This is a genomic window from Haloarcula ordinaria, assembly GCF_029338275.1.
Taxonomy (GTDB): Archaea; Halobacteriota; Halobacteria; order Halobacteriales; family Haloarculaceae; genus Haloarcula; species Haloarcula ordinaria.
Genome location: NZ_CP119789.1, coordinates 1,503,706 through 1,614,012, shown reverse-complemented (window position 1 = coordinate 1,614,012; position 110,307 = coordinate 1,503,706). Strand labels below are relative to the sequence as shown.

Here is a 110,307-nt window from a genome sequence, read left to right as displayed (position 1 = left end):
TGGCACCGCGGGCGTACGTCGTCCCCTCGGAAATGCGCTGTGGCCGGGCGGCTACGGGACCGCCTCACACACCCGGGCCGCCCGAACAGCGCGCTCTGAGGGCGTGTCTCGAAGGGCTTATGTGGCCGCTGGGCTGACTGGTGAACACTATGGCCAGCAAGAAGGGACGCACCGGTAGCGCCGGCCGCTTCGGTGCCCGCTACGGTCGCGTGGCCCGACGCCGCGTCGCCGAGATAGAAGGAGAGATGAACAAGGACCACGCCTGCCCGGAGTGTGGCGACGACGACGTCTCCCGTCAGGGGACCGGTATCTGGCAGTGCAGCTCCTGTGACTACACGTTCACGGGCGGCAGCTACCGGCCCGAGACCCCCGGCGGCAAGACGGTCCGGCGCTCCATCCGCGCCGCGCTCGCCGAGGACGAGGAGTAAAGCGGCTCCGGCACCTGGACCCACACATGAGTTACAAATGTTCACGCTGTAAGCGTGACGTGACGCTCGACGAGTACGGCGGCGTCCGCTGTCCGTACTGCGGCCACAGAGTGCTACTGAAAGAGCGGGCGCCGGACGTCAAGGAAGTCGACGTCAACTGACGTGTCGACACCCGGCGCGCCCCACCGGACTGTTCTCACCGCGGAGTTCGACGACGTCGAGCGAGCCAGACGGGTCGAGCGGAGCGTCCGCCCGGAGGTCGGCGCGATAGACGGTGACCGGACCACCGCCACGCTCGACCGGGCCGACGACGTCCTCACCGTGACCGTCCGCGCGAGCGACCTGGTCGCGCTCAGAGCGGGCATCAACACCTGGCTGACGCTGCTCTCGGTCGCCGAAGCGGCCGGCGGCGCAGAGACCCAAGAGTATTAGGGTCCGATATCGTGGTGTGGGTACACACACCGATGCGCGAGACGATGCCAGAGCGCCGTCCGGGGGACAGCCAGCTCGTCGAGTTCGACGACGGTGCCACGCCGGTAGACTCGCTCGACGTGCTCTATCTCGATGCAGACGCGGACATCCGAGAGGCGACGAGGCGGGCGGTCGAGGCCCGGCGCGACGTGATAGCCGTCGCCAGCGTCGCCAGCGTCGAGGCCGCACTCGAGGTAGCCACCGACGAGACGGATTGTCTGGTGATAGACCCCGTCGGTCTCGAGGGGTCGGCCGACCGGTTGCTCGACCGTTTCGACTGCCCGGTCATCTACTACACGACGCTGGACGCGGCGGCGTTCGACGACGACCTGCTGGCGGGGACGTCGACCATCGTCGAGAAGACCCCCGAGACGATTCGCGGCGAGTTCCTCGCCGAGAAAATCGTCGGCATCACCAGTGCAAACTCTGACAGAGAAGAACAAGCGCTGACGGTCGCGCTGGCCGACGTCGAGCGCCGTGCCCGGGAAGACGAGCGGACGCTCCTGGCCGAGGACGACGGGACCGTCGTCTGGTCGAGCGCCCCGCTCGCGGACTGTCTCCCGGGTGACCCGCCGGACGAGGCCAACATCGACGAGTGGGTCGAGACGAGCCTCTCGGAGACCGCGCCAGGACGAGCGGCACTCGAACGGATTCGAGACAACTCGGAAGAGCCGGTGACCGTCCGCGTCGATGGCCACTCGAGATACTGCCTCTGGACGGAGGAGCGACTTCCTCCGGCCGCCGGCTCGCTCCGGCTGATACAGATACGCGACGTCACCGACCAGGTCAGACGAGAGGCCCGCGAACGGCTGCTCGACCTGCTCGTCGAGTTCGCAGAGGACGGGCTGTACACGCTCGACGCGAAGGGGTACGTCGACTTCTGTAACGAGGCGTTCGCGTCGATGCTGGGATACGAGCAGTCGGAACTGTTGGGGACACACGTCTCGGAACTGCTCGCCGAGGACCAGCTCGCCAGCGGGCAGGCGTCGATTCAGCAGCTCATCGCCGAATCGGACCGGCAGGAGACCACCGTCGACATGGCGGTCGTCCGCAGCGACGGGACCGAGCGGGAGCTGTCGGTACACTACTCCCTGCTCGAAGGACCGGACGGGGGCTACCTCGGGCTGTTGGGGGTCACCCGGGACGTCACCGAACGCAACGAGCGCAAGCGGGAGCTCGAACGGTACAAGCAGCTGTTCGACAACCTCGTCGGCAGCTTCCCCGGCGGCGGCGTGTTCCTGTTCGACGAGGACATGCAGTTCGTCGAGGCCGGAGGCCAGGACCTGGCGCGAGTCGGACTGGAGGCGGCCGACGTCGTCGGCAACTCACCGAGCGAGGTGTTCCCGCCGGAGAACGCCGAACGGTTGGAAGACGCCTACAGCGACGCGCTCGAAGGACGCCAGCGGACCTTCGAGGACAGCTTCGGCGGATACGACTACGTCGTCCAGGTCCTGCCCATAGAGAACGTCGAGGGCGACGCCGTGGCGGGGATGGCCGTCGCCCAGAACGTCACCGAGCGGCGTGACCGCGAGCGCGAGCTCGAAGAGACGACCGAGCGGCTGAAGCTCGCGCTGGAAGGGGCGAACCTCGGGGTCTGGGACTGGAACATCGAGACCGGTGACGTCAGATTCGACGAACGCTGGACTGGAATGTTGGGGTACGACCACGGGGAGCTCGAGCATCGACTGGAGACGTGGGAGGACCTCGTCCACCCGGACGACATCGACGAGGCGTGGGAGACGATACAGCGACACTTCGACGGCGAGACGGACATGTACGAGTGTGACCACCGGCTGCGGACGAAATCGGGCGACTACCGGTGGATTCGCGACCTGGGACGCGTGTTCGAGCGCGACGAGGACGGCGAGGCGCTGCGGATGGTCGGCATCCACCAGGACATCACCGAGCGCAAGGAGCGCCAACAGGAGCTCGAGGCCCAGCACGAGGAACTCGAGACGCTCACCCAGATTCACGTCCTGATTCAGGAGGTCATCCGGGCACTCGGGTCCGCGGTCACGAGAGAGGAGATCGAGGAGCTGGTCTGTCGCCGACTGGTCGAGTCCGAGTACTACGAGCTCGCCTGGATCGGCGAACGGGCCGTGGGCAAGCACCACCTCGACTGGAAGGCCGGGGCCGGCGACGGCGGGTACCACGTCGTCGTCTCCGAGCGCTCGGAGGAGGTCGAGCGAGAGGACGACCCCGGAATGACGGCGGTCGAGACCGGCGACGTGCAGGTCATCCACGACATCAGAAACGACGACCGGATGATTCACTGGCGCGAGGAGGCGCTGTCGCGTGGCTTCCGGTCGGCCGCTGTTGTCCCGCTCGTCCACGAGGGCGTCGTTCACTCGGCCCTCCTCGTCTACGCCAACCGGGCCGAAGCGTTCAGCGAGCGGGCCATCGAGTCCTTCAGGGTCCTGGGAGAGATGGTCGGGTTCGCCTTCACCGCCGTCCAGAACAGACATCTGTTGCTCGAAGACCGGGTCGTCGAACTCGAATTCAAGTCGACCGACAAGGACAACTGGCTCGTCGCCGTCGCCCTCGGCCACGACTGCCGCCTGTCGGCGACGGGGTGTATCGACATCGGCGAGCGATTCCTCCAGTACGTGACCGTCGACGGCGGTGACCCCGAAGCCGTCCTCGAGACGTTTCTGTCGGTCGACCCCGTGACCGGCGGACGAGTCGTCCGTACAGACGGCGACCACGGCCGCCTGGAGCTGACCGTGACGCAGGCCTACGAGCCAGCGCTGCTCGACGCGGGGGCCCGCCTGACCGAGATCGTGGCCGAGGGCGACGAACTCACGATAACCGCCGAGGCCCCGCTGGACGCGGACCCACGGACGGTCCACCGCACGCTGTCGGCCGACATCGACGGCCTCCAGCTCACGTCGAAGCGCGAGCGGACCCACGTCGACGATGGTGGGGGCGACAGCCGCGACGCCCTCGAGCAGTTGACCGACCGCCAGGCCGAAATCCTGCGGGCGGCCTACCTCGCGGGCTACTACGCCTGGCCGCGCGATACGACAGCCGAGGAACTAGCCGAGTCGCTGGATATCTCCTCACCGACGCTCCACCAGCACCTGCGACGGGCCAAGCTGAACCTCCTCGAGTCGCTACTCGACGTCTGAGTCGTCGGCGGCCCGTCCGGCGACCGACCTCGCGAGCACCTCCAGAAACTCGACACGACAGGCAGCCACACCTCCGAATCCAACCCTGTTGGGGTATGAACATATATGTCTGGTTGCACATATTGTGTCTGTATGTCGACACTCGCCACCGAAACCGTCCTGCAAGCGTCGCAGTCAGACGCACTCCAGGAGATACAGTCCGACTTCCTGCTCCAGTCGTCGCTCTGGGTGAACATCGCGCTCGCCGGTCTCGCGATATTACTGTTCGTTTACATGGGTAGAGACGTCCAGTCATCCCGGGCGAAACTCATCTGGGTCGCGACACTGCTGGTACCGCTCGTCTCGATATCCAGTTACGCCGGGCTCGCCTCGGGGCTCACGGTCGGGTTCCTGGAGATGCCCGCCGGCCACGCGCTCGCCGGGCAAGAGGTCCTCTCGCCGTGGGGTCGGTATCTCACGTGGACGCTGTCGACGCCGATGATTCTGCTGGCGCTCGGCCTGCTGGCCGACGCCGACCGGACCTCGATATTCACCGCCATCACGATGGACATCGGGATGTGCGTGACCGGCCTCGCGGCCGCGCTCATCACGTCGTCGTACCTGTTCCGCTGGGTGTTCTACCTCATCAGCTGTGCCTTCTTCGTGGCCGTCCTCTACATCCTGCTCGTGGAGTGGAGCGGCGCGGCGACGGCCGCCGACACGAGCGAGATATTCCAGACGCTGCGGTCGCTGACCGTGGTGCTCTGGCTGGGCTACCCCATCCTCTGGGCGCTGGGCTCCGAAGGATTCGCCCTCCTTGGCGTCGGCGTCACCTCGTGGGGGTACTCCGGGCTCGACATCCTCGCGAAGTACGTCTTCGCGTTCCTGCTGCTGCGCTGGGTCGCCGCGAACGAGGGAATCGTCTCCAAGGCCGGGTCGGGTAGCGGAACCGGTACTGCGACGCCGAGCGACGACTGAGCGCGGGTCACTGTCAAATCAGTACTTCGCTCCGTCGAGATCCACAGCGTCAGCCGAACAGAGCGTGCAGAATAGGGCTGCTAGTCGGTCATCGGGCTTACAACGAAAAGTGAGATACTGACCTGGTCAGTCTATCTCGGCTATCGTGGTCAACCAATGTGTCACTGTTCCGCTTGTCCACAATGAACAGTTGCTGAAGACGACTTAGATACACTGTCGTGGTGGGCTTGAAAGATAGCAGCCGTGTGTTCTGCACGCTCATTCGCAGTGCCCATCGAGTGGGTGAACCAGAACACTCCCTTCGCCAGTGAGAGAGACAACCGCGTCATTATATTCGAACTGGACGAGGAGGTTTTGATTACCATCGGCCCTGGTTAGTAAGGACTCCAAAGCATCAACGTTCACACTCTCCTGTAACGGTGGCAGCTCTGTGAAGTCACATCCTTCAAGCTCCGTAAATTGACCAATAATTTTGAACACAATCTCTTCGTCAACCATCTGTCTCATCATAGAATAATATTCGCTCTCTGAGACGATGGTATCCACGGTCTATTCTCACCGATAGAGAAACGCTTGAGAGAGGTGGTTCCTGAGTTAGACTGTCTCTGCCAAAACAGCGGGAAAAGTCATCCCTCTGACACCGTCTTTGAACGGTACTGACTACATCCTCTGTATTCAGCACCCCTCGAAAAAGTGTCAGTGACGGAGTGTATCGACAGCGCCGAATACGTTATCGGTCGCTCTGTGCAGCGCCGTCTCAGAGAGACAGTCGCTGCCGGTCCTGCGAGACTCGCGCTGCTCGTCTCGCTGGCTCTCTGGTCTTCGCCAGGCACTGCTCGCTTCGCTCACCGTTCGTAAAGACGAGACCCCTTCGCTCCGCTCGGGCTCTCGCTATGGGCTCAGCCGCTGACGGTCCCGCGGGAACAGCACCGCTTCCCGGATGTTCCCCAGCCCGAGCATCGTCATGACGAGGCGCTCGCCGCCCAGCCCCCAGCCGGCGTGGGGCGGCATGCCGTACCGGAACATCTTGGTGTAGTACTCGAAGGCCTCGGGGTCGAGGCCCTGCTGTTCGAACCCTTCGACGAGGTGGTCGTAGCGGTGTTCACGCTGGCCGCCGGAGACCAGTTCCATCGACGGATGCATCATGTCGAAGCCGGTCGAGACCTCCGCGTCGTCGTCGTGGTCCTTGATGTAGAACGGCTTGATCTCGCTTGGCCAGTCGACGATGAAGTAGTGCTCGCCCATCTCCTCGCCCAGGACGTGTTCGGCCTCCGTCGAGAGGTCGTCACCCCAGACGAGCGGCTCGTCGAGTTCGCCAGTGGCGTTGATCTTGTCCAGTGCTTCCTGGTAGGTCAGGCGCGGGAACTCGCCCTCGGGCGCCTCGAACTCGTCGGCGAGGTCCAGCGCTTCGAGCTGGGCCTGGCAGTTTTCGGCGACACCCTCGTAGGCGGCCTTGACGACGTGCTCGCAGGCGTCCATCGCCTCGGTGTGGTCGTAGAAGGCCGACTCGAAGTCGATGGAGGTCGCCTCGTTGAGGTGCCGGGGCGTGTTGTGCTCCTCGGCGCGGAAGATGGGGCCGATCTCGAAGACCCGCTCCAGCCCCGAGCCGACCATCAGCTGCTTGAACAGCTGGGGGCTCTGGTTCATGAACGCCTCGCGGCCGAAGTACGTGATGGGGAACAGCTCGGTGCCGCCCTCCGTTCCCGTGGCGACGATTTTGGGCGTGTTGATCTCCGTGCAGTTCAGGTCGCGGAAGGCTTCGCGGGCGGCGCGCAGGACCTCGGCACGAATCTGGAAGATGGCCTTGACCTCGTCCTTGCGGAGGTCGAGCGTGCGGTTGTCCAGTCTGGTCGGGAGTTCGGCGTCGACCTTGCCGGAGGGGTCCAGCGGCAGTTCGGGGTCCGCTTCGGAGATGACCTCGACGGACTCCGGCGTGACCTCGACACCGGTCGGGGCGCGCGGTTCCTCCTCGACGGCCCCCGTGACCGAGATGACAGACTCGCGGTGGGCGTCCAGCCCGGTCTCGACGAGGTCGTCGTCCATCTCGTCTTTCTCGAACTTCACCTGGATCTTGCCGGTCGTGTCCCGGAGGATGAGGAAGGCGATGCCACCGAGGTCCCGAATCTCGTGGACCCAGCCGGCGACGGTGACTTCGTCGCCGGGTTCGGCGTCCGCTGTGTAGGTGCGGTCGTCCATACTGTGGCGTTCGACGGGACGAACTTAAACTCCGTTTATTCGGTCGCGTCGGTCTCCAGCCACTCGGCCAACCAGGTTCGGTGAATCGCGACGGCGTCGTCCCCCGAGCGTTCGGGGTAGTGCGGGCGAGTCACCGCTCCGGTCGAGTCGACGGCCGCACAGGCGACGGCCGCGATTCGGTAGGCCACCGGAACCTCGGGGAGCGGTCGGACCGAGCGGTAGCCGGCCCGGAACGCAGCTTCGAGCGGTCCCGGGTCGGTACCGTACCATCGGGTGACGAGGTGTTCGGTCTTCGCGACCGACAGGGCGGGGTCGGCACTCCGGGGCGCACCCCAGTCAAGCACTGCGGCGAGGTCGTCGTCGTCGAGCAGTGCGTTCCCCGGGCGGAGGTCCCAGGGGAACAGTCGCGGCGGGCGCGTCGACGGAACGCCGTCGACGGCTGTCGCCAGCGGGCCACGAAGGTCGTCGAAAGCCGGCGGGAGCGCATCCAGACACGCGGTCGCGTACTGCGCGAAGTCCGCACCGACCGAGCGGTCGGTCGCGACGAGCGCCCCGCTCGAATCGAGGGACACCGGACCGGCCGATGCGAACGGAAACGTCTCGTGAAGCGTGCCGAGGATGACGCCGAACCGCCGCGCGACCGCTTGTCGACGGACTGGCGCGAGGTCGACGAAGCGCTCGTGGAGGTCCGCCCCCGCCACGAACTCGGTCACCAGATACGCCCGCTCGCCCACGCGCCCCTGTGCGAGGAGCGTCGGCACCGGAACGGCCGTCCGGTTGACGATTTCGCCAAGCAGCACGGCCTCGGTCGTGGCGTCGCCCACGTCGTCGGAGAGCTGGACCACGAGCGGCGGTCTGTCGTCGTACCGGGCGACGACAGTCTCCTTGTGGTTGCCCTGGCGAGGCCGCACGAGTTCGACTGGTCGCCGGTCCGGGACGACCCGGCGGAGGACCTCGTCGACCGCGGTCACGGCCCCGGTCCCTCGCGCTCGCCCTCGAGGACGGCGACCAGGTCGTCGATGCGGTCGAAGACGTACTCCGGCTGATACCCGTTCGTCTCACCGGGCGTCCGCGGGCACCAGGCCGCCTGCAGCCCCGCAGCGTGGGCCCCGGCCACGTCGTAGGCGAGCGAATCGCCGACGTACAACGTCCGGTCGTGTTCGACGCCGAGGGTCGCACAGACCGACTCGAAGGGCTCGGGGTGGGGCTTGCGCCGCTCGAGGTCGCCCGCGTAACAGACGGTCCCGACCCGGTCGGCCAGCGCCAGGGTCGCTATCTTTGGCTCTTGGCGGTGGGACGGGCCGTTCGTCAGGACACCGACCGGTCCGTGGGCGAGTGCGGCCTCGAGCGCCGTCTCGGCACCCTCGCGGAAGGCGACAGCGCTCCTGTCGACGGCGGCGAGCAGGCCCGAAGCCAGGTCGTCGGCTGGGACTCGCCGGTGGCCGTGTTGGGCAGCCAACCGACGGAACCCAGCGGCGAGGTACGACTGCTCGTTCGACGTGTCGGGCGGCCCTTCGAGCGAGGCCCAGAGGTCGCCGACAGCGCCGAACGGGTCCAGTCCGGCCGACTCGAAGGCGGCGGCGTACAGGTCGGCCCCGTCCTGTGTCGACTCACACAGGGTGCCATCGAGGTCGAAGACGACGGCCAGGAGGGAAGTCATAACCCGGTTACGGGCCGCGTAGGCAAAAAGAGCCTGTCGGCGTCAGTCGGTGGGAGTCGCCGCGGTAGCGTCGTTGGCGGCCTCGACGGTCTCGCGGACGGCGTCGACGCCCTCGTCGTGCACCAGGTCGCCGACGACGATGGTGTCCGCGTGCTCGGCCATCGTCCGGGCCGACTCGTAGTCGTGGATGCCACCGCCGTAGAAGAGGGTCGCTTCGTCGAGGATGTCATGGGCAGCGGCGACTTTCTCGGTGTCGCCGAGCATCCCGGAGTACTCGACGTAGATGATCTCCTGGCCCAGCAGGTGTTCGGCGGCCTCGGCGTAGGCGGCTACCTCGTCGGCCTCCAGGTCACAGTCGGCCTGCGTGTACGTCGCGACGGAGGCGTCGGGGTTCATGACGATGTAGGCCTCGGTGAACGTCCGCGACCAGTCGATCTCGTCGTCGATGCGGATCCACTCCTTGTGGGCGCCCGTGATCCAGGTGACGTCGCCGGCGTTCATCACGACAGGGATGAGATAGCCGTCGTGGCGGTCGCTGTGGACCACCGAGGCGGGGTTCGACGGCTCGATGTACACCGGGATGTCGTACTTCCCGCAGGCCTCGACCACCCGAGTCATCTTCTCCTCGGTCATCCCCGTCGTCCCACCCACCTCGATGGCGTCGGTTCCGGTGGCGGCCACGTCCTCGTAGGTCTCCCCGTCGACGAGCGTCTTGTCGGGGTCTATCTTCACGATGTGGTTCCAGTCCGCCCAGTCGCTCATACCAGCGTGACTCGCGCGTGAGCGTATAACGCCTTCGAATGCTGGAACGGCGGCCGCTCGCTGGACCCGACCCGGTCGCGCTACACTGGCGACGCCACCAGCGAGACGTAGCCGACATCGCCGCTCTCTATCGCCCCTTCGAGTGCCCGTATCGCGTCCAGCAGGGCCTCGCCGTCGGACCCCATCGCCCCCAAGAGCCCCTCGTAGTCGACCCGGCGCCGTGCTCGGTCGCGCATCTCGAGCAGGGCCTCGCGGTGGTCCCGGACCTCGCCGACGTCGAAACCGGCCGCGTCGACCCGTTCGCGGAGGTGCGCCCGTTTGCGTTGGCCGGTCAGGCAGAGGGCTTCTTCGACGCGGGCCGGGACGCCAGGGAGGTCGCCCTCGACGACGACGTCCGAGAGGGCCAGGCGGCCGTCGTCGGGGAGTACGCGGTGGGCTTCGGCCAGCGCACCGTCGAGGTCGTCGGCCAAGCAGAGCACGCACTCCGCCAGCACGACGTCGACCCCGCCGGTCCTGACCGGGAGGTGTTCCAGGTCTCCCCGGAGCGTCCGCTCGCCGACTGGATTGAGGTCGATGCCGATGGCATCAGCGCCCCGCTCGCGAGCGAGCGAGAGTGCGTTGCCGGCCCCACAGCCGACGTCCAGCAGGCGCGTGCCCGCGGTCACGTCGGCCCGGTCCAGCAGGGCCGCCGTAGCCTCGTCGCCCCCGGGATGCAACGGCTCGCCGACGACGAGTCGCATCGTCCCCCAGGGGTTCGCCAGCGCCGAATCGACGGAGGGGAACATCAGTCGTTGCTCTCTCCGAGGGTCTCGTCGGGTGCCTCCTCGCCGGCGACCTCGGGGTCGGCGTACTGCTCGCTGCCCGCGACCGTCTCCCGGCCGCCCCAACCGTTGCGGTTCCGCAGGGCGTACTCGCCGTCCTCGGTCGTCATGTTGTAGCCACAGAACGGCACCAGGTCGCCGTCCGGGGTCGGGACCGACAGACAGCAGTTCTCCAGTCGGTTCACGTCGGCCGCGTCGGCGTCCATGAAGCCAGTGATGGAGATGGGAACGACCGAGTCGAACAGGTCGTCGGCCGCGTCTGGAACGTCGACGCCACAGCACCCCGCCGCGCTGCAGGCCAGATCCTGGCCGGCCGCGGTACCCGCGAGCAGCTCCATATAGTCCCCCTCGTCGACCATCCCCGAGACGGAGTCCCACAGTCCCTCGGTGATGAACCGCGTCAGCGGAAGCGGCGGCCCGTCCGCCCGGGGCAGCAGCGCGGTACCAATCTGACAGTACGCCGAGCAACACGGCGCGGGGAGGATATCTTCGACCGCCAGCGCGTCGAACTGCTCGGTCAGCAGGCGGGCGGCCTCGTCCAGCGAGAAGCGCCCGTCGTTGCGCTCGTAGCGGCCGAAGTGGGCCACCGGCTGGAAGTTGACCGAGCGGATGACGTCGGCGTTCTCAAGCGCGAACTCGACGATGTCGCCCATCTCGTGTTCGTTGGTTCCGGGAACCAGCGTGGGCACGAGGATGATGGGGAGGTCGGCCGCCCGGCAGGCCTCGATGGCGGCGTGCTTGAACTCGAGGATGTCGGCCGAGCGGATGTCGACGTACGTCTCGCGTTCGAGGCCGTCGAACTGGAGGTAGACGGCCGTGACGCCGGCGTCGGCCAGCCGCTGGGCGTAGCCGTCCTCCCGGGCCAGACGGAGGCCGTTCGTGTTCACTTCGACGTGTTCGAAGCCGCGGTCGGCGGCCGCCGCGACGAGTTCGGGCAAGTCGTCGCGAACGGTCGGTTCGCCGCCGGAGAACTGGACCGGCCGGGGACCGCCCTGGTCTTCGATGACGTCCAACAGGTGAAGCACGTCCTCGAAGGGGTTCTGCGTCCCGCCGGGGCCGGAACTGGCGAAGCAGAAATCACAGGAGAGGTTGCAGTCCTCGGTCACTTCGACGATAGCCAGGCAGGCGTGGTCGTGGTCGACGGTCAGGTCGACGGGCCCCTCGCTCGCGTCGAACTCGGGCGCGAACTGCCCGGCCCACTCCCAGTGGTCGAGGCTCCCCCAGACCTGCCTGCTCGTGGTCCCGTGGATCTCACACTCCCGCGTGAGGTAGACCCCGCCATCGCGGGATTCGTACGCCCCAGGGACCTGTTCGAGGCAATGCGGGCAGAGGCTCGTGGTCGTCGTGAGTGGGTCGTCGGCGTGACTCATACCGGCCTTCAGGACTGCTGTTCGGTAAGCGTGGTGGGTGCGTGCATAGTTCACACCACATCCTCCACGGACGTGCTCGCGGGCCGTTGGGCGGACTGCGTGCCAGACCGACCAACACTTTTTCAGCCGCGAGGACCTTCCTCTCCTATGTCAGATACCACCGTCGGAACCGGCGAGGGGGGCACTACCGGTGGCCAGCCGGCCGAGGCGGTGGACACGGACGGGCTCTCTCCGACCGCCGTGGCGACGGAGCTGCTGGCCGCGATCCGAACGGGGGCCGACCCGACGCCCTTCCTCGACGCGCTGGCCGCCTTCGACGACGAGGCCCTGGCACCCGTCCGCGAGGACCGAACGACTGGACTCGCATTCTGGACGAACCTCTACAACGCCGGGACGCAGCTCCTGCTGGACCGCCGGCCAGCCCTCTACGAGAGCTCGCTTCGGTTCGTCCGCTTCTTCAGGGCGAGGGCGGTGACCGTCGGCGGGACCGACCTCTCGCTCAACGATATCGAGGACGGCATCCTCCGGGCGTTGCGGTCGAAGTACACGATGGGCTACACCCCCTCGCTGTTCCAGCGCTCCTTCGAGAAACGCTACACTATCACCCCGCTGGACCCGCGCATCCACTTCGCGCTCAACTGCGGGGCAATGAGCTGCCCGGCAATCCGCGCGTACGACCCCGACGCCGTCGACGAGCAACTCGACCTCGCGACCCGGACGTACCTCGACCGGACCGTGGAGTACGACGCCGAGCGCGATACCGTCAGCGTGCCCCGCCTCTTTCTCTGGTACCGCGGCGACTTCGACGGCGGGAGCGGCACGCGTGACTTCCTTCGTAGGTACGACGTGATTCCCGAGGGTACGAGTCCATCCCTCCGGTATCTCTCGTGGGACTGGGACCGGGCCGCAGGGAACTTCACCGATTGAATCCGTTCGTTAGGTATCTAACAGCCAACACTATCCGAGTACGTACCAATCGGTTCCGTTCCCGGTCCTACCTCGCGGTACCTGCATTCTTATTGACTGGTACCTAACCGGTGGGGAACCCCAACTATATATTCTCAGATACATCTATTCGTTGCAACATGGCAGACATGAACCGACGAAACGTACTGAAGGCGGTCGGAGGCGCAGGTATACTGTTCACAACTGGTGTCGGAACGGCAGCAGCGCGAGGGAAGGGACGACGAGACGGAGCGAGTGCCGAAGGGACGATTCTCGACATCGTCAAGGGTGACTCGGACTTCAGCAGCCTTCAGGAGGCTCTCGAAGTGGCTGGCCTCGACAGCGTGCTTGACGGCAACCGACAGTACACCGTGTTCGCACCTGACAACGACGCGTTTGTCGAATTGATCGGAGTACTAGATAGCGTGCTCGATGACGATATCGAAGACCTGAACGACGTCGTCGGTGCGCTCGGTGTCGGCGGTCTCACAGAAGTCCTTCTGTACCACGTCACCAACGGCCGACGCTACTCGGAGTCGGTAGTCAACGCCTCGAAAATCAAGATGGAAAACGGTGGCACAGTCGACGTCGACGGTCTCGACCTCAACGGCGGTGGCGACGAACTCGGCGGGGCGACCATCGACGCGCCGGACTTCGACATCGAAGCGTCGAACGGCGTCGTCCACCGGATCGACAGTGTCCTGGTACCGCCGGAAATTCTGGCGACGCTGTAGAACACAAAATTCGGGCAGATAAGTCCGACTTTTTCACTCGAGTTCGATGAGATAGGGTCGCCGAGACCAGGCGACTGACTCGACAGACCCGACTAGCGTTACTCCTCGTCTTGCTCTTCGTCGTCGACGTCCTCGAAGTCGGCGTCGACGTACTCGCCTTCCTGACCGGCGCCCGCCGCACCGCCCGGGCCGGCACCGGCTGCGCCGCCGGGACCAGCACCCGCCGCGCCGGCACCTGCTGCGCCACCGGCGGCCTGCTGGGCCTGCTCCTCGTACATCGCCTTGCCGATCTCCTGGAGTTCCTCGGAGAGGGCCTCGGTGACCTCCTCGTAGTCCTCTCGGCCGGCGTCCTCGTCCTCAAGGACCGCTTCGACGTCCTCGATTTTCTCCTCGATGGTCGCCTTCAGATCGTCGTCGATCTGCTCGTCGTTCTCCTCGAGGAGCGTCTCGGCGCGGCGGACGGAGGCCTCGGCCTCGTTGCGGGCCTCGATCTCCTTGCGGCGTTCCTCGTCTTCCTCGGCGTGCTCCTCGGCCTCCTGTTGCATCTCCTCGATCTGCTCGTCGGAGAGGCCAGCGCCGCCCTCGATGGTGATGTCCTCCTTGTTCCCGGAGCCCTTGTCCTCGGCTTCGACGTTGACGATGCCGTTTTCGTCGATGTTGAACGAGACCTCGATCTGCGGGGTGCCGGCGGGGGCCGGCGGGATGCCCGAGAGCGCGAAGGCACCGAGCAGTTCGTTCTCCTCGGCGATCTCACGCTCGCCCTGGAAGACGCGGATCTGGACCTGCGTCTGGTTCGCCTGGGCGGTCGTGAAGATCTTCGATTCCTCCGTGGGAATCGTGGTGTTCTTGTCGATGAGTCGCTCGAAGAGACCGCCCTTGACCTCGACACCGAGCGACAGCGGCGTCACGTCCAGCAGGACGATGTCGTCGACGTCGCCCGAGAGGACGCCACCCTGGATGGCCGCGCCCAGCGCGACGGCCTCGTCGGGGTTGACGTTCTTCTGGGGCGCCTGGCCGGTCATCTCCTCGACTCTCTCCTGGACCTGGGGCATCCGCGTGGAGCCACCGACGAGGATGACCTCGTCGATGTCGCTCTTCTCGTAGCCCGCGTCGGAGAGGGCCTGCTCCGTCGGGCCGACGGTGCGGTCGATGAGGTCCTCGGTCAGCGACTCGAACTTCGCGCGGGTGAGCTTCTCTTCGAGGTCCAGCGGCCCCTCGTCGGTCGTCGCGATGAACGGCAGGTTGATGCGGGTCTCCTTGCGCGAGGAGAGCTCGATCTTCGCTTCCTCGGCGGCCTCGGTCAGGCGCTGGAGGGCCTGGCGGTCGTCACGTAGGTCCACGCCGTGTTCGGCCTCGAACTCGTCGGCCAGATAGTCGATGATGGCGTGGTCCCAGTCGTCGCCGCCGAGGCTGTTGTCCCCGTTGGTCGCGACGACCTCGTAGACGCCGCCGCCCAGGTCGAGGATGGAGACGTCGAAGGTACCGCCGCCGAGGTCGTAGACGAGCACCGTCTGGTCGGACTCGTCGTCGAGCCCGTAGGCCATCGCGGCCGCGGTGGGCTCGTTGACGATGCGCTCGACCTCGAAGCCGGCGATCTCGCCGGCGTCCTTGGTCGCCTGGCGCTGGCGGTCGTTGAAGTACGCCGGGACGGTGATGACCGCCTTCTCCACTTCGTCGCCCAGGTACTCCTCGGCGTCGCGCTTGATCTTCTGGAGGATCATCGCCGAGACCTGCTCAGGCGTGTACTCCTCGCCGTCGAGTTCGACCGTGTAGTCGTCCTCGCCCATGTGGCGCTTGATGGACTGGACGGTCTGGTCGGGGTTCTTGACCGCCTGGTTCTTGGCGGGCTTGCCGACCAGCCGCTCGCCGTCGTCGAAGGCGACGACGGACGCCGTCGTCCGGTCACCCTCGCCGTTGACGATGATCTCCGGGTCGCCACCCTCCATGACCGCAAAGGCGCTGTTCGTCGTCCCGAGGTCGATACCCAGGATTTTGTTGCTCGTCATCTTACCGACTCTTACCGGATTGCGCCGGTTAAAAGTTGCTAGATGGGGCGAGACGCGAACCGTACAGAGGGCGTCCCTCCCGGCTGTTTGTGACTTTTAGCCGGGCACTAATCAGCACCTATAACACGTACCGCAACACGAGCAGTCGCCGCTCACAACGGCGAAGGCCTCCCTCCGGTCGGACCCTCGCTGCTCCTGCCAGTCCCATCTCGCTGCTCGCGGTTCCCTTCGGTCACCGCTCATCTCTTCGAGGCCCTTCGCTTCGCTCAGGCCCTCGCTATCCCTCGCTACTCTTCACTGACGGTGACCTGCGCCTCGCGCAGGACCTTCTCGCCCATCTCGTAGCCAGGTCGGTGAACGTCGGCGATAGCGCCCGGGTCCTCGTCGCTCTCGACGTTCGCGAGTACCTGATGTTGCGTCGGGTCGAGGTCGGTCCCCGGGTCCGGGTCGATGATTTCGACGCCCTCCGCGTCGAGCACGTCGTCGAGCTGGCGCAGCGTCGCTTCGACGCCGTCGCGGATGTCCGTGCCCTCGTCCTGTTCGAGCGCGCGCTTGAGGTTGTCCCGGACGTCGAACAGCTTGGTCACCAGGTCCTCGGTGGCCCGCTGTTTCTCCTCGTCCCGGCGCTTTTGCATCCGTTTCTTGTAGTTCTGGAAGTCCGCCTGCTTGCGCTTGAGCTTCGATTCGAGCTCCTCGACGTCGGCCTCGCGGTCGGCGAGAGCGTCTTCGAGTGACTCGGTCCGGGCGCGGAGCGCGGCGAGCTCGCCGGCGATGTCCTCGGGGTCGGACTCCGCGACGCGCTCGACGAGCACTTCGTCGGGCGACTGAGCGTCGCCCGCGTTCCCGAGGTCGACATCGTCTACGTCCACTTCCTCGGGCGCCTCCTCGATATCGACGTCGTCGGCTGTCTGCTCGGTGTCGGCCGCGGCCGAGCTGTCGGCGGCGTCCTGTTCGGTCATACACGTACGAAGCTCGTTCGCGAATAAAAGGATTCAGAATCGACGGCGTGGTCCGAGCCCGCGTCTGTTTCGGTATGGGTTCGACTGGCAGTGTTTACAGTAGCATGTTTTGACTCAGAGAGCCAGAAAGCCCCCGTGTTCTCAGCTTTGGTTCGCGGGCCGATAGCCCGCTCACCAAGACGTGGGACCTCCGGTCCCACGCGACCCGCGGCTCGCTGTGCTCCTCGTCGTTCGCGTTGCTCACTCCTGCGGTGCTTGCGTCGTCCTCAGAAATCGAAGATTTCTGATGGGCTGCGCAAGAGCTCTGCTCTTGCGAACGCCGGGGCTTTCTGGCTGTTCACTCCCAAAATCTCGTAACTAAACACGACTGTCCGAGAGGCGGAAAGCGTTAACAGCGCCAGCGTCGAATCCGGAGGCGTGCTGACGCTTTCCTTCGAGGACGGGACGGTGCGCCTCAGTGGCGAGGCGCCGGCGGACCTCCCCGGGGTCGAGTACGACGAGCGCTCGAAGAGCGCCCGCGCGCCGGCCTACCAGTACCAGCGTGTCCGCGCCGCGCTCGACGAGCGGGGCGTCGAGTACGACGACCGCGTCCTCGAACAGGAGTCTCTCGGCCTCACGACGACCTACGACCTGCGACCCTACCAGGAGCGCGCGCTGTCGGCCTGGCAGTCGGCCGGTGACCGCGGCTGTCTCGAACTCCCGACCGGGAGCGGGAAGACGGTCATCGGTATCGCCGCGATGGTCGCGCTGGGGACGCCCGCGCTGGTCGTCGTCCCGACCATCGACCTGCTCGAGCAGTGGCAACGAGAGCTCGAGCGGGAGTTCGACGTCCCCGTCGGCCGCCTCGGCGGGGGTGAACAGCGCGTCGAAGCAATCACCGTCTCGACGTACGACTCGGCGTACCTCCGCGCGGACGAGCTGGGCGACCGCTTCGGGCTCGTCGTGTTCGACGAGGTGCACCACCTCGGCGGCGAGGGGTACCGCGACATCGCCCGCCTGCTTGCCGCACCGGCCCGCATGGGACTCACGGCGACGTTCGAGCGGCCCGACGGGGCACACGAAATCGTCGAGGACCTGGTCGGACCGCTGGTCCACCGGGTCGAGATAGACGACCTGGCCGGCGAGCACCTCGCGGACTACGACATCAAGCGCCTCGAGGTGACGCTCACCGACGCCGAGCGAGAGCGCTACGAGGAGCACCAGGGCACGTTCACCGACTATCTCGCCCAGTCGGGTATCCAGCTCCGGTCGGGCAGCGACTACCAGGAGCTGGTCAAGCGCTCGGGTCGGGACCCCGCCGCTCGCGAGGCGCTCCTGGCGAAGCAGCGCGCCCGCGAGGTGATGATGAACGCCCAGCGGAAGGTCGACCGTCTCGCCGAGATACTGGATACCCACCGCGAGGACCGCATCATCGTCTTCACGGCCTACACCGACCTGGTCTACCGACTCTCAGAGCGGTTCCTGATACCGGCCATCACCCACGAGACCGGCGCGAGCGAGCGGCGCGAGATTCTCGAGCGGTTCCGCGACGGCACCTACTCCCGGGTGGTGACGGCGAACGTCCTGGACGAGGGCGTGGACGTCCCGGACGCCAACGTCGCGGTCGTTCTCTCCGGGAGTGGCTCGGAACGGGAGTTCACTCAGCGTCTCGGTCGAGTCCTCCGGCCGAAAGCCGACGGCGGCCGTGCCTTGCTGTACGAGCTGGTGACCGAGGAGACGGCCGAGGAACGGGTCGCCCGGCGGCGTCGGTAGCCCTGACACCCGCGCAGCAAATTGTATGTTAACAGACACCATAGATAAAGGCATGGCACGCGCCTCAGACGACCCATCCGACCTCTCCGAGTACGAGCTGGACGCACTGCACTCGGTCGAGCTCGGCCTTGAGTGGCTCCGCCGGGCCCACGGGAACCTCATCGAGTTCCACCACGCCACGGGGCACGCGATGGACCACTTGAACGACGCCGAGCCAGTGTTGCGGGCCTGTGGCTACGACGGCCTGGCCGACCGACTCCGGACCGACCTGCTCCCCCGCGGCGCGGTCGACGGGCGCTGGACCTACGACCTGCTGGAGACGTTCGAAGCGGACCTGCTCGCCGACATGCAAGCGTTCGAGCGCCGGGCCCGCGAGGAGATCGCCGACGGCGACAGCCACGTCGCCGAGCGACGCCAGGAGCGCGCGTGGCGGCGACGCGCAGAGCGCGACGAGTGAGCGCGGGGCACTTTTGTAGCGCGCCCTCCCACCACCGACCGTGCTGACGAAGGACCTCCTGCGCGTCTCGCGGGCCGGCGGGGGCTACAAGCCGCAGTTCGTCGACGAGTCGGCGGACCGACTGGCCGCCCGCGTCCTCGGCGTCTACCAGGGCCATGTCGACGAGACGCGAGCGGACCTGCAGGCGGCGCTCACGGACCTTGAGGGCGACACCGAGGACTTCAAGCTCGTCCGCGGGTTCGCGAAACTCGTCGAGCGGGAGGCCACCTTCGAGACGCGGGCGCCGGTCCCGCCCGAGCGAGCCCGCCGGCGGGTCTTCGAGGTAGCCGAGACCGTCGGCGTCGTCACGGAGGCCGAGCGCGCCGACGCGCTGGCCCGGGCGGCCGGTAGCCTGGGCGTGGCCGTCGAGGCCGTCGAGGACTCGCTCTACGCCGACCTGGAGGCCAACGAAGTGCTCGCAGCCGTCGACGCGCGCTGGACGCCGGCGGACCTGCGCCGGCAGTACAACCTCTCGCTGGCCCAGACCGCGCTGTTCGACGCGACCGAGGTCCGCGTCCGCTCGTCGGACCCCACAACGCTGATTTCGGCTGTCAAGCGATTGCGCCTCATGTACGAGATCCGCCGGACAGAGGCGGGCCGGGAAGTCGTCGTCACCGGTCCGGACGCGCTGTTCTCGACCACGCGCCGCTACGGCACCCGTTTCGCGCGACTCCTGCGGACCGTCTCGCGGGCCGGCGAGTGGCACCTCGAGGCGACTGTCGACGACCGGGGGACCGAGCGGACCATGACGCTCTCCGACGCCGACCTCTCGCCGCCCGGCACCGACCCCGTCGCCGAGGTGACCTACGACAGCGGCGTCGAGGCCGACTTCGCCGCCCGGTTCGAGGCCCTGGGCCTCGACTGGACGCTGGTCCGGGAGCCGGAGCCACTGGCGGCCGGTGAGCACGTCGTCGTCCCCGACTTCGCCTTCGAGTGGCGGCCCGGCGGGGCGGACGGCGTCCGGAACACCGCCGACGCGGCCGCCGAGTTCCGCGTCTTCTTCGAGGTGATGGGGTTCTGGACGCCCGAGTACGTCGAGAAGAAGCTCTCCCGGCTGGCCGACCTGGAGGACGTGGAACTGCTCGTCGCCGTCGACGACTCGCTGGGCGTCGGCGAGACCATCGAGTCGCTCGACCACCGGGCGATACCGTACACGAAGCGCGTCCGAGTCAAGGACGTCCGGGACGCACTGCGCCCGTACGAGGCCGAACTCGTCGCGGCGAGCGCGGCGACCCTCCCCGACGAACTCCGGCCCGACGCCGACGTCGTGTCGCTCGCCGCGCTCGCCGACGAGTGCGGCGTCAGCGAGGACGCCATCGAGGACAAGTCGTTTCCCGAGCACGAGCGCGTCGGTCGAACGCTCGTCCGTCCCGCGGTGCTCGATGAACTCGCCGACGCGGTCGAGGCGGGGATGGCGTACGCGACAGTCGAGGACGTCTTCGACGAGTACGGCGTCGACGACGACAGCGCCGTCCTCGCCAGACTCGGCTACCGCGTCGAGTGGGAGGGGCTCTCCGGCGGGACCATCGCACCCCGCGAGTGACCACGGGAGGGCAGACCGGCGGCGAGACCGGCGGACTGTAACCCTACCCGGCAGTAAGCGACATAGCACCCACGGAGCAGACCAGTCCTACCCGTGCGTGACGGTAGATAAGCACTGCATGGCTTTCTCGCCCGTGAGCGAATCGAGGAGTGCCATGACGGCAGTAAAGATTATCAAGGTGCTCGGCACGTCGACAGAATCCTGGGAAGACGCGGCGCACGAGGCCGTTTCACAGGCCCGCGAGTCGGTCACGGACATCCACGGTATCGAAGTCGAGGACTGGACGGCCAACGTCGAGGACGGCCAGATCACGGAGTACAAGACAACGGTGGAGATTGCCTTCCCCGTCCACCACGACCAGTAAGCGACCGGACTCGCGGCGGTCAGCCGTCCAGGTCACGCCGTCGCCCCTTCGGTACCTGCGAGCGCAGTTCGCCGTACACGTACAGCCCGACACCGACGGGTTCGGGAGCGCCGGCCAGGTCGTGGGTGACGACGAGGTAGCCCCAGTCGCCGTCCCAGTCGAGGTCCTGACCGTGGCCGGCGACGAACGCCTCGGCTTCCCCCTCGCTCAGGTGGATGACGTTCTCCGTCGCGTGCTCGCCGAAGCGCTGAACGGCTTCGAGCGTCGGCTTCCAGTGTTCCTGGCGGGTTCTGAGGAACGTCATCCCCAGACCCTCGACGTCGACGGGCGAGGGTGGGTCGGCCCGCGAGAGCCATATCTTGCCCGCGCCGCGCTCCCAGAACGCGTGGTCCGCGAAGGTCTCGGGCGGGACGCCGAACCGGTCGTCCCAGAAGTCGAGCACTTCCGCGCGAGTCGCTCTGCCCTCGTCATCGCGCTCGGCGTCGGTCGCGGGCAGTCGCGTGAACTTCGTGCTGTCGTTGCTCATCCCGTCACCTCCAGTTTCGCACAGAAGAACCCGCCCGTGTCGTTGTGGTGCGGGTAGATGCGTTTCGCCTTCGCGACGCTCGGGTCGAACTCGTCGTCCTGCCACTCGGTGATACCATCCCGATGGGTCAGTGGCAGGTCGTAGTCGACGAGTTCGCAGTCCTCTTCGCCCAGCACGTGGTCCAGCACGGCCTCGTTCTCCTCTGGCGCGAACGTACACGTCGAGTAGACCACCGTGCCGCCGGGGTCGGTCGCCTGCACGGCCCGCGCGAGGATGCCCTTCTGGACGCCGGAGATGCCCTTGACGTGCGACAACGACCAGTCGTCGAAGGCGTCGGGGTTCTTCCGGATGGTCCCCTCACACGAGCAGGGCACGTCGACCAGCGCGCAGTCGTAGGTCGCGCCGTCGAAGGGCTTCAGCGAGTGATTGCGGGCGTCTTCGTGCGTGACGGCGACGTTCGTCGCCCCGAGGCGTTCGGTGTTCGACCGCAGCGCCGAGATGCGGCCGAGGTTGTTGTCGCTGGCGACGACCTCGCCGCGGTCGTCCATCATGGCGGCCACCTGGGTCGTCTTGCTGCCCGGCGCGGCACAGGCGTCCCAGACGCGCTCGCCGGGTCGGGGGTCGAGCACCGTCGCCGGGACGGCCGACACCTCTTCCTGGCCGTGAATCCAGCCGTGGAAGTACGGCCAGTTGTTCCCCGGCGGGGCGTCGGGCAGGACGAGCACCCGGTCGTGCCAGTCGACGGGCTCGGCGGCGATGTCGGCCTCGTCGAGTGCCGCCCGAGCGTCCGCGACGCTGGCCTTGATGGTGTTGACCCGGACCACCGACGGAAGCGGGCGCTGGCAGGCCGCGCGGAACGCCTCGAAATCGTCGACGATGGGGCGATACCGGTCGGGTAGTTCCATGGGTCCGGGGTTGGCCGGGGGGTCGCTTGTGGGTTTCGGACCGCCGTGTGGTCGCCAACCCACCCCGCCTTTCATTGCCACGGCAGTCGAACGCGGTGGCATGGCACACGTTGAGGTCCACCGTGAGGACATCACGCTGGACGAACCGACACTCGTCGAGGGACTCCCCGGCGTCGGCCTCGTCGGGAAGATCGCGGCCGACCACCTGGTCGAGGTGTACGACATGGACCACTACGCCTCGGCCCACTGCGACGGACTCCCGGAGATCGGCGTCTACGCCGAGGGCGACCCACAGATTCGGTCGCCGGTCCGGTTCTACGCCGACGAAGCGACCGACCTGCTCGTCCTCCAGAGTGAAGCCCCCATCTCACCGTCGGGCGCGACGCAGTTCTCCAGCTGTGTCGTCGGCTGGTTCGAGAGCGTGAACGCGACGCCGGTGTTCCTGAGCGGGATGGCGACCGAGCTCGAGGGGGGCGAGGAACCGTCCGTGTACGGCGTCTCGACGGGCGACGGGGCGCCGCTCCTCGAATCGGCGGGCATCGACGTGCCCACGGAGGCCGGCGCCATCACCGGTCCGACCGGCGCGCTCATCCACGAGGCGAACACCGCCGGCATGACCAGCGTCGGCCTGGTCGTCGAGGCGGACCGGCAGTTCCCGGACCCGATGGCCGCCCGCAGGCTGCTCTCGGAGGGTATCGGCCCCCTCATCGACGTCGACATCGAGACCGACGTGCTGGTCGAACAGGCCGAGCAGATCCGCCATGCGAAGGCGCGCCTGGCCGAGCAGCTCCAGGACAGCGAGGAGAGTACGAGCGCGCGGCCGCTGGGGATGTACCAGTGACATACGGCGAGACAGCGGTGCGGCTGCTCGTCGTCGGGTTCGTGGCCGTCGTCGCCGCCGTCCTGGGCTGGGTGCTGTTCGTCGCCGTCCCGGGCGACCTCGCTGAGTTGCTCGGCGTCCTGCTGGTCATCGGCGTCGTCGTCGCCGCACTGCGCCTGGGTGGCAACGTCGCCGATTACATCGCGCCGTCGCACAACGTCGCCGAGGTCGCCGTCGAGGGACCGATAACCCGCGACGGCGGGGGCGGCCTCACAAGTCCGCCGGTCGGTGCCGCGGCCGACGATATCGTCGAGCAAATCGAACGCGCCGACGCGGACAAGGGCGCCCAGGCGCTCCTGTTGAAACTCAACACGCCGGGTGGCGAAATCGTCCCGAGCGAGGACATCCGCCTCGCCGCGGAGCGCTTCGAGGGGCCGACCGTCGCCTACGCCACCGACGTCTGTGCCAGCGGGGGCTACGACATCGCCGCCGGCTGTGACGAGCTGTGGGCCCGCGAGGGCTCTATCGTCGGCTCCATCGGCGTCATCGGCTCGCGGGTCAACGCCAAAGACCTGGCCGACCGCGCCGGCCTCTCCTACGAGCAGTTCACCGCCGGCGACTACAAGGACGCCGGCGTCCCGCTGAAGGAGATGCGCGAGGAGGAACGCGAGTACCTCCAGGGCATCGTCGACGACTACTACGACCAGTTCGTCGAGACGGTGGCCGAAGGCCGCGAGATGGACGCCGAGGAGATCAGAGCGACGGAGGCCCGGGTGTTCCTCGGCACCGATGCCCACAAACGGGGGCTCGTGGACCGAATCGGGACTCGCGAAGACGTCGAGGACCGCGTCGAGGACCTGCTCGACGAACCGGTCGCCATCGCCGAGTTCCAGCCCCAGCGCGGCGTCCTGGGACGGCTCCGCGGCGGCGCCCAGCGGACCGCGTTCGCGCTGGGTGCCGGCCTCGCCAGTGCCGTCGACGGGGACGTCGACGGGCTCTCCTTCCGCCAGTGAACGGCTAGTAGCGTTGTATGCTGTGAAATCGGAGAAACAACCAGAAAACCCCGACCCGCTGGACTCGGGGGTGGTTCGAAAGACGGCGTCGCCGGCTTTCGTCATCACGGAAGACCTCCGGTCTTCCGAACGACCTCGTTGCGCTCCTCGTCGTTCGCTCCGCTCACTCCGGCGGTGCTTGCGTTGTCCTCAGAAATCGGAGAGTTCTGATGGGCTGCCCAAGAGCGACGCTCGTGCGAACGTCGCCCAGCGGGCGGGGCTTTCTGGCGCTCCAAATCCAGTACTCCGGACCCAGATACTGCAGGTGAACGGCGCGAGGGATTTTTATCTCGGGGGTGTCTCTCCAACACTGTGACCACGCTGGTCGTCTGTATCGACCGGGACAGCCCGGTCGCAGACGAGTGCCCCGTCGTCGGAACGGCGGCCGTCGAGCAGTTGATAGCCGAAACAGGGGTCGTCGACCCCGAAGACAGCCGTGTCAACTGCCTGCTCGAAGGCCTCCGGGTCACCGACGACCTCCAGCAAGACGGGACCGACGCCGTCGTCGCCGTCGTGGGGGGCGGCACGGACAGCGTCGGTGCCGACCGGCAGATAGCCAGACAGACCGACGACCTGATCGAGGAGTACGACCCGGACTCGGCGGTCGTCGTGGTCGACAGCGCCGAGGACGAACGGCTGGTCCCCATCATCGAGAGCCGGGTGCGCGTCGACGCCGTGGACCGCGTCGTCGTCCGGCAGGCCCGGGACATCGAGTCGACGTACTACCTCCTCAAGCAGTTCCTCGGCGACGAGGAGCTCCGGAAGACGGTGCTGGTCCCCATCGGCATCGTCATGCTCGCGTTCCCGATGCTGCTGGTGGTCGTCGAGAGCACGACCATGGCCGTCGGAGCCATCGCGGCCGCCCTCGGCGTCTTCCTCATCTACAAGGGCCTCGGTATCGACGACTACCTCTCGCGGCTCCCGACGCAGATTCGCGAGGGGCTGTACTCCGGCCAGGTGTCGCTCGTCACCTATGTCGTCGCCGGCGGCCTCTCGCTCGTCGGCCTGTTCGCCGGGGCGCTCGGCGTCGGGGCCGTCGGCGAGACGAGCCCGTTCCTCCTCGCGAACATGTTCCTGTTCGACAGCGTCCCCTGGCTCACCGCGGCGGCGCTGGCAGCGTCTGTGGGGCGGCTGCTCGACGAACTCCTCGAGCAAGAGGGCATCCGCAGCGCGTACGTGAACCTGCCGTTCGGTGCCGTCGCGGTCGGGCTGGTTGTCCGTGGCTTCTCGGCGTACTTCCTCGAACGCGGCGGCGTCTTCGACCCCTTCGTCGTCACGCAGACCGACCTCGGCATCGTCGAGATACAGCAGTTCACCATGGAGTCGGGCCAGCGACTGGCGGTGTTCATCCTCGCAGGCATCCTCATCAGCCTCATCGGCGTCCGCGTCGCGGCGTACGTCAGCCAGACCGACATCGAGCGCGACGTCGCCGACTGAGGGGGCGTCGATAGACAGCGATTTAGCCGCCCACCGGCTAGGCCCGCCCATGTCAGACGGCGCGTGGGTCTCGCTGTTCTCCGGCGGCAAGGACTCCTCCTGGGCGCTCTACCGGGCGCTCGAGCGGGGCTATCCGGTCGAGCGGCTGGTGACGGTCCACCCCGACGGCGACTCCTACATGTATCACGTCCCGGCGACGCGGCTCGCGGCGCTGGCCGCTGAGAGCATCGGTATCCCCTTGATGGAGGTGGAACCGGAGGACTTCGAGGCCGACGACGTCCCGGACTCGGGCGTCCAGGGTGACGAAGAGCTGGAGCCCCTGGAGGCCGCCCTCCGGCAACTCGACGGCGAACTGGACCGCGGTATCGGCGGTCTCACGGCCGGTGCCGTCGAGAGCGAGTACCAGACGACGCGCATCGAAGCGATGGCCGAACGACTGGAGGCGGAACTGTTCGCCCCGCTCTGGCAACAGGACCCCCGTGACCTCGCCGACGCGATGCTCGACGCCGGGTTCGAGATTCGCATCATCCAGGTGGCCGCCTACGGCCTCGACGAGTCGTGGCTCGGGCGCACGCTCGACGCCGACGCGCTCGACGAGCTCGAGGCGCTCAACGAGGAGTACGGCGTCCACATCCTCGGGGAGGGCGGCGAGTTCGAGACGCTGGTGACCGACGGCCCGCATATGAGCCGGCGCATCGAACTCGAGTACGAGACCACGTGGGACGGCACTCGCGGCTCGCTCGAGATTCACGACGCGTTCCTCGCGTAGGTCGGCCGGCCCCGCCGCCGAACCACCGCTACCCGCGTGCTTTCACCTATACCCTCCTTGAATGGCCTTAAACAATATCGCCAATATTATAACAACGTTAATATCCGTTGACTGACTGAAGTAACTCAATGGCAACGCAACACCAAGCCGCGACCCAAGCGTACCGCTGTCCCGACTGTTCAGGCGTCATCTCCTTCGATGGCGCGACCTGGGGCTGTACCGACTGTCAGTACGTCCCGCGACACAGCGCGGACTGACGCGGAGTCGACGCCACTTCGCTGACGGCGAAGTCGAGCGTTCGAACCGTGAACCGAGTTACGGCTGGAAGACTGGTCGGCCAGGGAACTGAGAAACGGAGAGCGACCGGTGTGGCAGCGAATCAGCCCTCGTGGGAGACTTCGCTGTGGGCGCCGATGAGCGCACCCGAGAGGTCCAGGTTCTCGATGTGGGCCTCGCGGTCGACGATAGAGCTGTGGACGTCAGAGTCGACGATGGTCGCACCGTCGAAGACGACCGTCTCCTCCAGGTGGGAGTTCTCGACGTGGGCCCCCGAGAGGACGTGGACGTTCTCGCCGAGCGTGGTGTTCGTGAGGGTGGCGTCGTCGGCGATCATGTTCTCGCCGCCAAGTTTCCAGGCGACGGCCTCGAGGTAGTTCTCGGCCTCGCCGATGTCGAACCACACGTCGTCGAAGCTGAACGCGCGGATCGGGCCACGCTCGACCAGCCACTGGAGGAACCAGCCCGGTTCGTCCGGGTTGTTGTCGCCGGCGAGGTACTCGTCGAACAGGATGGAGTCGGACGGGAGCGCGTAACAGGCGATGGAGACGAGCGTGCTCTTGGGGTCGTCGGGCTTCTCCTGGAAGTCGACGACCTGGTCGTCTTCGAGCTGGACCAGGCCGTAGGACTTCGCTTTCTCCAGCGAACCGACGTCGTAGGCCGCCAGCGTCGGGTCACCGTACTCCTCGAAGTAGTCGACGAACTCGCTGATGTCGAAGCCCATCAGGTTGTCGCCGGCCACGACAAGGAGGTCGTCGTCGCCGAGGCCTTCACGCTCGACGAGCTGGGCGAGCGCGCCGACGACGCCGAACTTCTCGTCTTCGTCTTCGGTACTCTCGACGGACAGCTGGGGTTTCTCCAGGCCGGTCTCCTCGATGTGAGCCTCGAACTCCTCGGCGAACCGCTCGTTCGTGCTGACGAAGACGTCCGTGATCCGGTCGTCGTCTTCGAGCTGGTAGAGGATGCGGTCGATGACCGTCGACTCCCCGACCGGGAGGAGCATCTTCGGACGGTTCCTCGTGACGGGCCAGAGCCGCGTGGCGTACCCGCCTGCGAGAACAATTGCCTGCATGCGCGACTCCTCACACGGGGCGGTAATAGGCCTTTATGTCCTCGATACTGGTCGACCCGGCGACACGTCAGACCGCCTCACTTATCCGCGTCGGCGGGAACGACACGGTATGACTGGCGACGGCGAGCGAGACAGCGAGGAGGCGGCCCCTGACGCCGACGACGAGCAGTCGGCCGGCGGCTTCACCATCGACGAGAGCGAGCTCGACGACGCGGCCCGGCAGGAACTCGAGGAGCTGGAGGTGCCCGAACCCCGCGAGACGGACGTCGATTTGGCGGACAAGATAAACCAGGTCAACGTCGACCAGCGCCTGGACCGACTGGAAGCGGCGTACGACGAGGTCCCTGTCACAGAGCAGACGTTCGAACTCTCGCCCGAGGAGTACGCCGACGTCTACGCCGCGACCCAGGGGACGGGCTACGACGGCAACAGCGTCGTATTCGTCACCCGCGACGGCGAGTCGCTGCCGGCGCTGAACGAGAACATCCCAGAGACGGCGAACCGGGACACCCGCGACCGGGTGCTGCTGGTGCTCGGTCGGGGCGCGGACCTGTGGGCGCTGCCCGGCGGCGGGAAGGCAGACCAGTACGAGTCGATGCAGGAGACGGCGGTCCGCCGGGTCCACGAACAGACCGGAATCCGGTGTACCATCACCGGCGTCGAGGACGTCGTCCACAGCAAGTACTACCCCGACACCGACGCCGAGGGGTCGGTCCACACGCTCGACGTCTACTTCCGGGCCGGATACGAGAGCGGCGCTCTCGACGTCGACGAGTCCGAACTCGTCGGCGCGGCGTGGTTCGCAGAGCCGCCCGAGAACCTGACGGACGGCGCGGCGGACCTGTTCGACCAGTTCCGCGGTGGGCGCGACCGAACGGAGTAGCCCGAACCCGGCGTCAGTGTTCGACGAGTTCGAGTAGCACGCCGCCGGTCGACTTCGGGTGGAGGAAGGCGACCTCGTGCCCCCACGCACCGGCCCGCGGTTCGTCGTCGATGGGGTCGATACCGGCCTCGACGGCGACTTCGAGGGTCGCCTCGATGTCGTCCGTAGCGAGCGCGAGGTGGTGGATGCCCGGCCCGCGTCGTTCGAGGTAGGTGGCTATCGCCCCGTCGCTGTCCGGGAGCGGTTCCAGGAGCTCGAAGTAGCCGTTGCCGAGGTCCAGGAACGTCACGCGCATCCCGTCGAAGGTCTCCTCGTGGACGACCGGCGCGTCGAAGGCGGCGGCGTACAGGTCCGCGAGCGCGTCGGCGTCGTCGGTGGCGATGCCGGCGTGGTCGAAGTGCATGGGGAGGCGTTGTGCGCCCTGGGTTATAGTTCCGGAGTGCCGGCGGCGCAGTCGCTAGGCCGGCCGTGTCACTGCCGGAGAGAGACGAGGAGCACGAGAAAGCCGATGCCGATGGCGACGGACTCGACGATGTGGACGACCTCGAGGTTCAGGCCTGCAATCTCGAACAGCACACCTTCGACCAGGACGCCAAGCGTCATGATAGCGAACCCGATAGACGCGTTCCGGAGGTACTCCGCCCCGGTCCGGCGGTACGCGACGGCGCTGTAGTAGGTGATGGTCGCGCCAAGGAGCAACACCGCCAGGCGAACGCCGGCGAGGACGACAGTCGTCGTCGTGTCGGTCACTTCTCGGCCCTCGGGCGGTCGAGTTCCCTATTCCCACCGTACAGCGCATAGAGGATGAAGAGCATCCCCACGGCGACGACGCCGGTCTGTATCGTCCCGGCGTCGAAGATAGAGAGGCCGAGGACGTCGAAGAGGATGCCCTCGAGGACGGCCCCGACGCTGATGAACACGAACCCGACGGCGACGTACCGAAGCGGGTCGCTGCCGGTTCTCTGGTACCCCCGGTAGGCCTGGTACGCGATGGCGACGCCGAGCGCGGCGGTGATTATCTTTGCGATGACGAGTTCGATGTGCATGGTCAATCGTTTCGCATTTCCTTCCAGATGCGGGCGAAGCGGTCCGCAGCGTCCTCCTCGACTTCGACGCGGACGTCGAACCCGGTGTTTGCGTCGAGTGTGACGTCCACCCGGTCCAGGACGGCCTCGTACTCGCTGTAGTGGTGCCCCTCCGGGTCGACGTGGGTCCGCTCTACGATAAAGCCACGGTCGAGGAGGTCGTTGACTCGCCGAGAGACGGTCGCTCGCGACATCTCGCACTCCTCGCTGAGTTCCTTCCCCGACTTCGGGCCCCGACGGGTCGCCTCGAGTATGGCCCGCGAATACTCGTCGTCGAGGACGGAGAACACCTCCGTCGCGGCGTGGTCGGAACTCACGTGTAGAGGTACTCCGAGAGCTGTATAAAAAAGACGGCGAGTTTGCTGGGTCAGCAAACCTCCTGGTCGGACTTTATCCGTACACCTGGTAGGTTTACCTGTAATGACGACCACCAACCCCACTCGAAGACGGATGCTCCAGGTAGTCGCAGGCACTGCCGTCGCTGGACTCGCTGGCTGTTCCAGCACGGGCGGGCAGACCGGTGGCAGCACCGCGACGGAGCACGACGACGCGAGCAGCGAACAGCACGACGAAGGAACGGAACATCACAGCGAAGCGACCGAACATCACGAAGAGGAGACCGGACACCACGAAGAAGAAACGGAACACCACGAGGAGGAGACCGAGAGCGGACACGGCCACGAAGACGGCGGCCACGGCGAAATCGGTGACCCGACCGACCACGCCGAGGTGGCGATGAAGACGGAGGACGGCGAGTACCACTTCGCGCCGCACGTCGTCCGCGTGAACGTCGGCGGGACGGTCACCTTCCACAACGAGAGCGGGAGCCACGCGACTGCGGCGTACCACCCCGACAACGACAAGCCACAGCTGGTTCCCGACGGGGCGGCCGCCTGGGACAGTGGCCTGCTGACCGAGCAGGGCGCGACCTTCGAACACACCTTCGAGACCGAGGGCATCTACCACTACTACTGCAAGCCTCACGAGACGCTGGGGATGATCGGCACCGTCATCGTCGGCGAACCTGACGCCCACGACCAGCCCGCTCTCGAGGAACCGCCCGCGGAGCTCGGTGATGAACCGCGACACAAGATAGAACAGCTCAACGAGCGCGTCAACGAGGCGCTGGGCCACACCCACTGACGCGCATTCACGTCGCCACGGTCGCCTCGGACTGTCACGGACGGTAATTCGAACCCGTAGCGTCTTTTGTCGGGCGAGTGTCGACTGTCGGTGATAGCGGTCACCGACTCCAGTTCCCGCACCCGTAGACCCGGTCGCGGTTCACCGACCGCCCGTCCCGCCCTCGAAATGATGGATGAGGGCGGGAAGGAGCGCTCACTCCTCGCGCAATCGAGCGCGACGCTCCTCGAACTCCTCGTCGGTCAGGTCCCCGCGGGCGTACGCCGTCCGCAGTTCCTCGAGAGCGCCGTCCTCCGCGTCCTCGTCGGTGAGCAACCGATAGACGAGGTAGACGAGGCCCACGAGCACGAGCAGGAAGAGGAGCGGCAGCACGAGACCGACGACCAGCATCCAGCCCGGGACCGTGCTACTGCCCCACATGCCGCCACCCCACATCCCGCCCATCATCGAGCCGTAGCCCATCATCCCGAAGCCCATGCCGAGCAGCGCGAAGAGGACGAGCGCCCCCAGCACGACGAGGAGGAGCGTCAGCAAACGTCGGTCAGTCGTGTCAGTACTCATACTCCCACCACCTGGTAGCGCCGGTCGTGTTCCATGAGAGAAGCTACACGGTCACGGTTCAATGCTCTTCTTGTTCGGGAAATAGCGTCACCCTGCCCGGCTTCTTTGGAATCGAAAGTCAGACGTTACAACGACGACCCGGGCTGATACTCGCCGAAGACGTCACGGAGCACGTCGCATATCTCGCCGGTCGTCGCGTAAGTCTTCACTGCGTCGACGAGGTACGGCATGAGGTTCTCGTCGCCCTGAGCGGCCTCCCGGAGGGCGTCGAGCGCGGCGTCGACGGCTTGGTCGTCACGCTCCTCGCGAACAGCGGCGACGGTCTCCTGCTGGGCCTGTTCGACGGCCTCGTCGACCTCCTCTATGTCCTGCTCGCCCTCCTCCTCGACCTGGTACTCGTTGACGCCGACGATGACCCGCTCGCCCTCCTCCTGTTCGCGCTGGCGCTCGAAGGCGACGTCCTGAATCTGGCGCTGGACCCACTGGCTCTCGATGGCGTCGGCCATCCCGCCGCGGTCGTCGATGTCCGCAAGCAGGTCACGGGCCTCGGCCTCGAGGTCGTCGGTCAGCGATTCGACGTAGTAACTGCCACCCAGCGGGTCGATGGTGTCGGCCGCGCCGGACTCGTGGGCGAGAATCTGCTGGGTCCGCAGGGCGGTCCGCACGGATTTCTCGGTCGGGAGGCCGATGGCCTCGTCTTTGCCGTTGGTGTGGAGACTCTGGGTGCCGCCAAGGACGGCCGCGAGCGCCTGGTAGGCCACCCGAACGACGTTGTTCTCTATCTGCTGGGCGGTCAGCGTCGACCCCGCAGTCTGGGTGTGGAACTTCAGTTGTTTGGACTTCGGGTCCTCGGCGCCGAAGCGCTCGTCCATGATGGAGGCCCAGAGACGGCGGGCGGCGCGGAACTTCGCCACCTCCTCGAGGATGTTGTTGTACGAGGCGAAGAAGAAGGACAGCTGCGGGGCGAAGTCGTCGACGTCAAGGCCGGCGTCGATGGCCGCCTCGACGTACTCGATGCCGTCGGCGAGCGTGAACGCGATCTCCTGGGCGGCGGTCGACCCGGCCTCGCGGATGTGGTAGCCCGAGATGGAGATGGTGTTGAAGTTGGGTACCTCCGTCGCGCAGAACTCGAAGATATCGGTGATGAGCCGCATCGACGGCTCGGGCGGGTAGATGAACGTGTTCCGGGCGATGTACTCCTTGAGCACGTCGTTCTGGATGGTGCCCCGGAGTTCCTCGCGGTCGACGCCCTGCTGGTCGCCGACGGCGATGTACATCGCCAGCAGCACCGAGGCCGGCGCGTTGATGGTCATCGACGTCGAGACGTCGTCCAGCGGGATGCCCTCGAACACCGTCTCCAAGTCCGACAGCGAGTCGATGGCGACGCCGGTCTTGCCCACCTCGCCGGCGGCCATCGCGTTGTCGGAGTCGTAGCCCATCTGTGTCGGCAGGTCGAACGCCATCGAGAGGCCAGTCTGGCCCTGGTCTAAGAGATAGTTGAACCGCTCGTTGGTCTCCTCGGCGGTGCCCATGCCGGCGTACTGGCGCATCGTCCAGAGGCGGCCGCGGTAGCCCGTAGGGTAGACGCCACGGGTGTACGGCTCCTCGCCGGGGAAGCCGAGGTCATCCTGGTAGTCCACGTCGGCGACGTCCGCCGGCGTGTACAGCCGGTCGACCTCGTGCCCCTCGGTGTCCGTCGTGAACGTCTCCCGGCGCTCGCCGAACCGGTCGACGGTCGGCTGGACCTGTTCGTCCTCCCACTCGGCTTTCGCCTCGCGGATCTCGTCCAGCTCGTCGGGGTCGAACATACGGCAGTTGTCGACCGGCGCGGACAAAAGCGTTCGCGAATGGCACTCGCAGTCTTCGAGAACACCGTCGATCCGGCGCGGTCCGGAAACCACCGGATCGCTGAAATTCCGTGGTGACGTCACGTTGACTCCCCTCGCACCGAGACGAATATAACGATAAAAGACCCACAACCTTTTGGCGGGCCCGACCCAAGCAGTAGTACGGAACACAACACACTGTGCGTTTCGCCCAACGAGGGCAGCTTGAAACGGTCACCCGTTCGCAGTTATCCATTTCTCTTCGCGCAATGGTTGCGCGCAACGCATCACAGAGTATCGCGTTTCGCAACCAGAGCCAGCCATAGACGTCAGAACATATAGAGGAGAGGGAGAGCTCACTGAGTGAGCTGTTCGAGATCCTCAGCCACGAGTACCGCCGTCGCATTCTCATAGCCGTTGGACAACACAATCCGCAGGACATAGACAGCATTACGTCGGAATCGGTCGCAGACGGAGCCGAAGACGAACCGCTCGAAGTACTACAGCAGCGACTCTTCCACGTCCATCTCCCGAAACTGGACAAGGCAGGGTTCGTCAACTGGGACCAGGACACCGGTGTCGTCACACGGGGCCCACGGTTCGAAGAGATAGAACCGCTCCTTACACTGATGCGCGAACATCGGGACGAGTTGCCGGACGGCTGGCCATAACCGTCAGTCTCCGGCTGTTCAGCGAGCGGAGGACGAACACCAACCTCACTATCGGCCCCGAGGGTTTTTACATCGAGTCGCCCGATATCCGGCAATGGCTATCGAGCAGGGCGACGGCGTCACCATCGAGTACGTGGGCCGGTTCGAGGACGGTAGCGTGTTCGACACGTCGCGAGCGGCCGTCGCCAGGGACCACGGCCTCCAGGAGGCACAGGGGACCGAGGACGGCGACTACGCGCCCCTCTCGTTCACCGTCGGTGCGGGGGAGATTATCGAGGGCATCGACGCGGCGCTCGTCGGCATGGCCGAGGGTGACGAAGCAACCATCCGGGTACCGCCGGAGCAGGCCTACGGTGAGACCGACCCCGAGCGGGTCCGGGAGTACGACCCCGAGACGTTCGAGGCGATGGTCGGCAAGCCGGCGGAACCGGGGCTCCACGTCCACGCCGAGAACGGGCTCCACGGCGACGTGACCGCCGTCAACGAGGACACCGTCGAGGTCGATTTCAACCACGAACTCGCCGGGCAGACCCTCGTCTTCGACATCGAGGTCGTCGACGTCCGGTAGCGCCGCCGGGACCGGTCGGACAAGGTGTGTCAGCGGCCGGTGTCGTACTTGTAGGTCGCCTCTTCGGGGTCGATACCGAAGTCCTCGGGACCCTCCTCGGGCTCACTCGTCGCCTGGTCGTCGATGGACGCCTGCTTGAACCGGTCGCGGAGTTCCCCGGACATCCGGAAGCGGTCGACCTGGAGACGCAGGGGGACCGCGTCGGGTTGGAGCTCCTCCTGTTTCTCGGTCAACCGCTCGCGGAGCCGGTCGGGGAGCTGGGCCGGTTCGATGGGTTCGAAGCCGAACTGGACCAGGTAGTCCGCCGCGTTCGTCAGCGAGTAGACGACGTCGAACGACTCGTCGGCGGCGTACTCGACGAGCCGTTCGATGACGTGGGCGCCCACGCCCTGTCCCTCCCACTCCTCCAGGACGCCGATGCTCGTCAGTTCGCAGACCTCGCCGTCGTTGGTCTTGTGGATGCGGATACGGCCGAACCCGGCCTTCTCGTGGGACTCCTCGTCGATCGCCAGGACGTAGTCCCGCGAGCGGAACGCCGTGTCGTCAAGCCCCATCGCCTCGATGTGGTCCAGCAACCAGACCTCCTCACGGTTTTTCGCATCCCTGACGTACATACCACAGGGTAGGTTCGCCCCGATGAAAAGCGTTTGCAGCAACCGGATAGAGTGGTTCGTCACGCGACCGGGAGGGCTACCGGCCGGACCGTGCGTCCGGGTAACGAATCGCAAGGGGCCGGGCTGAAGCGGGTGCGTAGCGAGGACGTCGGGCGTGTTGTCACGTCAGAGTTCACGCAACTACTTTGGTGTCTGTCATCGAACCACAAGGTATGGCTCCGGACTCGCTCGAAGAGATGGACACCATCGTCCACGAACCGACACAGGCGTTCGTCGAGTCGACGAACGTCTGGTCGTTCATGCAGGCGTACGACATCGACGACTACGAAGCGCTCGTCGAGCGGACGACGACCGACGTACCCGGTGAACCAGACTCGGGCGTCGAGTGGTTCTGGGACGTGCTGCCCGACTACCTGGGCATCGACTTCTTCGACGAGCCCGTCCGCGTCCGCGACGACTCGGACGGGCCACAGTACACCGAGTGGTACCCCGGCGGGAGCATCAACGCCGCCCACAACGCGCTGGACCGCCACGCCGCCCGCGACAGCGGCGCGCGGAACCACGTCGCGCTCATCTGGGAGGGCGAACCCGGCGACGTCCGCGAAATCACCTTCTACGACCTGAACCGCCAGGCGAGTAAGGTGGCGAACTACCTGGAGTCGGTCGGTGTCGAGACCGGCGACACCGTGGGGCTGTACATGCCGATGGTGCCCGAAGTCGCGTCGATTCTCTACGGCTGTCTGAAGGTCGGTGCCATCGCCGTCCCCATCTTCTCTGGCTTCGGCGTCGACGCGACGGCGACCCGCCTGGCCGACGCCGACTGTTCGGTGCTGTTCACGGCCGACGGATTCCACCGCCGGGGCAGCGAGGTCCACCTCAAGGGAACGGCCGACGAGGCCATCAAGCAGGCCGGGACCCCGGTCGAACACACCGTCGTCTACGACCGCATCGGGATGGCCGACGACCCCGACGAGACGCTGACCTGGACCACCCGCGACGAGCGGTGGGCGAAGGCCATCGAGTCACAGGCCGACGCGTACGCGAGCAAGCACCTCCCCGCTGACCAGGAGTCGATGCTGCTGTACTCCTCGGGGACGACGGGGGAACCGAAGGGTATCGTCCAGACGCACGCGGGCGCGCTCCTCCAGGCGGCTAAAGAGGTCTACTTCGGCTTCGACCACAAACCATCGGACCGCTTCTTCTGGGTGAGCGACATCGGCTGGATGATGGGGCCCTGGACGCTGCTGGGGAACCACGCCCTCGGCGGGACGGTGTTCATGTACGAGGGGGCGCCCGACTACCCCGAGCCCGACCGGTTCTGGGCGATGATAGACCGACACGACATCACGACGTTCGGTGTCTCGCCGACGGCGGTTCGCGCCCTCCGAAAACAGGGCGACGACTGGCTCGAGGGCCACGACCTCTCGAGCCTCCGCCTGCTCGGGTCGACGGGCGAGCCCTGGGACCCCGAGTCCTGGCGCTGGTTCTACGAGGAGGTCGGCAACGAGGCGTGCCCGATAATCAACATCTCCGGGGGGACCGAGATAATGGGGTGTTTCCTGATGCCGATGCCCATCCAGTCGCTCAAGCCGGGGACGCTGGGCGGGCCGGGGCTGGGGATGGCCGTCGACATCGTGGACAGCAACGGGAACTCCGTCACGGACGCACACGAGCGGGGGTTCCTGGTGGCCCGTGACTCCTGTCCGTCGATGACGAAGTCGCTGTGGTCCGGCGACGAGCGGTACGTCGAGGAGTACTGGTCGCACTGGGCGGACCTCTGGGACCACGGCGACTGGGCACAGAAGGACGCAGACGGCTTCTGGTTCCTCCACGGGCGGGCCGACGACGCGCTGAACGTCGCCGGCCGGAAGGTCGGTCCAGCGGAGGTCGAGGGCGCGGCGATGGAACACCGAGCAGTCAACCAGGCGGCGGCCGTCGGCGTCCCGGACGACACGACAGGGACAGCGGTGGTCCTCTACGTCGTCGTCGACGCGGACGCGAGGGAGTCCGACGACCTGCGAGAGGAGATCCGCGCGACGGTCGGCCAGGCGCTGGGCAAGCCGTTCCGCCCGCGCGAGGTGCTGTTCGTCGACGAGTTCCCCAAGACACAGAGCGGCAAGATCGTCCGGCGGGCCGTCACCTCGGTCTACCGCGACGAGGACGTGGGGGACACGTCGAGTATCGAAAACCCGGTCGCGCTAGAGGAGGTCGACGAGGCCCGCTAGTCCGGCCCCTCGACCGGGGCTTCCAGCTGGGCGATGTCCACGATTATCTCGTTGTTCGACTCGTCGACGGCCTCGACCACGCCGGCGACCAGGAGCCTCGAGAGCGGCGTCGGGCCGACCACCACCGCGTCACCGATATCGAACTGGGTGAACGACTCCTGGAGGTGGATGTGGGCGCGACACTCCTCGGGATGGTGGACGCTGCTCAACCGGATGCCGTCGACGGTGATGTCGACGCGCTCGTTGTTCCGGGCCAGCGTCATCGTCCGGGGGTCGTCGATCTCCTCGCGGCCCAGCGCATCGTAGGCGAGCGGCGTCGGCTTGTACCCGCCGTTCGGGCCGGTGAGTCCCTCGACCAGCGAGAGGTCCTTCAGGTGTTGCATCTGGTTCCGGACGGTCCCCGGCGTCCGGTCGACGGCCGCGGCGATGACGTCGCCTTTCACCGGTTCGCCGGTCGAGTCGTATTCGTTGACCAGGGCCGTCATCGCCGCCCGCTGGCTGCTGGTCAACTCGATTTTGGCCATATCCGTAGTAACGGAACTCGACACTTAGGTACACGGGTTGGTGCAACGGGCCCGTCGTGTCGAAGGTCAGGCGTTTATCAGGGCGAGGACCGTTCGCCCGAGCATGCAACTGGGGTCACGGCGCTGTATCCTCAATCCGGCCAGCGGCGACGGCGAGCACGCCGACTACGTGCCGCGGCTGATGCGGGCCCGCGGGTTCGAGGTGTCCGAGACGGCGGCGGCCGGTGACGGAGTCGAGCTTGGTCGGGCGGCCGGCGAAGCAGGTGCGTCGAAGGTGGCGGTCTGTGGCGGTGACGGGACCATCAACGAGGTGGTCCGGGGCCTGGCGGCGGCCGGCCACCTCGGCGACGTGACGCTGAGCGTCGTCCCGGCCGGGACGGCGAACCTGCTGGCCCGGAACATCGGGGTCAGCGACGTCGAACACGGCGTCGACGTCGCCGACACGGGAACCACCCGGACCGTCGACGTCGGCCTCGCCGACGGCGAGCCGTTCCTGGTGTCGTGTATCGCCGGCCTCCCGGCGGACGCGAGCGTCGCGACCTCCGGCGCACTCAAGGAACGGTTCGGCACGCTCGCCTTCCTCGTCACGGGCGCCCAGGAGGCCCTGGAGTTCGATGGCCTCCACATCGACGTGGACGCGGTGGGCGTCGACGGACCGTTCACCTGGGAGGGCGAGGCGCTGTGCCTGCTGGTCGGGAACTCACGGCAGTTCGTCGGCGAGGGCGGTCAGGCCGACATGGAGGACGGTCTGCTGGACGTCGCTATCGTCGAGCGGATGCCCCCCACGAACCTGGTCGCCGAGGCCGTCGGCCACCGGCTGTTCGCGGCTGACACCCCCGGCGTGACGCACGTCCGCGCCGAGGAGATATCCGTGACCGGCCACCACGAGCCCATCACGTTCAGCCGCGACGGGGAACTGAGCACCCACGACACGCTGGCCCTGACCGTCGAAACGCAGGTCCTCGACCTTCGGGTCGGCCCGGACTACGACCCGACGCCGGAGTGAGTCGGGGATAACGCCCGGTTCAGGAGAGGTCGAAGAGGTCGGCCGCCTGCTCCATGTCCTTGTCGCCGCGCCCGGAGAGGTTCACGAGGATGGTGTCGTGCTCGCCGGTTTCGGCGAGTTGCTTCGCGAAGGCGATGCCGTGGCTCGTCTCCAGGGCGGGGATGATGCCCTCCGCCTCGGAGAGTTCCCGGAACGCCGCGAGCGCCTCGTCGTCCGTGATGCCGCGGTACTCCGCGCGACCGACCTCACGGAACATGGCATGTTCGGGGCCGACGCCGGGGTAGTCCAGGCCCGCAGAGACCGAGTGGACCTCGACGTCCTCGTCGATGACACGGGTCTTCATCCCGTGGATGACGCCCTCGTGGCCCTTCGCCAGCGGGGCGGCGTGTCGGGGCGAGTCCGACCCCTCGCCGCCGCCCTCCGCACCGTAGAAGGCCACGTCGTCGTCCCGGAACGCGTGGAAAAGCCCCATGGCGTTGCTCCCGCCACCGACGCAGGCGACGGCCGCGTCGGGGAGGCCGCCGGTGCGTTCCTGGAACTGCTCGCGGGCCTCGCGGCCGATGACGCTCTGGAAGTCCCGGACCATCCGCGGGAACGGGTCCGGGCCGACGACGCTCCCGACGAGATAGTGGGTGTCTTCGATGTTCTGCGCGAAGTCCTCCAGCGCGGCGTCGACGGCGTCGGCAAGGCCCTCGTCGCCCCGCGTGACCTCGTTGACCTCCGCGCCCATCAGGCGCATCCTGAAGACGTTCATCTTCTGGCGCTCGACGTCCTTCTTGCCCATGTAGATCTCCGTGTCGAGGTCGAGCAGCGCGCCGGCCATCGCCGTCGCGGTGCCGTGCTGGCCCGCCCCAGTCTCGGCGATGAGTCGAGGTCGGCTGGCCTTCTTCGCCAGCAGGGCCTGGCCCAGCGTGTTGTTGATCTTGTGGGCTCCCCCGTGGAGCAGGTCCTCGCGCTTGAGGAAGATATCGGCCCCCCACCGCTCGCTCAGGTTCTCGGCGTGAAACAGGGGCGTCGGCCGCCCGGCGAAGTCCCGCAAGAGCCCGTCCAGTTCCTCGCGGAACGCGTCGGTGTCCTTGATGTCGTCGTACGCGGTCGCCAGCTGTTCGAGGGGCTCTTTGAGGGGTTCGGGGACGTGTCGTCCACCGTAGCCCTCGAAGTCTCCTTCGGACATACGTTGACAGACATTCTCCCCGGGGCTTAAACTATATCGGCGTTCGGGGGGCGGGAGACGTTCGGGCGGAGGCGGTGGCCCCAGACTACGACGCCGGTTTGAACGTTCCGGGGACATTTCAGTGAGGGGGCAGAAAGCCCGCCAATGGCGAGTCTACGGGCCGTCCTCGTCTGTCTTCTCGTCCTCAGCGCAGGGTGTACGACGCTCACGAGCGGTCCGAACGAATCGAACACGACGACCAGAGCGACCCCGACTACCCCACCGGGCCTCGTGGGGGGTACCGTCGACGCCGACGCCCTCGTCGCCGCTCACGAGCGGTCGCTCGCGGGTTCGAGCGTCCACCTTGAGACCGTCCGGTCGAACCGGACCGCCGAGACGAACGGCACCGTCAGGACGCGGGTGTGGGTGGACGACAACGGAACCGCGCGTACCATCGAAGTCCGTGAGCGTGGTGCCGAACGTCGGCGCGTCGAGACGTGGCGCGGCCCCGCAGCCGGGTACCGGCGCGGCGACGACCAGCGAGTGACCGCGGTCCGGAGCGACGTCGCCCCGGCGACGCGCTACCGGACGGCGCGACTCGAACGGTGGCTCTCCGCCGGGCGGTACACCGTGCGCACCGTCGAGGATGGCACGCCACGCCGGTACGTGCTCGCGGCCGACGATGGCGGCCCGCCGAGCGGTGAGCGACTGGAGGCCGACGAGGTCCGGTACGAGGGGCGGGCCGTCGTCACCGCAAGCGGGCGCATCGAACTGTTCGCCGTGACGTTCGTGACCGTCGAGCGCAACAAGTGGGGCCGACACGTCCGGGCGCGGACGTACACCTACCGGGTGGTGAGCGCCGGCGGGGTGACCGTCGAACGACCGGAATGGGCATCGAGTCAGGCCCGCCCGGTCGGTCGTGACCAGGCCGTCGGAGCGGGAACGGCGGACGTCCCGACGGGAGCGAGCGATGCCTGACCGGGCCCACGTCGCGACGGCGCTGGCGGCCGTCGGGATCGCGCTCCTCACCGTCGGAATCGGGCTGTTCGCGGTGATGACGACGCCGACGTCGGCACCCGACGGGACCGCGGCCGCCGACGCGGACCCGACGGTCGCGACCAGCGACGGTGAGTTCCGGCGGCTCCACCGGGCCGGGATAACCGGTTCGAACGTCTCTGTCGGGGTGGTCGACGTCGCCGGGTTCGACCTCGATTCGCGCGCGCTGTCGGGCCACGTCCGAGAGACCCGTGCGTTCGGTCGGGGCGGGGTACGTGGTGATGCCAACAGCCACGGCACAGCCACCGCGACCGTCCTCGCTCGGACCGCGCCCGACGCTGCCCTCTACCTGGCGCGGGTCGGCGGGGTCGACAGTTATCGGCGGGCAGTCGAGTGGTTGACCCGCCGTGACGTCGACGTGATCGTCGCCCCGGTCTCGTTCTACGGCCAGCCCGGCGACGGGACCGGCCCCGTGGCCCGAACCGTCGAACGAGCCACCGACGACGGGACACTCGTGGTCGCGCCCGCCGGGAACCTCGCGGACTCCCACTGGCAGGGGACCTACGACCGCACCGCCGTCGACGACGGCGTCCTCCAGTTCGACGCCGAGAGCCGGCGCAACAGGCTCCGGGGCGGAACGCGGGTGACGATGTGGCTGTCGTGGGAGCGGGCCCACGCCGGCGAGGACTACACGCTCGAGCTGTACCGCGAGAACGGGAGTTCCCCGCGCCTGGTCGCCCGCTCACAGGCCTATCGCGCGGACGACGTGCCGAACGAGCGGATCGTCGCCGACGTCTCGCCGGGCGAGTACTTCGTCGTCGTCCGCGGCCCGCAGGACCCGACCGGTGCCCGCCTCCGCGTCGTCTCGCCCACCCACGAGTTACAGCATTCGACCCCGAGTGGGAGCCTGGTCGCCCCGGCGACGGCCCACGGGGTACTCGCGGTCGGGGCGTACAACAGTCGGGTCGACCGGGTCGAACCGTTCAGTTCGCGCGGGCCGACGGCCGACGGCCGGACGGGCATCGACGTGGTCGCTCCGGACCGTCGGTTCGCCGCCGTCTCCGACCGGGGGTTCGTCGGGTCGTCGGCGGCCGTCCCCTACGTCGGCGGGACCGCCGCACTCGTGCTGGCCGCGGACGACTCGCTCTCGCCGCGACACGTCGAACTCCTGCTCGAACTCACGAGCGAGGACGTCGCGGCGACCGGCGTCGACTACGCGACCGGCCACGGCGAGGTCGACCCCGTCGCAGCGGTCCGCGCGGCCGACAACCGGACGGCGGCAGACGGGAGCGAGACCGGTTAAATCTGGTTTTTAGTCTGCCGTAGCCCTTTGTAGGTTCGCCTTTCAGTACACGCTAGCGACACGTATGTCGGGACTCATCGACCAGATTCAACAACGCACAGCGGCACCCGACGAGACACCGCGCGTCCTCGACGTCGACGAGCGGGCGACCGACGAGGTGCTCGACGCGCTGGCGTCGGACACCGGCCGGGCGCTGTTCCGGACGCTGTTCGACCAGCCGGGAACGCCCTCGGAGATAGCCGAGCGGTGTGACACCTCCGTCCAGAACGTCCACTACCACGTGACGAACCTCCGAGAGGCCGGCCTCATCGAACCCATAGAGACTGTCTACTCCGAGAAGGGCAACGAGATGACCGTCTACGGGCCGGCGAGCGACCCCATCGTCTTCGTCGGCGACGGCGACCTGCGGCCACGCCTGCAGCGATCGCTGACAGACGTGGTCGCGGGCCTCGGATTGCTCGGCCTCGCGAGCCTGTTCGTCCAGTGGGGGGCAGAACGGCTCGCAAGTCCTGCCAGAGACAGTGTCCTCGGACCCGCCAGCCCCACGGCGGCCTCGCCGGACCCCGGCGGGTCGCTCGTGTGGCTGGTCTTCGAAGTGTTCGAACCCGGACTCCTGTTTTTCTGTGGCTGTCTGACCGTCCTCAGCCTGGCCGTCTACGTCGCTCGGCGGTAGTATCGGCGTCGAGAACCGATATCGGGACGAGCCAGCGGACTGCCCCATCCGTCGGGTCCGAAGTCGAGTATCCGGACCGTCGCCGACACACGACCGAGCCCCCGCAGTCGTCGACAGCGGCAGCGTCGCCGCGTGTTCCTTCGCGCCGGCCATCGGCGCCCCGCTCTGACTATCGAGCCAGAATCACGACATCGAGGAGCCCCATCGAGACACGCAGCACAAAAGTCCGGGAGACCTGGAGTGACAGGTAACAGTGAGTGTCAGGCGACGAACGACCGGAGCAGCAGCACCGCCGCGGCGGCAGCCAGAATGCCCCCGATAGCGAGCGAGCCGAGCCCGGCACCGAGGGCACCACTCGACTGGCGCGACGGGGTATCCGAATCCGACAGCGCGGCCGTCTGCGTCGCCGTCGGGGACGTCTCGTCACCGCTCGGCTGGACGACGAGCGTCCCGATGTCGTCGACGTCAGCGTCGATGGCGGTCCCACGGGCCAGCGAGAGGTCGTAGTCGCCCGCGTCGAGGCGCGTGTCGAGGGCGACCTCCGACCCGGGTTCGACCGTCACGCTGTCGGCATCTCCCGCCGTCGACAGCGTCGAACCGTCGTGACCGGCGGCACCAGTGTCGAACAACAGCGTCACGCGGTCGTCCCCGTCGCCGTCACGGACCGTCGCGTTGATCTCGTACCCGGATTCCGGACCACCGATGGAGACGGTAGCGGCGGGTGCGCTCCTGAGCGAGATTTCGATTCGAGCCGTCTCGCCCTGTCGCGTGCGGACGATGCTCTGTTCGAACCCGAACTCGGGGCCCTCGGAGACGTTGTACTTCGTGTCCGTCGTTCCGTCGTCGGTGACAGAGAGCGTGCCGAGGGCGGCCGGTTGCCCGGCAGTTCCGACGCCCTCGTACAGGCGAATCTCGTAGTCAGCCGGATCGAGCGTCGACGGGAGGGCCGGTTCGTCGTTCGTCACCGTCAGGTCGTCGTCGGGATCTGCGACGGTGAGCGTCGCGCCGTCGGTCCCCGCGTTGCTGGTATTGAACAGCACCTGCGCTTCGCCGTCGGCGTCCCCGTCGGTCACCGTCGCGTTGATGACGTAGTTCACGTCCGGACCGCCGATGGAGACGGTGGCCACCTCGACTCCCTCCATCGAGAGCGGGATGGTCGCAGTGGCGCCCTGTTCGACCGTCGTGACCCGTCGTACGTCGAATCCCGACCCCTCCCACTCCGTCTCCGTCGGTTCGGGGGTAGGCTCGGGCGTCGGGGGTGCCGGGTCCGAACAGTTGCCGTCACACGCGACGACCCTGCTGTCCCGCTCGACGAGCGTCTCGCCATCGGAGTGGACCACGAGGTTGACGCTGACGTTGGCGGGGACCTGGCTCACGTCGAACGTCGCGGCGAACGTCCCGTCCTGGAGGACGCGGGTGGACTCCTGATAGAGGAAGGGGTTGCTGGCGTTACTCGACCGGAGGCGAACGGTCAGTTCCGACCCCGGACTGACGGTCGTCTCGCCCCTGACGACCTGCCGGTCGTCGGCGTGGAGCGGGAGGCTCTCCGCGTCGATCGTCGCCGTCTGGTCGGCGGCGGCTGGGGCGGCACCGAGGACGACCGTGCCGAGCAAGAGCCCGACAAGTGCGAACGCTCGGAGTCTCACGGTACCACCTCCTGGGGGGAGGCGGGAAAAATCGCGAACCGTCGCTGTGCAATCGAACAGAACTGGTCTGGAGGGCGGTAATGCATCGTTCCACTCGACAAATCGTGCAGTAGGAGTAAATTGCCCGTGGTAGGTAAAATCCAGTTTGAATCCGGAGACCGCAACGAAGACCGCGTTCGGGGGATTTTTCGGAAAACCGGAACAATCGGTACTGCGAGACCAGCGTATGAGGTATGTGACTACGAAGTTGTGGGAACGTCGGCACTGCAGTCATTCTCTCTCTGGAGGGTTGCGGGTCGGGACGGTGGCCCGGACTCGCTCCAGAGGTGGCGTAGATGTCGTCGTACGCGGTCGCCAGCCCAGCTGTTCGAGGGAGTCCGTGAGCGACTCGGGGACGTGTCGTCCGCCGTAGCCCTCGAAGTCTCCGTCGGACAGACGTTGACAGACAGTCCCCCGATAAGTGAACTGTATCACCAGCGCCGAGCCCTGGCACCTCGTCGGTTCGTCGTGCACACAAGGTATGCACTTCGACCCAGCATTGAGCTGTTTCTGCTTCGGATACGTGCCAGAATAAATACATTATCTCGGTAATCGGGACGTTACTAACACGTAATCGTATTGACGTATCATCACAGTATGAACGGCATAATTCCACTGTTCGCAGCCATGTTCCTCCAGGCATCGTTCACAGACATGATCACGGAGACCATCGGTGACGTCATCGCGTACATCCCGACGATCGTCGGGGTACTCCTCATACTCGTCGTCGGGTACATCATCGGGCGTGTCCTCGGCGGTATCGTGACGCGAGTGGTCCAGCGAATCGGGCTCGACAAGTTTGCGAAAGGGACCGCACTGAGTTCGTCCGGCGATGACGGACTCGCTCGCGCGCTCGGGAAACTCGTGGCGTACTACGTCTACTTCGTGACCGTCGTCGCCGCCGCGAGCGTCCTGGAGATCGACGCGCTCTCGTCGCTGCTCGCTGACCTCGGGTCGTTCCTCCCGGTCATCCTCGGCGCCATCGTCGTGCTCGTCATCGGGTTCATCGTCGGCCGGTTCGTCGGGAGCGCCGTCGCCGACCTGGTCGGGAGTTTCGGCATCGGGCCGTACCTCCGGGGAACGCCCTTCGAGCGGTTCGGCGACACCGAGGGCGAGTTCGGCCGCCTCGTCGGAACCGTCGTCACCTACTACATCTACCTCCTGACGCTGGTCGCCGTCGCAGACATCATCGAAATCGGGCCGCTGTCGGAACTACTGAACACCTTCGCAGGCTACTTCCCGGCGCTCGTCGCGGGACTGCTGGTGTTACTGGTCGGGATCTGGCTCGCAGAGCGGGTCGCCGCGCTCATCAGCGGCACTGACGAGAGCCGCGCGATGGACCTCGCCGGCCTCGCAGTGAAGATACTCATCTACTACATCACCATCACCATCGCGCTCGGGACGGTCGGGTTCGAGATCGACCCGCTGACGAGTCTGTTCACCACGTTCATGGTCGCCTTCCTCGGCGCTTTGGCGCTCGCACTGGCCATCGGAATCGGCGTCGCCGTCGGTCTCGGTGGGAAAGACTACGTCGCCGAGAACATCGACGGCTGGATGGGGCAGGCCCGGTCGGTTGCCGAGTTGGACGAGAGCGAATCCGGCGACAGCACCGAATAAGCGGGTCCCGAAAGCCACAGACGTCGGTGGGACCAGCACACAGGGTCACAGCGAAGGAACTATTTTGCGTCCGTGCGTCGACACTGCGCGTGAATGCCGTCTCGCTGCCGGTGGTCGAGTCGACGGGCTCGGCGACACTCTGTGACAGCGACCGCCTCGTGGTCGGCGAACAACCGGAGTTTCCGGTTTATTTCTCGCCCGGGTACCGGAACGAACCAATACATTCAGTACTTTACCCCCTGTTATAACAGTATGAATCCGTCAGGCGGGCCGTGGGAGGCTCGAGATGCCTCTCGGTCGGTCGTCCGCTTCGAACCGATGCAGTCCCGCCACCTCATGGAGGCAGTGTAGATGCAATCGGCTACGTCCACGGCCAGCAACGTCGTTCTCGTCACCATCGACTCCCTGCGTGCCGACGCCATCGGCAACGAGAACGGCGTCTCGCCCGTCCTCGACGGGCTCGCCGACGAGGGTGTCGTCTTCGATGGCGCGCTCGCCCAGGGCAACTGGACGCCGTTCTCGTTCCCGAGCATCCTCGGGTCCCGCCCGGTGTTCGCCGAACGGCCCGACATCGGCCTCGCGTCGACGCCCTCGCTCGCGGAACGCCTCTCCGAGGCCGGCTTCGCGACGGCGGGGTTCAACGCGGCCAACGGGTTTCTGACCGACCCGTGGGGGTACGACCGCGGCTTCGACAAGTTCGAACCGTTCGTCGACAGCGCCGGCTACAGCAAGTACCTCGCGGCCCACCCGACGGTCCAGGCGTGGGTCCAGCTGGCGACGTCGCCGTTCCGCCGGGCGGCGACGTTCCTTCGGGGCGGGTCGGACGCCCGTCCCTTCGCCGACATCTCGCGGATGGGCGACCTGGAGGACCACGCGGTCCGATTCCTCCAGGAGACGGAGGACGGCTTCTTCCTGTGGGTCCACTACATGGACACGCACACGCCGTACGTCCCCGCGCCGCGACACCTCCGGGAGGTGGCCGACACCCGGCTGAACCTCTTCCGGATGCTCAGCTCCCACGTCCGGACAGGGTTGGGGTGGGACGTCGACGAGCGGACCTTAGAGACCCTCGAGACGCTGTACGCGGCCACCGTACGACAGGTCGACGCCAGCGTCGGGCGAATCCTCGAGACGCTGGACGACGAGGGGTTCGCCGACGAGACGGCCATCGTCGTCGCCGGCGACCACGGCGAGGAGTTCCTCGAACACGGCCACCTCGCGCACTACCCGAAGCTGTATCGCGAGCTCATCGATGTCCCGCTGTTCGTCTCGCACCCGGACGGTACGGGTGGTACGGTCAGCCAGCCGGTCGGGCTCGACGCGATTCCGCCGACGGTCTGTGCCCTGCTTGGCGTCGAGCCCGCTGCGGAGTGGGAGGGGCCCGTGCTGCCGCTGTCTCCGGACGCTGACTTCGAGGACCAGTCCCCGGTCGTCTCTGCAGCCGTCCGCGGCGAGAGCGTCACGAGTCAGCCGATTCCACGGCGACTCGACGACGGCGAGCTCCTCCTCAGCGCGCGGGACGAGCGCTGGACCTACATCGAGCACACCGACACGGGTCGCTACGAGCTGTACGACCGGGAGGCAGACCCCGACGAACAGCGGGACCTGCGTGCGGAGACGACCGCCGAGCGACCGCCGGCACCGGTTGTCGACCGCCTCTCGAGAGCCGTCGCCGAACACGCCGACCGACTGCTCGAAGGGGACGACGGAACCGCGGAAGACGGCGATGGGGGACAGGCGTCGGACGAGATAACGGCAAGACTAAGGGCGCTCGGTTACCAGTAGCGACGATGGCGTACGCTGTTCGGTCGTCGATACGAACGGACACGCTCGTTCGGTTCTTTCTCGTCGGCCTCACAGCGGCCGGTGTCCAGCAGACCCTCCTGTGGTCGTTCGTCGACCTCGGCGGGCTGAACTACCTCGTGGGCGCGCTCATCGCGATCGAGATCACGATCATCTTCCAGTACGTGCTCAACAACCTCTGGACGTTCCACCGCTCCCGGCACACGACACTCAGGGAGTACTTCATCGGGGTGGGGAAGACGAATCTCGTCCGCGGGTCGGCGATTCCGATTCAACTCGGTATCCTCTTCGCGCTGGTCGACTGGGGCGGACACGGATATCTCCTCTCGAACGCCGTAGCCATCGCACTGACCGGCATCTACCGGTTCGCACTCGACTCCAAGTGGACCTGGGGCTGACTACAGCGAGAGGGTGACGCGGTCACCGGTACGTGCAGACTCGTAGGCAGCCTCGGTTATCGCGGTCACCACGAGCGCGTCGCGTGCGGTCGCCGGCGGCTCGCGACCCTCGACGATAGCGTCGAGGAAGGCGCCGGCCTTGTTCCACCCGCTCTCGGGCATGTAGGGCGTCGTCGTAGTGCTGTCGCCGTCGACCTCGCGGTATCGGCGGGGCTCCCACTCCCGCCCGTCGAGGTACACCGCGCCGTCGTCGTCCCAGATGTGGATGTGTTCGCGGACGGCGGGAGCGTCCCCGAACACCGACACGGTCGCCGTCGCGCTGCCGTCGAAGCCGATGGTGAGCAGCGCCCGTGAGTCGACCCGCTCGGCGTCGTCGTGGAAGGTCATCTCGGCGTCGACCCACGCCGGTTCGAGGCCGGTCGTCCAGCAGATGGCGTCGAGGATGTGGCTCCCCGTGTCGTAGAGGAAGCCGCCGCCGGAGTAGTCGGGGTCGAGCCGCCAGGTACCACTGACGCCCTCGATCCACTGCTGGGTTATCTCGGCGGTGATAAATCGTGGCTCGGCGTCGCCCGACGCCCACCGCGTGTGAGCCTCGCGGAAGCCGGCCTCGAGGTGGCGCTGGTAACCGACCATCAGCACCTCGTCGGCCCGCTCCGCGCGGTCGGCCAGGTCCTCTGCGTGGGACAGGTCCGTCGCGAGCGGCTTCTCACAGAGGACGTGCAGGCCCCGGTCCATCGCCGCGACGACCTGCTCGTAGTGGAGGGTGTGGGGGGTCGCGACGAGGACGGCGTCCAGGTCGGCCGCGACGAGCATCCGCTCGTAGTCCCCGTAGCGATTCCTCGGCGGGATGCGCAGCTCCGTTCCCGCGTCCGTCCGCGTCTCCGCGTCCGGCTCGGTGATGGCGACCACGGTTGCCCGGTCGTCCCGGCGGAACTCCCCACCGACGGCCCGGCCGATGAACCCACACCCGACGACGCCGACGCGGACCGGTGTCGATGAACGTGTCACCCCAGAGTCGTCCGCCGGAGCGGGCATATCTCTTGCGGCGCCGGGGTCCCTGTCCCGCCGGCCGCGGGTCCGCGTGAGGAGCGTTTTTCACGCCGGCCCTTCGACGGGAGGTATGGACGATTCGGTTCGGGTGGGCGTCGACGTCGGGGGGACGTTCACCGACGTGGTCCTGGTGACGCCCGGCGGGATGACGACGGCGAAGGTGCCGACGACGAACCCGCAGCACACGGGGGTCCTCGACGGCATCGAGACGGCCTGCGAGCGGGCCGGCGTCGACCTCGCGGCCGTCGATGCCTTCCGCCACGCGACGACGGCCGCGACGAACGCGCTGCTGGAGGAACGGGTCGCCGAGACGGCGCTGGTCACCACCGCCGGGTTCGGCGACGTGCTGGCCATCGGCCGCCAGGACCGACCGACACTCTACGACCCGAGTTCGGACCGGCCGGCACCACTGGTCCCCGCCGAGCGCCGCCACGAACTCGACGAACGGGCGACGACCGACAGTATCGAACGCGCGGTCGACCCCGAGGCCGTCCGTGACCTGGCAGCCGACATCGAGGCCGAGGCAGTCGCTGTCTCGTTCCTCCACGCCTACGCCCACCCGGAGAACGAGCGCCGCACTGTCGAGATACTCCGAGAAGAACTCGATGTGCCGGTGTCGGCCAGTCACGAAGTGCTCGCGGAGTTCCGGGAGTACGAGCGCACGGCGACGACGGTGGCCGACGCCGGCCTGGCGCCGGTCATCGACGAGTACCTCGAACGGCTGTCAGCGGGCGTCGACGACCGCGGCCTGCCGGCCCCGATGGTGATGCAGTCCAACGGCGGTATCGCCGCGGTCGAGACAGTCCGGGAGAACGCCGTGACAGCGGCGCTCTCGGGCCCGGCCGCCGGTGTGGTCGGGGCCAGCGTCTTCGAACCCGACGACGCTGCGGGACTGGTCACGTTCGACATGGGCGGGACCTCCAGCGACGTCTCGCTGGTGCGCGACGGGACCGTCGAGCGGACGACCGAGGCGGACGTGGGCGGGCGCCCGGTCCGCATTCCGATGGTCGACGTCGAGACGGTCGGCGCGGGCGGCGGCTCTGTCGCCTGGGTCGACGAGGGCGGCGCACTTCGCGTCGGTCCGCAGTCGGCCGGCGCCGACCCAGGCCCGGCCTGCTACGGGAAGGGGGGCACCGACCCGACGGTGACCGACGCGGCGCTCGAACTCGGGTATCTGGGCGCCGATACGACGCTCGGGAACGGTCTCGAGCTCGACGTCGAGGCTGCGGACGAGGCGCTGGAGCGGCTCGCTGCCGACGCCGGCCTCGAGGGAGCGCTCGAAGCCGCCGAAGGAGTCTACACCGTCGCGAACGCGACGATGACCCGTGCCATCCGGAGCGTGACCGCCGAACGGGGCCACGACCCCCGCGAGTTCGCCATCGCGGCCTTCGGCGGGGCGGGGCCGATGCACGCCGCCGCGCTGGCCGACCGCCTGGGCGTCGAGCGCGTCGTGGTTCCGCGAGCCAGCGGCGTCCTCTCGGCGCTCGGCCTGCTGGCCGCCGACGAACAGCACGACGCCGCGCGAACCTACCGGACACGGCTGGACGAGGCAGACCCAGAGACCGTCGAAGACGTTCTCGGTGACCTCGCAGCCGAAGCGTTGGACGACGCGGCCGACCCCGGGGCGGCGACGGTCACCTTCCAGGCCGATTGCCGGTACGCCGGGCAGAGTTACGAGCTCGGGGTCGTCATCGAGGACTTCGACCGCGCGACGGTCGCCGCCCGGTTCCACGCCGCCCACGAGCGGGCCCACGGCTACCGCCTGGCCGAAGAGCCCGTCGAGGTGGTGACACTGCGGGCGACGGCGACCGTCGACCACGAGATGCCGCCGCTGTCGCACGCGGCGACGGCCGAAGCCCGCACCGGTCGGCGCGAGGTCCGCTTCGACGGCGCGTGGCGCGAGACGCCGGTGCTCGACTGGGCTGGGCTGTCGCCCGGCACCGAGCGGTCGGGTCCGGCCATCGTCGAGGGCGGTGAGAGCACGGTCGTCGTCCCGCCGGCGTGGTCGTTGGCCGTCGACGACCGTGGGACGCTCAGTCTGGAGGGGAACGCGTGACCACACCCGACCTCGACGCCGTGGAACTCGAGATTCTCCGTAACCAACTGGAGAGCGTCGCCGAGGAGATGGGCGAGGTGCTCGTCCGCGGCGCGTTCTCGCCGAACATCACCGAGCGCCGGGACTGCTCGACGGCGCTGTTCGACGCCGGCGGTCGGCTGGTCGCCCAGGCCGAGCACATCCCCGTCCACCTGGGCGCGATGCCAGAGACCGTCGACGCGGTTCGGGACGAGGACCCCCGTCCCGGCGACGTGTTCATCCTCAACGACCCGTTCGAGGGCGGGACCCACCTGCCGGACGTGACGCTCGTCTCGCCCGTCGCGCCCGCAGGCGAAATCGTCGGCTACGCCGTCTCGCGCGCGCACCACGCCGACGTGGGCGGGATGGCCCCCGGGAGCATGCCGGCCGGCGCACGGGATATACACCAGGAAGGTGTCCGCATCCCGCCGCTCCGGCTCGTCGCGGACGAGGAGCGCCGCGAGGACGTGTGGGCCCTGCTCGCGGCGAACGTCCGCAGCCCGGCCGAGCGCCGGGCCGACCTGCAGGCACAGGTCGCCGCCAACGACCGCGGGGCCGACCGCGTCGCGGAGCTGCTGGCCGACCACGGCGACCGCCTGCTCGCGGCGTTCGACGCCGTCCGCAAGTACTCCAGGAACCGCGTCGAGGCCGAACTGCGCGAGATTCCCGACGGCACCTACACCGCCACGGACGTCATGGAGGGCGACGGCGTCACCGACGCCGACATCCCAATCGAGGTGACGGTGACCGTCGACGGCGCCCACCTGGACGTGGACTTCGCCGGGACGGCCCCGCAGGTCGACGGGAACGTCAACGCGCCGCTATCGGTCGCCAAGAGCGCCGTCTACTACGTCGTTCGCTGCGTGACCGACCCCGACGTCCCGCCGAATCAGGGCTGTTACGACCCGGTGTCGGTCCACGCCCCGCCGGGGTCGCTGCTGAACCCGAAGCCGCCGGCAGCCGTCGTCGGCGGCAACGTCGAGACGAGCCAGCGCGTCACCGACGTGGTGTTCCGGGCACTCGCCGACGCCGCCCCCGAGCGTGTCCCGGCGGCCGGGCAGGGGACGATGAACAACCTCGTCGTCGGCGGCCCGTCGTTCAGCTACTACGAGACCATCGGCGGTGGGATGGGTGCGACCAGCGAGGCCGACGGCCCCTCGGGCATCCAGGTCGGGATGACCAACACGCTGAACACGCCAGTCGAAGCCCTGGAAGCCGCCTACCCGCTGCGCGTCGCGGAGTACAGCCTCCGAGACGGGAGCGGCGGAGACGGGCGACACCGCGGCGGCGACGGCCTGATACGCGAGCTCACCGTCGAGACCGACGCGACAGTCTCCCTGTTGACCGAGCGCCGCCGCCACGCGCCCTGGGGACTCGCGGGCGGGGCGGACGGCGCCACGGGTCGGAACTACGTCGACGGGACGGAAGTCGGCGCGAAGGTGACCAGGGACGTCGAGGCCGGGACGACCGTCCGCGTCGAGACGCCCGGTGGTGGTGGATACGGGGACGTGAACGAGGACGACGACTCGTGAGCGGGACGTCGAGCCGGGGTGCTAATCCGGTATCTGAGTGGTGAGAGATACGGCCGTATCCGTGCACAACCAGTGATAGCAGTATATCCCCTCAGGAGGTGTTAGTACGCTGAGGTTATTGCAATGGCAACAGAACAAGCAGCGCCAGAAGCCGGTGTCCGAGCAGCGTCCGACCGATTCTACGAGGCACTGGAACAGATGGCCAACGGTGACGCGAGCGCGATGGCAGACGCGTGGTCGCACGCGGACGACGTGACGACGATGCACCCCATCGGCGGCCGAGAGGTCGGCTGGGACGAGGTCAAAGAGCCCTGGGGGTCTATCGCGGACATCTCGACGGACGGGACCATCAGTCGAAGCGACCAGGTCCTTCGCGTCTTCGGCGATATCGCGTACGAACTCGCGACGGAGAACGTGTCCATGACGCTCGCAGACACCCCGGTCGAGGGCGAGTACCGGGCGACCAACGTCTATCGCCTGGAAGACGGTGAGTGGAAGATGGTCCACCACCACAGCGACCTGAGCGAGCCGTTCGTCGAGATCCTCGAGGGATTGAACGCGAGCGCCTGATAGAACGGCTCAGTCCTGTTCGAGCGGTATATTCGGCCGGACTGGGACTGCGGTTTTAATACAGGTAGTACGCCGATAGCGGAGTCGCGCCACCCCCGGACGATGGCGCCGAGACGTCCGACCGCCCGCCAGGAATCGAAACCCCTAAAGACAACAGCGCGGAACGATAGGGTGAGCCGAGGTAGCCTAGCCTGGCCAAGGCGGTTGCTTCGAGAGCAACTGTCCTCACGGACTCAGGAGTTCAAATCTCCTCCTCGGCGCTTCTGTCGACGCGAACCGACGAGCAGTACGACCGCCTCATGTGTCGACGATGTCGTTCTTCTCGCCGTTCTCGAGTTCCGGGAGGAGCGGTGACTCCGACTCCTCGCCCATCCCGGTCGTCACGACGAGGCGCATCCCGCGCCGGACGCTCATGTCGATCTTGTGGACCTCGTCCTCCGGGAGGTAGAGGAGTCGGCCAGCCGTCGGGTTGGGGCTGTGGGGGAGGAACACGGCGTAGAGTTCCTCCTCGGCGACGGCTTCCATCGAAGGCGGCGCGTCCCCGGTGACGAGGCCGATGGCGTAGACGCCCTCGCGCGGGTACTCGACGAGGGCGACCCCGTCGTAGTTCGTCTTCCGCTCGACGAGCGATGTCGCCACCTGTCGGACGCTGGCGTAGATGGTGTTGACCAGCGGGATGATGTTGACCACGCGGCCGATGTTCCCGAACAGGTGCTGGCCGATGCTCCGCTGGGCGAGATAACCGAGCGTCGTGATTGCCAGGAGGATGAGGACGGCGGCCAGCACCTGGGCGGCGACTTCGATGTTCGCCGTGTACTGTGTCAGCCGCGTCCCCTCGACGATCGGGTTGAGGAAGATGAGCGACCAGTTGACCAGCACCCGGAGGACCAACACCGTCACGACCAGCGGTGTAATCAGGATCAATCCGGAGAGGAAACTGTTCTTGAGCGCGTCGGATAGCTTCATACCGGAGGCCAAAGAGCGGACCGAACTTATCTCTTCGACGCGCTCGGGTGCCGGAGGCCCGTCACACGCCGGCGACGAAGAAGATGAGGACGCTGACGGCCATCACCGCGAGGATGAACGCCGCGGCCAGCGCACCGCCCAGCGAGACCATCGCGTTGGCCGTCGAGGCGAGCGTCTCCGTGCGGTCGTTCCCGAAGACGGTCACCTCGGCCGTCTCGCTGGCCATCCCCGCCTCGACCGGTTCGAGGTCGGCGACGGCGCGGTCGACCAGGTTGTCGACGATGGCGAAGAGCTCCTGCGGGGGAAGGGCCTGCCCGACCTGGTTCTCGGCCTCGACGGTGTTGACGATGTGAGTGTCGCTGGTCATCACCTCCACCAGGTCGACGCCATCGACCGCCTCGACGATGCGGTCGCGCAGGCCCGGTTCCATGTTGTTGCCGTCGATGAGGACGTAGGCGGTGGTCTGGCCACCGACCTCGAAGACACAGACCCGGATACCGAGCGGGCCGATGCCGTCCGCGGGACCCCACGGCGTCTCGTCCCAGGCGACACCACAGCGGAGCGTCCCCGTCTCGGCGTCCGAGAGGATATCGCCCAGTCGGCCCGCGCCGTATATCATGTCGAACGAGCGCTGGCTCCCTGGGACGACGTGGCCCAGGTCCTCGCCCTCCAGGCCGTCGTTGCTGTTGTGTGCGTCAACCAGCAGGACGTCGTCCAGGCCGCCCGAGCGGGCCTCCGACATCGCCGAGAGGCCGACCGCGTACGCGACGTCGTCGGCGAAGCCGGGCGCGTACGTGGTGACGACGAAGGCGTCGTCACCGAACGAGTGGCCGGTCAGCGTCGCCTCGCCCTCGGTCAGTCTGTGGCCGGTCGTCGCCTCGTCGGAGTACTCGATAGTCTCGTGGGCCGCCGTGGCCGTCTCGAGGATGGTATCGACTTCCTTCTCGGTGACGAGGTTGAAATCGTGGCCGGCGGTCGCGTGGGGCGGGAAGGCGAGCCCGTCGGCGTCGTCGGCGACCCGTTTGGGGAGGTTGCCCCCGCCGATTTCGCCCATCGGCCCCGGGTGAATCATCGGGAGGACGAAACGAGCCTTCTCGTCGCCGTCCGACCGGCGGACCGAGAGGACCGTCACCGGGACGAGCGCCTCCTCGCCGATGTCCTCGAAGAACGCCTCCAGTTCGTCCGAGCCCTCGGCGATGTGGCCGATGAACCCCCTGAGGAAGTCAAGGGCCGAGACGCCCAGCGACGACCGCCACGGCTGGTCGATGACGACGAGGAACACCCAGACGGCCAGCGCGTAGAACGCACAGATGACCGCGAGCAGGACGAAGTCCGCGGGAATCAGTCCCTGAATCTCCGGTGGGGCCTGTTCGGCGCGGGCCAGCGTCTCCCGGAGCATCGGGTTGTCCAGGATGAACGCCGTCGCACCGCTGTAGATGGCCAGCAGTCCCGCAGCGGCGACCGTCTGGACGCTCGCCGGGACGACCGCCTGCAGCAGCGAGTGGCGCGAGACCGCCATCAGGATGAGCAGCCGGAACGCGAAGATAGAGGCCAGCGCGACCAGTAGCGTGTCGAAGACGAAGTTCTGGCCGAGCTGGGGACTGATGAGAGCGATAACGCCTGCGACAGTGAGGAACGCGATGGTGATGAGCTCACAGATGAGCGCGAGCAGCGACGCGCGGTTAGGCGTCAACTGCCCGCCGAAGCGACGGTCGACCCACGGCGTGATGGCACCGGCGATCGCCGTCGGGATGCCGATGTAGAACACCCCCTGCCAGGCGTCGTCGAGGACGAACCGGGAGTCGAAGGCGGCGATACCGGTAAACGCGGCGATAAGCAGGGCGAACGTGAGGCTCGAGTACCAGTTCGGCGCCCGGAAGATGAACCGGGAGAGACTGGCGAGGTTCCCCTGTGTGGCCGTCATATGTCAACCGTCACTTGTCTCAGTACCGTTAAAATCGTTCGGCTGCGTCTGACGCACCTCACTGCCGGGCGACCGACTGCCGGTCACAGACCGAGATGAAGTTCTCGAAGACCGCCTCGCCCTCTTCGGTGTGGGCGACCTCGGGGTGCCACTGGACGCCGTAGATGTTCTCGTCGGCGTTGCTCATCGCCTCGACGCCACAGATATCGGACGTCGCGGTCCGCTCGAACCCGTCTGGAACCTCTTTGACCTCGTCTGCGTGGCTCGCCCAGACGCGCGTCTCGGGGTAGAGCGAGCCGACGAGCGGGTCCGACTCGTCGAGAATCTCGACGGTGACGTCGGCGTAGCCGCCGTAGTCCCCGTTACCGACGCGCCCGCCCAGCTCCTGTGCGATGATCTGCATCCCGAGGCAGATACCGAAGACCGGGATATCCAGGTCCAGGTACTCGGCACAGTTGCCGATGTCGTCGATGTCCGGTCCGCCGGAGAGGACGACGCCGTCGGCGTCGATGTCCGCGGCCGGCGTCGTGTTGTCAAGCAGTTCTACGTCGACACCCATGTCGCGAAGCGCACGCTGTTCGAGGTGCGTGAACTGCCCGTGGTTGTCGATGACGGCGATTCGGGTCATTGTTCACGGCAACGCTATCGCCGCCTATATATTTCCTGATACGGTCGGCTCAGCGAGCGAAGAGGTCGCCCCATCGCTGTTTCTCGACCCAGGAGGCGGTCTGCAGTTCGATCTCGACGACGTTGCCGCCGGTGTCGGAGGTGCCGAAGGTGACGTCGCCGCCGTAGCTCTCGACCACCCAGGTGACGAGCCAGAGCCCGACCCCTTTCGAGTGGTGCAGCGGCGTCTCGGTGCCCTCCGAGAAGACGTCGAGCTCCGTCTCGGGGATGGTCGGGCCGTCGTCGGTGACCCGGATACAGGCGGTCTGTCCGCACCGTTCGACGGCGACGGTGAGCGACGGCGTCCCCTCGTTGTGGACGATGGCGTTCTCGACGAGGTTGTCGAGCACCGTCCCGAGCAACCAGTCGGCGTGGACCACGAGCTCGTCGGGACAGTCGAGTTCGACGGTCGCTTCGGGGTAGGCCCGCCGGACGGCGTCGACCCGTTCGCGGATGTGGGGGACCACGTCGACGGGGCGCTGTGAGCGGCGGTCGGCCGCCAGCGCGACGTCTATCTGTCGGGCCTTCTCGGTCGTCGTCGTCATGTCGTCTATCGTCTCTCTGAGCCGGTCGACGTGTTCGGTGGCCTCGCCGGAGGTCGTCCGTTCGAGCTGTGTCAGGTGGCCAAGCGCGACGTTGAGGTCGTTTCGCATGTCGTGTCTGAGCACGCGGTTGAGCACGTCGTTGCTCTGTGAGAGGCGACGGGCCGACCGGCGAAGTTCCAGGTGGGCGCCGACGAGGAAGCCGACGAACCCACCGATAGCGACGCTACTGGCGAGCAGTCCAGGGACGTAGCGGACGATTGTGACGTCTGATAAGAGGACCGCGACGTTGACGAGCGTCAGGACGGCGATGCCGAACCCGCCCCACTCGGCGACGGTCCACACCTCCTCGCCGTCCAGTCCGCTCCGGGGGAGCCAGTAGTTGGCCCCGACGAGCGTGAGGGCCGGCACCAGGCCGGAACAGACGACGGCGAGGGCGTACACGCCGACCTGCAGCGCGAGGACGGCGTGCACGAGCAACACGAGAGACAGAACCACCCCCGTGCCCACGACGTAGCCCATCCCGAGGGAGCGCTTCGACACCTCCAGATGCTTCACGAGTGGCTACCTGTTTCCGGAGGGGTGACTTAGTGTTTGCAGTTGAGGCTATCAAATCCGATAATCGGTGCGGTGCCGTCAGGAGTCGTCGTATCGGTCGGCCGCCGACTCGAACCCCAGTTCTGACTGTTCTCTGGTCCGCCGGCCCTCGCGCTCGGCGACGGCTTCCGGGTCCGGGGCCACGTCGTCGTCGATTCGCGCCCAGGACCCGTGGACCTTGGCGTGACACCACCGGCAGAGGAAGACCGTTATCTCGTGGTCGAGGCCGTCCTCGCTCGACCTCTCGCGGTACGAGAGGTGATGCTCTTCGAGCAGCGGCCGCTCGTCGGAGTGTGCCATCCGTCGCTCGGTCAGCCCGCAGCGAACGCACGCCCGGTCGTGCTTACGACAGCGGAAGTGCGGGCAGTCGGCCCAGTCCCACTCCGCACCGTCGGGGTCACCGTCCGGCCCCACGGCGGCCGGGCAGCGGAACCCGTCGGCACTGCGTGCGTTCGCGAACTCGGGGTCGTGCTGGCCGTGTTCCCGCGCCCAGCGGCACTTCCCCTCGTCGGTCACGAAGTCACACCGGTCGACGTACTCGTAGGGGTCGTCGACGCCGACGGAGGTCCCACCGGGCGCTTTCTCCATGGGCGACGCTCCGAGGGCGACGGTAATCAATCTGTTCGCTGGTCCTCGGGGACGAGCAGCGACTCGGGGGCTTCCGGCAGTCGGAGGGTCACGAGGGCGCCACGGGGCTCTCGGTCGGAGATGCTCACCTCGCCACCGAGGCTCCTGACCAGCCAGTAGATGGACCAGAGGCCGATACCGCTCCCGTGCTGGAGGCTCGTCTCCGTCTCGGCCGAGAGCGGCGCGCGCTCCCGTTCGGGGATACCCGGTCCGGTGTCGGCGACGTCGACGACGACGTAGTCGCCTTCGTGTCGCACGTCGAGGCTGACGTACGCCTCCACCTCGTCGGGTGTCTGTTCGTAGCCGTGAACGACAGCGTTCTCGACGGTCTCTCTGATCGCGATGCCGAGTCGCTGGTCGCCGGCGGCGATGGCCGACCTCGGTGCATCGAGTCGGATGTCGCAGTCCGGATACTCGCGGCCGATACGCCGCTGCTGTTCCCGGAGCAGGTCGACGACGTCGACGACGCCGGCGTCTTCACCGCCACGGAGCACGTTCGTCACGTCGCGGGCCTTCTCGCTCAGCCGTTCGAGCCGGCGGGCCCGCTCGACGATCCGGCTGGCCGCCGTCAGGTTCTCCGGGTCGTCGAGTTCCCGCATGAGGAGGTCACCCCGGCCCTCGATGACGTTGACCGTGTTTCGGATGTCGTGTCTGAGGACGCGCTCCAGGACCGCGAGCTGTTGCTCACGTTGCTTCCGGTCGGTCACGTCCGCGATGGCGATCATGTGGCCGGAGACTGATTCGTCGGTGTCGTTGATGGGGGCAGCCCAGAGACTGACGTCGACGAGCGCGCCGTCACTGCGCTGGCGCTGGGTCTCCACGCCGTCGATGACCTGCCCCTCGTCGACCCGCTGTTTGTGTCGGCGGAACTCCGCTCGCCGGTCGTCGGGCACCAGCGGGTACGGCTCGCCGAGAATCTCCTCGGCCGACCACCCGAACAGCCGCTCGGCCCCGTTCGACCACGTCTGGACGTCACCGTCGCTGTCGATGGCGATGACTGCCACCGGAGAGGCCTCGACGACAGCGCTGAGACGGTTCTCGGCGCGGGCGCTCCGAGCGCGTTCGCGTTCCCGGCTGACGTCGTAGACGCCGGTGAGCAGACCACCCACCGCGCCCGTCCCCGCAACCCACCCGGTGACGAGCCAGGGGTCGGCCAGCGTGACGCCGTGGGCCCGCTGGTAGCCGACGACCACCAGGGCCAGGGCCGTGATGGGCGCCGAACCCGCCAGCGACCAGGCGACGACGCGTTTGACGCCGGCCGGGTCGTAGTCGCTCGTCGCGAGCCAGCCGGCGCCCACGACCAGCGGGAGACTGAGACAGAAGAGCGCAGCACCGGTAACGAGCCGCCACTGTGCAGCGGCTTCGGAGTTGAGTAGCTGGACGACGGTCACGAGGCCGACGGCGATACCGGGGACGAGCAACACCAATCCGCCGAGCCATCTCCACTGTACGCCCGTCACCCATTTCGAGCGACTCAAGGCCCTACGTCTCACACCGGACAGCCATGTCATCAGTGGAAGAACCAGACCCACCCGCATTAAACAGGGGACGGATTCCCAGCGGATAGGAATCCGTAACCGTTGGCCCGTCGGGCAGAACACCTAACACCGCCTCGCCCCAGGCGAAGAGCATGCGCATCGTCCACGAGCCCGAGGGCGCGGCCCGGCCGCTGGCGACCGACGTCGAGCGCGCCGAGTCGATGCTCCAGCAGAGCCGCGGGCTGATGTTCCGCCGGTCGATCCCCGACGACTACGGGCTCGTCTTCCCGTTCGACCGCGTCGGCCGGCGGTCTATCCACATGCTGTTCGTCCGCTTTCCCATCGACGTGGTGTGGATTGCCGACGAGGAAGTAACGAGGGTCGAGACGATGTCTCCCTGGCGCTCGTTCGGGTGGGCGAAGGCCGACACCGTGCTGGAACTGCCCGCGGGAGCGGCCGAAGGGGTGGCGGTCGGGGACACCGTCGTCGTCGAGTCGTGACTGCGGCGCGTATCCGTCACTTTTTATAGTGTGAGCGTGTCACGTCAGAGTACAATGTCGGAACACCCGACGGAGGATAGAGGAAGTCGCCGCCAGGCGACTGGGTGCGAAATTCGCCCGCAAGAGTGACGGAAGTGAATCTTCTGTGAGCCAGCACACATTGTTCGGGGACCACCCAGCGACGCGTCCCCTCGAAGACGTCGGCGAGGTACAGTTTCTGGATACGACGCTGCGCGACGGCGAGCAGGCCCCCGGCGTCTCGCTGACGCCGGACGACAAGGCCCGTATCGCCCGCAAGCTCGACGCCGCCGGCATCGACTTCATCGAGGCCGGCAGCGCCTGCACCGGGCCCGGCGAGCGCGAGACCATCTCGCGGGTCGCCGAACTCGACCTGGACGCGTCCGTGACCAGCTTCTGTCGTGGCATCCGGAACGACATCGACCTCGCACTGGAGTGTGGCGTCGACGGCATCGACCTCGTCGTCCCGGCCAGCGACAAGCACGTCGAGCAGAAGGTCGGTACCTCGAAGGCAGACAACGTCGAGAACACCGTGGAACTCGTCGAGTACGCGACGGACCACGGCCTGTGGGTCGAGGTCATCGGCGAGGACGGGTCGCGCGCAGACCTCGACTACCTCGAAGAGCTGCTCGGCGCGGCGCTCGACGCCGGCGCGGACCGAATCTGCTGGGCCGACACGGTGGGCCACGCCACCCCGGACCGCGCGCTGGAGAGCGTCTCCCGACTCGCCGAGCTCGGCCCCGTGAGCACCCACACACACGACGACCTGGGGCTCGCAGTCATGAACGCGTTGACCTCGGTCGCCGCGGGCGCCGACATGGTCCACGGCACCATCAACGGCATCGGCGAGCGGGCCGGCAACGTCGCACTCGAAGAGGTCGCCATCGCGCTCTCGCACGGGTACGGCGTCGAGACGATGGACCTGACCGAAGTGTACGACCTCGCCGAGCTCATCGCCAACCGGACCGGCATCCCGCTGGCCCCGAACAAGGCAGTCGTCGGCCAGAACGCCTTCACCCACGAGTCGGGCATCCACACCGACGGCACGCTCAAGGACGACTCGATGTACGAACCGTACCCACCCGAGAAGGTGGGCCGCGAGCGCCGCCTCGCGCTCGGCAAGCACGCGGGCCGTGCCGGCGTGAAAGCCGCGCTGGACGAGCACGACGTCGAAGTCACCGACGACCAGCTCGCACAGGTCGTCACGCGCGTCAAGGAGATCGGCGACCGGGGCAAGCGCGTCACGGACGCGGACCTGCTCACCATCGCCGACGACGTCACCGGCCAGGAGAAGGACCGTCGCGTCGAGCTGCTCGGGTTGACGGCCGTCTCCGGCTCCGACACCCCGACCGCGAGCGTCCGGCTCTCGGTCGACGGCGAGGAGCGCAAGGAGGCCTCCGTCGGGTCCGGCCCGGTCGACGCCGCGATGAACGCCACCGAGACGGCGCTGTCCCACGCCGCTGACGCGACGCTGGAGGACTACCACGTCGACGCCATCACCGGCGGCACGGACGCTATCGTCACCGTCGAGATAGAGATGTCTCGGGGCGACGACCACGTCGCCGTCTCGGCCAGCGACTCGGACATCACGCGCGCGTCGGTGCGGGCGATGGTCGACGCGATGGACCGCCTGATGGCCGACGAGGACGAACCGCTGGTCGCCGACGACTGAGCACTGGCCCCTTCCCTGATACGTTCGGTAATCCGTAATTATAAGACAAGTGCCAAGAAGGGGTGCGTCGTGGATCGTTGTATGAGTATCGAACAGCCGGTTCAGAGTGCCGTATCAGTCATGCAGGTTCCACCGCTCCAGTTCGGCGGTGGCTTCATCGAGCTCGCCGTCTTCTTTCTGCTGCTCGCACTCGTCGCGGCGGTCCTCGGAGCGCGTGGTGTCGCCGGACTGAGCATGAAAATCGCGAAGTGGCTCGTCATCATCTTCATCGTGCTCGCCGTCGTCTCGTTCCTACTCTGAGGGCGCACCCGGCAACGGAGCAGGCGTCCCGGCACCGCTGCGTTCGGAGGGAGACAGGGACCCGTGTCTCGGCGACCACGTCACCGGACGGCGACCGATGACGAGGTGCTCAGCGTTCGGTGACGCTGAGGACTTTGCCGGCGGCGATGGTCTGACCCATGTCGCGGATGGCGAAGGAGCCCAGTTCCGGAATCTCCGACGACGGCTCGACACTGAGTGGCTTCTGCGGACGAATCGTGACGACCGCGGCATCCCCGTTCTCGATGAAATCCGGGTTCTCTTCTTCGACCTCGCCGGAGGCTGGGTCGAGCTTCTGGTCCAGCGACTCGAACGTACAGGCGACCTGTGCGGTGTGGGCGTGGAAGACCGGCGTGTAGCCCGGCGTGATGACCGACGGGTGTTGCATCACGACGATCTGGGCCTGGAACGTCTCGGCGACCGACGGCGGGTCGTCGGCGGGGCCACAGACGTCGCCCCGGCGGATGTCGTCCTTGCCGACGCCACGGACGTTGAACCCGACGTTGTCGCCGGGGCCGGCCTGCGGGACCTCCTCGTGGTGCATCTCGATGGTCTTGACCTCACCAGCGACGTCAGACGGCTGGAACGAGACGTTGTCGCCGGTGTTGAGGATACCCGTCTCGACGCGACCGACAGGGACGGTCCCGATGCCGGAGATAGTGTAGACGTCCTGTATCGGCAGCCGCAGGGGGGCGTCCGTCGGCGGCTGTGGCTCGGGCAGGTCGTTCAGCGTCTCCAGGAGCGTCTTCCCGTCGTACCACGGCGTGTTCTCGGACGGTTCGGCGATGTTGTCACCCTCGAACGCCGAGATCGGCAGGAAGGAGGCGTCCTCGGTCGCGAACCGGACCTGGTTCAGCAGTTCCTTGACTTCCTCGACGACCTCCCGGAACCGGTCCTCGTCGTAGTTGACCATGTCCATCTTGTTGACGGCGACGACGAGTTCCTCGATACCCAGCGTCCGCGAGAGGAAGACGTGCTCGCGGGTCTGTGGCTGGACCCCGTCGTCGGCCGCGACGACGAGGACGGCGTGGTCGGCCTGGCTCGCGCCAGTGATCATGTTCTTCACGAAGTCGCGGTGGCCGGGCGTGTCCACGATAGTGAAGTAGTACGTGTCCGTGTCGAACTTCTGGTGGGCGATGTCGATCGTCAGTCCGCGTTCGCGTTCCTCGGCGAGGTTGTCCATGACGTAGGCGAACTCGAAGCCGCCCTTGCCCTTCTCTTCGGCTTCCTCACGGTGCTGCTCGATGATGTGCTCGGGGATGCTTCCCGTCTCGAAGAGGAGTCGTCCGACGAGCGTGCTCTTCCCGTGGTCGACGTGACCGATGATGGCCAGGTTCTGGTGTGGTTTGTTCTCACTCATAGGTAACTGTCGTTCGCTCGACGACGAACGTCACCACTACGATAATTCATTTCAATCTACAATAAAACATACTGCAGCACCCGAACCGACCCGTCTCACCGAACGGCTGGGCCGTCAGAGTCCCGGGTCGACTACTTGAAACCGCGACTCTCGACGTGGTACTCGAACACCGTCTCCATCCCCGAGACGAGGGCGTCGAGGTCCACGCTGTCGGCCTCGGCCTTTCGGTCACGGACCGCGCGGTACCGGTCGGCCCAGCGGTCGCGGAACACCTGTTCGATGCGCTGGTCCTTGATGCGGTCGATGACCGCCTCTTTCTGTTCGGGGGTTCCCGAGAGCTCGTCGGGCGTGACGATGCCCTCCTGCAGGGCGAGGACGACGATGCCGGCGGTGAAGTCGTCCTCCCTGACCTCGCGCTCCCAGGTCGTGAGCCAGTTGCCGATGCGGGCCATCTCCTGGAGGTCCCAGAGGATGTCGCGGAGCGTCCCGTAGTCGGCGAGGTCAAAGGTCGGCGAGTACATCAGGTCGACGTCGGCGTACGGGAACATGACCATGTTGTGCGCGTCGTAGCGCTCGGCGCCGTTCAGGTTCGCGATTCTGGGGTTCTCGTTGACGACGGCGCTGTAGTCCATCGCGTTCAGCGTCTGTTTGCTGTCGTAGGCGAAGACGTCCTCGAACTCCTCGCGGCGGGGAGCGTCTTCGAGCCCCACAGTGAACTCCGCCCAGAGCCGTTCGATGAACGTGAAGTACGCCTCGTCGACGGTGGCCCGTTCGGGGTCGACGGTCGAGGGGGCCTGCACGAGGCGACGGGCCTCCTCGAAGGTCTCACGGTCCCCGTGGTTCTCGACCAGGTCGTCGAGGACAGTGACGTACATCGTCAGTACCATCTTCTGCGTGCGCACGTGCTCGGCGTGGTGGGAGTCGACCGACGAGAGCGTGAACTCGGGGAACAGCGAGTAGATCCACCGCCAGAGGAAGCGGTCGCGCTCGCCACAGACCCGGTCGTACTCGTCGACGAGTTCCCGCACGCGGTCGGGCAGCGTCACTCGCTGAATCCGGTCGAAGAACTCCGGGCTCTCGGCGCGTCGGCTGTCGGTGCTCATCTTCCGAGCCCCCTGTCGACAGGCGACCCGCGACGGCGGATACCCCGCTGGTAATCCACTAGTACCGTCCGTTTGAGTACTGGTAATGCCGTGTTAAAACGCGACACTACGCTGTCGTGAACGACAGGTGGCAGACGTCCCAGCACATCGCTTGCGCATCCCATGTCTGCTCCTGTCGGCTTCCGACGTAAGGGGATTCGTACGATATCCAGACCAGTGACAATCAGATACGTGCCAACTCGTAACAGAGTCACTGTAGATACGTACCAGTTTGAAGTTCGGTAAGATACTCATACTGAGTCGAAGAAAGAGGGTCAGCGGCGAACTCGAGAGGACCCAATTCGGCAGCCCTCGCAGTGCGGGCGTCTCGATTGGTAACACGCGATTACTCCGCTGCGAGAACGACTACAGAACGTGAGACGGGAACTCAGGCACGAACTTCGGCCGACAGTCGGTCTGCCTGAGGCGGCGTCACCCGAACGGCGTGGTCGCTCTGTACCTCGACGCGACAGCCCGCCATCGGGAAGGCGACCATCCCCTCCCGCGCCGACCCGTCTCCGGTGGGCGTGAACAGCCGGTCGAGGGCGTCGGGGTCGACAGCGTCGTAGACCCGGGCGTCCAGGTCGAGGGGGTCGACGTCCTTGACGTCCGCGACGGCACGGACGACGGTGTCAGAGAGCGTTTCGTTCGGTGAGGGTCGGTAGACGAGTGTAGTATCGGTCATTCGTAATTCGACGTTCTCACGTACCGAGGATACCGAAAAACAGATTCCGGCTAATCAGATTCAGCGCGCCGACCGGTGGCCGTATACGTATAGCTCCCGGCCGGAGCGTCTCTCAGACGTCGTCGAAGAGGAGTTCGAGGAGCTTGCGCTCGCTCACCCGCAGGTGCCGATTGACCGTCGGCTGGGAGACGTCGAGCATCGCGGCGACGTCCTGGCCGGTGCTCTTGCGCGGCCAGTCGAAGAAGCCGCTCAGGTACGACGTCCGCAGCACCTCGAGTTGTCGGTCGGTCAGGCGCTCTTCGAGCGACGCGCGGATGCCGTCGTGTGCCCGGTGCGGGACGGTCTTCTCGCGCCGCGCGACGAGTTGCGTGTCGGGATACCGGCGGCGGAGTCGTTCGATGAACTCCCTGACGTCGACGTCCGTCGTCAGGTGGAGCGTCACCTCGATGCCGGCCGACGTCGCCTCGAGCGACGAGAGGTTCGCCGCGAGCTCGTTCAGCGTCCCGGCCACCGTCGGCCCGTCCACGATGAGCTCGTAGCGGCCGGTCTCGCCGTCCACCGAGAGGTCGGTGACGGAGTCGACGCTGACCATCGACGCGATGGTCTCGACCACGTCGACGTCCGGGGCCCCGTCGACCTCGATGAACAACCGCGTCGAGTCGTCGTCGTGTGGCACGGCCCCGTCGCAGGTGACGGTGACGCCCAGCGAATCGGCGAGCTGGGCGAGCAGGGCGTCGGTCTCACCGAGCGAGAGTTCGAGCTCGAGGACGGTGTCGGCCGCGTCCCGCTTCCGGGACTCGACGTCCCGGATGGCGTTCGCGATGGTCTCGCCGAGTTCGGCGAACACCGACTGGAGCATCTCGCGGAAGCCGTCCGAGCGGTCGGCGTAGACGGTCAGCACACCGTAGACGAACTCGTCGTACTGCAGGGGGACGCTGATGGCCGACTGGTAGTCCCGGGAGATGGCCTCCGTCCGCCACGCGCCGTCGCGGAGGCTATCACCGATGGCCGGCACCACCGTCATCTGCGCCGAACGGGCCGTGCGCACGGCGGGCGGACCGTCCTCTGGGCCGATTGTGAGGTCGATGCTGTCCAGATAGCTCGCGGAGTCTCCGGCCCAGGAACGCGCCACGAGGGTCGAGGCGTCCTGGCGGCCGATCCACGCGAGCGAGAACAGTTCGGACGCCGCCAGCTGGTCACAGACGGCCTGTTCGATGGCTTCGACCGTCTCGGCCTCGACCAGCACCCGGTCGATGCGCCTGATGATGGCGTTGACCTCCTTGAGCTGGCGCAGTTCCCGGTTCTGGCTCCGTCGCTCGGACTCGCGTTGCCTGAGCGTCACCTCGCGGTCGACCCGCGCCAGTGCGGCCTCGGCGCTGGCGGCGAGGAGTTCGACCATCTCGCGGAGACGCGGTTCGAGTTCCTCGTCGGTCCGGACGAGGAAGACGCCGTGGTCGTCGAGCGGGAGCGCGATACCCGGCCACTCGGGCGTCGATAGCCCATCGCTGAGGGGTCTCTCTGTACCCGTGCCGAAGGAAATCTGTTCGTTGTCGACGAACGCGTCCCAGATGAGACCGCTGTCGGGCGTGACGAGTCGGGCTCGGGTCCGGTCACCGTCGCTCGCGCCCGACAGCGCCGTCTGTCGGAGGACGTTCTCGCCGGGGTGAAAGAGGTACATCGAGGCCGCCGGCAGGTCGAGGACGTCCGTCGCCGTCCCGACGATGTGCTCCGCCACCTCGGATTTGGTCTTGGCCTGGAGCAGATAGCGGGTCGCGTCGTGGAGCGCCGCGAGCGTCTGTTCGAGCTGACGCCGGTCGGAGATGTCGCGGACGACGCCCACCTGTCTGAACCGGCCGTCGTCGAGGTCGTACGTCGTGAACCGCGTCTCGACGGGAATCGTCCCCCCGTTCGCCGTCGTCAGTTCCGTGGTCATCGTCCCCACCTCACGGTCCCCGAACTGCATCTGCTCGGCCAGCGTCGCCGCCTCCTCGAGCGTGGACTCGTCGGCCAGTATCATCGCGCTCTCGCCGACGAGGTCCGCGGTCGAGTGCCCGGTCATCGACTCGACGGCGCTGTTGACCGTCTGGATGGTGAACGACTCGTCGAGCGTGTAGACGCCGTCTTCGATGGTCTCGACGATGCGTTCGTACTGTTCGAGCATCTGCTCGTGTTCCTGCCGGTCGGTCACGTCGTGGACGACGCCGAAGTAGAACAGCTCGTCGTCCCAGCGCTGCTCGTCGAAGGCCAGCTCCACCCAGCCGCCTCCGCCCGCCCCGTCGCTGCGCGAGACGAGGTACTCGCCGGTGTCAGTGTGACAGTGCTCCTCGATGGCCGTCTGTGACACCCCCGGAAAGAGCCATCCCACCGGTTCGCCGACGAGCACGGACGACGACAGGCCGACCAGGTCTGCGAGGCGGTCGTTCGCGACCGCGATGTGCAGGTCCGAATCGACGACGACGACCGGTTCGGGGACCCGGGCCGCGAGCGTCTCCAGTAGGACCGGCGGCGACTCGCGCGCCGCCGCTGATTGCTCACTGTCGTCCGTATCGCTATCGCCATCCTGTGGTGGCCCCCCGGCCGACTTCTCCATACACGGCATCGGGCGCTCGGGGTGGAAAGCCTGACTTCAGTATAGTTACCAGATGTGTCCCAGGTACGGCAAAATAACGCTCGGAATACCCTCCGATAACCGTCAGATACGTCCTGTCACTCAGCGATACGAACCACATCCTCGAGTCCCCAGACGTCGTACTCGGGGTCGACATCGAGGTCGGCGTCGACGCGGTGGGGCCGCCGGATGAACGCGGCGTCGATACCCGCGCGGTGGGCCGCCTCGACGTCGGACTCGTTGTCACCGACGAACAGCGCGTCGTCGACGCCGAGGTCGTCGAGCGCCGCCTCGACGTAGTGGGGGTGTGGTTTCTTCAGTCGGAGACTCTCGATGGTCGGCTCGCGAGCGCGGACGGTCTCGAACCGGGAGGCGAGGCCGAAGTGGTCGAACGCGAAGTCCACGGTCGCCTGCTGGTTCGACGAGACGACGCCGAGGGGGACCGAGAGGGCATCGAGGCGGTCGATGTCGTCGTAGGGGTGCTTCTCGCCCGCCGTCATCGCGGCGCGCTGGGCGGCCGAGATGGCGGCGTCCCTCGCTCGCCAGAACCGCGCCGGGTCGACGTCGTAGTGGGCACACACCGACTCGAGTCGAGGCACCGACACGCCGATACTCATCGCCTCGACGTGGTCCGGGTCGGGCGCGTCCACGCCGACACGGGCGAAGGCCTCGCGGGCGCCGTCCCGGTGGGCGTCCATCCCGGTCAGCGTCAAGAGGACGCCGTCGTTGTCGAAGATGACCGAGTCGTAACTCATTGGAGATAGGTCGGGGACGGACGGTCGAGAGTCTTTCTCATCGCGCCGGTGCCACCCTATACTCCGAACTCCTCGCTCCCGCCGGTGTCGAACTGGTCGGGCGACCGCCCGGCGGCGTCGATGACCTCGTCGGAGACGACGATGGGGCAGTCCACGCGGAGACCGAGGGCGATGCCATCGGAGGGGCGGGCGTCGAAGACAATCTCCTTGCGTCCCGACTCCAGATACTGCTCGGTGTCGATCTTGGCGTAGAACGTGCCGTCGGCCAGGTCGTCGATGCGAACCTGGTCGATGGCGCCGCCGAACTCCGCGACCATCTCGACGAGCAGGTCGTGGGTCAGCGGCCGCTCGAACGGTTCGCCGTCGATGGCGAGTTGCATCGACTGGGCCTGGTCCGTGCTGACGAAGATGGGGATAATCTCTCCCCGTGCGCGCAGAAGCACAACCGGCGTTCCGGTCCCCTCGTCGCTGACGCCGACGCCGACTCCCTGGACCGTGGCCTCGTGTTCCATGAGCGATACGTTGGGCGCGCGGGTATGAAAATCTACCCCGCGGGATGTTTAGTCGCCGGCCGCCAATGCCCGACTGTGAGCGACGACGGGTATCTGGTCCGGGTGAAGCCCTCGGCGCGGAAGGTCAGCGCACCCGCGGGCCGGTGGGTGAACCGCCACGGTCCGCGACGGGTCTTCGAGACGAAGGCACTGGCCCGGGAGTGGGCGCGAGCGTGTCGCGGACCGACGGCACCGGTCTGGCTGCAGGACGCCCCGCCCTGGGCCGACGACGAGGCCGACGGCTACCTCGTCGGTCGCACCCGAGAGCGCGCGCGAACGCGAGCGACCGGGAGCCAGCAGACGTTGGCCGATACCGAGCGATAGCCGCCCGGTCAACCCCAGTTAACCCGGATTAAATCTGCGTTTAGAGTGGCTAATTCGGCCAAATTCGAGTTGATTCGCGTTTCGTGCTTTCCCCCTTCATATCCCACCAGTCCACAGGGTCGAGTGGAGTCAACGCACGATGCAACTCACGAAACTCACTGGCGCGCTGCTCGCCGTGCTCCTCGTCACGGGCTCGGCGGCGGCGCTGCCTGCGGCCGCAGGCGCACAGGCTTCCGACAACGCAGCCGCGAGCGACGACGCGACGGCCGCGCAGGCGGACGACGTGAACGAGACGGCAGCTGACGCTGCCGAGACCGACGACGCGTCCGAGGCTGAGGACGATGACGACGCCGCGACAGAGGCCGACGCCGACCGGCGCGGTCCGCCCGCCGACGTAGGTGCTGCCGACGCGGCCGGTGAACGCGGCCCGCCAACCTCGATGCCCGAACAGGTGCCCGACTTCGTCGGCGAGATTCACGAGACCATCGGCCAGCACATCGCCGGCACGCTCGAGGGCGACCTGGGCCAGCAGATCAGCGACCTGACGCCGGGCGACGAGTCCGACGAGGACGCTGAAGACACGCAGGACGCTGAAGACACGCAGGACGCTGAAGACACGCAGGACGCTGAAGACACGCAGGACGCTGAAGACACGCAGGACGCTGAAGACACCCAGAACACCGAGAGCGACACCGACGACAGCGAGCAGTAACACTGCCCTCCACGGAAGCGACTGGTCCCGCTGACGCACGCGCAAGCGCGGTGCTTTTTGCCGTCCGTTCCTGAGGGTACGTATGGACGATACCGCCGAGTCAAGCGTCCGCCCCGAGGACTCGGTCGCGGCCGACCGGACGACCGAGGACCTCCTCGCGGGCGACGAGGAGTCGACGTCGCTCCTCGGCGGCGACGGCATGAGCCGGTGGCAGGCCGCGAAGTACGTCACCCCGTTCCTCCTCATCGGGCTCTTCGACCTGGTGCTGTTGCTCGGCTGGGGGCTCGACCCGCTGTGGGGCTTCATGATTCTCCCGCCGATTCTGTTCGTCTCGGTCCTGGGATGGATCGCCTTCCGGACCGGGTTCGCGAGCGACCGGACGGGCGAACCGTAGCCGCCGGCAGGGAGTCCGACGAGCGACACACAGTCACACAGCGAGCACTGCGGCTGGCTGATGTATCACGACTGAGTGAAAACGCACCGTCGCACAGTGCCGCGTGGGTGCGACGGAGTCGCTATTCCTCGGCGAAGAGGTCGTCGACCGCCGACCGGGCCGCCAGCGCCGCGTCGTCCGCGACTTGTTGCTCGTCGAGTCGACTCTCCGGAGCGTTGACGTAGACGGCGACGTCGAGGACGGCGTCCTCGAACGTGACCGTCACGTCGAGGTCGTCGACCTCGCTCTTTCCGTATCGGGAGAAGACGACGGATTCGGCGGCTTCGGCGGCCGCCTCGACGACCTCGTCGTCTGTCGGCATCGCCTTACGCGCCTGCGCCGGGGCCGCCAGCGGGGCCGCCACCGAGCATCTGCTGGAGCTCGCCCTGCAGGTCCTCGAACTGCTCCTGGACGCGCTGCTCCTGCTTCTCGAGGGTCTCGACGCGGACCTCGAGGTTGCTGACCTTCTCTTCTAAGTCGTCGCGGGCCTCGTCGAACTCCGTCTTGACGAGCAGCTCGCCGACCTCGCGGTACATCGTCGTGTCCTCGTCGATGTCGTCGAGCTCGTCGAGCGCCGTCTCGGACTCCTTCAGCTGCGACTCGGCCTGCTGCTTCTGTGTCGCGACCTGCTGTGCGGTCTCCTGAAGGTCCTGCAGTTCTTCGAGCTTCTCCTGTGCTTCCGGCGGAAGGTTACCCTGCATACTCCGAGGGTCGGGGTCCGGACTGTTAAACCCACGCTTTCGGTGCTATCGTTCGGACGAACTCAGCCCATCACCCTGCCACAGTTCGCGGCTGTCCTACCCCGTCACTTCCCCCACCGCACGCTCCCGCAGCTCCCCCGTCAGGTGCATCCCGTGCTGGTCCATCCGGCGGATGATGCGCTTCGCCGCCGTCGGCGAGAGCGAGTCGTCCTCGACGGCCGCACGGACGACGACGCCGAAACTGCTGGTGACCGCCGAGCCGAGTCCCTGGGCCATTCGCCGGACGGTCCGGTCCTCGGAGACCACGGCGACCGCCGACCGGTCGTCGGGGTCGCGGTGGGCCAGCACGCCGGCGAGGACGGTGACCGCTGGCCCCAGTTGCTTCTCGCCCAGCAGGGACCGCGCCTGCTCGACGGCCGCGTCGTCGACGGCCGTGTCGACGGGGTCGCTCTCGAGGAACTCCGCTAAGTTCGTCGCCGTCGGTTCGATAGCCACCTCGTCGATGATGGGTTCCGGGACGACGACGTCGCCCTCGAACGCACCCAGCAGTGAGAGCTCGCCCACCTGCCCGAGCTTGTACAGCGAGGTGGGCCCGACGTAGATGCGGGTCACAGTTCCGCCGCCGTGTCGGCGTCCAGTTCGAGGTCAGACAGCGTCAGCTGCGTGGTGAGGTTGCGCTCGCGGGCGACGTCGAGCCACTCGGCGACCGACAGGTCCGCGATGCGGGCCGCTTCCGCGGCCGAGACGTCGCCGGACTGGTAGCGCTCGACGGCCACGCGGATACGCAGCGTCTCGAGGCCCTCCGCCAGCGCCTTCCGGATGGTCGTCGACCGGTCCTCCGAGAGCAGTGCCGCCACGTCGTCGAGTTCCGCCTTCTCCTCGCTGGGGAGCCGTGCACTGATTGTCGGCATGTATTCGAAGTATTACAATGCATACGCACTTGAAACTACGGGCCGGAGCCGCCCGCTGGCCCGACACGCCAACGATTAACCCGGTGGGCACACGAGGAACCGATCATGAAGACGGAAGCCGAGGCCTTCGTCCCCGGGCACGTGACCGGCTTTTTCACCGTGGACCGGGGCGAGGACCCGACGGAGACGGGGTCGCGTGGGGGCGGACTGGCGCTCTCCGACGGCGTCCGGGTGACCATCCGCCCGGCCGAGGAGACACGTATCGAACTCGATGGAGAGCGGGTGGGGATGGACGCCGTGGAACGAGTGCTCGACGCTCTCGGAGCAACCGCGCGCGTGACCGCAACCACGGATCTGCCGCTGGGGGCGGGCTTCGGCGTCTCCGGCGCCATGGCACTGGGGACGGCGCTCGCGGGCAACGCCGCCTTCGACCGGCGACTCTCTTACAACGAGCTGGTGACCGTCGCCCACGGCGCGGAGGTCCAGGCTGGAACCGGCCTGGGCGACGTCGTCGGGCAGTCCCGAGGGGGTATTCCGCTCCGCCTGGAACCCGGTGCGCCGGGCCACAACTACGTCGACGCGATCCCCGACCGGGCACGCATCGAGTACCACACGCTCGGCGAGCTCTCGACAGCCGACGTGGTCGACGGCGAGACGGCGGAACTGAGTGGGGCCGGCGAACGGGCGCTCTCGCAGGTCGTCAAGGAACCGACCCTCGAATCGTTCATGCGCGCGTCCCGGCAGTTTTCCAGGGAGGCCGACCTGCTCACGCCGGCGGTGTGGGACGTCGTCACCGACGTCAACGAGGCGGGCGGCGACGCCGCGATGGCGATGCTCGGCGAGACGGTCTTCGCGCTCGGGACCGGTCTCACCGACGCTGGGTACGACGCGAACGTCTGTGAAGTGGACCCGGCGGGCGCGACGGTCGAACCCGACCGCTGACCGACGGGCTTTCTACCCTCGACCGGCGAACGGGTCGTATGAGCGACGAGGTCGAGGTTCCCGAGAGCCACCCACGGTACGAGTCGCTGCTGACCCGCCACCGCATCGAGGCCGGGGTCGACCGCGGCATCACCTCCCGGCAGGGGCTCATCGCCCAGGGCCGCGGAGAGGCCTACGACTACCTGCTCGGCGAACGGACGCTCGAGAGCGCCGACCGGGCGGAGCGTGCGGCGGCTGCCTATCTCCTGAGCGCCGAGCACGCCGTCATCTCGGTCAACGGCAACGCCGCAGCGCTGGTCCCCGGTGAACTGGTCGAACTGGCCGAGGTCACCGGCGCGGATCTGGAGGTGAACCTGTTCAACCGGACCGAGGAACGCATCGAGGCCATCGCCGAGTACCTCCGCGAACACGGCGCGACCGCGGTGAAGGGACTGACCGCAGACGGCGCCATCCCCGGCCTCGACCACGAGCGCGCGAAGGTGGACGCCGACGGCATCGAGGCCGCCGACGTGGTCCTCGTTCCGCTGGAGGACGGCGACCGCGCCGAAGCGCTCGGCGCGATGGGCAAGACGGAGCTCGTCGTCGACCTGAACCCGCTCAGTCGGTCGGCACAGGTCGCGACGGTCCCGATAATCGACAACATCGTCCGCGCCATCCCCGGCATCACCGCCCACGCAAGAGCGTTGGCGGACGATCCCGAGGCACAGGACGCGGCCATCGCGGCCTTCGACGCCGACGAGGCACTGGCCGACGCCGAACGGGCCATCCGAACGGGCGGAGACCAGTAGCCTGACGGCCGGTCGTCGACCCTCGTTCTCACTGGGATTCGCATCATCGGGTAGCAGCCCGAATCTGCGGCAGGCTCCTCCACGACCCGGCCGTAGCCACGGAACAGCCGCGTGTCGTTCGACCACAACGCATTTTAACAACCAACTAATATCACTGAGTTGTATGCGCCAGTTCGACCAGTTCAGCGACGTTGGCGAAGCGGAGGTGACGCGTGCAATCGGACAGGAGTGGTCAGACGAGTTCCTCGAGTTCTCCGATACCGAGGTCGTCGTCGTCGGCGGCGGTCCTTCGGGGCTGATGGCCGCGAAGGAGCTGTCCGAGCGCGGCGTCGAGACGATGGTCGTCGAGAAGAACAACTACCTCGGCGGGGGGTTCTGGCTCGGCGGCTTCCTGATGAACAAGGTGACGGTCCGTGACCCTGCCCAGGAGATTCTCGCGGACCTCGACGTGGCCCACAAGCCGGCCGAAGACACCGAGGGACTGTACCTCGCGAACGGTCCGGAGGCCTGTTCCGGCCTCATCAAGGCCGCCTGTGACGCCGGCGCGAAGATGCAGAACATGACCGAGTTCACCGACATCGTCGTCCGTGAGAACCACCGAGTGGGCGGCATCGTGATGAACTGGACACCGGTCCACGCACTCCCCCGCGAGATAACCTGCGTCGACCCCATCGCCGTCGAGGCCGACCTCGTCATCGACGCCACTGGGCACGACGCGATGGTCGTGAAGAAACTCGACGAGCGTGGCGTCCTGGAGGGCCCTGGAATCGACGCGGGCGACACCGGCATGGACGCGACGGACGGCGACACCTACGGCGCGCCGGGACACGACTCGCCCGGCCACGACTCGATGTGGGTCGGCGAGAGCGAGGACGCCGTCGTCGAGGAGACCGGGCTCGTCCACGACGGACTGGTCGCGACCGGGATGGCGACGGCCACGGCGCACGGCCTCCCACGGATGGGACCGACGTTCGGCGCCATGCTCGTCTCGGGCAAGAAGGCAGCCCAGGTGGCGCTCGACGAACTCGCGGTCGACGCCGACCCGGTCGAGCTCACGTCCCGAACGACGGCCGTCGCGGACGACTGACGCCGTCTCCAGGTCGTCGGGGCGACGCCTCGAATAGTCCGGATATTCCTGTATAGTCAGTAATAGCACCATTATACAAACAATTAACTGTTAGTTTCCCAACTAAGTAGACGATTAAGGACAAATGTCGAACAAAATCTCGAATACCACAACGTCGGTCCAGGTCGAGGACGCGTCGGCGACCGACCTCGAAGTGTCCCTCTGGACCCGTCGTCCGGTGTGTGGCCCCCGGACGACCGTCATCGACCGGCTGAGCAGTCTTCGCACGAACGGCGTCCTGAGCGATTTCACCGTAACGACCTGGCCCGACGAGATCACCATCAGCGAGCGCAACCGCCAGAGCGAACTGCTGGAGACCGTCGAGCGGTTCGAAGCGTGGGCGGCCGACCACGGCCTGAGCCTCCGCCCTCCGTTCGAGACGCGGACGGCCTCGCTCCTGGTCGGGAAGAGCGAGGAGGTGCTGACGACGCCGATGATGCTGGTGGCCGCCTACGAGGACGGCGACCTCGTGGGAGTCTACCCCTGTAGCGACGAGGAGCGGACGTGGACGATTCCGGAGTTCCTGGACACCCTGGAGGCGGACTACGACGATTCGACGTCGCTTGCGGGTGCCGCGTCGTCACTGCCAGTGGGCGAACTCGAGACCAGCTGAGGCGGCTACGTGACCCGTCCGGAGACCAGGCCCAGGAACCCGCCGGCGAACGTCTCGTAGCGACGAGCGACGGTTCGCTCGGTGAGTCGCTCGCGGGCGGCCGCGACCCGCTGTTCGAAGGCGCTGGCGTGTGACCGCCGCGAGAGTCGTGTCCCCGGCGCGGAGAGCCTGACGAACCCCTCGAAGGCGACGTTCAGCGGTGCAGCGAGCGTGCGGTCGCTTCGCTGGAAGTTCAGCAGCGCGACGCGGCCGCCGGGTCGGACGCAGTCACACCAGGCGTCCACTGCGGCCGCGGGGTCGGGGAAGATGCCGGCGACGAACGTCGAGAGGACAGCGTCGGCATCGGAAACGGGAGGCCTGACGGCGTCGGCCTGGACCCAGTCCACCGTCTCGCCGACGCGCCGAGGGTGTTCGCGTGCGCGGAGCAGCATCTCGCGGGTGACGTCGAGCCCGACGACGCGCCCGGCCGGACCGACGCGCTCGCTGAGAGCCGGTACGTTCGCGCCAGTCCCACAGCCCATCTCGACGACGGTGTCGCCGGCGTCGACGTCGAGCGCGTCGGCCGCGCGCTCGCGCCACGACCCGACGCCCGGGGCGCTGGCCAGGCGGTCGTAGACGGCCGCCCACCGTCCGTAGAACGCCTGGGTGCTGGTCACAGGACGTCCCGCGTCCACGCGGCGACGGTCGGCGCGTCCGCGCCGAGCAGGTAGACGACCGGTTCGATACCCATCCCACCGGTCTGATAGAGCACGTCAGTGTCGGGATGGTCGGCCAGCGCCGCCGCGACGGCCGCCTCCAGGTCGGCTTCGGCGTCGAACTCGACGGTCTCGTGGCCCGCCGCCTCTAAGGCCGCCACGATGTCCGGGTCGTACCTGACGTTGAGCGCCGCGCGCGCGCCGCTGTCTGCCGCCCGGGCGGCGAGGACGAGCGTCGCGACGTGCTCGCTCACCCCGAACTCCGGGTCGCCCGGAATCGTGGCGCGCCCCTTCACGTCCAGAATCCGGCCCGGGACGGCCGCCACGTCGTCGATAGAGTCGCCGCCGGGGAGCACCTCGACGAGGTTCGACCCGACCGCGGGGATGAGCGAGGCGAACCCGCTGGTGTTCTCGAGGACGGAGAGCCCCCGCCGGACCGACGACAGCGTCCGCTCCGCGGCGCGCAGTTCAGAGTTCGGGTCGTGGACCGCGAACCCGGTGTCGTACTCGGCCAGTTCCGGGACCGCCTCCTCGTGGAGCGTCGCCAGCACGCCGCCCTGTTCGAGTTCACGGATGAACACCTCCGTCTCGACGAGCGCCTGGACGGGCGTCATCTCGCCGCTCACGAGGCCGTCGGCGAGGCGGTCGACCAGGTCGGTCAGGCCGCGGTGGTCGAGCAGCGCCGGGTTGCGCTCGACGTCGCCGTGGACGTACTTCGAGACCGCGCTCTGACTGATACCCAGCAGTTCCGCGACCTCCGACTGGGTCAACCCGCGCTCCCGGAGCGCGTCGGCGAGCAGCGACCGGAACGTCGGGAGGAAGTCGTCGACGACGAGCTCCTCGATGAAGCGCATCCTACTGGTCGCCTCCGAACAATTCGTTTCTCGCCGACGCTGGAGCGACCCGCGCGTCGCTCATTGGTCGCCTCCGAACTCACTCGTTCGCAGCCGAGACACGAACACGGAGCCGCTGGCTCCGGTTTTCATTGGTCGCCTCCGAACTCTCTATCGCCTTGTATCTTGCTCGCCTGCGGCCCCCGCTGGCCCTGGTACTTCGAGCCCCGCTCCTCGCCGTACGGGCGGTCGGCGGGCGTCTTCAGCTCGGTGAAGGTGAGCTGGGAGATGCGCATCCCCGGCGTCAGCGCGACGGGTGCCGTCCCCAGGTTCGACAGTTCGAGGGTTATCTGGCCCTCGTAACCCGGGTCACAGAGGCCCGCGGTGGCGTGGACGACGATGGCCAGGCGGCCCAGCGACGAGCGTCCCTCGACGTGGGCGATGAGGTCGTCGGGAATCTCGACGCGTTCGTACGTCGTCCCCAGCACGAAGTCACCGGGGTGGAGGATGTACTCCCCACCCTCGTCGACTTCTGTCTCGTCGACGTACTCTCCCACCTCGGCCTCGGAGTTGGGGTGGATACACGGGATGTTGGCGTGCTGGAACTCCAGGAACTGGCTGCCGAGTCGGAGGTCGACGCTGGCGGGCTGAATCTGGATGTCGGGGTCGTCGAGGGGTTCGACGACGAGGTCGCCCCCCTCGAGACGGCGGAGGATATCTGCGTCCGAGAGTATCATTACCCGAGGTAGCGCCACGCGGTACCTAAAACATCCGGCCTCGGTTCGACGACGGTATCGCTTCAAACCCGTTTTAACTGTCGGGTAGCCCTATTTGAATCCCCTGTCCAGCTCCACGTGTATGCGGCCAAGCCGCCCATCCCCTCCAACGAACGACCAGTCGTATCGGACAGCTGACCACCGACGGCGGGAGGTGTGTCGATGAACAGCCACCAGGTCGCCGTCGTCGCGGGTCTGGGGCTCGTGGCACTGGTGCTTGCCGGTGCCGCTGTCGGCGTTCCGCTCGTCACCGGTGACGTAGCCGACCAGCCAGCGGCCGGCGAGGCGTCGAACGGGACGACGATCGAGCCTACTGGCGAGTCGCTCGTCCTCGAAGCCACCGCGAACGAGACCATCCGTGGCAGGACCGACGCCGCGGCGGGCGCCGACCTGACGGTCCATGTCAAGAGTACCGACAGCGAATCGCCGTTCCTCTACACTGAGTCGGCGAGCGTCCATGAGAACGGGACGTTCGCGACGACCTTCGACCTCCGCAGTGTCGAGGAGAACGCCACCGCCACCGTCGTCGTTCGGAACGACACGGGCGTCCTGGCGAACCGCACCGCCCGGATAGACGCCTCCGTCAGCGAGGAACCGACCCCCGAACCCACGCGGGAACCGGGGACGCACCTCAGCCACGAGGGCGACCGGCTCACCGTCGATGCGGCCCCTAACCAGACGATTCGTGGGACCACTGACGTCGGGGCCGGCAGCGAACTGACGGTCCGGGTCCGCAGCACCGACTCGGCCAACCCCTTCCTGCGACAGCAGTCCGCAGTCGTCCGGGACGACGGGACGTTCGCGGTGACGATGGACTTCGGGTCGGTCGAGACGGGCACCACCTTCGATATCTCGGTCCGCCACGACGGGACGACACTCACCGAGGTGTCGGGCGAAGTCGTCTGAGCGCCGGTCACCCGATAGGGTGACTGGGAGAGTCCAGCCCCTCCGTCCTCGGGAGGACCATACCGACGGCGGAAGTACCCTATGGTACGTGCAAGCAGGCCGGTGCTCCGACGGGGCCTTAAGTCCGGGCCTCTATCTGCGGGGTATGAAGCAGGCCATCGTCGCACGGGCCGACATCGGCATGGGCGAGGGGAAACTCGCCGCCCAGGTCGCACACGCGTCCCTGTCGGCCTACGAGGACACCGGTCGGAAGGCTCGCAGTGCCTGGAAGGGCGAGGGCCAGAAGAAGGTCGTCCTCAAGGCGACGAGCGAGTCCGAGCTGTTCGAACTCGCCGACCGCGCGGAGCGCGAGGGCCTGCCCAATGCGATCGTCAGGGACGCCGGCCACACGCAACTGGAGCCGGGAACGGTCACGGCGCTCGCCGTCGGCCCCGCCGAAGACGACCTCGTCGACCGGGTCACCGGCGACCTCTCGCTGTACTGACGGCGAGAATTGCCAGTTGAGGTGCGGATATATACGTAAAGCCCTAACCTCGGGTGAACACACAACACAATGCAAGGAAACGAACAACAGGCGTACGACCGCGGGATAACCATCTTCTCCCCGGACGGCCGCCTCTATCAGGTCGAGTACGCCCGTGAAGCCGTCAAGCGCGGCACACCGAGCGTCGGCATCCGAACGGCTGACGGTGTGGTACTGGCGGCGGACCGGCACGCCCGGTCGCCGCTCATCGAACGGGACAGCATCGAGAAGATCCACGAGATCGACGACCACGTCGGCGTCGCGAGCGCCGGCCACGTCGCCGACGCCCGGCAGCTCATCGACGTCGCGCGACGCCAGGCTCAGGTCAACCGCCTGCGATACGACGAGCCGGCGTCCGTCGAGGCGCTGACGAAGGAAGTCACCGACTACATCCAGCAGTACACCCAGACCGGCGGCGCCCGTCCGTTCGGGGTGGCCCTGCTGGTCGCCGGCATCGAGAACGGCGAACCGCGCCTCTTCGAGACGGACCCCTCCGGGACGCCCTACGAGTGGCAGGCCGTCGCCATCGGCGGGTCGCGCGAGGACATCCAGACGTTCCTCGAAGACGAGTACAAAGAGGAGATGGACCTCGAAGCGGGCATCGAGCTCGCGCTGCGTGCGCTGGCCTCGATCAACGAGGACGGGCTCGACGCGACGGGCGTCGACATCGCGACCATCGACGTCGAGAGCGAGCAGTTCAGCACGCTCCCCGAAGACGAGGTCACGGACCGCCTCGCCGAGTTCGAACTCGGAGGTGAGGAGTGATGTACGACCCCGACGACCGACTGACCGACGCCTACGAGCCCGAGGTCGGGTCCATCCCGGCTGACGAGGGGACCGAGGACGACGAGACCGTCGTCAAGACGGGGACGACCACCGTCGGTATCAGCACCGAGGACGGCGTCGTCGTCGCGACGGACCGTCGTGCCTCGCTGGGCGGCCGCTTCGTCTCGAACAAGCACGTCACGAAGGTCGAGCAGATTCACCCCAACGCGGCGATGACGCTCGTGGGCAGCGTCGGCGGCGCCCAGTCGTTCATCCGCTCGATGCGCGCCGAGGCGAACCTCTACGAGGTGCGCCGCGACGAGACCATCTCCATCCACGGCCTGGCGACGCTCGCCGGGAACTTCGCCCGCGGCGGCCCGTACTTCGCCATCAACCCCATCATCGGCGGCGTCGATGACGAGGGCAGTCACGTCTACAGCATCGACCCCGCCGGGGGCGTCCTGCAGGACGACTACACCGTCACCGGCTCCGGGACGATGGTGGCCACTGGGACCATCGAGGGCGAGTACGACCCCGAGATGAGCATCGAGGACGCCCGCGCGCTCGCGATTCGCGCGGTCAACGCGGCCGCCGAGCGCGACACCGGGTCGGGCAACGGTATCGTCATCGCCGAGATCACGACCGACGGCGTGTCGATAGACAAGTTCGACGACTACGCGTCGGCCGCCTGACGCCCCCGGGGCGTGGCCGACCCCCCACTTCCGGTACGTGCAACTTTCGTACCAGTCGATATGTTGATGCTATTGTACAGCGTAGTAGCGGTCGTGTTAGACCTGAAGGGGTACATCGGTGGCGCGCTGGGTAGACAGGAAGCGGCTGCGGAGGAGATAGCGGTACCGCCGTCGGTGCCGCGAGCGCGGCTGTACGAGTGTTCCGAGTGCAACACGGTGTTCATCGAGTCGAAGCGTGTGCGCTGTTCGAAATGCCGGTCCGGGACGCTGACGCTCCTCGAATAGGCGGACTGCACGAGGTGGGATAGACGGGGCACGGACGGTTCGAAGCCGACGCTCACGGGGTGTGTTTCTACGTCGAAAGAAATGAACGGGGAGCGGTGTCGCCGTCCGTCGCTCGGTCGGTGCCGCGTTAGCTCGACGAGATGACGTCGTCGATGCGCACGATCATCGTCGCCGCCTCGGTGGCGGACTCGATGGCCTCGTGCTTGACCGCGGCGGGGTCGAGGATACCGTACTCGACGGGGTCGCCGATGATGCCGGTCTGGCCTTCGCTGATGACGCCGGCGATGCCCTCACTCTCGTGGCGGGCGCGCAGGTCGACGAGCGCGTCGATGGCGTCGAGGCCGGTGTTCTCGGCGAGGGTCCGGGGCAGCACGTCGACCGCGTCGGCGAACGCTTCGACGGCGAGCTGCTTGCGACCCTCGATGGACGCGGACTCCGAGCGGATGTGGTCCGCGATGGCGATCTCGGTCGCGCCGGCACCGGGGACGACGCCGCCGGCGTCGAGCGCGGCGACGGTGACGCCCAGCGCGTCCTCGAGCGCGCGCTCGATCTCGTCGACGACGTGGTCAGTAGAGCCGCGAGCGAAGATAGTGACGGCCTCGGCGGTCGCACCGCCCGAGATGATGGTCGACTCCTCGTCACCGTGCTTCTGGACGGTGACGCTCTCAGCGTGGCCGAGCGCGTCCTCGGTCAGGTCCTCGAGGGAGCCGACGCGCTTGGCGCCGGTCGTGTTGACGACCTGTCGGGTCTGCTTCTTGTGGAGACCCTCTTCGACCAGGACGCCGGCCTTCGCGAGGCTGGAGGCGACGCGGTCGGAGACGTCCTCCGTGGTGAAGACGACGTCCGCGCCGGCGTCGACGATAGCCTGCGCGTAGCCCTGCAGCTCCTGTTCCTCGGCGTCGAGCGCGGCGTTCAGGTCGTCGACGCTGGTGACGTTGTACTCGGCGTCGATGTTGCTCTCGCGGACGTCGAGTTCCATGTCCAGGACCGCGATTGAAGCGTCCTCGACGGACCGGGGCATGTTGTCGTGGACCGGCGTCTCGTCGAGGATGACGCCCTCGACGAGCTCCGTCGCCGAGGAGGCCGCACCCGTCTGGGTGTGGATCTCGATGTTGTCGCGGTCGACGCCGTCGTCGGTCCGGGCGTGGCTGACGGCCTCGACGACGACTTCGGCGAGGCGGTGGGCCTCGACGTCGCCGGTGCCCTTGCCGGTCATGGCGGACTCGGCGACCTCGACCAGCGTGTCGTCGTCGAGGTCGACGTCGAGGAGAACCCCGTCGATGGCCTCGTTTGCGAGCTGGGCCGCCGTGTGGTACCCCTCGACGATGGTCGTCGGGTGGACGTCGTCGTCGAGCAGGTCCTCCGCTTTCGCGAGCAGCTGGCCCGCGAGCACGGACGCCGTCGTCGTCCCGTCGCCGACCTCGTCCTCCTGGGTCTCGGCGACCTCGACGATCATCTGCGCCGCGGGGTGCTCGATGTCCATCTCCGAGAGGATGGTCGCGCCGTCGTTCGTGATGACGACGTCGCCGCTGTCGGAGACGAGCATCTTGTCCATCCCGCGGGGACCGAGCGTGGTCCGTACCGATTCGCTCACGGCTTTGCCGGCCGAGATGTTCGACGACTGTGCGTCCTTCCCGTGTGTACGCTGGGCGTCCTCGTTAAGGATGAAAAGAGGCTGGCCGCCCATGCGTCGCTGGCCAGATGACATGTGTGTGTAACCTCACCTAAATCATCGTAAGCGGTTCTATATAAACCTTTCCGAACGGGGGAGCCAACCCCGCCCCGCCGTCTGCCAGACCGGACCGGGTACACAGTTCGAAGCGGCATGGGAAAGTCGAGGGCGGTTCGGACGGTGGCAGGACGACGGTCGGAGCGTACACGGCTCGTTTCGCAGCGACGCGCCGAGACTGTCCGAGGGATTAATACAGGGAAGGGACCACTGTCGGATAGATGCTGGAGCTGGAGCACGGGTTTCGCGTGGTCGACGTCCACGCGCGGCTCGAACCGGACGCGGAACGGCGCCCGAGAGACGGCGTCGGTGACCCCGAGCAGCTCGAACGCGAGATGCACCAGGCGGGGGTCGTCAGAGCGGTCGTCTACCCGGGGGCTCGCGACGGCTCGTACCTGAAGGCGAACAACGGCGTCGCCCGGATGACCGTCGGCCGGCCGATGGTGGCGTTCGCGCGCATCAACGGGACGCTGGGCCTGGAGACCGGCCCGGGGACGACGCTCCGGAACCTGACGAGCCGTCGGAGCGAGGCCCACACCTCGCCGGGCGACATCGAGCAGTACGCCTACGACGACCGGTTCTACGGGTTCACACTCGACCCGTCTGCCGACGGGTTGCCCGACGAGGACGTGCTCGCGGAACTCGAATCGGTGTCCCTGCCGGTCCTCGTCCACGGTGGCGAGGCGTTCCCCCCGGACCGGGTGGCCGAAGAGCTGCTCGGCTACGACTTCCCCGTCGTCCTCGCGCACTTCGGTGGCCACCCGCTCCGGCGCGACCTGATGGACGAGGCCATCGACCTGCTGGACACGCACAACCAGCTGTACCTGGACACGAGCGCCGTCCGCTACCGCGCGCAACTCGAGCGCGCGGTGCTCGAACACCCCGATCGCGTCCTCTTCGGGAGCGGGTCGCCGGCGGTCCACCCGAACGTCGCGGTGATGGAGATTCTGACCCTCGACGTACCCGAGGACGCGATGAAGAAGGTGTTCTCGAACAACCCCGGGCGCGTCGTCGACGAGCTCGCGCCCTGACTACCGCCAGTCGTACACCGCCACGGCGCGGTCGGCCCGCTTGGACCGGCCGTTGGGGTTCCGGCGACTGGAGCGGTCCCGGACGCGGGCGGCGACCCCGTCCTGTCCGCCGGTTCTGAGGCCCTCGAGGACGTCCCGCCCGTTGCTGAACCACTCCGAAGGGGCCGCATCGCCACGAGCGACGTCTTTCATCGCCGACAGGGCGTCGCTGACCGCGTGGCTCCCGATGCGCCACGCGATCGTCGGCCGGACGCCGTAGTTCTTCACCAGCCGGTAAGAGAGCGAGCGGTACTTCCACCGCCAGTCCGTCTCCATCATCCCGCCGTCCGCCTCGAACTCGCGGCTGACGCTCATGTCGGTATCCCAGGTGACGTCGTAGCCCGTCCCCGCCAGCCGGTGGGCGAAGTCCCGGGCGCCGCCCACGTCGAGGTACTCGTCGAAGCCGTCGAGCGTGGTCAGGACGTCCGTCTCGATGGCGACGTTCCCGGGATTGAAGTACGTCACCGTCCGGCCGACGATGGACCGGGACTCCTTCGTCTCGGTGGTCATTCCGGCGCGCAGCTGGTGGTGGGTCGGCCCGGTCACCACGTTACAGGCCCCGTCGAACGCGTCGCGGATCGCGCCGAACCAGCCGTCCTCGACCGACAGCCCCTGGTTCACCAGCGCGACGACGTCGCCCGTCGCCCGGTCGATGCCGGCGTTGCGGGCGACGTTGACCGACCGGTCGGCGATTTCGACCAGCACCGAGACGTCGTCCCGGTCCTGAACCATCCCGGTCGTCCCGTCGGCCGAGGGGCCGTTGACGACGATGACCTCCGCCGACGGCACGTGCTCGGCGAGCGCGTCCAGACACCCGGCCAGCTCCTCGCGGCCGTTGAGGGTCGGGACGACTACCGAGAGCTCCATAGTTCTCGATACTCTCCCGGAACCGCATAAAACTCGCGGGCCGACTTCGCCCGGTCAGACGTGGGTGTTCCAGTAGGAGACAGACGCGAGCGACTTGCCGAGCGGGGTCCCGCCGATGGCGGTGTCCAGCGAGCGCAGGGAGGCCGCCAGTTCGTTGGGAATCTTCCGGTAGAAGCCGTACGGCAGGACCCAGTCGTGGTCCTCGTCGACCAGTTCCAGCCCCGCCCCGTCCAGGAGGCGGTCGACCTCCCAGCGCGAGTAGAGCCGCGAGCCCATCGGGAGCGCCCAGTTGTACAGCGAGCGCGTCGAGAAGCGGTTGAACGTGTCGAAGACGACCTGTTCTTTCGCCACCCGGCGCATCTCCGCGAGGAACGCCGCGGGGGTGTCCGCGAGGTGGAAGAAGCGCATCGCGATGACGGTGTCGAAGTGGTCGTCGGGGAACGGGAGGCGGGCGGCGTCGCCGCGCATGAACTCGACGTGGTCGGCCACGCCGGCGGCCCGTGCCTTCTCCCGGCCCTGCTGGAGCATCGGTCCGGAGATGTCCAGGCCAGTGATGTCCGCGCCGCGTTCGGCGAGCATGACGGTGAACCGGCCGGTACCGCAGGCGACCTCGAGCACGCTCTTGTCCTCGACGGGACTGATGGCGTCGAGCACGGCCGCTTTCTCCCGGCGGTCGATGAGCCGTCCACCACGGGAGAACCGCTTGGCTTCGTACTCTTCGGCCACCGTGTCGGCCTGGTACCACTCCTGCCCTTTCACGCTTCGACTGTCGCTTCCGGGGGGATAAAACGATACTGGAATCCGAGTTCGCACCCCTGCCGCGGACCGCTCGCGGAGTGAAGGGGCCCCGAATCGTCCGAACGCACGGAAATATAAGGTGACATTAAACACATCAAGGAATCCGTATTGTTTGGTCATACATATAGCCAAGATTTACCAACTGTGTAGGGGTATCAGTAAATATGAGTACTACAGTAGATGACGCAAGGACGACGCCGTTCGCCGAAGCGGACTTCCGTGACCGCCTCCGTGAACTCCCGCCGAGCGCGAAGCTCGTCGCGAAAGTGCTGGAGGACGAGGCACCGCTGTCCCAGGGGCAGCTGGCCGAAGCGTCGCTGCTGCCGGACCGCACGGTCCGCTACGCACTGAACCGCCTCCAGGAGACCGACCTCGTCGACTCGCGGTACAGTTACACCGACGCGCGCAAGCAGGTGTACTACCTGACGGCCTGAACCGCTTACCCGTCTGATTCTTCCCCCTCGGCCGCCTGTGTCTGCTCGATGGACGCGACGAGAGTCGACACCACCGTGTCGACGGAAGCACCGACCGGGCAGACGGCCGCGTACGTCATCGGGTCGACCGAGGCGCTACTCGTCGACCCGGCGGCCCGAACCGACAGTCTGGACGCGGCGCTCGACGGACGGACCGTCGCGCACGTCGCCGTCACGCACCACCACCCCGACCACGTCGGTGCGGTCGCACAGTACGCTGAAACACACGACGCGACCGTCTGGGCACGCCAGGGTCGGACGCGGGAGTTCGAGCGAGCGACCGGCGTCGCTCCGGACCGGACGTTCTCGGCGGCGACGACGATTCGAACCGGCGACGGCGCGGTGAGCGTGGTCGAGACGCCCGGCCACGCGCCGGAGCACGTCGCGTTCGCAGCCGGTGACACCGTGGTGAGCGGCGACCTCGCCGTCGCAGAGGGGAGCGTCGTCGTCGGTGCCCCGGAGGGCGACCTGCGGGCGTATCTGACCTCGCTCCGCCGGCTGCACGCACTCGACCCGGCGCGACTCGCCCCGAGCCACGGCCCGCCCATCGAGTCGCCCCGGGCGACCTGCCGGCGACTGGTCGCCCATCGGCTCGACAGGGAACAGCGTGTCCGCGAGGCCGTCGCCTCGGGTGCGGAGATGCCCGACGAGATTCTCACGGCGGCCTACGAGAAGGACCTCACCGGCGTCCGGGCGCTCGCCCGGGCGACAGTCGTCGCCCACCTCGAGAAGCTCGCCGTCGAGGGGACCGTCCGATGGGACGGCGAGCGAGCCACGCCAGTGTGAAGCCGCGTCGGGTCGCGCCTCTTTTGTCCGTCCCGACGGTACTGGACGTGTGGAATCACTGGAGACGGAGCTCGAACGGGCGCGTGCGCTCTCAGCGTCGGCGCTGGCCGACGCCATCGAGCGCATCGGGTTCGAGTGTACGCGCTGTGGGGCCTGCTGCAAGGCCGGCGAGACGAGCTGTGGCGACGGCGGAGACGAGGACGCAGACGACGCGGAGCCACACACTGCGACGGTGTTCCCCGACGAGATTCGACAGCTGCAGGCCGCCGGCGACTACGACTTCCGCGACGTCGCGCGGCCGATGCCCTACGGCCTGACGGAGGGTCCGGACGGTCCGGAAGGGGAGACGTTCGAGTGGGCCCTCCAGACCGACGACTGTGGGGACTGTACCTTCTACGCGGAGGACGACGCGGGCGTCGGGGCGTGTACGGTCCACGAGGACCGGCCCCTCATCTGTCAGACCTACCCGTTCAGCGTGGCGCTCGGGGGCACCAGTCAGCCGCTGGGCGAGGTCGTCGACAGCGTCCCGCTGGACGGTGGCACCGACGGGAGCGGCGCCGGGACAGCGGCGGTCCAGGCACACGAGTGTGAAGGGCTGGGTCGGGACATCGACAGAGAACACGCCGAGGAGCTGGCGAGCGCGCTCAAGGAGCGAGCGGTGCGGGAACTGGAGGAGGCCATCGGGGTCCGCGACAACTACGAACCGACGACCTCCGACGGTGCGGTGGTCGTCCACGACTCCGAAGGTGCGAAGCGACCCGACGGGACCGAATACGACCGCTGAGGTGGCCTCCCCGTCGCTCGCGGACCAGTCCCCGAGATAGAGAGCGAGAGAGCGCGCCTAGACGCCTTCGTCGAGGATTTCGCCGACCGCGAAGTTCGATTTCACTTCCGTGACCTCGATTTTGACCCGCTCGCCGATGTCGGCGCCGGGGACGATGATGACGTAGCCGCGCTCGACGCGGGCGATACCGTCGCCCTGCTTGCCGATGTCCTCGATTTCGACGTAGCGCGTCTCGCCCGGTTCGACCGGAGGCTGGGGCTGGTCCGGCGGCGTCTCCACCTCGGTTTCCTCGTCGCCGACCTCGGCCCGCTCGTCGGTGGCGATGAGTGCGACGCGGTACGTGCCGCTGGCTTCGATAGCGCCAGTCTCGATTTCGCGGCGCGGTACCTCGACGACGTAGCGGTCACCCTCGTCGGTGACGTCAGCACTGAACAGACACAGGAGTTGCTCCGAGATTTCCATACGTGATAGACCTCTGTTCGCCGTAAGTGTGCGCACTGTAAAAGAACTGCCGGCACTCGACAGTAGTGTGTTTCCCACCTGTACCAACGCAGGGTGAAAACCGCCCCGGCCCGACCGTCCGGTGTACCGATTCGGGGAAAAACCGCAAGACAGAGCGGCGTTAACCGTTCGTACCAAACTCGCTAAAGGGTACTCCTGTGTAGTGTGCAGTGTACAATGAGCGCGACAGCACAGGCCGCCGACACGCGACTCTCCGAGAAACAGCGTCGAATCCTCGAGTACCTGCAGTCGCACGCCGGCGAGCAGACGTACTTCAAGTCACGGCTCATCGGCGAGGAACTCGGTCTGTCGGCCAAGGAGGTGGGGACGAACATGTCCGCCATCGCCGAGGGCGAGTACGGCCTCGACGTCGAGAAGTGGGGCTACTCCTCCTCGACGACGTGGATGGTCGAAGCCTGAAACGGGAGCGGACCAGTCTGCGCTCCCGACTGCGCACGGAATTTCTGCACCGCTAACGCCAGGTTTCGATATTGACCACCGCTGCGACCGTCCCTCGTCACGGCCCGTCGACTACGGGTCCCACCTGATGAGCGACCCTGCATCGCTCGCGAGCGCCGCAGCGTCGTCGCCGAAGGAGTCGGCGTACCGGATCAGAAGCATGAGTACCGTCTCCGGGTTCGCGACGGCGTAACCGTCGTCCCGCGAGAGGAGGCCTGCGGCCTCGAGTTCGCCGGCGTAGTTGCTGATCGTCGGCCGGGAGACGCCCAGTTCGCTCGCGAGTTCGGAGGCCGTCGCGTCCGGGTCGCGGAGCATCGTAACGAGCATCCCGCGGGGCGTCTCGCGCCGGAGGTAGCCCAGCGTCACCTGTTCGGCCTCGGAGAACTGCCCGGCCGGGAAGTACCGCCGGTAGTCGCCGTCCTTCCGCGAGGCGACGACGCCGTCGTTCTCCAGGCGGTGGAGGTGGTGCTGGGCCTCGCCGGTCCCGAGTTTGAGGTCGTCGCGGAGTTTCGAGAAGTGCGTACCGGGGTGGGCGGAGACGTAGCCGGCGATGGCGTCGGGCGCGTCGCTGTCGCTCCCGCTGTCGCCGAACCTGGCGAACGGACTCGCCGCGCCGAGGGCCGCGAACCGGCGAAGCGTCGCTCGCTTGTCCTCGTCTACCTCACCCTCCCGGGCCATCTACTCTAATTACGAACCGTCAGCATATAAATACGTTCGGTCCAGTTAGTTACCAGCGTCCGACCCTTCGTCACCCTGGTCTATCTGGGCGTCCATCTCCTCGATGACCTCGTCGGCGTCGTCGACGCCAGCGTCCTGACCGCGTTTGATCTTCTGTGCCTCTTGCTCCATCGCCTCGACATCGACCTCGGCTTGCTGGTCGATCTGGCCGAGGATCTCCTCGATGTCGTCGAGACCGAGCATCTCGCGGGCCTCCTCGTCGAAGTCCAGGCCCTCGAGGACGTGTCCGTTCTGTTTGACGTCGGACCCCGAGAGGTGCTTGCCGTAGCGGCCGACCAGCGACGTGAGCTCCTGTGGGAGGATGAACGTCGTCGACTCGCCCTGGCCGATCTCCGAGAGCGTCTCCATCCCCTTGTCGATGATGGCACGCTCGCCCATCGATTCGGCAGATTTCGCACGGAGGACCGTCGAGATGGCGTCACCCTGGGCTTCGAGAATCTGGCTCTGCTTCTCACCCTGTGCGCGGATGATGTTGGACTGCTTGTCACCCTGGGCCGTCTCGACGGCGGAGCGGCGTTCACCCTGCGCCTCGAGAATCATGGCACGGCGACGGCGTTCGGCGGACGTCTGTTGCTCCATCGCCTGCTGGACTTCCTTCGAAGGGTTGACCTCGCGGACCTCGACGGACTCGACCCGGACACCCCACTCGTCGGTGGGTTCGTCGAGTTCCTTGCGGATGCGGGCGTTGATCTCCTGGCGCTTGTTGAGCGTGTCGTCGAGTTCCATGTCACCCAGGACGGCACGGAGGGTGGTCTGGGCGAGGTTGGAGACGGCGCGCTCGTAGTTGTCGACCTCGAGGAACGCCTTCTTGGGGTCCATCACCTTGATGTAGACGACGGCGTCGGCGGTGACCGGCGAGTTGTCGCGCGTGATGGCTTCCTGTCGCGGGACGTCGAGCGTCTGGGTCCGCATGTCGAAGCGGGTGACGTCCGAGACGAAGGGGTATATGAAGTGAATCCCCTGGTCGAGGATACCGCGGTACGTCCCGAGGACGGTGTACGCGCCCTTCTGATACGGGCGGATGATGACGACGCTGGAGTACACCAGCGCGATGACCATGACGAGGAGGACGACGGTGACAAAGCCGAGGACTCCTCCTACGAGCGATTGCAACGGCACTAACGCGGGGAACATTACGACTTAGACTCGGACTCGCCGAAAGAAAAACCTTGGGTACCCGTGACAGGAATAACCGAATCGCAACCGAGTCAAGCGGTCTCGGACTCGAACTCCGAGTCCGCCTCGTCGGACTGCGTGCGGTCGCGCTCCAGCGCCCGGTCGATGTCGTCGGTCCCCTCGACCGACTCGACTTCGAGGACGTTCCCGCCGCCGGGGTCGACGACCATCACCTCGGTCCCGACCTCGATGACGCCGTCGACGCTCCGGGCCTGGTAGTAGGGGTTGAAGCCGCCGTCCTCCAGTTTGACCTCGCCGTCCGTCTTCGTGACCCGTTCGGTGACGGTCCCGAACTGGCCCCGCAGGGAGCTCGACGAGAGCGTCACCCCGCGCTCGCCGCCGGCGAAATCCAGCTTGCGATAGCCCCACAGCGTCGCCCCCGTCGCGAGCAAGACGACGGCAGCGAGGATGAGCGGGGCGAAGATACCCAGTCCCGCGGGGATGAACAGCCCGACCAGTCCGGCGGTCAGCAGCGCGACGCCGAGCACGAAGAAGTGCGTCCCCGGTGCGAACGCTTCGGCGACGATGAGCCCGGAGCCAGCCAGAAACAGCAGCAGGGAGAGCGAGAGACTGAACAGTGATTCTGCCTGCAGGGGGGCGAGGGGTGCGACGGCCAGCGGGTCGACCATACCTACTGTAGTGTCGGCACAGGATTAAGTGTCCGGGTTGCTCCCGACGAAAAAGCCGTAGAGCAGCGCAGTGCCGGCGACCACGCCGACCGTCAGGGCCCCCAGCGTCTCGGGCGTGTACATCGACGCGCCGACGAACATCCGCCCGACGGCGAGGGCGGCCGCGTAGACGCCCAGCGCGACGAAGACGACGTTCTCGAGCCGCGGCGTCCCCGGCGTGACGTCCAGGTCCGGGGCGAACGACCCGGCGACGGCGCCGTCCTCGTCGTCCGCTGCCTCCTGAATCATCTCCTCCGGGATGCCGTCGGCGAGGTCGTCGGCGTCGAGCGCGCCGACAGCGTGTTCGTTGCCACCGTCGGCCGCCTCGGGCTCGCGAGCGGACCGCTGGTCCTCGCGCTGGCCGCCGTCGTGGTCCTCGTCGGGTTGTCGCCACCCGCCGTCGTCTGCCATACGACAGGGTACGTGGTGCGGCTACAAAAGGCCTCGTGACCCTACCGGACGCGCGTCCCCAGCGGCGCGTCCTCGTGGGTGGTCAGCAGGTCGGCCTCCTCGCCGGCCGCCAGCACCATCCCGTCGGACTCGACGCCGAACAGTTCGGCCTTCTCCATGTTCGCGAGCAGGATGACCCGCGTCCCCGGGAGGTCCTCGTGGTCGTGGAGCTGGCGGAGACCGGCGACGACCTGACGCACCTCGTGACCGATGTCGACCTCCAGTTTGAGGAGCTTGTCCGCGCCCTCGACTGGTTCGGCAGTGACGATCTCGCCGACGCGCATGTCGACGCCCTCGAAGTCGTCGAAGCTGATTCGCTCCTCGACGAGCGGCTGGAGGTCCGCGGGTGCGTCCGAAGCGTCTTCGTCGACTTCCTCGTCGTCTTCGCTGGCTTCTGCGACTCGCGTCTCCAGTTCCTCGTTCAGGGCCTCGATGTGGTCGTCCTCGACCTTCGCGAACAGTTCCTCGGGTTCGCCGAACGCCGCCGGCGGCGCCTCGAGCGCGGTCTCGAGGGGGACGTCGGCGACGGAGCCCTCCTCTTCGAGCTGGCCCCAGAGCCGTTCGGCCTTCCCCGGCAGGACCGGTTGCATGACGACGGCGACGGCCTTCGTCAGCTGGACGCAGTCGCGGATGACCTGTGCGGCGCGGTCCGGCTCCTCGCCGACGAGGTTCCAGGGCTCGTTGCGCTGGATGTACTCGTTGCCGTAGTTCGAGAGGTCGATAGCAACCTCCGCGAGCGAGCGGACGTCGTAGTCCCCGACGGCCTGCTCGAACTCGTCTACGGCTTGCTCGATGCGCTCTCGCACGTCGTCGCTGACGTCGGCCTCGGGCGTCCCGTCGTAGTTGCGCTCGGCAAAGAGCAGCGAGCGGTAGATGAAGTTCCCGACGTTGCCGACGAGTTCGCCGTTGACCCGCTCCTGGAAGCGGTCCCAGGAGAAGTCGACGTCGGATTCGAGCCCGGCGCCGGTCGTGATGTAGTACCGGAACAGGTCGGGGTGGAAACCGGCGTCGAGATACTCGTCGGCCCAGACGGCGCGGTTGCGCGACGTCGAGAGGGCTTTGCCGTCGATGCCGACGAAGCCGGTGGCGAGGATGGCCCGCGGCTCGTTGAACCCGGCCCCGCGCAGCATCGCCGGCCAGAAGACGGCGTGGTGCTGGATGATGTCGCGGCCGATGACGTGGACGATCTCGCCGCTGTCGTCGGTCCACTCGTCGTCCCACTCGGGGCCGTGTTGTTCCTCGCCGTCGACCAGCCAGACGTCCTCCCAGTCGTACTCGTCGGCGCCGACGCGCTCGGAGTACTGCTTGGTCGAGGAGACGTACTCGATGGGGGCGTCGACCCAGACGTACAGCACCAGGTCCTCGCCGTCGCCGTCTTCACTCGGATAGTCGATACCCCAGTCCATGTCGCGGGTGATACAGAGGTCCTGGAGCTCGCCGTCGACCCACTCGCGGGGCTGGTTCTGGGCGTTGTCGGTCCCCTCGAGGCGGTCGAGGAAGCCCTGGAGGTACGCCTGGAAGTCAGAGAGGCGGAGGAACTGGTGCTCTCGAGTGCGGTACTCCGCGGGGTTGCCCGTGATGGTGCTGACGGGGTCCTCTATCTCGCCGGGTTCGAGGTGGCGCTGACAGCCCTCGTCGCACTCGTCGCCGCGAGCGTGCTCGCCGCAGTAGGGACAGGTCCCCTCGACGAAGCGGTCCGGGAGCGGTTGGTCCTCCTCGGTGTCCCAGGCGACCTCGATCTCCTTCTCGTGGACGTGGTCGTTGTCGATCCACGACCGGACGAACCGCTGGGTCAGCTCGGTGTTCGTCTCGTCGTCGGTGTGGCCGTAGTTATCGAACTCGACGTTGAACTGCGGGAACGTCTCGGCGTAGGTCTCGTGGTAGTCGAGTGCGAACTCGGCGGGCTCGACGCCCTCTTCGGCGGCGTTGACGGCGACCGGGGTCCCGTGCATGTCCGACCCGCAGACGAAGGCGGTCTGCTGGCCGATGCGGCGCAGGGCACGCGATAAGGCGTCCCCGTCGACGTAGGTTCGGAGGTGGCCGACGTGCAGGTCGCCGTTGGCGTACGGCAGCCCGCAGGTCACCACCGCCGGTTCCTCGGTCGGGAACTCGTCGTGGCTCATACCAGGTGTGTGCCGCCCGTGGGTCAAAAGGAGGGCGGTTTCCGGGAGCGGATCAGTCGAGCAGTTCCGCGCCCCCGAAGGCCACGAACCCGGTAAGGACGAGGTCGACGTCCTCGTGAACCTCGTCCGCTCGCGGCCGACTGTCCTCGGTCGCGCCGAACAGCGGCAGGATGTCGATACGGACGTTCCATTCGCGAGGGACGCGAATCTCCGCGGCGCCGAAGATGGCCGTCGCGCTGACGTGGGCCGGCGGGTCGGCGATAGCCGCGTCCCGGAGGTCGAGTTCGACCCCGCCGAAGATAGCGGTCAGGTCCGCGTTCCGGAACGTCTGGGAGGTAACGCGGCGTTCGGCCCCACCGAAGAACGCGAAGACCGTGGTCGCGTCGCCGGTGGCGGCCCGCGCCCGGGCCCGGTACTGGCCCAGGACGAGCGAGATGCCGAAGAAGATTATCAACAGCGGCCAGAACTGCAGGACGTCGCCCGCGGCGAGGACGTCAAGCGCGACAAGTTGCCACGCGAGCGCGACGAGGACGACCAGCAGCGGGCCGACGATATTCCGGAAGCCGCTCGAAATCAGGGCGTAGAGCCCCAGAACGATGAACACCGACGGGACGAATCGGAAGATACTGCCGACGTCGAACAATCCCGTCGAGCGGGCGAGCAGTGCGAGTCCGATGAGGACGACGATGCCCCCGAGGAGGGTCTGAGCGGTGAGTCGCCGCGATGCCATACCGGAGAGTACTCAATTAGATTACATAAAGGTGCGCCGGGAACAGAACGGCCCGCCCCTTACAGCAACGCCAGCGTCCCGCTGGCGAGCCCGATGGTCACGAGCAGGCGGCCAGCGCTCCCCACGAACGTCGCGGCGCCGAACTTGAGGTAGTCCTCCTCGAGGACCGTGAACGCGTAGATGGAGAGCGTGTCGGGGAAGAAGGGGACACAGAGCGCCAGCGCCAGTCCAACGTAGCCGAACTTCTTCGCGAGCTGGACCGTCTGGCGCTCGGACCACTCGATGAGGTCGAACCGCGAGTTCTTGATGCGGCGGACGAGCGGGCCGTACTCCTTGGCCTCCTGGCCGATGTGGAAGGCCACGAGGCTCCCCATCGCCTTCCCCGTGGCACTGACGAGGATTATCATCGCGAGGTTCCCGGTCGTCGACAGGCCGAGGCGGAGGGTCTCGGCCGGAACGAGGACGACCTCGCTCGGCAACGGCAGGATGAACGCGATGAGGAAGGAGTAGACCGCGATGATGGCCAGCCCCGTCGGCCCGGTCGCGGTACAGACGGCCTCTTCTAACAACGAGAGCCCGGCGCCGTGCGTGGTGCACTCGCCGAGGAACGCAAACATCGGAGCGACGGTGACAGCCAGACTCACACCACCTCTTGCAACCAGTGGGTTCTAAATGTTAGTATGTGCGCTCGGTAGTCCTCTGTAGTCCGACACGTCGTGTTCAGTACCAGTCCAGATCCGCGACCAACCACCTTTTGCTGCCTCGGGTGCGCTCCGCGCACCACTCGTTGCAAAACCTGGGGGAAAACCCGCCCTCTCGCTCCGCTCGAGGCCGTTAACCGGCTCACTTCGTTCGCCGGAGATCACACGACTCAGTACCAGTCCAGGTCCGCGACGAACGACCGCAGCATCGACCGGGTGACGTGGGGCATACAGACGACGCGCATCTCGCCGGACCCGGTCTTCGAGACGCGCCACCCGCGGTCGCGGAGTTCGTCGGTCATCGGTACCGAGAGGTCGGCCGCCACAAGCGGGAGTTCCGGGCCCACGACGTCGTGGCCGCGCGCGGTGAGCTGTTCGGCCAGCCATTCGGCGTTGGCCATCGAGCGCTCGTACTGCTCGCGGTAGCCCTCCGGCCACAGCGCCTCCATCGCAGCGACCGCCGAGGCGACGCCCGCCCCCGAGCGCGTCCCGGTCAGCGTGAGCTGGTCGGTCGACTCGAGATAGGGCGTCTCGACGGCGAGTTCGTCCAGCAGCGAGCGCGAGCGGGCCAGCAACCCGCCAGCCGGGACGACGGCCTGCCCGACCTTGTGCGGGTCGATAGTCATCGTGTCGACGTCGGCGTGGCCGAAGTGCCAGTCGTGGTCGGTAAAGGGGAGGTAGAAGCCGCCCCAGGCCGCGTCCACGTGACAGAGCGCCCCGGCGTCGGCCGCGAGGTCCGCGATAGCGGGGATGGGGTCGACGAAGCCGTACTCGGTCGACCCGGCGACGCCGACGACACAGACGGTATCCTCGTCGACCAGTCGTTTCATCGCCTCGACGTTGACGCGGTGGTCCCCGGCGGGCGCGGTACGCAGCTCGACGCCGAGCACGTCGGCCGCTTTTGTGAAGGAGAAGTGGGCGTGGACCGGCGCGACCACGTTCGGGTCGTCGGTATCGGCCCGGTTGCGGGCGAGGCGGAGCGCCTGGATGTTCGCCTCGGTGCCGCCGGAGGCGACGTAGCCGGCCGCGTCCTCGAGTCCAGCGAGTTCGCCGAGGTAGCCGACGGCCTCGGCTTCGAGGTCGGCGATGGTCTCGTAGGTCCCCGGGTCGCCGGGGTTGGTCGCGAGGAATCGCTTGGCCGCCTCGTAGGCCGCCGGGTGGGGAACGGTACACATCGAGGAGAGCACCCGGTCGAAATCCTGTGGCTCGGCCCGCTGGAGCATGCTATCGGCTGTAACGGGAGGAACTGGTTTATCGGTTTTGTTCGACCCGGACCGTTCGCTTCCCCGTCGTCACCCAGCCGTCGACCCGTCGCCACAGTGGTTTCTTAACGGTTTGCCACGAGGCGATAGACAATGCAGGCAGTCCAGTTCGACACCCACGGCGACAGAGACGTACTCACCTACGACGAGTTCCCGGACCCGGAGTGTGGCCGGAGAGAGGTGCTGATAGACGTGAAAGCAGCCTCGCTGAACCACCTCGACATCCACACCCGGCGCGGGTTGCCGGGCGTCGACCTCGAGATGCCCCACATCCCGGGGAGCGACGGCGCGGGCGTCGTCACGGAGGTCAGCGACGACGTCACGCGGTTCGAACCCGGTGACCGGGTCGCACTGCTCGCTGGTAAGAGCGGAGGTGACGACGAGTTCAGCCGCAAGGGTGACCCCACGCTGGCTCCGGACTTTCACATCATCGGCGAGCACGTCCGCGGAATCCACTCCGAGCAGGCCGTCGTCCCGGCGGCCAACCTCGCGCCGGTCCCCGAGGGCGTCGACTGGGAGACCGCCGCGGCCGCACCGCTCGTCTTCCAGACGGCCTGGCGGATGCTCCGCGACCGCGGCGGACTGCAGAGCGGCGAGTCGGTCCTCGTCCTCGGCGCCTCGGGCGGCGTCGGCCACGCCGCCGTTCAGGTGGCCGACCACGCCGGCGCGGAGGTGTTCGCGACGGCGAGCACCGACGAGAAACTCTCGTATGCCGAGGAACTCGGGGCCGACCACACCATCAACTACGCGGAGACCGACTTCGCCAGCGAGATTCGGGACCTGACCGACTACCGCGGGGTCGACATGGTCGTCGACCACATCGGTGCCGACACCTGGCGCGACTCGCTGAAGAGCCTCGTGAAAGGGGGGCGGGTCGTCACCTGCGGCGCGACGACCGGGGGCCGCCCGGAGACGGACCTCAACCGCATCTTCTGGAACCAGTTGCAGGTCATCGGGTCGACGATGGCCACCCCCGGCCAGGCCGAGGAGGCACTGGAACTCGTGTGGGACGGCACCTTCGAACCGACCCTCCGCGAGACGCTCCCGATGAGCGAGATACAGGAGGCCCATCGGCTCATCGAAGAGCGCGAGGGATTCGGAAAAGTCGTCGTCGTCCCGGACAGCGAACTCAAGGGGTTAGCGGACCGATTCCAGCAGGAGGCGCTGCTCGACGCGCTTGACCTCGTGCTGGACGTCGCGGACGGCGTCGATGTTCGCCGAGATGGACGTGACGCCCTCGTCGACGAGGAACTGGACCATCCGCGGCTTCGAGGCCGCCTGCCCGCAGATACTCGTCGAGACGTCGTACTCCCGGCAGGTGCCGATGACCTGACTCATCAGGTTGAGCACGGCGGGATGGAGCTCGTCGAAGCGGTCGGCGACGTTGTTGTTGTTCCGGTCGACCGCCAGCGTGTACTGCGTGAGGTCGTTCGTCCCGAAGGAGACGAAGTCGAGCCCCGCCTCACAGAGACCCTCGATGCTCAGCGCGCTGGCGGGCGTCTCGACCATCACACCCCAGTCGCGCTTCTCGGGGTCGATGCCGACCTCCTCCATCAGCGCCTTCGCCCGCAAGACGTCCTCGGCGTCGGTCACCAGCGGGAGCATCAGCTCGACGTTGTCGTACCCCAGGTCGTAGAGACGCTCGAACGCGCGGAGTTCGAGCGTGAACTCCTCGGGCCGGTCCAGCGAGCGGCGGATGCCACGGTAGCCCAGCATCGGGTTGTGCTCGCTGGGTTCGTCCTCGCCGCCCTGGAGCTGCCGGAACTCGTCGGAGGGCGCGTCGAGCGTCCGGACCCTTACTGGCCGGGGGTAGAACGCCTCGGCGACGCTCCGGACGCCGTCGACGATCTCGTCGATGTAGGCCCGCTCGCCGTGGTCCTCCACGTAGCGCGACGGCGTCTTGTTCGTCGAGAGAATCATGTGCTCGATGCGGAGCAGCCCGACGCCGTCGGCGCCCGTCGCGGCGGCCCGTTCGGCGGCCTCCGGGATAGAGACGTTGACCTTCACCTCGGTGCCGGTCATCGGCTTGACCGGCGAGTGGGGTTCGACGGTCGGGACGTCCTCCTCTTCGCTGTCCTCGGAGATGGACGCGCCCTGTTCGACGGTGCCCATGTCACCGTCGAGCGTGACGGTCTGGCCGTCGCGCAGTCGGTCGGTCGCGTCGTCGGCGCCGACCACCGCCGGGACGCCCAGTTCGCGGGAGACGATGGCGGCGTGACTGGTCATCCCGCCCTGGTCGGTGACGATGCCGGCCGCGCGCTTCATCGCCGGGACCATGTCGGGGGTGGTCATCTCGGTGACGATGATGTCGCCCTCCTCGACCTTGTCCAGGTTGTCGAGCTTGTCGACGATCTTGACGGTCCCCGTCACCCGGCCGGGGCTGGAGCCGAGCCCCGAGAGCCGGATGTCCTCGCTGGAGGTCTGCATCGACCCGCCGTCGGCGGCCCCCGCGGCTTCGGTCGGTTCGGCCCGGCCGGCGTCGGTCGAGGGGACCGCAGAACCCTCGTCGATGGTCGTAATCGGCCGGGACTGCAGGAGGTACACCTCGTCTTCGAAGATGGCCCACTCGACGTCCTGTGGGGTATCGTAGTGTGCCTCGACCGTCTCACCGACCTCGATGAGGCGGTGTATCTCCTCGGCCGAGAGGACGCGCTCCTCGCGCTTCTCTTCGGGGACCGAGCGCTCGATGGTCTCGCCGTCGTCGCCGCGGACGCACATCACGCGCTTGTCGGCGACAGTCACTTCCTCTATCTCGCCGCTGGCCCGGTCGACGACGTAGTTGTCGGGTGAGACAGCGCCCGAGACGACGGCCTCGCCGAGGCCCCACGCCGCCTCGAGGATGGCCTTCGGTGCGCCGGTCGACGGGTGGCTCGTGAACATCACGCCCGACTTCTCGGCGTCGACCATCTCCTGGACGACGACGGCGATGTTGACCACGTCGTGGTCGAACCCGTTCTCCTTCCGGTAGTAGATGGCGCGCTGGGTGAACAGCGAGGCCCAGCACTCCTTGACCCGCTGGAGCAGGTCGGCCCGCGAGACGTTGAGGTAGGTGTCCTGTTGCCCGGCGAACGACGCGTCCGGGAGGTCCTCCGCCGTCGCCGAGGACCGGACTGCGACGTCCGCGTCGCCCATCTCGTCGTAGGCCGCGAGCAGGTCCTCGCGGACCGACGCCGGCAGGTCCGTCCCGAGGATGAGTTCCTGTGCACGCTCGGCCGCTTCGGCCAGCGCGTGCGAGTCGTCGGTGTCGACGTCGACCGCCTCGAACAGCTCCTCGTCGATTCCAGTTGCTTCGATGAACGACCGATACGTGTCGGCGGTAACGACGAACGCCGACGGGACCGGGAGGCCCGCCGCGGTCAGTTCTCCGAGGGACGCCGCCTTGCCGCCGACCTCCTCGAGGTCGTCGGCACCGATATCATCGAGCCACAATGTAGGCATTGACTCGTCTTGGAAATCACGAACGGGAAGTATGGGTCTTCCGGTTACGGCATCCAACGCAGGGGGATTACTCTCGTTCGAAACAATCAGACCTCGATGATGTCGTCCGACGCCTCGGCCTCGGGAACCGTCAGCGTCCCGTCGAGCGTCGTCACGGCCCGCCCGCCGACCCACACCTCGTGCCCGTCGGTGTCCACCGTGACGGTGCCCGGCCGGTCGAGGAAGTGGCCCTGCTCGACGACGACCTGTTCGATGGTCTCGTCGAGCACGCCCTGCCGGCGGACGTGGGCCGCACAGGCCCCCGCCGCCGTCCCCGTGACCGGGTCCTCCGGGACGCCCGCACCGGGCGCGAACGCGCGCCCGTGGAGGGTCGACTGGCCCGAGATTGTGTCGAACGTGAACGCGTAGAGCCCCTGGGCGTCGACCTGTGCACACAGCGCCTCGATAGCGGCCATGTCTGGCTCGGCGGTACTCAGGTGCTCGAAGTAGTTGACGGGGACGAGTAGCCAGGGGAACCCCGTGTCGCCGACGGCCAGCGGGAGGTCGGCGCCGATGTCGCGCAGCGTCGCGTCGTCGACGCCCAGCGCGGCGGCCACCTCGTCGAGTGAGCAGTCGACCACCTCGACCTCGGCGTCGTCCTGTTCCATCCACACCGTCCCGTCGAGTTTGCACTCCACGTCCAGCACTCCGCGTTCCGTCTCCATCGTGGACTCGCCGGCGTCGAAGGCGCCGCGCTCGAACAGCGCCGCGTAGGCGGCGATGGTCGCGTGGCCACAGAGCTCGACCTCTCGCTCCGGCGTGAAAAAGCGGAGTCGGCGGTCCGCGTCGTCGCTCGACAGCACGAAGGCCGTCTCGCTGGCCCCCAGTTCGCCGGCGATGGCCTGCAGCTGGTCGTCGCTCAGTCCCTCGGCGTCCGGCACCACGCCGGCCGGGTTGCCCGCCATCGGCTCGTCGGCAAAGGCGTCGACGAGCAGCGCCTGTCGCGTCTCCATGCCCACTCGTTCGACCACGTCGGGGTTAGTTCTGCTGGTGGGCGACCAGGTTCGAGCCGGCCGCGAGGCCGTCACGCGCGTTCTGAAACCGTTAAGTCGACGCGCCGACCGTCTTCTGCCATGGGCGAGTTACCGGACGAGTTCTCGTGTACCATCACGAACTGGGAGTACATCTACGGCCTCTGTCGCGACGTGGCCGACGACGTCAAGGCCGCCGAGTTCGAGCCCGACGTCGTCGTCGCGCTGGCCCGCGGCGGCTGGTTCGGTGGCCGCTGCCTGTGTGACTTCCTCGGGCTCGACGACCTTGCGAGCCTGAAGATCGAACACTACGTCGGGACGGCCCAGACCGGCGAGGAGGCGGAGGTCCGCTACCCGCTGGCCGACGGTGCCGTCGCCGGCAAGGACGTGCTCATCGTCGACGACATCGCTGACACGGGCAAGTCAATCGAGACGGCCGCCGAGACGGTCCGCGAGCGCGACCCGAGCAGCGTCCGCACCGCGACCCTGCAGCTGCTGGACACCAGCGACCACGACCCGGACTTCGTCGGCGAGTACTTAGAGGAGTGGACCTGGGTCGTCTATCCGTGGAACTTCGTCGAGGACATGGGCGAACTCGTCGCCGGCGTCATGGAGAAAAGCGACGCGGCGGGCCACACCGAGGACGACGTCCGCCAGCTGCTCAGAGAGTACCACGACGTCGGACACACGGAACTGGAAATCGCACAGCCGGACCGCCTCGGCGAGGTCCTGGCCGAGATGGAGCGCCGCGGCGTCGTCGAGTCGGCCGACGGCGGTTGGCGATTGGTGCAGTAAGCACGCGCGTCACTTCGCGTTGGAGCCGGGCGTCTTCCGCCACGTACAGCGGCGACCTGTCTCCGTCGGCCCGTGGTTTCTTGCGGCCGCCACTCGTTGTCCGGCTATGGTCAGAACTGCCGTCGTCGCCGGTGTCGGCCCCGGACTCGGTGCCTCGCTCGCCAGCCGCTTCGCAGATGAGGGGTGCCAGGTGGCACTACTCGCTCGCTCGGCGTCCTCCATCGAGGACCTGGCTTCCGACCTCGGGGACGGCGCGCTGGCCGTGCCCACGGACATCGCCGACCCCGACGCGGTCGGCGCTGCCTTCGAAACCATCCGCGAGCAGCTGGGTCCCGTCGACGTCCTGGTGAACAACGCCAGCGGCGGCGCGTGGAAGGGGAGTCCGTGACATCGGCCACGAGGAGTTCTCGAACGCCATCGCCGTCGGCGTCGAGGGCGGCCTCTACTGCGCACAGGAAGCTGTCGAGGACATGCTGGCAGGCGACGGCGGGACCGTCATCTTCACCGGCGCGACGTCGGCCCTCCGGGGCCGTGACGGCGCGATCGGCTTCAGCGCCGCGAAGTTCGCCGGCCGCGGCATGGCCGAGTCGATGGCCCGGGAGCTCGGGCCGGAGGGGGATTCACGTCGCCCACGTCGTCGTCGACGGGCAGATACGCCCGACCGACGCCGACGACCGCACGCGGGCCGACGAGACGTATCTCGACCCCGACGCCATCGCCGAGTCGTACTGGCACCTGGTCGAACAGGACCGCTCGGCGTGGACGCTCGAACTCGACCTCAGGCCCCACGTCGAGGCGTTCTGAATCAGTCGGCCGGGTCCTCGACCAGCCGGTCCTCGTGGATTTCGATCCACTCACGCAGCGGGGCCCGGATGCCGTCGACGGTGACCGTGACGCGACCGTTGAGCCCCCACTTCGCCTTCGGCGAGTCCTGGCCGAACCGGAGCGGCACGGTCACCTCGAGGTCCTCCACCTCGAGTTCGAACGACTCGTCTCTGTCGACCGTCTCGTCGAGGAGTCGCTCGATTGCCAGTCGGACCTCCTCGGCGTTCGGTTCCGGTGGGGGCGCTATCTCGCTCATAGGCGACCCTACGACGGCCACGTACCTCCTTGTTTCCCCTGCACAAACGGGCAGGAATGTATCGAACGACGCACATCCGGGGACTACCCCGCCCTGTTCACGAGGAAGACGCCCAGGACGAGCAGTGCACCGCCGCCGACCACGCTGGGGCCGGCGCTCTCGCCGAGGAGGGCCGCTCCGAGCACGATGCCGACGACCGGTTGTGCGAAGAAGTACACCGCGACCGTACTGGCGTCCGCGTACTCCATCCCCTTGTACCAGCAGTACCACGCCGCCGCGGTGCTCAGGAGGCCGAGGTACAGCACGGCACCGACGACCGGGAGCGTCATCGAGACGGACGCGAGGGCGTCCGGGCGCAGGTATAGCTCGACCGGAACCAGCGCCCCGAACAGCGGGACCGACAGGACGGTCGCGTACGTGGCTGTCTCGAGCGCCGAGTACCGTTCGATGAGCGGTTTCGCGAACACGGAGAACGCGGCGAAACTGAACGCCGAGAACAACAGGAGGGCGGCGCCGAGCCCGTTCCCGCCCGTCAGCGCACGGACGTCGTACTGGCCGAGGAGCACGACGAGCGTGCCGACCGACGCGAGACCGATACCGGCCACTTTCCCGCCCGTGAGGCGCTCGCCGAGCGCGCTCACCCCGAGCGCGACCATGAACACGGGCGTCAGGATAGTGAGCAACGACCCCTGGCTCGCGTTCGTCAGGTCGGTGCCGACGAACTGCGTCGAGAGCGCCGCCGTGAGCCAGACCGCGAGCGCGGCGAAGCGCCGCCACTCCCGACGGGCGAACGACCGGTTCGGCGTCGTCAGTCGAACGACAAGGTAGAGGACGGCAGCACCGAGGACGATACGGAGGAAGGCCAGGGTGAGCGGCGGTATCTCGCTGAACCCCCACTTGCTGACGACGTACATGCCGCCCCACAGAATCGCGGCGAGGAGCGGCGCGGTGGCGAGGAGACGCTCACGGTCCATCGACCGACCGTGTGTGCTCGGAGACCCTGACGGTGCTGGTTTGTATCCGCCCTCGAATCGAGGCGTCGCCGGGAGCGACAGCATGGCCCCGGACGTCGCCGCTCAGACCAGCACCAGGGGGATTGGCACGAAACAGAGCGCACCGAGCACGAGCGTCAGGAAGCCGACGGCCTTCCGCTTGGCCCCGAGCGGCGTCTCGTCGATGGGCGCCACCGTCCCGGTCTGGCTGAACACCAGCGTCAGGACGCCCCAGAACGCCCAGAGGGCCGCAGCGCGGCCGCCCTCGAAGACGTAGAGGTAGCCAGCCAGCCCGAACAGGGCGACGGGGACGGCACGCTGGACGAGTCGCATCCGGTCGCCGACGAGCGCCCGGGAGACGTGTGCGCCGTCGAGCTGGCCGACCGGGAGGAGGTTCAGGAAGGTGACGAAGGCGCCGACCCAGCCGCCGATGACGACCGGGTTCGGCAGGAGCGCGGGGTCCGCGTAGGTGAGCTGCTCGCCCATGAGCGCCGCGACGCCCTGGAGCAGGAGCGGGTAGCCCAGCTCGACGCGGGCGGCGATACCGCCCGTCACCTCGACCGGCGGGAGCGTGACGCCGATGGCCGTGACGACGACCGTCGCCGCCAGTCCGGCCAGGGGGCCGGCGACGCCGATGTCGAACAGCGCCCGCCGGGACGGCATGTTGTCGCGCATGCGGATGACCGCCCCGAGCGTCCCCAGCAGGTTCGGGATAGGGATGAAGTAGGGGAGACTCGCCTGCACCTCGTGGTGGCGCGACAGCGCGTAGTGGCCGAACTCGTGGACGGCGAGCACGCCGAGGACGGAGGCCGCGAAGGGCCAGGCGGCCAGGAGCGCCATCGGGTCCGCAGTGACGGAGGACCCGTACCACCGGGACCCAGCGAACAGCGTCGAGAGCAGCGTCACGAGCGCCAGCGTGACGTTGACCCACGGTATCCCGTCGACGCCGAGCGAGCGTTCCGTCGCGACCAGGACGTACTCGCCGGTCTCGCGGCGCAGCGTGACGCGGTAGCCCTGCTTCCGGAACCACGGCGCGACCCGCTGGACGACCTGGTCGGTCTCGGCCAGCGGTTCCCCGTAGTAGCGGACGCCGTCGGTCGGCGTCGTGTCGACCTCGTAGACGACGAAGGTGTCGGCCAACGTCTCTGGGTCGGGGAGCCCAGTCGGCGACGACTGCTCTGCCATTACGCCGTGTTAGGACTCGAAGCGTTTAGGCCTGTTTCCACTGTGATACGGAATCGCACGCCTCGGTCAGTCCGCGACGGCCTCGCCCGAGCCCGTCGCCGCGCTGGGGTCCTGTATCCAGAGGTCGCCGAAGAGGTCGTCCTGTTCGAGCCGGACGCGGCCGCGGTGGGCCAGAAAGAGCAGCCCGAGGAACGTCTCGACGCGCGACCCGCCGGCGGTCTCTATCTCCCGGTACAGCACCTCGGTCCGACCCTTGTCGTACTGTTCGCGGACGGCCGCGAACACGTCGTCGATGATGTCGTCGATCTGTTCGGCGTGGGCGGTGCCGGTGACGTCGGCGGCCGACGGTTCGTCCTCGAGGCGCATGTCGTCGGCCCCACGGTAGTCGAGTTCCTGGGTCCCCCGGGCGAAGCCCTTCGGGGACCCCGAGGTGTCGTACTCCCGTGACTCCTTCCACCAGGAATCGCGCTCGGCGTCACGCAGGTCACGGACGAGCTCGTCAAGCGTCTGGGGCATCCCGCGAGCGCGGCGGCGTTCGAGGCGGCGGTCCATCTCGGATTCGAGTGCCGAGAACGGGTCCGGCTCGTCGAGGGGGGCGTCCTCGGACATCGCCTGCTCCCACGGCTCGAGCGGCTCCGGTTCGTCCTCGTCCGCGCCGAGCATCGCGTCGCTCTTCATCCGGATCAGCACCGACGCGTAGAACAGCGCCCGGCCGCCGGTCCGGAGGTCGCCCTCGTCGATGCGTTCCAAGAACTTGTCGGTGACTCGGACGACGTCGATGTCCCACGGGTCTATCTCGCCGTCGTCGGCCAGCTGGACGAGCACTTCGACCGGTTCGACGTCGTCATCCCCTCCGTCATCGGCGGCAGGTTCGGCGTGCCCGTTCGTGGTCGGGTCCACGTCGTCGCCGTCGTCAGCGCCGAACAGCTCGTCGGTGCTCTCATCGGACTCACCGGGGCGCTCCCGCGAATCGTGTCCGGTGATATCCAGCGGTATGTCGTCACTCATGGGTCAATCGTCCGCTGGCACCTCCTCTTCGTCCGGTCCGTCGCCGGAGAGGTCGATGCCGGTCACGGCGCTCACGTTGTCGCCTTGCATCATCACGCCGATGGCCCGCTCGGACCGTTCGAGCAGCGCAGAGCGGTGCGAGACGACGACGAACTGGGCGTCGCTGGCGAGTTCGTCGACCAGTTCGCCGACGAGGTCGGCGTTCTTCGCGTCGAGGAAGGCGTCCACCTCGTCGAGCGCGTAGAACGGTGCCGGGTTGTGGCGCTGGATGGCGAAGATGAACGCCAGGGCGGTCAGTGACTTCTCGCCGCCGGACATCGCCGCGAGGCGCTGGATGGGCTTGTCGCCCGGCTGGGCCTTCATCGTCAGGCCGCCCTCGAAGGGGTCCGCCTCGTCTTCGAGGTGGAGGTGGCCCGTGCCGTTCGAGAGCCGCTCGAAGATGTCCTCGAACTGCTCGTTGATGGCGTCGAACGACTCCATGAACGTCTCCTTCTTGCGGGCCTCGTAGGTCTCGATGCGCTCGCGGATACCGTCGGCCTCCTCGACCAGCGTCTCTTTCTTGTCCTCTAAATCCGCGAGGTCGTCGGCGACCCGGTCGTACTCCTCGATTGCCCGCATGTTGACCGGTTCCAGCGCCTCCATCTCCCCGGCGAGGCGCTCGATTTCGGCCTCGACGGTGTCGTGGTCGGGGACGTCTTCTGGGTCGTAGTCGCCGACCTGCGCCTCGAGTTCGTCTATCCCCCACTCCAGGCGGTCCTCGGTCTCGCGCTCGTCCCCGAGGTCGCGTTCGACCTCCGAGACGGCGGCCTGTTGCTCGTCGCGGGCCGCCTTGGCCGCCTGGAGGTCGTCGCGCAGGTCCTCGCGTTCGGCTTTGAGGTCGGCCAGTTCCTCTTCCAGGTCCGCGACCTCGGCCTCCTTCTCGTCCTTCTCGGCCTGTTTCTCCTCGACCTTCGATTCGAGGTCGACGATGCGCTCCTCGTGTTCGGCCTTGCGGTTCTGAGCGGCCTCGATGTCGTCGTGGAGGTCCTCGATGGCGTCCTCGGCGTACTGCTTCTCGAGTTGCAGTTCGTTGAGTTCGGCGTCGCGGTCGTCCAGCCGGTCTTCGAGTTCGTCGATGTCGTTCCGGATTGCCTCGCGCTCGTCTGTCAGCGCGGGGAGTTCGGAGTCGGCGACCTCGGCTTCCAGGTCGTCGATGTCGGCTTCGAGCGCGGCTATCTCCTCCTTTTTGGCTTCGATGTCGGCCTCCAGCTCGTCCATCTCGTCGGCGACGGCCTCACGCTGGCTCGAGATTTCCGCCAGGTCGGCCTCGAACTGCTCGATGCGGTCGCGGGTCTCCGATATCTCGGCCTCGGCCTTCTCGATGCTGTTCTGGATGTCCCGGACCTGTTCTGTGGCGTCGGTCTCGCGGTCGCGGGCGTCGTCGAGGCGCTCCTCGACGTCCCGGAGGTCCGAGCGCACGTCTGCGCGCTCGTCCTCGAGTTCCGTGATTCGCTGTGCGACCCGTTCGAGCTGGCCCGCGCCGCCGGAGAAGGAGTATCGGGTGCCCGACGACGACCCGCCGGTCATCGCGCCGCTCTTCTCGACCAGGTCGCCCTCCAGGGTGACCATCCGGTAGTCGCCCATCAGGTCCCTCGCCGTGCTCATATCGTCGACGACGACGGTGTCGCCCAGGACGTACGAGAAGATGCCCTCGTACTCGGGATCGAAGTCCACCAGCTTGTAGGCGAAGTCGATAACGCCGTCGGCACTGGGCAGCGACGGGAGCCCGCGAGGCTGCATCTGCGTGATGGGGAGGAAGGTCGCCCGGCCGGCGTTTCGCGATTTCAGGTACTCGATGCAGGACTGGCCGACGCCGTCGTCGTCGACGACGACGTGAGCGAGTCGCCCGCCGGCGGCCGTCTCACAGGCGGTGGCGTACTCGGGGTCGACCCCGCCCAGCTGGCCGACGGTGCCGTGGACGCCTTCTCGGTCGGCGTTCAGGATAGCCGTGACCGCGCGGCCGTACGAGGAGTCGCCGTCCTGGCCGGCCTTGGCCTCGAGTTCGGCGTACTCCTGCTGTTTCGCGCTGATCTCGTCTTCGAGGTCGTCGAGGTCGGACTGCAGTTCGCGTTTCTCCGCGCGCAGATCGTCGACCACCTCGCCGATGGTCGCCTTGTTCTTCTCGGCTTTCTCCAGTTCCGTCTCGAGGTCCGCGATCTCGGCCTCGAGGTCCGGAATCTCCGCCTCCAGGTCCTCGATGGCGGCCCGCTTCTCGTCCTCCTCGTTCGAGCGCCGGCGGGCCTCGTCGAGCAGCCGGTCCTGCTCGCGCTGGAGGTCGTTGCGCTCGCTCTTGAGCGTCTCCAGGCGGTCGCGCTTCTCCTCCAGCTCGTCCTTGACCTCCTCGAACTCCTCGCCGACCGAATCGATACGCGACTGGACGTCCGCGAGCTCACTCTCCTTCTCGGCGATGTCGGCCTTGACGTTGGACTTCGCGACCTTCGTCTCCCGGATGTCGCTCTCCAGGTCGTCGACGGTCTCCTGTTTGCGGTCGATCTTCACGAACGCCTGTCGTCGCTCGTTCTCGGCGTCCTCCACGGCCGACTCGGCGTTCGCTATCTTGTCTTCGAGCCGCGAGATATCTCCCTTTATCTCCTCTATCTCGCGCTTGATGGCGAGCTGTTCGTCCTCGCCCTTACGTTCGATCTCGTTGTTGAGCTCGTGGAGTTCGTCCTCCAGGCGGATGACCTTCCCCTGGCGCTCGTCGAGTTCGGTCTGGAGGTCGGCGAGTTCGGCCTCCAGCTCGGAGATGGCGTCGGTGACCGCTTCGAGTTCCGCGCGCTTGTCCTCGAGCTCGGCGGCCTTCCGGTAGCCCTCGTACTCCTCTTTCTCCTCGCGGAGCGACTGGTACTCCAGGGCGGTCTCGCGCTCGTCTTCGAGCTGGTCGAGGCGGTCCTGTTTCTCCTCGATGCGCAGTTCGGCCTCGTCGATGCGGTCCTGAACCACCTCGAGTTCCTCGAAGGCGTCGGCCTTCTTCTGATCGAACTGCGCCACGCCGGCGATCTCGTCGATTATCTCCCGACGGGACCCGGCGGTCATGTTGATAATCTCGGTGACGTCGCCCTGCATGACGACGTTGTACCCCTCGGGCGTGACCCCGGCCTGCGAGAGCAGGTCCTGGATGTCCCCGAGGTTGACCGAGCGACCGTTGATGTAGTAGTAAGAGTAGTAGTTGTCCTCGGTCTCCTTGACCCGGCGTTTGATGGCGATCTCGTCGACGTCGCCGATGTCCTCGGTGCCGGCGGCGTTGACGACCTGCGAGCGCTCCAGCGTCCGGTCGTCGTTCGCGAGGATGACCTCGACGCTGGCCTGTCGTTCGCCGCTGTACTCGGCGTCCTCGTCGGCGTGCCCGGGATTGTAGATGAGGTCGGTCAGCTTCTCGGCGCGGATACCCGACGTCCGGGCCAGTCCGAGCGCGAAGAGGACGGCGTCGATGATGTTTGACTTGCCCGAGCCGTTCGGGCCGCTGATGGTGGTGAAATCCTCGTAGAAGGGGATTCGAGTCTTACGACCGAAGCTCTTGAAGTTGTCAAGGACGGGCTCTTTGATATGCATACGGTGGGTGGACCGTCTCCCTACGCAACGATGATGTCCGACTCCGAGT

115 protein-coding genes, 1 tRNA gene and 2 pseudogenes (2 of these 118 cut by a window edge) are annotated in these 110,307 nt (G+C 67.3%); 55 read left to right on the top strand and 63 right to left on the bottom strand.

Annotated elements, in window-relative coordinates; genetic code table 11:
- A protein-coding gene (locus P1L41_RS08535) for a hypothetical protein (RefSeq protein ID WP_276295306.1) crosses the window boundary here: on the bottom strand, position 1 shows a 1-nt sliver of it. It extends 224 nt beyond the left edge of the window; just 1 of its 225 coding nucleotides falls inside the window; the start codon is cut by the window's left edge — 1 of its three bases falls inside, at position 1; the stop codon falls past the left edge of the window.
- Positions 2-149: 148 nt separating this feature from the next.
- On the opposite strand from P1L41_RS08535, the gene P1L41_RS08530 reads away from it, so the two are divergent.
- The 5 genes from P1L41_RS08530 (at position 150) to hop (ending at position 4,984) form a co-directional block, all read left to right on the top strand.
- Complete coding sequence (locus P1L41_RS08530; RefSeq protein WP_276295305.1) at positions 150-428, top strand: 50S ribosomal protein L37ae; 279 nt, start codon at positions 150-152, stop codon at positions 426-428.
- Positions 429-454: 26 nt separating this feature from the next.
- Positions 455-589, top strand: coding sequence for a DNA-directed RNA polymerase subunit P (locus P1L41_RS08525; RefSeq protein ID WP_276295304.1), 135 nt, complete (start codon positions 455-457; stop codon positions 587-589).
- A gap of 1 nt (position 590) precedes the next feature.
- Positions 591-860 (top strand): KEOPS complex subunit Pcc1, encoded by a 270-nt coding sequence (locus P1L41_RS08520; RefSeq protein ID WP_276295303.1) that lies wholly within the window; start codon positions 591-593, stop codon positions 858-860.
- Between the two features lie 32 nt (positions 861-892).
- Positions 893-4,027, top strand: coding sequence for a PAS domain S-box protein (locus P1L41_RS08515; RefSeq protein WP_276295302.1), 3,135 nt, complete (start codon positions 893-895; stop codon positions 4,025-4,027).
- Positions 4,028-4,159: 132 nt separating this feature from the next.
- The gene (gene hop / locus P1L41_RS08510; protein ID WP_276295301.1) at positions 4,160-4,984 is read left to right on the top strand and encodes a halorhodopsin; all 825 of its coding nucleotides are present in this window, start codon (positions 4,160-4,162) and stop codon (positions 4,982-4,984) included.
- Positions 4,985-5,242: 258 nt separating this feature from the next.
- On the opposite strand, the gene P1L41_RS08505 is transcribed toward hop, so the two are convergent.
- From P1L41_RS08505 to P1L41_RS08475, 7 genes are all read right to left on the bottom strand, one after another.
- On the bottom strand, positions 5,243-5,530 hold the full coding sequence (locus P1L41_RS08505) for a HalOD1 output domain-containing protein (protein WP_276295300.1): 288 nt from the start codon (positions 5,528-5,530) through the stop codon (positions 5,243-5,245).
- Positions 5,531-5,875: 345 nt separating this feature from the next.
- Entirely contained in the window at positions 5,876-7,180 is a 1,305-nt protein-coding gene (gene aspS, locus P1L41_RS08500; RefSeq protein ID WP_276295299.1) for an aspartate--tRNA(Asn) ligase, read from the bottom strand.
- Between the two features lie 35 nt (positions 7,181-7,215).
- Positions 7,216-8,151, bottom strand: a complete 936-nt coding sequence (locus P1L41_RS08495; RefSeq protein ID WP_276295298.1) for a phosphotransferase family protein — start codon at positions 8,149-8,151, stop codon at positions 7,216-7,218.
- Complete coding sequence (locus P1L41_RS08490; protein ID WP_276295297.1) at positions 8,148-8,840, bottom strand: HAD family hydrolase; 693 nt, start codon at positions 8,838-8,840, stop codon at positions 8,148-8,150. Before P1L41_RS08490 ends, P1L41_RS08495 begins: the two co-directional genes overlap by 4 nt.
- A 42-nt stretch (positions 8,841-8,882) precedes the next feature.
- Positions 8,883-9,602: a phosphoglycerol geranylgeranyltransferase gene (locus P1L41_RS08485; RefSeq protein WP_276295296.1), complete on the bottom strand. Its 720-nt coding sequence runs from the start codon at positions 9,600-9,602 to the stop codon at positions 8,883-8,885.
- 80 nt (positions 9,603-9,682) lie between these two features.
- Positions 9,683-10,387 carry a class I SAM-dependent methyltransferase gene (locus tag P1L41_RS08480; RefSeq protein ID WP_276295295.1) on the bottom strand — a complete coding sequence of 235 codons (705 nt, stop codon included), beginning with the start codon at positions 10,385-10,387 and terminating at the stop codon, positions 9,683-9,685.
- A complete protein-coding gene (locus tag P1L41_RS08475; RefSeq protein ID WP_276295294.1) occupies positions 10,387-11,793 on the bottom strand; it encodes a radical SAM protein in 1,407 nt (468 codons plus the stop codon). Before P1L41_RS08475 ends, P1L41_RS08480 begins: the two co-directional genes overlap by 1 nt.
- 147 nt (positions 11,794-11,940) lie before the next feature.
- Between P1L41_RS08475 and P1L41_RS08470 the strand changes: the two genes are divergently transcribed.
- A complete protein-coding gene (locus P1L41_RS08470) occupies positions 11,941-12,720 on the top strand; it encodes a DUF547 domain-containing protein (RefSeq protein ID WP_276295293.1) in 780 nt (259 codons plus the stop codon).
- A 110-nt stretch (positions 12,721-12,830) separates the two neighbouring features.
- Positions 12,831-13,472 carry a fasciclin domain-containing protein gene (locus P1L41_RS08465; RefSeq protein ID WP_276295292.1) on the top strand — a complete coding sequence of 214 codons (642 nt, stop codon included), beginning with the start codon at positions 12,831-12,833 and terminating at the stop codon, positions 13,470-13,472.
- A 98-nt stretch (positions 13,473-13,570) separates the two neighbouring features.
- On the opposite strand, the gene dnaK is transcribed toward P1L41_RS08465, so the two are convergent.
- The gene (dnaK, locus tag P1L41_RS08460; RefSeq protein WP_276295291.1) at positions 13,571-15,478 is read right to left on the bottom strand and encodes a molecular chaperone DnaK; all 1,908 of its coding nucleotides are present in this window, start codon (positions 15,476-15,478) and stop codon (positions 13,571-13,573) included.
- A 287-nt stretch (positions 15,479-15,765) separates the two neighbouring features.
- The gene (locus P1L41_RS08455; RefSeq protein WP_276295290.1) at positions 15,766-16,437 is read right to left on the bottom strand and encodes a nucleotide exchange factor GrpE; all 672 of its coding nucleotides are present in this window, start codon (positions 16,435-16,437) and stop codon (positions 15,766-15,768) included.
- Between the two features lie 417 nt (positions 16,438-16,854).
- On the opposite strand from P1L41_RS08455, the gene P1L41_RS08450 reads away from it, so the two are divergent.
- From P1L41_RS08450 to P1L41_RS08435, 4 genes are all read left to right on the top strand, one after another.
- The gene (locus P1L41_RS08450; RefSeq protein ID WP_276295289.1) at positions 16,855-18,189 is read left to right on the top strand and encodes a DEAD/DEAH box helicase; all 1,335 of its coding nucleotides are present in this window, start codon (positions 16,855-16,857) and stop codon (positions 18,187-18,189) included.
- A 52-nt stretch (positions 18,190-18,241) separates the two neighbouring features.
- On the top strand, positions 18,242-18,646 hold the full coding sequence (locus P1L41_RS08445) for a hypothetical protein (RefSeq protein ID WP_276295288.1): 405 nt from the start codon (positions 18,242-18,244) through the stop codon (positions 18,644-18,646).
- Between the two features lie 40 nt (positions 18,647-18,686).
- A complete protein-coding gene (locus P1L41_RS08440; RefSeq protein WP_276298419.1) occupies positions 18,687-20,228 on the top strand; it encodes a DUF790 family protein in 1,542 nt (513 codons plus the stop codon).
- A gap of 154 nt (positions 20,229-20,382) precedes the next feature.
- Positions 20,383-20,592 carry a dodecin family protein gene (locus P1L41_RS08435; RefSeq protein WP_276298418.1) on the top strand — a complete coding sequence of 70 codons (210 nt, stop codon included), beginning with the start codon at positions 20,383-20,385 and terminating at the stop codon, positions 20,590-20,592.
- A gap of 19 nt (positions 20,593-20,611) precedes the next feature.
- Here the strand turns inward: P1L41_RS08435 and P1L41_RS08430 are convergent, their stop codons facing one another.
- The gene (locus P1L41_RS08430) at positions 20,612-21,118 is read right to left on the bottom strand and encodes a DUF7122 family protein (protein ID WP_276298417.1); all 507 of its coding nucleotides are present in this window, start codon (positions 21,116-21,118) and stop codon (positions 20,612-20,614) included.
- Positions 21,115-22,023, bottom strand: coding sequence for an RsmB/NOP family class I SAM-dependent RNA methyltransferase (locus P1L41_RS08425; RefSeq protein ID WP_276298416.1), 909 nt, complete (start codon positions 22,021-22,023; stop codon positions 21,115-21,117). The genes P1L41_RS08430 and P1L41_RS08425 overlap by 4 nt, the downstream gene beginning before the upstream one ends.
- 100 nt (positions 22,024-22,123) lie before the next feature.
- Here P1L41_RS08425 and P1L41_RS08420 point away from each other — a divergent pair, with 100 nt between their 5' ends.
- The 5 genes from P1L41_RS08420 to P1L41_RS08400 all read left to right on the top strand — a co-directional run bounded on the left by P1L41_RS08420 (position 22,124) and on the right by P1L41_RS08400 (position 26,358).
- Positions 22,124-22,864, top strand: a complete 741-nt coding sequence (locus P1L41_RS08420; RefSeq protein ID WP_276298415.1) for a proteasome assembly chaperone family protein — start codon at positions 22,124-22,126, stop codon at positions 22,862-22,864.
- Complete coding sequence (gene sppA / locus P1L41_RS08415) at positions 22,861-23,856, top strand: signal peptide peptidase SppA (RefSeq protein WP_276298414.1); 996 nt, start codon at positions 22,861-22,863, stop codon at positions 23,854-23,856. The genes P1L41_RS08420 and sppA overlap by 4 nt, the downstream gene beginning before the upstream one ends.
- Positions 23,857-24,207: 351 nt before the next feature.
- The gene (locus P1L41_RS08410; protein ID WP_276298413.1) at positions 24,208-25,332 is read left to right on the top strand and encodes a DUF373 family protein; all 1,125 of its coding nucleotides are present in this window, start codon (positions 24,208-24,210) and stop codon (positions 25,330-25,332) included.
- 49 nt (positions 25,333-25,381) lie between these two features.
- Complete coding sequence (locus P1L41_RS08405; protein ID WP_276298412.1) at positions 25,382-26,101, top strand: diphthine--ammonia ligase; 720 nt, start codon at positions 25,382-25,384, stop codon at positions 26,099-26,101.
- Positions 26,102-26,229: 128 nt separating this feature from the next.
- A complete protein-coding gene (locus tag P1L41_RS08400; RefSeq protein WP_276298411.1) occupies positions 26,230-26,358 on the top strand; it encodes a hypothetical protein in 129 nt (42 codons plus the stop codon).
- Between the two features lie 122 nt (positions 26,359-26,480).
- Here the strand turns inward: P1L41_RS08400 and P1L41_RS08395 are convergent, their stop codons facing one another.
- The gene (locus P1L41_RS08395; RefSeq protein ID WP_276298410.1) at positions 26,481-27,449 is read right to left on the bottom strand and encodes a nucleotidyltransferase family protein; all 969 of its coding nucleotides are present in this window, start codon (positions 27,447-27,449) and stop codon (positions 26,481-26,483) included.
- 109 nt (positions 27,450-27,558) lie between these two features.
- On the opposite strand from P1L41_RS08395, the gene P1L41_RS08390 reads away from it, so the two are divergent.
- Complete coding sequence (locus P1L41_RS08390; RefSeq protein ID WP_276298409.1) at positions 27,559-28,332, top strand: NUDIX hydrolase; 774 nt, start codon at positions 27,559-27,561, stop codon at positions 28,330-28,332.
- Between the two features lie 13 nt (positions 28,333-28,345).
- Here the strand turns inward: P1L41_RS08390 and mce are convergent, their stop codons facing one another.
- From mce to P1L41_RS08370, 4 genes are all read right to left on the bottom strand, one after another.
- Positions 28,346-28,735, bottom strand: a complete 390-nt coding sequence (mce, locus tag P1L41_RS08385) for a methylmalonyl-CoA epimerase (protein ID WP_276298408.1) — start codon at positions 28,733-28,735, stop codon at positions 28,346-28,348.
- Between the two features lie 68 nt (positions 28,736-28,803).
- Positions 28,804-29,082 carry a DUF7521 family protein gene (locus P1L41_RS08380; protein WP_276298407.1) on the bottom strand — a complete coding sequence of 93 codons (279 nt, stop codon included), beginning with the start codon at positions 29,080-29,082 and terminating at the stop codon, positions 28,804-28,806.
- Positions 29,079-29,378 carry a DUF7521 family protein gene (locus tag P1L41_RS08375; protein WP_276298406.1) on the bottom strand — a complete coding sequence of 100 codons (300 nt, stop codon included), beginning with the start codon at positions 29,376-29,378 and terminating at the stop codon, positions 29,079-29,081. The genes P1L41_RS08380 and P1L41_RS08375 overlap by 4 nt, the downstream gene beginning before the upstream one ends.
- 2 nt (positions 29,379-29,380) lie before the next feature.
- Complete coding sequence (locus P1L41_RS08370; protein ID WP_276298405.1) at positions 29,381-29,734, bottom strand: ArsR/SmtB family transcription factor; 354 nt, start codon at positions 29,732-29,734, stop codon at positions 29,381-29,383.
- A gap of 103 nt (positions 29,735-29,837) precedes the next feature.
- Here P1L41_RS08370 and P1L41_RS08365 point away from each other — a divergent pair, with 103 nt between their 5' ends.
- Complete coding sequence (locus P1L41_RS08365) at positions 29,838-30,560, top strand: cupredoxin domain-containing protein (protein WP_276298404.1); 723 nt, start codon at positions 29,838-29,840, stop codon at positions 30,558-30,560.
- A gap of 195 nt (positions 30,561-30,755) precedes the next feature.
- On the opposite strand, the gene P1L41_RS08360 is transcribed toward P1L41_RS08365, so the two are convergent.
- The gene (locus P1L41_RS08360; protein ID WP_276298403.1) at positions 30,756-31,121 is read right to left on the bottom strand and encodes an SHOCT domain-containing protein; all 366 of its coding nucleotides are present in this window, start codon (positions 31,119-31,121) and stop codon (positions 30,756-30,758) included.
- A gap of 125 nt (positions 31,122-31,246) precedes the next feature.
- The gene (locus P1L41_RS08355) at positions 31,247-32,929 is read right to left on the bottom strand and encodes an acyl-CoA mutase large subunit family protein (RefSeq protein ID WP_276298402.1); all 1,683 of its coding nucleotides are present in this window, start codon (positions 32,927-32,929) and stop codon (positions 31,247-31,249) included.
- Positions 32,930-33,285: 356 nt separating this feature from the next.
- Here P1L41_RS08355 and P1L41_RS18620 point away from each other — a divergent pair, with 356 nt between their 5' ends.
- Positions 33,286-33,618: a DUF7344 domain-containing protein gene (locus tag P1L41_RS18620; protein WP_419181090.1), complete on the top strand. Its 333-nt coding sequence runs from the start codon at positions 33,286-33,288 to the stop codon at positions 33,616-33,618.
- Between the two features lie 94 nt (positions 33,619-33,712).
- Entirely contained in the window at positions 33,713-34,186 is a 474-nt protein-coding gene (locus tag P1L41_RS08345; protein WP_276298400.1) for an FKBP-type peptidyl-prolyl cis-trans isomerase, read from the top strand.
- A 29-nt stretch (positions 34,187-34,215) separates the two neighbouring features.
- On the opposite strand, the gene P1L41_RS08340 is transcribed toward P1L41_RS08345, so the two are convergent.
- Positions 34,216-34,800 carry a GNAT family N-acetyltransferase gene (locus P1L41_RS08340; RefSeq protein ID WP_276298399.1) on the bottom strand — a complete coding sequence of 195 codons (585 nt, stop codon included), beginning with the start codon at positions 34,798-34,800 and terminating at the stop codon, positions 34,216-34,218.
- Positions 34,801-35,012: 212 nt separating this feature from the next.
- Between P1L41_RS08340 and P1L41_RS08335 the strand changes: the two genes are divergently transcribed.
- Entirely contained in the window at positions 35,013-37,025 is a 2,013-nt protein-coding gene (locus tag P1L41_RS08335; RefSeq protein ID WP_276298398.1) for an AMP-binding protein, read from the top strand.
- Here the strand turns inward: P1L41_RS08335 and P1L41_RS08330 are convergent.
- Positions 37,022-37,549, bottom strand: coding sequence for a TrmB family transcriptional regulator (locus tag P1L41_RS08330; protein WP_276298397.1), 528 nt, complete (start codon positions 37,547-37,549; stop codon positions 37,022-37,024). The genes P1L41_RS08335 and P1L41_RS08330 overlap by 4 nt on opposite strands.
- A 103-nt stretch (positions 37,550-37,652) precedes the next feature.
- On the opposite strand from P1L41_RS08330, the gene P1L41_RS08325 reads away from it, so the two are divergent.
- On the top strand, positions 37,653-38,555 hold the full coding sequence (locus tag P1L41_RS08325) for a diacylglycerol/lipid kinase family protein (protein WP_276298396.1): 903 nt from the start codon (positions 37,653-37,655) through the stop codon (positions 38,553-38,555).
- A gap of 19 nt (positions 38,556-38,574) precedes the next feature.
- On the opposite strand, the gene trpB is transcribed toward P1L41_RS08325, so the two are convergent.
- Positions 38,575-39,729: a tryptophan synthase subunit beta gene (gene trpB / locus P1L41_RS08320; protein WP_276298395.1), complete on the bottom strand. Its 1,155-nt coding sequence runs from the start codon at positions 39,727-39,729 to the stop codon at positions 38,575-38,577.
- Positions 39,730-39,873: 144 nt separating this feature from the next.
- Between trpB and P1L41_RS08315 the strand changes: the two genes are divergently transcribed.
- From P1L41_RS08315 to P1L41_RS08305, 3 genes are all read left to right on the top strand, one after another.
- On the top strand, positions 39,874-40,686 hold the full coding sequence (locus P1L41_RS08315) for a hypothetical protein (protein ID WP_276298394.1): 813 nt from the start codon (positions 39,874-39,876) through the stop codon (positions 40,684-40,686).
- Complete coding sequence (locus P1L41_RS08310) at positions 40,679-42,007, top strand: S8 family serine peptidase (protein ID WP_276298393.1); 1,329 nt, start codon at positions 40,679-40,681, stop codon at positions 42,005-42,007. Before P1L41_RS08315 ends, P1L41_RS08310 begins: the two co-directional genes overlap by 8 nt.
- A 64-nt stretch (positions 42,008-42,071) precedes the next feature.
- Positions 42,072-42,680, top strand: a complete 609-nt coding sequence (locus P1L41_RS08305; RefSeq protein ID WP_276298392.1) for an ArsR/SmtB family transcription factor — start codon at positions 42,072-42,074, stop codon at positions 42,678-42,680.
- A gap of 260 nt (positions 42,681-42,940) precedes the next feature.
- On the opposite strand, the gene P1L41_RS08300 is transcribed toward P1L41_RS08305, so the two are convergent.
- Complete coding sequence (locus P1L41_RS08300; protein WP_276298391.1) at positions 42,941-44,326, bottom strand: DUF7827 domain-containing protein; 1,386 nt, start codon at positions 44,324-44,326, stop codon at positions 42,941-42,943.
- 666 nt (positions 44,327-44,992) lie between these two features.
- Here P1L41_RS08300 and P1L41_RS08295 point away from each other — a divergent pair.
- From P1L41_RS08295 to P1L41_RS08285, 3 genes are all read left to right on the top strand, one after another.
- Positions 44,993-45,982, top strand: a complete 990-nt coding sequence (locus P1L41_RS08295) for a mechanosensitive ion channel family protein (protein WP_276298390.1) — start codon at positions 44,993-44,995, stop codon at positions 45,980-45,982.
- 351 nt (positions 45,983-46,333) lie between these two features.
- Entirely contained in the window at positions 46,334-47,767 is a 1,434-nt protein-coding gene (locus P1L41_RS08290; protein WP_276298389.1) for a sulfatase family protein, read from the top strand.
- Between the two features lie 5 nt (positions 47,768-47,772).
- Positions 47,773-48,183 (top strand): GtrA family protein, encoded by a 411-nt coding sequence (locus P1L41_RS08285; protein WP_276298388.1) that lies wholly within the window; start codon positions 47,773-47,775, stop codon positions 48,181-48,183.
- On the opposite strand, the gene P1L41_RS08280 is transcribed toward P1L41_RS08285, so the two are convergent.
- Positions 48,184-49,218, bottom strand: a complete 1,035-nt coding sequence (locus P1L41_RS08280; RefSeq protein ID WP_379788672.1) for a Gfo/Idh/MocA family protein — start codon at positions 49,216-49,218, stop codon at positions 48,184-48,186. It lies immediately after the preceding gene.
- Positions 49,219-49,303: 85 nt separating this feature from the next.
- Between P1L41_RS08280 and P1L41_RS08275 the strand changes: the two genes are divergently transcribed.
- The 4 genes from P1L41_RS08275 (at position 49,304) to P1L41_RS08260 (ending at position 53,669) form a co-directional block, all read left to right on the top strand.
- Positions 49,304-51,289, top strand: coding sequence for a hydantoinase/oxoprolinase family protein (locus P1L41_RS08275; protein WP_276298386.1), 1,986 nt, complete (start codon positions 49,304-49,306; stop codon positions 51,287-51,289).
- Positions 51,286-52,839, top strand: a complete 1,554-nt coding sequence (locus P1L41_RS08270) for a hydantoinase B/oxoprolinase family protein (protein WP_276298385.1) — start codon at positions 51,286-51,288, stop codon at positions 52,837-52,839. The genes P1L41_RS08275 and P1L41_RS08270 overlap by 4 nt, the downstream gene beginning before the upstream one ends.
- Before the next feature lie 123 nt (positions 52,840-52,962).
- Positions 52,963-53,409 (top strand): YybH family protein, encoded by a 447-nt coding sequence (locus P1L41_RS08265; protein WP_276298384.1) that lies wholly within the window; start codon positions 52,963-52,965, stop codon positions 53,407-53,409.
- A 175-nt stretch (positions 53,410-53,584) separates the two neighbouring features.
- Positions 53,585-53,669: transfer RNA gene (locus tag P1L41_RS08260), tRNA-Ser, on the top strand.
- 37 nt (positions 53,670-53,706) lie between these two features.
- Here P1L41_RS08260 and P1L41_RS08255 read toward each other — a convergent pair.
- The 6 genes from P1L41_RS08255 to P1L41_RS08230 all read right to left on the bottom strand — a co-directional run bounded on the left by P1L41_RS08255 (position 53,707) and on the right by P1L41_RS08230 (position 60,209).
- Positions 53,707-54,375 carry a DUF502 domain-containing protein gene (locus P1L41_RS08255; protein WP_276298383.1) on the bottom strand — a complete coding sequence of 223 codons (669 nt, stop codon included), beginning with the start codon at positions 54,373-54,375 and terminating at the stop codon, positions 53,707-53,709.
- A 61-nt stretch (positions 54,376-54,436) separates the two neighbouring features.
- Positions 54,437-56,299: a DUF2070 family protein gene (locus tag P1L41_RS08250; RefSeq protein WP_276298382.1), complete on the bottom strand. Its 1,863-nt coding sequence runs from the start codon at positions 56,297-56,299 to the stop codon at positions 54,437-54,439.
- A 58-nt stretch (positions 56,300-56,357) separates the two neighbouring features.
- Complete coding sequence (locus tag P1L41_RS08245) at positions 56,358-56,927, bottom strand: GMP synthase subunit A (protein WP_276298381.1); 570 nt, start codon at positions 56,925-56,927, stop codon at positions 56,358-56,360.
- Between the two features lie 49 nt (positions 56,928-56,976).
- Positions 56,977-58,050: an ATP-binding protein gene (locus P1L41_RS08240; protein WP_276298380.1), complete on the bottom strand. Its 1,074-nt coding sequence runs from the start codon at positions 58,048-58,050 to the stop codon at positions 56,977-56,979.
- Between the two features lie 93 nt (positions 58,051-58,143).
- Positions 58,144-58,692 (bottom strand): DUF7097 family protein, encoded by a 549-nt coding sequence (locus P1L41_RS08235; protein ID WP_276298379.1) that lies wholly within the window; start codon positions 58,690-58,692, stop codon positions 58,144-58,146.
- A 26-nt stretch (positions 58,693-58,718) separates the two neighbouring features.
- Positions 58,719-60,209, bottom strand: coding sequence for a PAS domain S-box protein (locus P1L41_RS08230; protein ID WP_276298378.1), 1,491 nt, complete (start codon positions 60,207-60,209; stop codon positions 58,719-58,721).
- 152 nt (positions 60,210-60,361) lie between these two features.
- Between P1L41_RS08230 and P1L41_RS08225 the strand changes: the two genes are divergently transcribed.
- From P1L41_RS08225 to P1L41_RS08215, 3 genes are all read left to right on the top strand, one after another.
- Positions 60,362-60,709 (top strand): DUF192 domain-containing protein, encoded by a 348-nt coding sequence (locus P1L41_RS08225; RefSeq protein WP_276298377.1) that lies wholly within the window; start codon positions 60,362-60,364, stop codon positions 60,707-60,709.
- A gap of 145 nt (positions 60,710-60,854) precedes the next feature.
- Positions 60,855-62,399, top strand: a complete 1,545-nt coding sequence (locus P1L41_RS08220) for a (R)-citramalate synthase (protein WP_276298376.1) — start codon at positions 60,855-60,857, stop codon at positions 62,397-62,399.
- A gap of 81 nt (positions 62,400-62,480) precedes the next feature.
- Positions 62,481-62,699, top strand: coding sequence for a DUF1328 family protein (locus P1L41_RS08215; protein WP_276298375.1), 219 nt, complete (start codon positions 62,481-62,483; stop codon positions 62,697-62,699).
- Positions 62,700-62,808: 109 nt separating this feature from the next.
- Here the strand turns inward: P1L41_RS08215 and tuf are convergent, their stop codons facing one another.
- The 6 genes from tuf to P1L41_RS08185 all read right to left on the bottom strand — a co-directional run bounded on the left by tuf (position 62,809) and on the right by P1L41_RS08185 (position 69,779).
- Positions 62,809-64,077 (bottom strand): translation elongation factor EF-1 subunit alpha, encoded by a 1,269-nt coding sequence (tuf, locus tag P1L41_RS08210; RefSeq protein WP_276298374.1) that lies wholly within the window; start codon positions 64,075-64,077, stop codon positions 62,809-62,811.
- Between the two features lie 131 nt (positions 64,078-64,208).
- A complete protein-coding gene (locus P1L41_RS08205; RefSeq protein ID WP_276298373.1) occupies positions 64,209-65,180 on the bottom strand; it encodes a terpene synthase family protein in 972 nt (323 codons plus the stop codon).
- A 427-nt stretch (positions 65,181-65,607) separates the two neighbouring features.
- Positions 65,608-65,904 carry a HalOD1 output domain-containing protein gene (locus P1L41_RS08200; protein WP_276298372.1) on the bottom strand — a complete coding sequence of 99 codons (297 nt, stop codon included), beginning with the start codon at positions 65,902-65,904 and terminating at the stop codon, positions 65,608-65,610.
- Positions 65,905-66,016: 112 nt separating this feature from the next.
- Positions 66,017-68,494 (bottom strand): bacterio-opsin activator domain-containing protein, encoded by a 2,478-nt coding sequence (locus P1L41_RS08195; RefSeq protein ID WP_276298371.1) that lies wholly within the window; start codon positions 68,492-68,494, stop codon positions 66,017-66,019.
- Between the two features lie 116 nt (positions 68,495-68,610).
- Positions 68,611-69,267 (bottom strand): HAD family hydrolase, encoded by a 657-nt coding sequence (locus tag P1L41_RS08190; protein WP_276298370.1) that lies wholly within the window; start codon positions 69,265-69,267, stop codon positions 68,611-68,613.
- A 56-nt stretch (positions 69,268-69,323) separates the two neighbouring features.
- Positions 69,324-69,779 (bottom strand): bifunctional nuclease family protein, encoded by a 456-nt coding sequence (locus P1L41_RS08185; protein WP_276298369.1) that lies wholly within the window; start codon positions 69,777-69,779, stop codon positions 69,324-69,326.
- Between the two features lie 75 nt (positions 69,780-69,854).
- Here P1L41_RS08185 and P1L41_RS08180 point away from each other — a divergent pair, with 75 nt between their 5' ends.
- The 3 genes from P1L41_RS08180 to P1L41_RS08170 all read left to right on the top strand — a co-directional run bounded on the left by P1L41_RS08180 (position 69,855) and on the right by P1L41_RS08170 (position 71,248).
- On the top strand, positions 69,855-70,142 hold the full coding sequence (locus P1L41_RS08180) for a DUF8081 domain-containing protein (RefSeq protein ID WP_276298368.1): 288 nt from the start codon (positions 69,855-69,857) through the stop codon (positions 70,140-70,142).
- A gap of 139 nt (positions 70,143-70,281) precedes the next feature.
- Entirely contained in the window at positions 70,282-70,854 is a 573-nt protein-coding gene (locus P1L41_RS08175; protein ID WP_276298367.1) for a hypothetical protein, read from the top strand.
- Between the two features lie 82 nt (positions 70,855-70,936).
- Positions 70,937-71,248 carry a DUF8142 family protein gene (locus P1L41_RS08170; RefSeq protein WP_276298366.1) on the top strand — a complete coding sequence of 104 codons (312 nt, stop codon included), beginning with the start codon at positions 70,937-70,939 and terminating at the stop codon, positions 71,246-71,248.
- A gap of 121 nt (positions 71,249-71,369) precedes the next feature.
- On the opposite strand, the gene P1L41_RS08165 is transcribed toward P1L41_RS08170, so the two are convergent.
- From P1L41_RS08165 to P1L41_RS08150, 4 genes are all read right to left on the bottom strand, one after another.
- Positions 71,370-71,609 (bottom strand): DUF3194 domain-containing protein, encoded by a 240-nt coding sequence (locus P1L41_RS08165; protein WP_276298365.1) that lies wholly within the window; start codon positions 71,607-71,609, stop codon positions 71,370-71,372.
- A 4-nt stretch (positions 71,610-71,613) separates the two neighbouring features.
- Positions 71,614-71,988, bottom strand: a complete 375-nt coding sequence (locus tag P1L41_RS08160) for a prefoldin subunit beta (RefSeq protein WP_276298364.1) — start codon at positions 71,986-71,988, stop codon at positions 71,614-71,616.
- 96 nt (positions 71,989-72,084) lie between these two features.
- On the bottom strand, positions 72,085-72,600 hold the full coding sequence (locus tag P1L41_RS08155) for a PIN domain-containing protein (RefSeq protein ID WP_276298363.1): 516 nt from the start codon (positions 72,598-72,600) through the stop codon (positions 72,085-72,087).
- On the bottom strand, positions 72,597-72,899 hold the full coding sequence (locus tag P1L41_RS08150; RefSeq protein ID WP_276298362.1) for a UPF0175 family protein: 303 nt from the start codon (positions 72,897-72,899) through the stop codon (positions 72,597-72,599). The genes P1L41_RS08155 and P1L41_RS08150 overlap by 4 nt, the downstream gene beginning before the upstream one ends.
- 105 nt (positions 72,900-73,004) lie before the next feature.
- Here P1L41_RS08150 and P1L41_RS08145 point away from each other — a divergent pair, with 105 nt between their 5' ends.
- The 4 genes from P1L41_RS08145 to P1L41_RS08130 all read left to right on the top strand — a co-directional run bounded on the left by P1L41_RS08145 (position 73,005) and on the right by P1L41_RS08130 (position 76,368).
- On the top strand, positions 73,005-73,841 hold the full coding sequence (locus tag P1L41_RS08145) for a pantoate kinase (protein ID WP_276298361.1): 837 nt from the start codon (positions 73,005-73,007) through the stop codon (positions 73,839-73,841).
- 38 nt (positions 73,842-73,879) lie between these two features.
- Positions 73,880-74,629, top strand: a complete 750-nt coding sequence (locus P1L41_RS08140; protein ID WP_276298360.1) for a 4-phosphopantoate--beta-alanine ligase — start codon at positions 73,880-73,882, stop codon at positions 74,627-74,629.
- Between the two features lie 163 nt (positions 74,630-74,792).
- Positions 74,793-75,716 carry a thiazole biosynthesis protein gene (locus P1L41_RS08135; protein WP_276298359.1) on the top strand — a complete coding sequence of 308 codons (924 nt, stop codon included), beginning with the start codon at positions 74,793-74,795 and terminating at the stop codon, positions 75,714-75,716.
- 124 nt (positions 75,717-75,840) lie between these two features.
- Positions 75,841-76,368 carry an HTH domain-containing protein gene (locus P1L41_RS08130; RefSeq protein ID WP_276298358.1) on the top strand — a complete coding sequence of 176 codons (528 nt, stop codon included), beginning with the start codon at positions 75,841-75,843 and terminating at the stop codon, positions 76,366-76,368.
- Positions 76,369-76,373: 5 nt separating this feature from the next.
- On the opposite strand, the gene P1L41_RS08125 is transcribed toward P1L41_RS08130, so the two are convergent.
- The 3 genes from P1L41_RS08125 to dcd all read right to left on the bottom strand — a co-directional run bounded on the left by P1L41_RS08125 (position 76,374) and on the right by dcd (position 78,633).
- Positions 76,374-77,024, bottom strand: coding sequence for a class I SAM-dependent methyltransferase (locus P1L41_RS08125; RefSeq protein WP_276298357.1), 651 nt, complete (start codon positions 77,022-77,024; stop codon positions 76,374-76,376).
- The gene (locus P1L41_RS08120) at positions 77,021-77,917 is read right to left on the bottom strand and encodes a thiamine-phosphate synthase family protein (RefSeq protein ID WP_276298356.1); all 897 of its coding nucleotides are present in this window, start codon (positions 77,915-77,917) and stop codon (positions 77,021-77,023) included. Before P1L41_RS08120 ends, P1L41_RS08125 begins: the two co-directional genes overlap by 4 nt.
- Positions 77,918-78,045: 128 nt before the next feature.
- On the bottom strand, positions 78,046-78,633 hold the full coding sequence (dcd, locus tag P1L41_RS08115; protein ID WP_276298355.1) for a dCTP deaminase: 588 nt from the start codon (positions 78,631-78,633) through the stop codon (positions 78,046-78,048).
- A 201-nt stretch (positions 78,634-78,834) separates the two neighbouring features.
- Between dcd and P1L41_RS08110 the strand changes: the two genes are divergently transcribed.
- The 5 genes from P1L41_RS08110 to P1L41_RS08090 all read left to right on the top strand — a co-directional run bounded on the left by P1L41_RS08110 (position 78,835) and on the right by P1L41_RS08090 (position 81,843).
- Positions 78,835-79,578 carry a BGTF surface domain-containing protein gene (locus P1L41_RS08110; RefSeq protein WP_276298354.1) on the top strand — a complete coding sequence of 248 codons (744 nt, stop codon included), beginning with the start codon at positions 78,835-78,837 and terminating at the stop codon, positions 79,576-79,578.
- A gap of 145 nt (positions 79,579-79,723) precedes the next feature.
- Positions 79,724-80,062, top strand: a complete 339-nt coding sequence (gene pth2, locus P1L41_RS08105; RefSeq protein WP_276298353.1) for a peptidyl-tRNA hydrolase Pth2 — start codon at positions 79,724-79,726, stop codon at positions 80,060-80,062.
- 69 nt (positions 80,063-80,131) lie between these two features.
- On the top strand, positions 80,132-80,866 hold the full coding sequence (psmA, locus tag P1L41_RS08100) for an archaeal proteasome endopeptidase complex subunit alpha (protein ID WP_276298352.1): 735 nt from the start codon (positions 80,132-80,134) through the stop codon (positions 80,864-80,866).
- Entirely contained in the window at positions 80,866-81,558 is a 693-nt protein-coding gene (gene psmB / locus P1L41_RS08095; protein ID WP_276298351.1) for an archaeal proteasome endopeptidase complex subunit beta, read from the top strand. The genes psmA and psmB overlap by 1 nt, the downstream gene beginning before the upstream one ends.
- A gap of 93 nt (positions 81,559-81,651) precedes the next feature.
- Positions 81,652-81,843, top strand: coding sequence for a SprT family zinc-dependent metalloprotease (locus P1L41_RS08090; protein WP_276298350.1), 192 nt, complete (start codon positions 81,652-81,654; stop codon positions 81,841-81,843).
- 127 nt (positions 81,844-81,970) lie between these two features.
- On the opposite strand, the gene thsA is transcribed toward P1L41_RS08090, so the two are convergent.
- A complete protein-coding gene (gene thsA / locus P1L41_RS08085; RefSeq protein WP_276298450.1) occupies positions 81,971-83,530 on the bottom strand; it encodes a thermosome subunit alpha in 1,560 nt (519 codons plus the stop codon).
- A 263-nt stretch (positions 83,531-83,793) separates the two neighbouring features.
- Between thsA and P1L41_RS08080 the strand changes: the two genes are divergently transcribed.
- The gene (locus P1L41_RS08080) at positions 83,794-84,603 is read left to right on the top strand and encodes an amidohydrolase family protein (RefSeq protein WP_276298349.1); all 810 of its coding nucleotides are present in this window, start codon (positions 83,794-83,796) and stop codon (positions 84,601-84,603) included.
- On the opposite strand, the gene P1L41_RS08075 is transcribed toward P1L41_RS08080, so the two are convergent.
- Together P1L41_RS08075 and P1L41_RS08070 are read right to left on the bottom strand one after the other, a co-directional pair.
- Positions 84,604-85,509, bottom strand: coding sequence for a glycosyltransferase family 2 protein (locus tag P1L41_RS08075; RefSeq protein WP_276298348.1), 906 nt, complete (start codon positions 85,507-85,509; stop codon positions 84,604-84,606).
- 54 nt (positions 85,510-85,563) lie between these two features.
- On the bottom strand, positions 85,564-86,268 hold the full coding sequence (locus P1L41_RS08070; protein ID WP_276298347.1) for a class I SAM-dependent methyltransferase: 705 nt from the start codon (positions 86,266-86,268) through the stop codon (positions 85,564-85,566).
- A gap of 203 nt (positions 86,269-86,471) precedes the next feature.
- On the opposite strand from P1L41_RS08070, the gene P1L41_RS08065 reads away from it, so the two are divergent.
- From P1L41_RS08065 to P1L41_RS08055, 3 genes are read left to right on the top strand one after another with little or no spacing between them, the layout of a single operon-like run.
- Entirely contained in the window at positions 86,472-86,741 is a 270-nt protein-coding gene (locus P1L41_RS08065) for a MarR family transcriptional regulator (protein WP_276298346.1), read from the top strand.
- 48 nt (positions 86,742-86,789) lie between these two features.
- Positions 86,790-87,566: an MBL fold metallo-hydrolase gene (locus P1L41_RS08060; RefSeq protein ID WP_276298345.1), complete on the top strand. Its 777-nt coding sequence runs from the start codon at positions 86,790-86,792 to the stop codon at positions 87,564-87,566.
- Positions 87,567-87,615: 49 nt separating this feature from the next.
- Positions 87,616-88,350 (top strand): YkgJ family cysteine cluster protein, encoded by a 735-nt coding sequence (locus P1L41_RS08055; RefSeq protein ID WP_276298344.1) that lies wholly within the window; start codon positions 87,616-87,618, stop codon positions 88,348-88,350.
- A 57-nt stretch (positions 88,351-88,407) separates the two neighbouring features.
- On the opposite strand, the gene P1L41_RS08050 is transcribed toward P1L41_RS08055, so the two are convergent.
- A complete protein-coding gene (locus tag P1L41_RS08050) occupies positions 88,408-88,812 on the bottom strand; it encodes a TRAM domain-containing protein (protein ID WP_276298343.1) in 405 nt (134 codons plus the stop codon).
- A gap of 216 nt (positions 88,813-89,028) precedes the next feature.
- Here P1L41_RS08050 and P1L41_RS08045 point away from each other — a divergent pair, with 216 nt between their 5' ends.
- The gene (locus tag P1L41_RS08045) at positions 89,029-89,271 is read left to right on the top strand and encodes a DUF7123 family protein (RefSeq protein WP_276298342.1); all 243 of its coding nucleotides are present in this window, start codon (positions 89,029-89,031) and stop codon (positions 89,269-89,271) included.
- A gap of 111 nt (positions 89,272-89,382) precedes the next feature.
- Here the strand turns inward: P1L41_RS08045 and P1L41_RS08040 are convergent, their stop codons facing one another.
- The 8 genes from P1L41_RS08040 to mfnA form a co-directional block, all read right to left on the bottom strand.
- Entirely contained in the window at positions 89,383-89,988 is a 606-nt protein-coding gene (locus P1L41_RS08040) for a winged helix-turn-helix transcriptional regulator (protein ID WP_276298341.1), read from the bottom strand.
- Positions 89,989-90,033: 45 nt separating this feature from the next.
- A complete protein-coding gene (locus P1L41_RS08035; RefSeq protein ID WP_276298340.1) occupies positions 90,034-91,182 on the bottom strand; it encodes an SPFH domain-containing protein in 1,149 nt (382 codons plus the stop codon).
- A 74-nt stretch (positions 91,183-91,256) separates the two neighbouring features.
- Positions 91,257-91,853, bottom strand: a complete 597-nt coding sequence (locus P1L41_RS08030) for an NfeD family protein (protein WP_276298339.1) — start codon at positions 91,851-91,853, stop codon at positions 91,257-91,259.
- Between the two features lie 24 nt (positions 91,854-91,877).
- A complete protein-coding gene (locus tag P1L41_RS08025) occupies positions 91,878-92,303 on the bottom strand; it encodes a DUF7312 domain-containing protein (protein WP_276298338.1) in 426 nt (141 codons plus the stop codon).
- A gap of 41 nt (positions 92,304-92,344) precedes the next feature.
- Positions 92,345-94,465 (bottom strand): methionine--tRNA ligase, encoded by a 2,121-nt coding sequence (metG, locus tag P1L41_RS08020; protein ID WP_276298337.1) that lies wholly within the window; start codon positions 94,463-94,465, stop codon positions 92,345-92,347.
- A gap of 52 nt (positions 94,466-94,517) precedes the next feature.
- Positions 94,518-95,195, bottom strand: coding sequence for a LiaF transmembrane domain-containing protein (locus P1L41_RS08015; RefSeq protein ID WP_276298336.1), 678 nt, complete (start codon positions 95,193-95,195; stop codon positions 94,518-94,520).
- 59 nt (positions 95,196-95,254) lie between these two features.
- Entirely contained in the window at positions 95,255-95,812 is a 558-nt protein-coding gene (locus tag P1L41_RS08010; protein WP_276298449.1) for a YqaA family protein, read from the bottom strand.
- 254 nt (positions 95,813-96,066) lie between these two features.
- The gene (gene mfnA / locus P1L41_RS08005) at positions 96,067-97,119 is read right to left on the bottom strand and encodes a tyrosine decarboxylase MfnA (RefSeq protein ID WP_276298335.1); all 1,053 of its coding nucleotides are present in this window, start codon (positions 97,117-97,119) and stop codon (positions 96,067-96,069) included.
- Between the two features lie 132 nt (positions 97,120-97,251).
- Here mfnA and P1L41_RS08000 point away from each other — a divergent pair.
- Positions 97,252-98,289 (top strand): annotated as a pseudogene (locus P1L41_RS08000) (zinc-binding dehydrogenase); the annotation flags it as partial.
- Between the two features lie 6 nt (positions 98,290-98,295).
- Here the strand turns inward: P1L41_RS08000 and ppsA are convergent.
- Together ppsA and P1L41_RS07990 are read right to left on the bottom strand one after the other, a co-directional pair.
- Positions 98,296-100,596: a phosphoenolpyruvate synthase gene (gene ppsA / locus P1L41_RS07995; protein WP_276298334.1), complete on the bottom strand. Its 2,301-nt coding sequence runs from the start codon at positions 100,594-100,596 to the stop codon at positions 98,296-98,298.
- A gap of 86 nt (positions 100,597-100,682) precedes the next feature.
- The gene (locus tag P1L41_RS07990) at positions 100,683-101,588 is read right to left on the bottom strand and encodes a PhzF family phenazine biosynthesis protein (RefSeq protein ID WP_276298333.1); all 906 of its coding nucleotides are present in this window, start codon (positions 101,586-101,588) and stop codon (positions 100,683-100,685) included.
- A 120-nt stretch (positions 101,589-101,708) separates the two neighbouring features.
- Between P1L41_RS07990 and P1L41_RS07985 the strand changes: the two genes are divergently transcribed.
- Both P1L41_RS07985 and P1L41_RS07980 read left to right on the top strand, forming a co-directional pair.
- Positions 101,709-102,401 carry a phosphoribosyltransferase gene (locus tag P1L41_RS07985; protein WP_276298332.1) on the top strand — a complete coding sequence of 231 codons (693 nt, stop codon included), beginning with the start codon at positions 101,709-101,711 and terminating at the stop codon, positions 102,399-102,401.
- 106 nt (positions 102,402-102,507) lie between these two features.
- Positions 102,508-103,205, top strand: a pseudogene (locus tag P1L41_RS07980) (SDR family NAD(P)-dependent oxidoreductase).
- A gap of 1 nt (position 103,206) precedes the next feature.
- Here the strand turns inward: P1L41_RS07980 and P1L41_RS07975 are convergent.
- The 6 genes from P1L41_RS07975 to P1L41_RS07950 form a co-directional block, all read right to left on the bottom strand.
- Positions 103,207-103,482, bottom strand: a complete 276-nt coding sequence (locus tag P1L41_RS07975) for a hypothetical protein (RefSeq protein WP_276298331.1) — start codon at positions 103,480-103,482, stop codon at positions 103,207-103,209.
- Between the two features lie 83 nt (positions 103,483-103,565).
- Positions 103,566-104,456: a DMT family transporter gene (locus tag P1L41_RS07970; RefSeq protein ID WP_276298330.1), complete on the bottom strand. Its 891-nt coding sequence runs from the start codon at positions 104,454-104,456 to the stop codon at positions 103,566-103,568.
- Between the two features lie 102 nt (positions 104,457-104,558).
- Positions 104,559-105,659 carry a site-2 protease family protein gene (locus P1L41_RS07965; protein WP_276298329.1) on the bottom strand — a complete coding sequence of 367 codons (1,101 nt, stop codon included), beginning with the start codon at positions 105,657-105,659 and terminating at the stop codon, positions 104,559-104,561.
- A 66-nt stretch (positions 105,660-105,725) separates the two neighbouring features.
- The gene (locus tag P1L41_RS07960; protein WP_276298328.1) at positions 105,726-106,667 is read right to left on the bottom strand and encodes a segregation and condensation protein A; all 942 of its coding nucleotides are present in this window, start codon (positions 106,665-106,667) and stop codon (positions 105,726-105,728) included.
- Positions 106,668-106,670: 3 nt separating this feature from the next.
- Positions 106,671-110,258 (bottom strand): chromosome segregation protein SMC, encoded by a 3,588-nt coding sequence (smc, locus tag P1L41_RS07955; RefSeq protein WP_276298327.1) that lies wholly within the window; start codon positions 110,256-110,258, stop codon positions 106,671-106,673.
- Positions 110,259-110,278: 20 nt separating this feature from the next.
- On the bottom strand, positions 110,279-110,307 hold the 3' portion of the coding sequence (locus P1L41_RS07950; protein ID WP_276298326.1) for a DUF7518 family protein. The gene runs 280 nt beyond the window's last position; the window shows 29 of its 309 coding nt (coding positions 281-309); its start codon lies off the right edge, out of view — the gene reads right to left on this strand; its stop codon occupies positions 110,279-110,281.

Bases quoted from the DNA above. Each gene is read 5' to 3' on its own strand.
- P1L41_RS08530 (WP_276295305.1), top strand. From the start codon at position 150: ATGGCCAGCAAGAAGGGACGCACCGGTAGCGCCGGCCGCTTCGGTGCC.
- P1L41_RS08525 (WP_276295304.1), top strand. From the start codon at position 455: ATGAGTTACAAATGTTCACGCTGTAAGCGTGACGTGACGCTCGACGAG.
- P1L41_RS08515 (WP_276295302.1), top strand. From the start codon at position 893: ATGCGCGAGACGATGCCAGAGCGCCGTCCGGGGGACAGCCAGCTCGTC.
- hop (WP_276295301.1), top strand. From the start codon at position 4,160: ATGTCGACACTCGCCACCGAAACCGTCCTGCAAGCGTCGCAGTCAGAC.
- aspS (WP_276295299.1), bottom strand. From the start codon at position 7,180: ATGGACGACCGCACCTACACAGCGGACGCCGAACCCGGCGACGAAGTC.
- P1L41_RS08490 (WP_276295297.1), bottom strand. From the start codon at position 8,840: ATGACTTCCCTCCTGGCCGTCGTCTTCGACCTCGATGGCACCCTGTGT.
- P1L41_RS08485 (WP_276295296.1), bottom strand. From the start codon at position 9,602: ATGAGCGACTGGGCGGACTGGAACCACATCGTGAAGATAGACCCCGAC.
- P1L41_RS08480 (WP_276295295.1), bottom strand. From the start codon at position 10,387: ATGTTCCCCTCCGTCGATTCGGCGCTGGCGAACCCCTGGGGGACGATG.
- P1L41_RS08475 (WP_276295294.1), bottom strand. From the start codon at position 11,793: ATGAGTCACGCCGACGACCCACTCACGACGACCACGAGCCTCTGCCCG.
- P1L41_RS08470 (WP_276295293.1), top strand. From the start codon at position 11,941: ATGTCAGATACCACCGTCGGAACCGGCGAGGGGGGCACTACCGGTGGC.
- dnaK (WP_276295291.1), bottom strand. From the start codon at position 15,478: ATGACGAGCAACAAAATCCTGGGTATCGACCTCGGGACGACGAACAGC.
- P1L41_RS08455 (WP_276295290.1), bottom strand. From the start codon at position 16,437: ATGACCGAACAGGACGCCGCCGACAGCTCGGCCGCGGCCGACACCGAG.
- P1L41_RS08445 (WP_276295288.1), top strand. From the start codon at position 18,242: ATGGCACGCGCCTCAGACGACCCATCCGACCTCTCCGAGTACGAGCTG.
- P1L41_RS08435 (WP_276298418.1), top strand. From the start codon at position 20,383: ATGACGGCAGTAAAGATTATCAAGGTGCTCGGCACGTCGACAGAATCC.
- P1L41_RS08430 (WP_276298417.1), bottom strand. From the start codon at position 21,118: ATGAGCAACGACAGCACGAAGTTCACGCGACTGCCCGCGACCGACGCC.
- P1L41_RS08425 (WP_276298416.1), bottom strand. From the start codon at position 22,023: ATGGAACTACCCGACCGGTATCGCCCCATCGTCGACGATTTCGAGGCG.
- P1L41_RS08420 (WP_276298415.1), top strand. From the start codon at position 22,124: ATGGCACACGTTGAGGTCCACCGTGAGGACATCACGCTGGACGAACCG.
- P1L41_RS08405 (WP_276298412.1), top strand. From the start codon at position 25,382: ATGTCAGACGGCGCGTGGGTCTCGCTGTTCTCCGGCGGCAAGGACTCC.
- P1L41_RS08400 (WP_276298411.1), top strand. From the start codon at position 26,230: ATGGCAACGCAACACCAAGCCGCGACCCAAGCGTACCGCTGTCCCGAC.
- P1L41_RS08395 (WP_276298410.1), bottom strand. From the start codon at position 27,449: ATGCAGGCAATTGTTCTCGCAGGCGGGTACGCCACGCGGCTCTGGCCC.
- P1L41_RS08390 (WP_276298409.1), top strand. From the start codon at position 27,559: ATGACTGGCGACGGCGAGCGAGACAGCGAGGAGGCGGCCCCTGACGCC.
- mce (WP_276298408.1), bottom strand. From the start codon at position 28,735: ATGCACTTCGACCACGCCGGCATCGCCACCGACGACGCCGACGCGCTC.
- P1L41_RS08375 (WP_276298406.1), bottom strand. From the start codon at position 29,378: ATGCACATCGAACTCGTCATCGCAAAGATAATCACCGCCGCGCTCGGC.
- P1L41_RS08365 (WP_276298404.1), top strand. From the start codon at position 29,838: ATGACGACCACCAACCCCACTCGAAGACGGATGCTCCAGGTAGTCGCA.
- P1L41_RS08360 (WP_276298403.1), bottom strand. From the start codon at position 31,121: ATGAGTACTGACACGACTGACCGACGTTTGCTGACGCTCCTCCTCGTC.
- P1L41_RS08355 (WP_276298402.1), bottom strand. From the start codon at position 32,929: ATGTTCGACCCCGACGAGCTGGACGAGATCCGCGAGGCGAAAGCCGAG.
- P1L41_RS08345 (WP_276298400.1), top strand. From the start codon at position 33,713: ATGGCTATCGAGCAGGGCGACGGCGTCACCATCGAGTACGTGGGCCGG.
- P1L41_RS08340 (WP_276298399.1), bottom strand. From the start codon at position 34,800: ATGTACGTCAGGGATGCGAAAAACCGTGAGGAGGTCTGGTTGCTGGAC.
- P1L41_RS08335 (WP_276298398.1), top strand. From the start codon at position 35,013: ATGGCTCCGGACTCGCTCGAAGAGATGGACACCATCGTCCACGAACCG.
- P1L41_RS08330 (WP_276298397.1), bottom strand. From the start codon at position 37,549: ATGGCCAAAATCGAGTTGACCAGCAGCCAGCGGGCGGCGATGACGGCC.
- P1L41_RS08325 (WP_276298396.1), top strand. From the start codon at position 37,653: ATGCAACTGGGGTCACGGCGCTGTATCCTCAATCCGGCCAGCGGCGAC.
- trpB (WP_276298395.1), bottom strand. From the start codon at position 39,729: ATGTCCGAAGGAGACTTCGAGGGCTACGGTGGACGACACGTCCCCGAA.
- P1L41_RS08315 (WP_276298394.1), top strand. From the start codon at position 39,874: ATGGCGAGTCTACGGGCCGTCCTCGTCTGTCTTCTCGTCCTCAGCGCA.
- P1L41_RS08310 (WP_276298393.1), top strand. From the start codon at position 40,679: ATGCCTGACCGGGCCCACGTCGCGACGGCGCTGGCGGCCGTCGGGATC.
- P1L41_RS08305 (WP_276298392.1), top strand. From the start codon at position 42,072: ATGTCGGGACTCATCGACCAGATTCAACAACGCACAGCGGCACCCGAC.
- P1L41_RS08295 (WP_276298390.1), top strand. From the start codon at position 44,993: ATGTTCCTCCAGGCATCGTTCACAGACATGATCACGGAGACCATCGGT.
- P1L41_RS08290 (WP_276298389.1), top strand. From the start codon at position 46,334: ATGCAATCGGCTACGTCCACGGCCAGCAACGTCGTTCTCGTCACCATC.
- P1L41_RS08285 (WP_276298388.1), top strand. From the start codon at position 47,773: ATGGCGTACGCTGTTCGGTCGTCGATACGAACGGACACGCTCGTTCGG.
- P1L41_RS08280 (WP_379788672.1), bottom strand. From the start codon at position 49,218: ATGCCCGCTCCGGCGGACGACTCTGGGGTGACACGTTCATCGACACCG.
- P1L41_RS08275 (WP_276298386.1), top strand. From the start codon at position 49,304: ATGGACGATTCGGTTCGGGTGGGCGTCGACGTCGGGGGGACGTTCACC.
- P1L41_RS08265 (WP_276298384.1), top strand. From the start codon at position 52,963: ATGGCAACAGAACAAGCAGCGCCAGAAGCCGGTGTCCGAGCAGCGTCC.
- P1L41_RS08255 (WP_276298383.1), bottom strand. From the start codon at position 54,375: ATGAAGCTATCCGACGCGCTCAAGAACAGTTTCCTCTCCGGATTGATC.
- P1L41_RS08250 (WP_276298382.1), bottom strand. From the start codon at position 56,299: ATGACGGCCACACAGGGGAACCTCGCCAGTCTCTCCCGGTTCATCTTC.
- P1L41_RS08245 (WP_276298381.1), bottom strand. From the start codon at position 56,927: ATGACCCGAATCGCCGTCATCGACAACCACGGGCAGTTCACGCACCTC.
- P1L41_RS08235 (WP_276298379.1), bottom strand. From the start codon at position 58,692: ATGGAGAAAGCGCCCGGTGGGACCTCCGTCGGCGTCGACGACCCCTAC.
- P1L41_RS08225 (WP_276298377.1), top strand. From the start codon at position 60,362: ATGCGCATCGTCCACGAGCCCGAGGGCGCGGCCCGGCCGCTGGCGACC.
- P1L41_RS08215 (WP_276298375.1), top strand. From the start codon at position 62,481: ATGAGTATCGAACAGCCGGTTCAGAGTGCCGTATCAGTCATGCAGGTT.
- tuf (WP_276298374.1), bottom strand. From the start codon at position 64,077: ATGAGTGAGAACAAACCACACCAGAACCTGGCCATCATCGGTCACGTC.
- P1L41_RS08205 (WP_276298373.1), bottom strand. From the start codon at position 65,180: ATGAGCACCGACAGCCGACGCGCCGAGAGCCCGGAGTTCTTCGACCGG.
- P1L41_RS08200 (WP_276298372.1), bottom strand. From the start codon at position 65,904: ATGACCGATACTACACTCGTCTACCGACCCTCACCGAACGAAACGCTC.
- P1L41_RS08195 (WP_276298371.1), bottom strand. From the start codon at position 68,494: ATGGAGAAGTCGGCCGGGGGGCCACCACAGGATGGCGATAGCGATACG.
- P1L41_RS08190 (WP_276298370.1), bottom strand. From the start codon at position 69,267: ATGAGTTACGACTCGGTCATCTTCGACAACGACGGCGTCCTCTTGACG.
- P1L41_RS08185 (WP_276298369.1), bottom strand. From the start codon at position 69,779: ATGGAACACGAGGCCACGGTCCAGGGAGTCGGCGTCGGCGTCAGCGAC.
- P1L41_RS08175 (WP_276298367.1), top strand. From the start codon at position 70,282: ATGCAACTCACGAAACTCACTGGCGCGCTGCTCGCCGTGCTCCTCGTC.
- P1L41_RS08170 (WP_276298366.1), top strand. From the start codon at position 70,937: ATGGACGATACCGCCGAGTCAAGCGTCCGCCCCGAGGACTCGGTCGCG.
- P1L41_RS08165 (WP_276298365.1), bottom strand. From the start codon at position 71,609: ATGCCGACAGACGACGAGGTCGTCGAGGCGGCCGCCGAAGCCGCCGAA.
- P1L41_RS08160 (WP_276298364.1), bottom strand. From the start codon at position 71,988: ATGCAGGGTAACCTTCCGCCGGAAGCACAGGAGAAGCTCGAAGAACTG.
- P1L41_RS08150 (WP_276298362.1), bottom strand. From the start codon at position 72,899: ATGCCGACAATCAGTGCACGGCTCCCCAGCGAGGAGAAGGCGGAACTC.
- P1L41_RS08145 (WP_276298361.1), top strand. From the start codon at position 73,005: ATGAAGACGGAAGCCGAGGCCTTCGTCCCCGGGCACGTGACCGGCTTT.
- P1L41_RS08140 (WP_276298360.1), top strand. From the start codon at position 73,880: ATGAGCGACGAGGTCGAGGTTCCCGAGAGCCACCCACGGTACGAGTCG.
- P1L41_RS08135 (WP_276298359.1), top strand. From the start codon at position 74,793: ATGCGCCAGTTCGACCAGTTCAGCGACGTTGGCGAAGCGGAGGTGACG.
- P1L41_RS08130 (WP_276298358.1), top strand. From the start codon at position 75,841: ATGTCGAACAAAATCTCGAATACCACAACGTCGGTCCAGGTCGAGGAC.
- P1L41_RS08120 (WP_276298356.1), bottom strand. From the start codon at position 77,917: ATGCGCTTCATCGAGGAGCTCGTCGTCGACGACTTCCTCCCGACGTTC.
- dcd (WP_276298355.1), bottom strand. From the start codon at position 78,633: ATGATACTCTCGGACGCAGATATCCTCCGCCGTCTCGAGGGGGGCGAC.
- P1L41_RS08110 (WP_276298354.1), top strand. From the start codon at position 78,835: ATGAACAGCCACCAGGTCGCCGTCGTCGCGGGTCTGGGGCTCGTGGCA.
- pth2 (WP_276298353.1), top strand. From the start codon at position 79,724: ATGAAGCAGGCCATCGTCGCACGGGCCGACATCGGCATGGGCGAGGGG.
- psmA (WP_276298352.1), top strand. From the start codon at position 80,132: ATGCAAGGAAACGAACAACAGGCGTACGACCGCGGGATAACCATCTTC.
- psmB (WP_276298351.1), top strand. From the start codon at position 80,866: ATGTACGACCCCGACGACCGACTGACCGACGCCTACGAGCCCGAGGTC.
- thsA (WP_276298450.1), bottom strand. From the start codon at position 83,530: ATGGGCGGCCAGCCTCTTTTCATCCTTAACGAGGACGCCCAGCGTACA.
- P1L41_RS08080 (WP_276298349.1), top strand. From the start codon at position 83,794: ATGCTGGAGCTGGAGCACGGGTTTCGCGTGGTCGACGTCCACGCGCGG.
- P1L41_RS08075 (WP_276298348.1), bottom strand. From the start codon at position 85,509: ATGGAGCTCTCGGTAGTCGTCCCGACCCTCAACGGCCGCGAGGAGCTG.
- P1L41_RS08065 (WP_276298346.1), top strand. From the start codon at position 86,472: ATGAGTACTACAGTAGATGACGCAAGGACGACGCCGTTCGCCGAAGCG.
- P1L41_RS08060 (WP_276298345.1), top strand. From the start codon at position 86,790: ATGGACGCGACGAGAGTCGACACCACCGTGTCGACGGAAGCACCGACC.
- P1L41_RS08050 (WP_276298343.1), bottom strand. From the start codon at position 88,812: ATGGAAATCTCGGAGCAACTCCTGTGTCTGTTCAGTGCTGACGTCACC.
- P1L41_RS08045 (WP_276298342.1), top strand. From the start codon at position 89,029: ATGAGCGCGACAGCACAGGCCGCCGACACGCGACTCTCCGAGAAACAG.
- P1L41_RS08040 (WP_276298341.1), bottom strand. From the start codon at position 89,988: ATGGCCCGGGAGGGTGAGGTAGACGAGGACAAGCGAGCGACGCTTCGC.
- P1L41_RS08035 (WP_276298340.1), bottom strand. From the start codon at position 91,182: ATGTTCCCCGCGTTAGTGCCGTTGCAATCGCTCGTAGGAGGAGTCCTC.
- P1L41_RS08030 (WP_276298339.1), bottom strand. From the start codon at position 91,853: ATGGTCGACCCGCTGGCCGTCGCACCCCTCGCCCCCCTGCAGGCAGAA.
- P1L41_RS08025 (WP_276298338.1), bottom strand. From the start codon at position 92,303: ATGGCAGACGACGGCGGGTGGCGACAACCCGACGAGGACCACGACGGC.
- metG (WP_276298337.1), bottom strand. From the start codon at position 94,465: ATGAGCCACGACGAGTTCCCGACCGAGGAACCGGCGGTGGTGACCTGC.
- P1L41_RS08015 (WP_276298336.1), bottom strand. From the start codon at position 95,195: ATGGCATCGCGGCGACTCACCGCTCAGACCCTCCTCGGGGGCATCGTC.
- P1L41_RS08010 (WP_276298449.1), bottom strand. From the start codon at position 95,812: ATGTTTGCGTTCCTCGGCGAGTGCACCACGCACGGCGCCGGGCTCTCG.
- mfnA (WP_276298335.1), bottom strand. From the start codon at position 97,119: ATGCTCCAGCGGGCCGAGCCACAGGATTTCGACCGGGTGCTCTCCTCG.
- ppsA (WP_276298334.1), bottom strand. From the start codon at position 100,596: ATGCCTACATTGTGGCTCGATGATATCGGTGCCGACGACCTCGAGGAG.
- P1L41_RS07990 (WP_276298333.1), bottom strand. From the start codon at position 101,588: ATGGAGACGCGACAGGCGCTGCTCGTCGACGCCTTTGCCGACGAGCCG.
- P1L41_RS07985 (WP_276298332.1), top strand. From the start codon at position 101,709: ATGGGCGAGTTACCGGACGAGTTCTCGTGTACCATCACGAACTGGGAG.
- P1L41_RS07975 (WP_276298331.1), bottom strand. From the start codon at position 103,482: ATGAGCGAGATAGCGCCCCCACCGGAACCGAACGCCGAGGAGGTCCGA.
- P1L41_RS07970 (WP_276298330.1), bottom strand. From the start codon at position 104,456: ATGGACCGTGAGCGTCTCCTCGCCACCGCGCCGCTCCTCGCCGCGATT.
- P1L41_RS07965 (WP_276298329.1), bottom strand. From the start codon at position 105,659: ATGGCAGAGCAGTCGTCGCCGACTGGGCTCCCCGACCCAGAGACGTTG.
- P1L41_RS07960 (WP_276298328.1), bottom strand. From the start codon at position 106,667: ATGAGTGACGACATACCGCTGGATATCACCGGACACGATTCGCGGGAG.
- smc (WP_276298327.1), bottom strand. From the start codon at position 110,258: ATGCATATCAAAGAGCCCGTCCTTGACAACTTCAAGAGCTTCGGTCGT.